Raw genomic sequence first — 112562 nt, 5'->3', positions numbered from 1 at the left:
GCTTGGTGACAATAGCGTTTTGGACCCACCTGACCCCATGCCGAACTCAGTAGTGAAACGAAACAGCGCCGATGATAGTGTAGCAGCTGCTATGTGAAAGTAGGTCATCGCCAGGCTCCAAATAAGAGAAAGCCCGATTCGAAAGAGTCGGGCTTTTTTGCGTCTGGAGCTTTCAGCTATCAGCTTTCAGCCGTCAGCCAGGTAGGTTGGGTAGAGCGGAGCGAAACCCAACACGAGTTAGCGAGTTGCTAGTTAGCAAGGGTAAAGTTGAACTGGGGGTTTGTTTAGTACAGAGTCACCCTCAGCAACAAAACCCCGTAGGAGGCACTTCAGTGCCGAATCTAGACCTTAACAAACACATTCATGGCTGAAGCCATTCCTACAAGTAAACTTTGCCTAGAGCCTAGAGCCTCCAGCAGAGGAAGACGCTGCACCAAACACCTCCACCGCGCGGCTGATCGCTGACGGCTGAAAGCTGATAGCTCGTTGTCACTCACACTGCTGTACTTCTTTCACATCACCGCGGCCATCGCTTAGGTAGCATTGTTCTAGCAACGAGCAGTAGCAGATCTCGGTTTTGATATTAAAGCGTTGGTCATTTACCTTGTCCCACTGAGTTGCATTGAAGCCTGTTTTCTTAAAACCAAAAAGATTAAGTTCAGCGCCTGAGGCTAATAATCGGTTATTACTAACGCCGGTATACAACCAACCAAACTTTTCAAAGAAATTGATCTCTGGTGACTCATTTTGCAACTTATTTAATTGCTCTTGGTAAGCATAAATATCAAAGCAGCAGTCTTTTATTACTTCAAATATCTCTGTATACGACTTTTCATCGTGGAAGAATTTAACGTATTTAATAATGGCTGGGCCTGATCCTGAGTTTTTAATGTAAAAAGTAATTTCTTCAGAATTTTTTTCTTCATTAAAATTCCCCGTCATCACTTCGAGCCATGGCCAGGTTGCGGCTTTTACTTGTCGTTCTGCGGCGTTGGCTTGCAAGTAAGTGGCATAAAAGGAGGCTGCTGAAATTATAATGGCACAGAGTGCGAGAAATAGGTTTAGCCGCTCGTTGGTAAACCATGCCTTGCGCTGAGTGTTTTGCTGGGTGGTCTTTGTTGGCTCTTCAAGGTTAGAGTTTTGCTCTGTTTTAACGGTGGAACAGCTTGCGTCCTGTTGCTGATTATCCATAATTTTTAATTGTTGTTTTTATAGACTAATAAAGATACAACTTTAATTGGATAGATAAAAGAAACAGGGAGTAAAACTCCCTGATTTGATATTAACTATTTGAGATAAATACGGTGAGCTTTTCACCCACTCTTAAGCTATCTCTTGAAAGGTTATTCCATTGTTTGAGTTTAGTGATACTGACTTTATATTGCTTTGCTATCTTCCAAAGGCTATCGCCAGATTTCACCTTATACTCGATTTGTTGATCAGCCAATTGCGGCAATATCAGTTTTTGACCAATACGAATGGTGTTTGTTTTTAGGTTATTGAAGGTTTTCAGCTGGCTAACTGTTACTTTATAGTTCTTTGCAATCACACTTAAGCTATCACCGCGTTTAACTGTGTAATGTTGCCATTGGCTATAATCATTGCTCTTTTGATTAGCTAATAGAGTTTGATAACTTGCTTGCTGATCTTTTGGGACCACAATATGTGGCGCATCAATCACCGCGGGATATCGGATAACGCCATGGTTCAGCTCTTCGAGCTCTTGCCATTTCGCTTTGTCTGCCAAGATCACTGCACCAGTTACTGGTAAGGTCGCAATAGCCTTCTCATTCTTAATCGCAGGGAATATCATTTTTTGGTGCTTTAATAATTGTGCTGCGGCCAGTAACTTAGGCACGTATTGTTTGGTTTGCGATGGTAGTTTTAAGCTAAAGAAGTCCGTCGACTTACCTTGTTTTTTATTACGAGCAATCGCCTGTAATACACGCCCTTCACCAATATTGTAGGCAGCAATAGCATGATACCAATCGCCATCAAAGCGTTTATAAAGGTATTCCATAAAATCCAAAGCTGCGCGGGTGCTGTCGATCACATCTTGGCGACCATCATACCAAGGGGTAATTTTTACTTTGAAGTATTTGGCGATTGAGGGGGTGAGTTGCCATAAACCCGATGCATGTTTGTGCGAATAGGCACTGGCATCAAAATCGCTCTCTATAAGCGGCATTAGAGCGAGTTCTATTGGTAAGTCACGGTTTTCTACTTCTGTGACGATATGATACAAATACGGCGCTGCGCGGCGGCTTATTTCTTCCATGTAATTTGGATGAGTAAGGTACCAAGCAATGCGCTTTTGCACATCTGGGTGACTTGAATCGCTAAACTGTAGTTGAATGCGAATACGCTGCCATACGTCATCAAGTTCACTTGGTTTGAGCGGTGTCACCGCGTCTACTTGTACTGTTTTAGCTTCTGCAACCACAGTGCCTGGATTGGCTTTGATGATGGGCTTCTTTTCGGGAAGTGACTCAGGGGCAGTCTGACAGCCTGTTACAATAAAAGAAACAACAACAAGGCCTAAAAATCGATTTAAAAACACGTATTAAAATACTCCGTTAACTTAGGTGCGGGTAAACTAAAGCGCCTAAGCTTAACATAGGGTGAGCTAAAAATGACCATTAGATTAACAGCTCGCTAACTTACTCACCCAATTGAAATTAAAACGAAATACTAACTTGTAACCCAGCATAACCATGGTTTTGTGCTTCCCAATAGCGGCTGTCTATTTCTCGGGCTCTGGCATAGATCTCTATTCTGAATGGCTTTGAGTCCACGCCCATACCCACACCAACATAGCCATCAATATTATTGTGGTCGTCATCATAGCGGTCGCTGTAGTCGTGGTCATCTCGGTCGTCGTATACAGCAAGCTCAATTAAATCTAAGCCCACTTCGCCATAGACAAAAAAGTCACTGAAATAACCAAATTTGATGCCGCTATCTAAGGTGAGAAATGTCTCCCGATCACCTTTTTTAGTAAATACTTCTGCTGAGCCTAGTGCCGTTGTAAATGCTGCGCCGAAATTGCTGTAGTTATTTTTAGCCATAACTTCGATGCCGGCTGAGGTGATTGAATCAGTACTATTATGCTCTGATTTAACAAACAGGTTCATATTAGGGCTGTCATAAATACCAGCAAAGCTTGTAGCAGGAATGAAGGCAAGTGATGAAAAGAGTGCTAAGGCGAGGAATCGCATATTGGTTAGTCCATTAAACGTTAATGGGTACATGATACCAAACAGCGCCTTAGCAAATTGTAAGTAATTGTTCTAACTATGTAAGCTAACCGAACACGCAGCGAAAGCAGGCTCCTTGCTGGCGTTTGATATAAACCAGATCGCCGCCATGATTGAGCATGATCTGGCGCGATAAACTTAAGCCTATTCCTGAGCCTTGTTGCTTGGTAGTAAAAAATGGCACGAAAATCATCTCAATCACATGATCGCTGATACCTGTACCATTGTCGCTGACCTCTAAATACAGTTGCTGATTAGCATTTTGTGCAATGCTTACCTCAATGCACTTTGCTGACTCTGGACTATTTAACTGCTTAAGGACATCAATGGCATTGGTAAGCAGGTTTATTATTACTTGTTCAACTTGGCCTCTATCTATCATTACTAACTGTTGGCTTTGCACCGATAAATTCAACGTAATATTAAGTTGCTTAGCTTGTTGTGAGTGCAGAGCGACAACTTGCTTGGCAAGATCGGCCAGAATATGTGGCTGTAAGTGTGGGGCGGGTAAGCTACTAACCTTTTTAAATTGCGCTATAAATTCCCCTAAATGCTCGGTTCGTGATGCGAGTGTTGTTAGGGCGAGTTGCAAGTCTTGTTTATCTTCCTGATCATCAAAACTAAGCTCAGTTGGCAGCAGTGCCGTACAAGTTTGTGCTAAAGAAGAAAGTGGCGTAATCGAATTAGCGATTTCATGGGTTAGTACTTTTGTAAGGCGCTTATAAGCTTGTTGCTCTTTTAATTGCAGCTGATCATGAATCGATTGCAAACTGATCACTTTACGAACTTTACCTTGGATTTCGGCAATACTGATCTGCACAGATAACGTATCGTGCTGCTCACCATTTTGCCATGGCACGGTATTACGGCTATTTTGCTTTGCGTCTTGAACTAGGTTGGCTATTACACCTAAATCATCGATGTGCTTTACAGCTTGTCCAAGTAAACGACTGACCGCCGGATTGCTTTCAATAATAGTGCCTTGTTCGTCACATACTAATACTGCTAAATCGATATGAATTAATAGTGCTTGTAAGAACTGGGCTTGTTGCTCTGCATTAAAACGCGCAGCCTGAATTTGTTGTTTAACCTGCTCAAATTGCTGCTGCATAGGGTGTTGGTCGCCAAAGCCTAATGTGCTGTCTCCATTCGCTAAAGCGCGAAAAACAATATCTGCACGCCTTGTTTGGCGTTTAAATAAATTAAAAATTTGCGCGGCACATACCAAATTTAAAATTACTAAAAGTGCCGAAGTTGCAGAAAACCCGCTTTGCTCTACTTGCCAAAACAAAGCTATTGATAAACCAATTAGTGCAGCTAATAGGCAGGCTAAGCTAATAAAATTTCGCATCGATTAAAGTCCGTATTTTTCTAAACGACGATACATGGCTCCGCGTGTTAGGCCGAGGGCTTTTGCTGCATGACTCACGTTCCCTTGAAAATGCTTTAAAGCTGCACGAACGGTTCTTTGCTCGATGATTTCGAGATCAAAAGTGTCGTAGTCATTGGCGTTTGAAGAGAGCTCACTTGTGCTAACAGCAGCATTTGGTGAGCTTATCACTGAGCTTATATCGAGCTCTGAGCCTTCTGAGAGGATGACTGCTCGCTCAATTGCATGCGCAAGTTCACGGACATTGCCTGGCCAATGATACTGACTTAAACGTGTCATATCAGATGCTGCAATCGAGAGCTCACGTTTGTATTTATGTGCAAAGTGCTGCAAGTAGTAGTTACACAGTAATGGAATGTCTTCACTGCGCTCGCGCAGAGCTGGCAAACGGATCTCTACGGTATTAACACGGTACAGTAAGTCTTGCCTAAATTTGCCTTCAGTAACTGCTTGTTCGAGGTTTTCATTCGTTGCACAGATCAAACGAATATCAATATCGATGACTTTTGAACCACCAACCGGTGTTATTTGCCTGTTTTGTAGTGCCGCAAGTAGTTTAACTTGTTGGCTAAGCGGTAAATTACCTAGCTCGTCTAAAAATAAACTACCACCATGGGCCAACTCAAACCGGCCAATGCGATCTTCTTTCGCGCCAGTAAACGCCCCTTTTTTATGGCCAAATAGTTCGCTTTCAAACAGGCTTTCGGCTAGTGATCCCATATCTAGGCTTATGAAGGGTTGGCTTTGGCGCTGGCTTGCATTGTGGATTGCATGGGCAGTGAGTTCTTTACCTGTGCCACTTTCGCCACTAATCAATATGTTGGCATCTGTGTTGGCTGCTTTGTCGATAACCGAAAAAACCTGCTGCATAGCATCACTTTGGCCTAAAAACTCAAATGGTTGATTGCCGATTGACTGCTGCAAGGCCTGCTTTTGTTTTGTGAGCTTACCAACTTGCTGTTTGTCTTTAGCGTGTGAAAATGCCGCCGCTACAGCACCGAGTAATTGCTCATTTTGCCAAGGCTTGGCAATAAAGTCAGAGGCACCGGCTTTAATTGCTTCGACAGCTAGCTGGATATCGCTGTAGGCCGTCATAAGCAGTACCGCAATGTTAGCGTCTTGACTCATGATTTTTTTTAGCCAGTAGAATCCTTCTTTGCCACTAATTGAGTCTTGCGTGAAGTTCATATCGAGTAACACAACATCTATAGCCTGATCCGCCTCATGCTGTGCGTTAATGATACCTTCGATATCAAAGGGGTTATCTGTGGTTTTTACAACCTGATAATGCTGCTTTAAAAGTAATCGTGCGGCGATAAGTACATCGGGGTTATCATCGACGATAAGAATTGATCCTGCTTGTTTCATAGCTATTTATTATTATTCCTTTATGGGAACACTAAGACTAATTGAAAATAGTAACAGTGTCCATTTATGGACGATATATGGGTTTTGAAGTGTTCTATAAGCGGACACTTGATTATATACACATTAGTTTATTTTTGTATAAGTTGTTGTAATTTAATAAAAATAAAAGTTGGCACAAGAGTTGTTTTATCTATAGGTAATTAGCACCTAGATAACTTAAAGGCGTCAACATGGATAAGAAAATTACACGCTCAAATAACAAAGCATTTTTTAAGAAATCAGTAATAGCAGCTGCATGCTTAGCTGTTGCGGCTGCAGCTTATGGTTTCACGCAAACTGAGCAAACAGGTCGTAGTCAGCAAGTAACCGCGGCAAGCTTAACGATTAGCACAGTACAACAAGGTGAATTTGTTGATGCTTTAAGTCTTCGTGGTCAGGTTATGCCTCGCACTACAATTTACCTCGACACCATTGCCGGAGGCCAAGTTGAAGAGCGACTTGTTGAGCAAGGTGAGTTTGTTAAAAAAGGCCAACCACTTGTGCGTTTAAGCAATACTAATTTGCAGCTTGATGTAATGAGCCGTGAAGCACAGGTGACTGAGCAGCTTAACTTTTTACGTAACACGCAAATGAATATGGAAACCAGCCGTTTAAACTTACGCCGTGATTTGCTTGAAATCGATCTTAAAATCACACATTTATCGCGTCGCTTAAAACAGACTCAGCCGCTAGTGAAAACGGGTGTGTTAGCACAAGAGCAATTATCTGAAATTCAAGAAGACTTAGCGTATTACAAAGCGCGTAAAGAACTAACCCTTGAGCGTCAAAAGCAAGAAAACAGCATTCGTGAAGTTCAGGTCGCTCAGCTAAAAGACAGTGCTGACATGTTAGAGAAAAACCTACAGTTTGCGCGTAAGAACCTTGAAAACTTACTCGTAACAGCACCTGCCGATGGTTATTTAAGTGAGCTTGATGTTGAAATTGGTGAATCAAAAGGCCGTGGTGCTCGCCTAGGGCAGATTGATATTCCTAATGAATACAAGCTAGTTGTGCGACTAGATGAGTTTTACCTAAGCCAAGTTCAAACAGGTATGCAAGTGCTTATTGAGCATGAACAAGGCGAAATTGCGGCGACGGTTAGCAAAATTGATAGTCGTGTTCAGCAATCACAGTTTCAGGTTGAAGTCGATTTACCCAATGGCACTAGCAACATAAAACGTGGGCAAAGCCTTGATGTGCAGCTGATGCTAGGTGATAGCAAAGGCACTGCCTTATTACTTGAACGCGGCGCATTTTTTACCAGCTCAGGGGGTAACTGGGTTTATGTCATGGATAAAGATGGCAACCGTGCAGTACGAAAAGACATTCGTCTTGGCAAAAAGAATCAAAACTATTATGAAGTGTTAAGTGGCCTAAGCGCCGGAGATCGCGTGATCACCTCTAGCTACAGCAACTTTGATAAAGCACAACAACTACAATTTTAAGGATAAAAACAATGATTAAATTAACTAACTTATCACGCGTATTCCGTACTCAAGATGTTGAAACAACAGCGCTTAATAGCATTAACTTACATGTAAACGAAGGCGAGTTTCTTGCCATTATGGGGCCATCTGGCTGTGGTAAATCAACATTACTCTCTATTTTAGGTATGTTGGATTCGCCATCGGCAGGCAGTTTTGAATTTTTAGGTGAAGACATCGCAGGGTTTGGTGAAAAGCAATTAGCGGCACTTAGAAAAGCGTCGATTGGTTTTGTTTTCCAAAGCTTTAACTTAATTGATGAATTAACAGTATTTGAAAACGTTGAGCTGCCATTACAGTATCAAAATATCTCAAAAAGTGAACGTAAACAGCGAGTAGAAGAAATTTTAAAACGTGTTGCAATCGACCATAGAGCAGATCACTTACCACAGCAGCTATCGGGTGGTCAGCAGCAACGTGTAGCAGTAGCCAGAGCTCTGGTGATTAATCCAAAACTAATCTTAGCGGATGAGCCTACGGGTAACCTTGATTCAAAAAATGGTGATGAAGTCATGGCGATGCTACGTGAGCTAAATCGTGAAGGTACCACGGTAATTGTGGTTACCCACTCAGAAAAAGAAGGCAATTATGCTGACCGTTTAGTGCGCTTACTTGATGGCCAAGTGATGGTTGATAAAGCTAACCGTGTTCAACAAACAGCAGAGGTGGCATAACATGATTTTAAGTTATTTGATCACCGCGCTGCGTGCGTTTAAAAACCAAAAACAGCATTTTATTTTAAATGTTCTGGGTTTGAGTGTGGGCTTAGCTGCGGCAATTCTAGTTGCTTTGTTTGCAAAAAATGAGCTTTCGTACGATAGTCAACAGCCCCATGCTGAGCGTGTTTATCGCGTTGGCCAAGACTTCTCAAAACTCGGTTTATCTGTGGTGCCTATTTTTAATTATGTGCAGTCAAAGCAGGCCGAAGATTACAGCCAAGTTGAAGAAGTATTCGGATTAACTATGGTCGAGCTGACCCGTGAAGCCATGGTGGATGTGAGTTACCGCAATCAAGGCTATAAGTTAAATGCCTTATATGGTGCTACAGCAAATATTGAAAATTTCATTGCTCTGAAAACGCTGGCGGGTGATTTAACAACAGCAATGAGTACACCAGACAGCCTAGCTTTAAGTGAATCAGAAGCACTGCGCATTTTTGGTCGCACCGATGTGATTGGTGAAACACTTACGCATGAACAAGGACAGTACACAGTGCGTGCCGTGTTTGCAGACTTAACAGACAACACTCACTTTGCCTTTAAAAATCTTGTTTATGTTAAGCATGATCCGAGCGATATAAACATCAACAGTAGTTATGTTTATATGCGTTTAGCAGAGGGCACCGATACAGATGCATTAGCTAAAACCTTAACAGAACGCTTTTTTAGCGGTTCTATGTTGGAGCAAGTTAGTTTAGAGCTGCATCCATTACTTGATTTGCACCTAACGGCAAAATCACCGTTTGAGATGAAAGCAGGTGGTGCTAAACAAGTGGTGATGATCTGTGTTGGTTTAAGTGTGTTACTGATTCTTATTGCAGGTTTTAACTTCATCAATATGACCGTCGCTCAATCGACTAAACGTGCAAAAGAAGTGGGTGTGCGTAAAGCGCTTGGCGCAAGTAAAGGCCAGTTAGTAACGCAGTTTTTATCTGAATCTGTGTTGGTATCAATGCTTTCAATGGTGATTGCATGTGCTTTAGTGGAGCTATTTTTACCAAGCTTTAACCAATTAGTAGACCGAGAGTTAGCAGTAAACTATGCCTCTGAATTTGGCATTGCAATTATTGTGATCGCAATTGCTGTGGGCATATTAGCTGGGCTTTATCCTGCATTCTTTATTTCGTCATTCAGTGCAAAACGCGTTTTAAGTGGAGATTTACAACGAGGTAATACTGCAATATGGGTTCGTAAGAGCTTACTAACCTTACAGGCTTCACTAGCAATAGGTTTAATCATTGCCTCTATTACCTTGTTAAAGCAATTAACTTACTTACAAAGCTTACCTTTAGGCTATGAAACGACACAAAGGTTGGTTATTTCAGAGTTACCAGTAGGCGAAGTATTCACGAAAGAAAAAAATGCCTTGGTTAACCGTATTAGTGCAATTCAAGGTGTACAGCAAACAACAGTCATTGATACCCGTTTAACTGTTTCAATCAATAATACACTTATGCCAACGTGGCCAAATGGTGAAGCGTCTGGCAGCTTAACGCCTGTTGTTGGCGCAAGCTACGATGTTGTAAAAACACTAGGATTAAAACTCGTTGCTGGTCGTGACTTTAGTCGTGAATTTGCTGGTGATTGGGCAAGCCGTGCAAATGGAGTAACAAGTACGGGTACTATTGTGACTGAATCTGTCGCAAGGCAAGCGGGTTACACTAACATGAGTGACATTATCGGTAAGGTAATTAAAGACTCAGGTCGCGGCGTAGATATGCGTGTTGTGGGTGTGGTTGAAGATGTAAAGGTAGGTAATGCTAAAGATGCCAACTCAAATATTATGTTTTTATGTGGCTTTAACTTTTTATCACCTGTATCAGAATTAATTTTAACGATTGATCAGCAAAACTTGCCTTATATTAAAGCTCAGATCGCAGAAGTATTAGCAAGCTCAGCCAATATCTATGAGCCAAAAATTAACTTACTCGCAGACAACTACAAAACTCTGTTAAAAGGTGATGAGCGAATTTCGAATGTGGTTTTAATCTTTACCGGTCTTGCTGTGTTCTTAACTTGCTTAGGTACCTTTGGTTTGGCTTCGTTTGCAACAGTGCGTCGTCAAAAAGAAGTGGCCGTTCGAAAAGTGCTAGGTGCATCACGTATCAGTATCGTAAATATCATTGCAAAAGAGTTCTTAGTGCTGGTGGCGGTAAGTATTGCTATTGCATACCCAGTGACTTACTTCTTGGTAGGTGATTGGTTAGCCAACTTTAATGACCGTATTGAACAAGCTGTATGGGTGTATTTAGTCGCTGCCGCCGCGGTGGCAGCGATTACCTGGATTACCGTTGCAAGTTTAGCCTTCAAGGCCGCAAGCACCAGACCATCGCTTATTTTACGATATGAATAACAGTAACTAACTCCCAACTATAAGCCCAGCAATACAGCTGGGCTTTTTTAGTTTTAAATGTGTCGCCATAAATGACGACCTACGTATCACGTGCTTTAGCGTAAATATAGGGTTAAAGTTCTTTAACCTTCACCGCGGGGTTACCTGCTACTAGGGTATTTGCCGCGACATTTTTGGTAACTATTGCCCCTGCGCCAATCACGGCATTATCAGCAACTTTAATACCCGCAAGTATAATAGCGCCTGCACCAATCCATACATTGTTTCCAATGCTAATAGGTGCTGCAAAGTTAGCTTTTGCTAAACGCTCGGTTGGGTTTACTGCATGCGATACCGCGAGTATTTGCACATTAGGGCCTACTAAGCAGTCATCGCCTATCGTAATTTGCGCATCAGATAGCGGCGCATCGAGTACAGTACAGTTAATATTTATGAAGGTTCGATCACCTATTTTAATACCACTGCCATAATCACAATGAAAACCTGCTTCTATAACAACCTGCTCGCCACAGTGATCAAACATTCCTTTTAGTCGTTTTAAATTGCCTTTACTTGGGCTTTTGGCAAATAAACGGCAAATTTCATGGGCATTTTTTCGTTGTTCGAGTAAGGACTTGTCGAGGCTATTAAACTCTTTCATGGGGCATTTTCATGGTTATATTTGCCAATAGCTTAGCGTGTTGGTGATGAAGATCAAAATAAAGCTGTGTAGGTTAACGATCATTCACTTGCCATTTATATTGTTTCGTTTAAAATCTCAAAACTTTCGAAACGAAACTTATGTGGTTCACTTTATGACAAAACGAAACACTCAACAACGTCGCCATACTATCTTAAGCCAAGTGAATGAACTTGGTGAAGTTGCTGTTGAAGCGTTAGCTGAGCAGTTTCAAACTTCTGAAGTGACGATACGTAAAGATCTGACAGCCCTTGAAAAAAGTGGCTTGTTGCTACGCCGTTACGGTGGCGCTATTGCATTGCCGCAAGAAATCGTTGCAAATAGCAACGAGAAAAGCGACTCGCTTCGCAAAATGGCAATTGCACAGGCAGCTGCAAAGCTTATTAAAGATCATAACCGCATCATCATTGATAGCGGCCGCACTACAGCAGCGATGATCCCTGAGCTTGCTAGTAAGCGCGGTTTAGTGGTGATGACAAATGCTATTAATGTCGCTAACCGACTGCTTTCATTAGAAAATGAGCCAACACTTTTGATGACCGGCGGAACTTGGGATCCACATTCAGAATCGTTTCAGGGCCAAGTTGCAGAGAATGTTCTACGCTCTTACGACTTTGATCAACTGTTTATTGGTGCCGATGGCATTGATATTGATAGAGGTACTACAACCTTCAATGAATTAGTAGGGCTTAGCCAAGTGATGGCTGAAGCAGCCCGTGAGGTAGTGGTGCTGGTTGAGTCAGAAAAAATTGGCCGAAGAATACCAAATTTAGAACTGCCTTGGCAGCGTGTAACCACAGTTATCACAGACAACAACCTAAGCGCAGACAAGCGCGAGGCGATAACAGCATGTGGTGTACAGCTGATCTGTGCAGAAATTGAATAACCCGTAATAAGACCGACAACACCTTATTACGCATCATTTATGACAACACATACCGCCCAAAGTAAAACACTTTGGCATGTGCAAAAGGAGAGATTATGTGTGGAATCGTTGGGGCTGTTGCAGAACGCCCAGTAAATAAAATTCTTGTTGAAGGCCTAAAGCGCCTTGAATACCGCGGCTATGACTCGGCGGGTGTGGCTTTACTTAAAGGTACTGAGCTTAACACTGTAAAGTCAGTGGGTAAGGTTGCTAACCTTGAAGCGGCACTTAATGATGCAGCAGTTAATGGTACTACAGGTATCGCACATACGCGCTGGGCAACTCATGGTGGCGTAACTGAAGCGAATGCTCACCCACATGTTTCGAATAGCGAAATTGCCCTAGTTCATAACGGAATTATCGAAAATCATGCCAGCCTTCGCGATGCGCTAAAAGGCGATGGTTATGAGTTTTTATCGGAAACAGACACTGAAGTTATGGTGCACCTTATTCATCAACTTCGCCAACAGCACGATACACTTTTAGCAGCTGTACAAGCTGCTGTTAAGCAGTTTGAAGGTGCATTTGGTACGGTTGTTTTTGATAAAGCGAACGACAACGAAATTATCGTAGCGCGCTCTGGTAGCCCACTGGTGATTGGTTTAGGTCTTGGCGAAAACTTTATTGCCTCTGACCAACTAGCTCTATTACCTGTTACTCGTACGTTTATTTACCTTGAAGAAGGTGATGTTGCTCGTATTACCCGTGACAGTGTTGAAATCTTTGATGCAAATGGTGATGCAGTCGAGCGCGAAGTGATTGAATCAAACATTACGCAAGATGCATCAGGTAAAGGCGAATATCGTCACTACATGCTTAAAGAAATTTACGAGCAGCCGCTTGCTGTACGTAACACCCTTGATGGCCGCCTAGTTAATGACACTGTCGCGATTGATGCCTTTGGTGAAAGTGCTCAGCAAATCTTTAAAGACGTAAAACACGTGCAAATTATTGCCTGTGGTACTTCATACCACTCAGGTATGGTTGCGCGTTACTGGCTTGAACAGTTTGCTGGTGTAAGTTGTAACGTTGAGATTGCTTCTGAGTTCCGTTACCGCGAATCATTTGTACATGAAAATAGCTTACTTGTGACCATTTCACAGTCTGGTGAAACAGCTGATACACTTGCTGCACTACGTCTAGCAAAACAGCAAGGTTACATGGCGTCAATGACCATTTGTAACGTACCGGGTTCATCGTTAGTACGTGAATCTGATTTAGCCTTTATGACTAAAGCGGGTGCTGAAATTGGTGTTGCATCAACTAAAGCCTTCACCACACAGCTTGTTGGCTTATTAATGCTTACGGCATCTATTGCCCAAGAAAAAGGCCTAGATCAAAGTGCGATTGTGAATGCAATCAAAACACTTCCTAACAAGTTAGAAGAAGCACTACTGCTTGCAGAAGGGATTGAAGATTTAGCTGAAGAGTTTGCTGATAAGCACCACTCACTATTCTTAGGTCGTGGTTCACAATACCCAATCGCGATGGAAGGTGCACTTAAGCTAAAAGAAATTTCGTACATTCACGCCGAAGCATACGCAGCGGGTGAGCTTAAGCATGGTCCGCTTGCGTTGATTGATGCCGACATGCCTATCATTGTTGTGGCACCAAACAACGAACTACTTGAAAAGCTTAAATCAAACGTAGAAGAAGTACGTGCCCGTGGCGGTATTATCTATGTATTCGCAGACAAAGACTCAGCGTTTGAATCTGACGAAACAATGCGTGTAATCAACGTAAACCATGTGGATGACGTGATTGCTCCAGTTGTATATACAATTCCGCTGCAGCTGCTTTCATACTATGTTGCGGTTATTAAAGGCACCGACGTAGACCAACCTCGAAACCTAGCAAAATCGGTAACGGTTGAGTAAGTTAAAGCATCAAGAGCCGGCTAATTAGCCGGCTTTTTTGTGCCAGTAATTTGCTTAATTACTGTTCACTGATGCAATTTGTATTGCAATTGATTAGGATGGTTAAACACTCAGGCTAAGGATAATAACAATGAAAAAGCGCAGTGTTTTAACCTCTATAGGATTGACCGTATTAGTGCTCAGCTCAGGGATTGCTTACGGGCAATCTTTTGATCTCATCATCAAAAACGCGATGTTGCTCGATGGTCATGGCGGCAAAGCGGTTCGCGCTGATGTTGGTATTGAAAGTGGCAAGATCACTAAAATTGGTGATTTGGAGGCTGACAAAGCTCAACAAGTTATAGATGCCAAAGGCAAGGTTGTTGCCCCTGGCTTTATCGATTTACATTCCCATGCTGAGCGTTCAATTGCAGAGCTGCCTCGGCTTGATAATTTAGTGCAGCAGGGCATTACCACTATTTTGGGCGGTAACTGTGGTTTTTCTCCTGTCGACTTTAAGCAATTTTTTGCGCAAACCGAGCGTTCACCTCTAGGGCCTAACTTAGCCTTATTAATTGGCCATAATGATGTTCGTAAAGCTGTTATGGGTGAAGAGCAACGACTTGCTAGCGCTGATGAGCTAAAAGCAATGCAAGCATTGGTCGATAAAGCGATGCAGCAGGGGGCGTTTGGTTTATCGACAGGGCTTAAATATGTTCCAGGTGTGTACTCAAACTTTGCTGAGGTAAAGGTGCTTGCCGAAACCGCTCATGCGCAGCATGGTTTTTTTGCCTCTCATATGCGCGATGAAGGCGCAGAGATTGTCACGGCAATGAATGAGGTGATCGATGTTGCAAAGGAGACCGGTATTCCTGTGCATATTTCTCATCATAAGCTGATTGGTCATCCAAATTGGGGTGAGAGTAAGCACACTATTCAGATGATTCGCGATGCTCGTAAAGCGGGGTTAGATGTCACCCTCGATCAGTATCCTTACACGGCTTCTTCTACGCGATTTGCTATTTTATTTCCTGCATGGTCATTGGCTGGTGGCCAAGCTGAAGTTGAAAAGCGCCTACAAGATCCAGAGTTAAGGCAAAAAATAAAACAAGGTTTGATCAAAAATATCCGTGAAGACAGAGGCGGTGGTGACCCCGCAAGGCTGCAAATAGCGCATTATGCGGCAAACCCTGCATGGGATGGGCTAACCTTTGCTGAATTATTAAAACGTGAAGGGCGAGCGCAAAGTATTGATGAAGCCGCTGAACTTGCCATGGAAATTCAAGCAAATGGCGGTGCTCAGGGGATCTTCCACGCTATTAATGAAGATGATGTTAAGTACATCATGGCTTACCCAATTACTGCAATCGCCACCGATGCGGGTGGTTCAGAACTTGGTAAAGGCAACCCACATCCACGCGGGTACGGCACCTTCCCCAGAGTACTAGGTCATTATGTGCGTGAGCAGGGGGTGATTTCGTTACCAGATGCAATACGTAAAATGACCAGTTTACCCGCTGCAAGAATGGGCCTAACTGACCGAGGAGTGATAGCACAAGGCTATGCTGCTGACATTGTCATACTCGACCCTGCGACGGTTGCAGATAAATCAACGTTTAGCGCACCACATCAGTACGCAGAAGGAATTCAATACGTCATTATTAATGGCCAAGTCATTAAATCACCGGATGGCATGACGGGTAAAAGCGCCGGGCAAATATTGCGTCATACGCTTTAGTTAAAAGAATGACTTATATGTGTTTTTTTACGAAGAAAGTACATGAGTTATCTTCGTTTGTACCTGTAACTATGTTAGCTTAAAAAATTACCAATATTTCTTAAGGATAAGTCGTGCGACTATTTAAGTTACTCTGTATTAGTGGTTTTTTACTCTGTACTAGTCATGTAATGGCTGAACCAGCTGCAGATGATGCGGTTACACATTACAGCCAACATACGCATACTATCGAATCAAGTAATCTTAGTGAGCAACGCACTGTCGTTGTGCAATTGCCAAAAAGCTATCAAACACATCCAAACAAAAGGTATCCCGTTATTTACCGTTTAGATGGGGCCGGTAATTTACCATTGATTAATGCTGTGCTTGAACGCCTACAAGAAAATGATCAAGCGCCAGAGGTGATTGTAGTTGCAATTGAAAGCACTAATCGACTTAGAGATTTTTATCCTACAGTGAACAAAGAACCACAAGGGCCTGTTGGTGAAGGCGGTGGTGCAGCAAAGTTTTTAGCTTTCGTAGAGCAAGAACTGATGCCTTTGGTTAATAAACAGTATCGTACTCATGATTATAGAGTTATTGCAGGAGCCTCAGCTGCGGGTGTATTTGCTCTTTACGCAATGCAAGCTGACCCTGAGTTATTTCAAGCGCACATTGCATATAGCCCTGCGGTATGGTGGAACTATGGCGCCCCGGCTAAGAGTCTAAATACCTTTGTTACTAAAGCCAAAAGTATTAACAGCTATGTATATATGAATATCGGCGAAGAAGCCGGCATTATGCGCGAAAGATACGATGATATGCAGCAAACGATGCAAAATAGTAAAGTACCAAATCTGCGCTTTAAGAGCGACGCCTTTGCAGGCGTTTCGCATAACCTAACCTCAGCTGCTGGGGCATTTAATGCGTACCATGGCTTATTTTTATCTAAACATATGCCTTTGAGTGCACTAGGCGATGATGTTTCATCAATTGATGCCTATTATCAACGTTTATCTCAGCAATGGGGCGAGCAAATAGCGCCACCAGACCGCGCTGTTAGGATGCTGGGTTACAGCTTAACGGATAACCAGCAATTTGAGCGGGCTATTGAGGTGTTTAAGTACAATATCAAAAACTACCCTAAATCAGCGTATGCACTGTCAGCTTTGTCATATGGCTATGAAATGCAAGGTAATACTCGCCAAGCATTAGTTCAAATCGAGGCTGCAATCGCTGTTGCAGATGACTCTTATCCCTACCCAGATTACTTAAAAGAGACAAAAACGAGGTTACAAGGGCAGCTATAGTTAATAAGCGCGCTCCCCTAAGTCATACGCAAAATAACCATAGGTCGCAAAGATCATCATAATAATGAGTGAGTAATGCATCGCTCGAGCGAGTACAAGGTCAATAGGGCGTGCGTGGCGAAGTATTGCCTCATCGTTAACGATGGTTGCTTTTGCTGGTTTTTGACGACGAATTACTTTGCCATACATGCTCACTCTTATACCTATCCCTTTATCCCAAAGAGGCTCGTGTATTCCTTCTTCACGCATTTTCTTCTCAATATGCTTCATCGAAATGCGAGTGAAGCATAGAGTTGAGATAAGAAAAGAGATAAATACAGGAAATGATATTATAAAAAAAATGAACTCGGGTATTATAAACATATTAAAACCAGTCAACACTTGAACTTAAATCATATACTTTACCAGATATAAATTGTCCGAAAGAATCACCTGCTTTTCCTGCTGCATAGCCTGCAGCTAAACCAGCTCCGATTAATATAACCCAACCAACAGGCCCCATCGCAATTGCTATACCAACGCCTGCATTTACTACTGCACTCCCTACTGCAATGCCCGCAGCAGCACCTGCACCAAACCCTGTTGTTTCTACAACAGCACGACGTTGCCAATCTTTCCCAGCTTTGTAATCACTATAAACGCTGTCAATTCGAAGCCCTGCATCTAAAGCTATAATGGCTTTTCCGGCGATATTTGCACCTTGCTCTAACTTACGTAAATGCTGAATATTTGCTAACGAAGACAATTGCAAAGGGGCTGAGCTTCTAGCGCTTTTAGCTATGTTAATTCCCCGCTGTGGGTTTGACCAAATATTACCTCGCGCTGAGGCTTTGATTCTTCCTTTAAATTTAACCAGCTCAGATTGAAATTTTGTATTTAATTCTAAATGAGCTTGTTTTGCTGCATTCCCTAACTTTATTAATTCAAGTTTGGGAGCTTTGTTTTGTGCAGCTTCGCGAACTTTTAATAAGCTTACTTGGTATTTTAAAATAGACTTTCCAAAATCACTAAGCCTAACTTGGCTAGATTCTAGGGAAGTGGCTGCTGCGCCAAGGGCTGTTAGGGAATCAAACTTTTTACCTGCAACTGGAAGCTCTGTAATTTTTCTTACTTTATTGATGTAAGGGGAAATCTCAGCCTCATACAATTCTGCAATTGCCAGAGCATCTTCATCACCAAATTGGTTAACTATAGTGCTAACATTTCTTTTAGTATGCTCTGGCCATGAAATTGTGCTGTCGAGTGCACAAGCAATATCAGGACGTGTTCGTCTAAAATCACTCATGTCACCTTGTTCAGGACTTCTAAGAATGAATGGAGTACCTTGAGGAATGAAGTTCCCGATAATGTGGGGGTTATCTTTTCTAAACTGTTTTAAAAGTTTAAGGTCATTTTCGTTAATTGGTAAGTTTGTTCTGCTTTTGGTATTAAAGCATAAGTCAAAATTAGACATAATATCCCTATATTAAAATCAATCCATTGAGCGAACAAAGTAGCAGAAGTGTTTATTTTATCAAGTGGCTAAAGTGGGAACTTTGCATGGAGTTATTAATTTTTTAGTTGCTTTCACTTTTTAAGATGTTTACAATCGCCGCGATTTTAACCATTCACACACTGTAGAGGAGTAAACAATATGACTTATACAACTTGTTCCTTTGCAGGTCGTTTTCTTGCCTAGCTCGAAGCTATTTCTTTATTAGCTTTTCAAAGCTAAGCCTGATCAATTAATCAAAGACCTGCCAAATCATTTTTCGTTAGCATTTTTCTATTGCAGAGAAAGGAATTGGTATTATGGGCAAGTCCGTCCAAAAACTTACTGATAACGTTAGCCTTATTGCGTCTAAAGAGTCGTGGATTGAAGGGCTAGCAATACAACAATTAATTAAAACTTCTGAATTACCTGGTATGCACGCTGTAGCGGGTATGCCCGATTTACACCCTGGTCGAGGTTACCCCATTGGGGCAGTCTTTTTGACAGAAGGTAGAATTTACCCCGCTTTAGTGGGGAATGATATTGGTTGCGGTATGTCGCTTTGGCAAACCAATACTAAGTTAGCCAAGTTAAATGTAGATAAGCTCGCAAAACGCTTAAGCGATGTTGAACAGCCGCTAGATGATAGTTGGCACACATTGATTAGCGAGCGAAAACATGAACTGGCTATCACACAAACTGGTTTTGATAGCGCCCTTGGCACCATAGGTGGTGGCAATCATTTCGCTGAATTTCAGGCGATTGAAGAGGTGTTTGATCAACAAGCCTTGCTTGCTTTAGGCCTACAACCTAAAAAACTGCAGCTATTGGTGCACTCTGGCTCTAGAGGGTTAGGACAAGCTATTTTAGTTAAGCATATTGCAGAGCATAACCATGATGGCCTTGAGGTCGTTAGTGGTGCCTTTACAGATTATATGGCCAAACATGACGAAGCACTGCGTTGGGCACAGTTAAACCGAGAACTGATCGCACGGCGTTTTTTACAAGCTATTCGTGCTGGTGGCGAAGAGGTTTTAGATGTAAATCATAACCTTGTAAGTCAATCACAGATTGCAGGACAAGCAGGCTGGTTACATCGAAAAGGCGCTACACCCAGCGATCAAGGGGCTGTGATGATCCCGGGCTCTCGCGGTGATTACAGTTACTTAGTTAAGCCAACGGCTGAGCAAAACGTAAACTTACGCTCCCTTGCACATGGCGCTGGTCGCAAATGGAAGCGTGGAGAATGCCAAGGCCGTTTGAGTCACAAGTTTAAAAAGGAAGATTTATATCGCACTGCGTTTGGTAGCAGGGTGATCTGTAATGATAAAACGCTGCTTTATGATGAAGCACCACAAGCTTACAAAGACTGCCAAACAGTTATTGATGACCTTGTTGATGCTGGGCTGGTTACTGTAATTGCTAAATTAAAGCCTGTGCTTACCTTTAAAACACAAGGAACGTGCGGATGATCTTAGTGCAATTATCGTCAGGGGCGGGTCCTTTAGAGTGCTGTAAAGCGGTGGCAATGGCTGTTAAGCGCCTTGAGTGTGATGCTAAAGCATTAGCTATTAAGGTGAATGCTCTTGCTGTAGAGCAAGCTGAACTTTCAGGCTGCTACAAATCGGTATTACTTGAATTAACCGGTGCTGAGCCGCGAATTTTAAAACAGTTTGCTCAGCAATGGCATGGCTCGATGTTGTGGGTTTGTCAAAGCCCATTCAGAGCAAGGCATAAGCGTAAAAACTGGTATTTTGGCGGTCAACTATTTGAAATAGCTGAGCAAACTTTTGATAGCGAGATCCGCTTTCAGCAATGCCGCGCAAGTGGCGCGGGAGGCCAACATGTAAACACCACTGATTCGGCTGTTCGTGCTACCCATGTTGCGACAGGAATTACTGTTCGCGTAGAGAGTGAACGAAGTCAGCATGCGAATAAGCGTTTAGCCCGATTGTTGCTAATGCAAAAACTGGCAGAGCAAGCTCAGCAGGCTGCTAGCCAGCAGCAAAAGTCGCGGTGGCAACAACACAATGAGCTGCAACGGGGTAATCCGATTCGTACGTTTAAGGGTCCTGAATTTAGCCAGACTCACAAAGGAAAAGGTATTCAACCAATACAATGGCATTAAAGCCCGCTCTGCAGGCACAAGCCCACGAGCAAGGCACACGGTAACAACTGCTGATATTAATTGGGCAGATATAATTTTTGTGATGGAACATAAGCATAAACAACGCATTAAAGCGCAGTTTAGCCGTTTATTACAATACAAGCCGATTCAGGTACTCGATATACCCGATGAGTACCAATATATGGATGAGGCACTCATTGAAACTTTAAAGCAGTCAGTCGATGATTGCTTGTATATACAAGGTGATGAATAGCTCTTTTGATTAAAAATCAACCCCGCATTGCAGCGGGGTTTTTTTCTTTTTAACAACCAGTTAAGAATTAAAAGTCAGTCGGCGCTGGTGGCACGGTGAGTGGCTTTTTCGGGTTGTCTTTTAGCTCTTTTAATAGCTCTTCTACGGCACGTTCAATCGATGGATCTTTACCTTGGTAGATTAACTCTGGGCGGTCAACAACCTTGATATCTGGAGTGACACCTTCGTTTTCGATGATCCAGTTGCCATCGTTATCTAAAATGCGGAATGTTGCAGCGATAACTTGGCCGCCATCTACTAGGCTTGGGTTACCCGAAATACCAATTAATCCACCCCAAGTACGGGTACCAATAAGCTTACCTAACCCCGCTTGGCGGAAGTAGTAAGGAATAGCGTCACCGCCTGAACTTGAATAACCATTGATCAGCATGGCTTTTGGACCATCATGAGCAAATTGTGGTGTTTTCGTTGGCTCAACACCGCGGCGCTTCCAGTAGTTAAGCGGTTTACGAGCAAGCCAAGTGATCATGTGCTCAGGAATAAAGCCGCCGCCATTGTATCGGTCATCAATAATCATGGCGTCTTTGGTGGTTTGCGGCATGTAGTTTTTGAACATGGCGCGGTTACCTTCGTAGGCTGTATTTGGTAAGTGAACATAACCAATTCGACCATTTGATAGCTTATCAACGTAGGCTGCACGAGAGTTAACCCAATCTAAATAACGCAAACCTTGCTCGCTGGCTACCGGCTTAACGGTAACTTGCCATGCACCTTTGCTGCGCGGCTTACTGTTAAGGACTAGCTCAACTTGCTCACCTTGGGTGTTCTCTAGTAATTCGTAGAAGTTAGCTACGTCTTTTACTGAGCGGCCATTTACGGCAATGATGTAGTCGCCGTTATGTGCTTTTACCCCTGTTGTACCAAGTGGTGAGCGGAAGTCTTCATGCCAGTTTTCACCTTGGAAGATTTGCTCAATTTTTACGTATCCAGATGGATCGCTGGCAAGTTTTGCACCTAATAAACCGTGCTTTTTACGCTCTGCTTTTGGCATATCACCCGACTGCACATAAATGTGGCCTGAGTTAATTTCACCTGCGATTTCACTGAGAATGTAATCTAGGTCACTACGGTGTGAGATAGCATCAGCCATAGGTTGATACTTGGCTAAAATTGCGTCCCAATCTTGGCCGTGATGGTTTTCATCGTAGAACCAATCACGTAATGTACGCCAGCCTTCAACATACATTTGCTGCCATTCGATTTGTGGCTCAATTTTTAAGGTCATGTTACTAAGATCTAGCTTATTCGCTGCTAGGTCTTGTTTTGCTTTTGGCTCAATTAAGCTGTAATCGTTACCCGCATGTACTAACAGGTGCTCACCATTGCTCGAAATAGTGTAGCTGTTTACCCCTTTAGCCACGGTTTCAAGCTCGCTGTCGTGAGCTGTGCCTATTAATTGTAGGCCGCCATTAGCCAGTGTTAGCACGCCATCTTTTACGGCCGTTAAACTGCGATAATCTCCAGCTGGCGCATTTAAAGCGGTTACACGCTGCATAAAGTCGCTGCTTTGCAGGTTATTACTGTTTTTCTTGTCGTCATCTTTTTGTTTATCGCTGACGATCGCTGTTTCATCACTTTGTAGTGCGATAAGTGGTTTGATACTGTCATTTACGGCAGCGGCATAAATACGCGTTGCACGATTAAACATGTAGTCAAACTCGTAGCTGCTAAAGGCTAAGTTAAAGTCGCGCTCAGAACTAAAATACAGGTATTGACCATCAGGAGAGAAAGTTGGGTTTTGCTCATTGGTCATTTCATCCGTTAAGCGAGTCACTTTCTTTTTATCAATATTGTAGTGCCACAGTGAGGCATAGCGGTTTTCATTGTTTTTTACATACACAATGTCTTCGCTATTTGGCGACCAAGTATACTGGCGAATACCTTCTTCATCGTAGATGCTGGTATCAATTTTGTGCTGTTTACCCGATTTTGCGTCTATCCACCAGAGTGTGTGGTTCTTATCAGCAAATAACAGTTTTGAGCTATCAGGTGACCAAATTGGTGTAAAGCGCCAAATAGTGCCGTTGCTGGTTAGCTGCTTAGTGGCATTGTTGTCGCTGCGATCTTTTAAGTAAATTTCGTATTCGCCGCTTTCATCGCTCATATAAGCAATATAACGACCATTTGGCGACCAACTTGCGTCAATCTCGCGGCCTTTTGCTGTGTAAGATAAGTTACGTGTTGGGCCTTGTTTAACCGGTACGCTAAATAGCTCACCGCGGGCAGTAAAGAGTGCACGCTTACCATCATGAGAAATCGACATTGAGTCGATAAAGTCACTCACATTTTTTGTGTACGGCATTGCGTATTGACGCACACCAGCAATGTTAATACTTAGCTTGCTGCTTTTTTGATTTTTTGGATCAAAGCGATAAAGGTAACCACCGTTTTCATAAACAACAGCATTTGGGCCAGCTGATGGCCACAGTACGTCAAAGTCTTTATGGTTGGTTAGCTTTTTCGGCTCAGCGCCTTTTTGGTATTGATACAGGTTAAGGGTGTAATCACGGTCAGATACAAAGTAAATGTTGTCGCCAACCCAGGTTGGTTGCTGATCGGTAGCGCGGTTAGTGGTTAGCTGCTCTGAGGTATTGTTTTTTAGATCGTAAACCCAGACATCTTGTGCACGACCGCCACGGGTACGCTTCCAAGTACGAAATTCACGGTCAATTGGCGTGTAAACATATTTACTACCATCTGGCGAAAGCATACCGCCGCCCGTTTCTGGAATAGCCAGAGGCTGCTCAAGGCCACCGTCAGCAGGCACCATGTATGGACGACCCATACGTTTACCCCACGGTGTGCGGTTAGCACGAAATACCACATTTTTGCCATCTGGTGTCCAATCGAGAACACGATAATCAAAACCGCCGCGTGGTGGCATTGGGCCAACATCGTTGTAGTAAGTCAGTTGCTTTAAGTCAGAGCCATCGCTGTTAATTACATAAATTTGGCGGCTGCCATTGTATTCGGCTGCAAAGGCAATGCGTTTACCGTCAGGTGAAAACTTAGGGAAGGTTTCAAAACCAATATGGTCGGTTAAGCGTTTGCTCTCGCCTGTTTGCGTATTAGCAATGTAAATATCACCACCGTACACAAAGGTAACGCTTTGGTTATGAATATCTGGAAAGCGCAGTAAGCGCGTGTCTTTAGTTTCGTAAGCTGATGCCCAAGGTGCCAGTGTCGCAGCCATGGCCAGTGCCAACGTTGTTAGTTTTTTCATGGGATTACATCCTATTTTGGGAACTGTTACATCATAACAATTCAGTTTTAAATAGCGATGCAGTTGCGATGAAAGTCTGTTACAAAATATGAATAAAAAAAGGTTGGCAGTAAATGCCAACCTTTGCGAGCTATGTCATACCATAAAACATAACTTCTTAGTGGTCGTGATCGTCACTTTCTTCTGCGATACCTAACCAAGTGATGGCGCTTGGTGCAAAAGTCAGTTCAAGATCACCTTCAATTTCAAGATCTTCGATATGTACTTTTAGTACGTGCTGAGCGATAGGGTCAGCAACGTAAGCAAACTCACTATTTTGTGACACAGTCATGCTGAAGTTCATGCCCTCTGGCATCGTTGTTACGTCTTCTTCAGTGATATCTACTTTACCGGCAAGTTCCCAGTGCATGTGGCCGTCGTGCTCATGGGCTTCAAGCACGTTTAAAAAGCCTAAGCTATCAAGTACTAAAAAGTGCTCACCGCTTGCTGAGAATGAGTAAGATACAGCACTTGCGCCTTCATCAAGTTGCCACTCAAGTACTTCCATTTCAGCTTCGCTTGGATTGATACTTACAAATACACCTGATGCAATTGCAATAAAGCTTTCACTACCTTCATGGCCATATAATGTGCCAATACGTGTATCACCTAGAGCATCAATATTGGCGATTTTTTCTGCATGATATTCATCATCATGCTGGTGGGCTACCAGTACACCGTCACCACAGCCAAATGCTACATAATCATGGTTTTGCGCTGCACCGTGTAAATCTGGGCAAGTAACTTCAAATGTTTGTTCAAGCTCATATTCACCGTCATGAAGGTGGAAAACACCCACCTGATCCGGCAGGATTTTAGCGTTTGAAGTGCTTTCGCTATCCGCACGACGCAATGTTGCAACTAGGTGCTCGCCACGTGGCTCAGCAACACCATGCATATTGATGTCGTACTGAATACCAGCAAGTGTCGCGGTTTCGTTAGCAATGTCGTTATCGGTTAACACTTCTACAGAGGCAACTGTACCTGCATCGGCATTACCATCGTAAAACACGGCCATTTGGCCATCATGTTTAACGATGTGAGTAGGGCGGCTGCCCGTTGTTAGCTCGTAGTCACTAAATGCAGGGCCTTGTTTATAATCATGTAAATGCTCGCCATGATCTTCACGCCATAAACCGCTATCAATAAAGCCTAAGTAATCTTGGCTGCGGTTAGCAATAACTGCATAACGGTAGCTTGGTGAAACATTTAGTGAGCTTGAATCATGGATAAGCGAAAACGTTTCTAGTAATGAGTCGTCATCTAAATCAAAGATATTCGCTTCGTTGCTATCAGCTGCTAAAACCGCTAAACGGCCCATTGAGTCAATGGTATAACCGTCATCATGATCATGGTCATCACCACTGTCGTCTGGAACCTCGATAGGGTCTTTCTCAACAATATTTGTTTCTGCGTCACCACATGCGGTGATCAGGGTGCTACTAATTGCCAGTGCCAATAGTTTTAATCTAAATAAGTGTGTCATGTAGGTTTCCTTTATTTGTAATTTTGTTTTAGAAGTAGCCGCGAACACCAAGCGCAAAACTACGCCCAGGACGTGGTGCAATATTTTTTAAGAATGAGCTATGAACGCGGGCTTCTGTGTCCGTTAAATTTGTGCCTTTTAAATAAAGCGATAGATCTTGGTTCAATACCGATAAGTCATAAGAAATACTGGCATCAACAAGGGTATAGCCGTCTGTTGTGGTTTCTTGTTGTGCTATGCGGTCTTGTTCTTGGTAGCGCGTAACGTGAATATTTGCCGTTAGGTTTTCGGTTTGATAGCTAAACTCAGTACCAAAACGCAGTGGTGGAGTACGTGGTAAATCTCCACCGTCTTTTAGGCGCGCGCGTACATAATCAGAGAATAAGTCGACTTTAAATTCGTCGCTTAGCTGCCAAGCAACTTGCGCTTCAAAACCATGTAAAATCACATCGTCTGTTTTAAATAAATAAACCGGGAGTTCAGATGAATGATCGTGCTCTTCTTCGTGATCATGTTCGTCGCCATGGTCGTGATCATGACCGCTTTCAGCGTATAGGCCTGTGTTGATCTGGTAATAATAGTTATCTACTTGGTTGTAAAAGGCATTGAAGATAAAGCCAATATCACCGTCGGTTTTACGGAATGTCAGGTCGATATTATTTGCTGTTTCTAAGTCGATAGCCTCTTCTGATAGCTCAAAATGACCATCATGAGTGTCGAATAGCGCACCAACTTCATAAGTTGCAGTACCAATGTGTGGGCCAAAAGATAACAGCTCAGAAGCAGACGGAGCGCGCTCAGAACGCGATACCGATAAACCTAGGTTATAACCCGGTGTAAAATCCCATACCACACCTGTTGATAAACTGACCGGTGTAAACTCTTGGGCAACATCAAATACACGTGTGTAACCGGGTTCTTCGTGGTCATGATCATGGTCGTGCTCATCACCGTCTTCATCATGTGCATGGGCATCGATCTCAGGTAACAGCACATTATTAGCATCAATAGTAACTCGCTCAACACGACCACCTAATTGCACTAAAAAATCGCCAAAGTGCTTTTCTTCCATAATTGCAAAAGCAATACTTTCAGTAACAGAAGGAGGGGTGAAGGCTTCAGAGCCTTGTGCTTCTACATCACTTTTTTTGTAATGAAAGCTAACGCCACCATTCCACTCATCAAATTGGCTATGCAGAATGTCAACGCGCAGCTCATTGGTTTCATTTTTGAAAGTTGTGCCTACAGCACCGTGCTCGATTTCAGCGTGTTCGTAGTCTGTGTGGCCTGCACGTAAGTTAATTTTGCTTAGCCACTCACTGTCGATATTGTATTCACCAAGTAGCTGGATTTTGGTTTGTTCAAGATCAGCAAAAACAGCTTCTTCTTCGCTGTGCTCTTCTTCGTGATCATGCTCTTCTTCTTCACCATGAGTATGGCCAGGAATACCGTATTGGCGGTTAAATTGCTCAACCGCAACACCAAGGTAACCTTGCTCAAATAAGTAGCTAGTACCAACAGTAAAGCCATCTGAGTCTTCATTACTGTTTTCTACTACGTACTTTGAGCTGTGCTCTGTGTCGTCAATATCGGCGGCAACAGGTACTTCGTAATCGTCTGATTCACGCCAGAATGCATCAGCATAAAAGGCAAATGACTCTGTCCCTGTGGTGGCATTAAACGAAGCAACTTTTTGCTCATCTACAGAGTTATGTTCTAGGTTCCACTCACCGCGTGTTGTGCTGTCTGTTGGTACTCGGCTGTCAACTACGTTGACGACACCACCAATTGCACCGCTGCCATAAAAAAGAGTTGCTGGGCCACGTAATACTTCAATTTGCTGCGCTGTTGATGCTTCCGATGCCACTGAGTGATCAGGGCCAACACGTGACACATCACTTACATCTAAGCCATTTTGCGTAATTAAAACACGTGGGCCGCTCAAACCACGGATCACAGGCGTACTGGCAACCTTGGCATGAAAGTTTGTGTTAACGCCCGGCAGCTTTTCGAGGCTATCGCCAAGCGTTGATGCTTGTTGGCGTCTTAATTGTTCGCCAGATAACACACTAACAGGTGAGGCAGATTCCATTGCCGACATATGAATCGGCGTTGCTTCAACATCAATCACTTCAATCGGTGAGCGCTTTAGATTAAAGGTTGCGCTGTGGTCTTGGTCATTGGCAAGTGTGATATCTCGATGTAAGTGAGCATAACCTGGCGCTGAAATATGTAGCTCTTTTAAGCCGTTATTTAAGCCGCTGATTTCAAACTCACCTTTGTCGTTAGTTGTTACTTTTTGATCAGACCCTTCAAGGTCAACTGTGGCATTAGCCACCGCTTTACCTTGGTTATTTAAAACAACGCCTTTGATCGATTGTGCCAAAACACTGGCTGGTAATAACGCTGCTATGACGACAGCCACTCTTGAGATGTTATTCATTATTCACCATTATAGATATGTTATAATGTATCAATTGTGCTTTAATTGTTATAATGTATCAAGTGTGAATCGACGAATGAGTCTTATTCTTTTTTGTAACAGCATGTTTAAAGTGAGGTAAATGGAGTGATTGGGGTTATAAAAGCAGCAAAATTAGCAGTGATATGCTTTATGGTTGGATGTATCTTTTCAGCTCAAGGGCATCAACACCATCATCATTCACATGGTGAGGGAGTGCTTTTTGTGGTTCATGATCAAGACAAATGGCAGGTTAAGTTCATTTTACCGGCTGGAGATATTTTTGGCTTTGAGCATCAGCCCGAAACAGCTGAGCAAAAGCAAACTATTAAACAAACGTTAGCCCAATTAGCAAATTCACAGCAGTTAGTGACATTTAACGGCGAATGTAAGCTTACTCAAGCAAATTTTGAAAACCCATTTGAGCATCACACTCATGATTCACATCAAGACTTAGAAGTTGAATACTCGTTTAACTGTGATAAGCCCGTCTCTAAAGTCACAGTTACTTTATTTGCATGGGCTGAAGCAATATCTGTTATCGAAGCACAGTGGATCACAGAGCAAGCGCAAGGGATAGCAGAGCTGACAGCAACAAAACCTTATATTGAGTGGCCGCTATGAATAAACAGCGATTAACCAGCACACTTAATAAAGCGAAGCAGGTTTGCCTTGAGCATGGCAGAAAGTTCACCATTCAGCGCAAGCAAATACTGCAAATATTACTAACCACAGACGTGCCGTTATCGGCCTACGAATTGGCCAGTTGCTACAAGCTGCGCACAAGTTCAAGTGTATCTGTTATGTCTGTTTATCGAATCTTGAGCTTTTTGGAGTCGGTAAACCTTGTTCGCAGGCTTAATAGTGCTAACAAATATATCGCTTACGGTACCGACAGTGAGGTTTTTAAGCGTGAGACTTCTTTGTTTTTGATTTGCCGTCACTGCCAAAAAGTTGAGACTTTAGCGGTTTCACAGAGTGACGTTGCAAAGCTTTTCCCTCATTTTGATGATGCAGGTTTTACCTCACAAACAAAGCAATTTGAAATGCTGGGAGTATGCAATGAGTGCCAAGCAAAACTTGCTTGATGCACTTTTTATAATTCATGTGTTCAATTTTGTAGGAATTATTCAGTGAAATTACAAGAAATAATGGACAAGTTTGCCATCGGGTTATCAGCTATGTGTGCTATTCACTGTTTAGCTGTGCCTGTGTTTTTGGTTTTATTACCAAGTGCTGCAGCACTGGGTTTAGGTAACGAGCAATTTCATTTTTGGATGTTAGTTGCGGTACTGCCAAGCAGCTTATTAGCACTATTTTTAGGGTGTAAAAAACATAAACGTTATCGATTATTGATGCTAGGTGGTGCAGGGCTGGTGTTGTTGTCTGCAGCGGTGCTGCTTGGCGAAAATGTTATTGGTGAGGCTGGCGAAAAAGTACTTACTTTATTGGGTTCGCTCTTTGTAGTCACCGGGCATTGGTTTAACTTTCGCTTGTGTGGGAAAAAACGAGGGGCTGAGTGTCTAAGCTCGTAAAGATATAAACTTGTTGACCAACCATTGTGTTGGCCAACAAGCTAATTCAGCAAAACTGAATTACTTGTAGAATACTTCTACAGTGCCTTTTACTTTTAATAGTAAAGGTTGGCCGCGGCGATCAAGGGCTTTTGGAGAAGCGACTTTGATCCAGCCTTCGCTGATATTATATTCTTCAACGTCAAAACGCTCTTTGCCGTTAAGTTTTACACCAATTTCATGCTCGAAAACTTCTTCCACATAAAATTTACTACGTGGATTGATAGAAAGTTGGTTTGGTAATTCTGGTTTTTGTGTATCAGTCATAGTTGCGATCTGCATTGAATAAATTGTGCGCCATTGTAGGCAATAGCTGGCATTGGCTCAAGTATCTACACGGCAAATTTATTGTTTACTCGCAGGCTTGTTCTGAATGCTCAACGCACATGGCAACGGCTTCACTCTTTTTGTCGAAGTCGTGCGTTAAGCAGTAGTCAAAACGCATGGTTAACTCAATCACTTGTTCATCCGTGCGCTCTGGCCATTGCCAGTCTCTCACTATTTGCCTTGCTGCCTTTCTAACGTCTTTACTAAAGCGCTTAGGTGCTGAATTTTCAATATTTAAGTTTTTCACATTGCCTTCTGGCGTTACCTGAAAGTTGACAATAGCGCAGCCACTGCCTTGTCGATTTAGCAGCCCTGTCGGGTATTGTACATGGTGCATTGGTGGCAGCCGTTGCCAGCTAGGCTTATCTGTAGTGGTATCTAGTACCTGCGCTTGAATATCAACAAATGGAAATTTACGAGATAAATCAGGGTTTGCGAATGAGCTGATTGATGCGCATACGAGCGTTAATGCTAAAAGTGATTTATACATAGTTTTCCTTAACTTGTTTGCTTTTTAATCTACCCCAAATTTAGCGTTAAAAATTATCTTTGTAAACTAGAGGCTTGGCTAAAAATTAAGGGGTAAATGTATTGTTATACTATAACCTATTTTTTATTTATGTTATTTTATAACAAATAATTTCTCTTAACTTTTACAATCAGACCTTATGAAGTACTCAACTCTTAGTTTAGCCTTAGCTGCGGCGTTTGCAGCGAATACACATGCAGCTGATAACAGCGATATCGAAACGATCACCATTGAACATAAACAGGCGTTTCGTGGTGATATTCCAACAAAAGATTTACCGCAATCGATCACCACATTAAGCAAAGACATGATGACTGATAACGGTATTACAAAGTTTCGTGATGCACTGGATTTTTCTGCCAGTATTACTCGTAAGAATAATGGTGGCGCGCTGTGGGATAGCTATTCAATTCGTGGTTTGTCTGGTAACGAAAATATGCCGTCTGGGTACTTAGTTAACGGTTTTAGTGGTGGTCGCGGCTTTGCAGGCCCGCGTGATGTCTCAAACATTGAATACATCGAAGTATTAAAAGGGCCGGGCTCAGCACTCTATGGCCGTTCAGAGCCGGGTGGTACCGTAAACATTATTACTAAAAAGCCACAGTTTTATCAGCAAGGGCAACTTCAAGCTGAGTTCGGTAGCGATGATCACAAGCGTATTCAAGGTGATTACACTAACGGTCTAAGCGATGATTTAGCGTTTCGTATCAATGGTGCATGGCAAGATAGCGATAGCTTTAGAGATTATGTGCACCACGACAAATTCGTGATTACGCCTTCGCTTTATTATCAAATCAACGATAACTCATCGCTGACCTATGAGTTTGAGTATGTTGATCAACAGCAAATGTATGACCGCGGTATTGTGTTGTTAAATGGTGATTTTGATACCGTACCTGAGTCACGCTTTTTAGGTAACCCAAATGATGCACCAACTAAGGTGCACTCGCGCGGTCATCAATTAAATTACAGCAACGATCTAAACCAAGATTGGAGCTTGTTATTAGGTGCTAGTTACCGTACTGCAACGCTAACAGGTTATTCGTCAGATGCTGAGCTTTCACCATCGCGTCAGTCATTATTTGATGATGGCAGAACTTTAACTCGCCAGCACAGATACCGTGACTATGAGTCTGATGATTTATCGCTGCGCTTTGAATTAAGCGGCCATTTTGATGTTGCCGGTATTACTAACCATGTACTGATTGGTGTTGATGGTTACGACTATGAACTGCGTACAGGGCTTTATCGCTACCGTGGTGGTAATGGCACTTACACCATTGATATTTATGAGCCAGAGTACAGCACCACTGAAGGCCCTGAAGTGGGCATGCAGTACGAAAATAACGAACAGCAAAATGCGTACGGTATTTACCTGCAAGACCAACTAGATCTAACCGATAACTTAAAAGTGATGTTAGGTCTACGTTTTGATGAAATTGAACAAGATATTTTTGAGACTAAGTCTGGTGTGGCATCAAACAGCAAAGAAAACCGCATTAGTCCACGTTTTGGTGTGGTTTACGCACTTAATGACGACATTAACCTTTACTCAAGCTATTCAGAAGGCTTTTTACCACTGAGTGGCACCGATGCCGAAGGTAATCCATTCGGTTTTGAAGAAAGTGATTCGTTTGAAGTGGGTTTTAAATTTAGCTACGCCAATATCAGCGGTACGCTTGCTTATTTTGATGCAAGCAAGAGCAACATGCTGGTGGCAGATCCAGTAAACGTGGGTTATTCATCACCTGTAGGTAAAGCAAATAGCTCAGGTTTTGAATTAGATTTAACAGGGTCATTGGGTGACAATACCGAGTACAACCTATCTTATGCCTATGTTGATGCCGAGACTGCGACAGACAGTCTAGTTATTGATTGGTTAGTGCCAATTCCTAAGGGCAGCCCACTTGTGAACGTACCTAAGAATAACCTTTCGGTTGGCTTAAACCATGACCTAAATTTATTCGCACAAGAAATAAAGATTGGTGGTCATTATCAATATGTGTCTGATCGCTTAGGTGACCCAGCTGATCTCACTTTCCGTTTACCGAGTTACCAAACTGTTGGTTTATTTGCTAAATGGCGAGCGACTGAACGTACGACGGTATCATTGAATGTCGATAACGTGTTTGATGAACAGTATATCGCTAGTTCTTACAATGCTTTGTGGGCCTATCCGGGTGCGCCGACGCAATTTAAACTTGGCGTAAATTATGACTTCTGAGCAAGTTAAAAGCCGTATTCACAGTATCGACATCATGCGTGGTGTCGTTATTCTGCTGATGCTACTTGATCATGTGCGAGAGCGATTTTTCTTGCACATGCAGGTGGCTGATCCCATGGTGGTTGATACCACTTCGCCAGGGCTTTTTTGGAGCCGCTTTGCTGCGCACTTTTGTGCGCCAACCTTTATCTTTTTAACCGGTTTGTCGGCGTGGCTTTATAGTCATCCAGCAAGTGGCGTGACGCGCTCAGCACGAAGCTTTTTAATCAAGCGAGGGCTTTTTTTAATCGCCCTTGAAGTGACCCTGATTTGTTTTTCGTGGATGGGTTACTACCATACCATTTGGCTACAAGTGATGTGGGCGATTGGCCTTTGTATGCTGGTGTTAGCAATATTGATTAAGTTGCCGCGCAATCTATTGCTGCTACTTGGTTTAGTTATTGTATTTGGTCATAACTTACTGACCCCAATCAGCTTTTCGCCCGATGAGTTTGGTTACTCGCTGTGGACGATTTTGCATGACCGAGGCTATCTATCACAAGGTGGTTTAATCGATGTAAAAATTAGCTACCCAGTGCTGCCTTGGATTGGTGTTATCTTATTGGGTTACTGTGCAGGTCCTTTATATGCGCACACTCAATCGGCAGATTCGCGTAAACGAGCATTACTGCTGTTAGCCCTGTTATGTGTGGCATTATTTGTGCTGCTGCGTGGTTTTAATATTTATGGCGAAACTTTGCCATGGCAAACGTTTAGTACCACAACCGAAACCATGATGTCGGTGTTTAACGTGACTAAGTACCCACCGTCACTGAGCTTTTTGCTGATCACGTTAGCAGGCATGTTTGCAGGCTTGTGGTTATTTGAAAGACCACTCAACCGCTTTACGAATGCGCTGAGAGTGTATGGCTCTGTGCCTATGTTCTTTTATATTTTCCACCTCTATGTACTGCTATTTATGTATCAAATAGGCATGCTGATCTGGGGGGCAAATCAAGGGCAATATTTAGGAGTCAGTGATATATCAGGTATTTGGTTTATTACTTTGTTGTTGGCAGTAGGGCTTTATTGGCCAACCAAGAAGTTTAGTGAATACAAGCGTAAGGCTAACAAGCCTTGGTTAAAGTATTTATAACGAAAAATGCCGATATGCTAAGCATATCGGCATTACCTACTTACTATCCTAATTAACTAATCCTTAGTTAATTCGAGATTTTTTACGACGAAGTGCCATCAGTGGGGCAACTGCTAGTAGTAACCAGCCGAATGAACCGCTTGATGATTTCTTGTCTTTTTCAATCTCTGCTTCTGGAATCACTGCCTCAGGGAAAGTACAGCTACCATCGTCAGTATTGGCGCTTTCATCATAGTTAGTTGCTGAGCTGTCAGTACAGCCAAGCTCTTCACCATCAGACATCACCGATAATACAAATGAACTCATTGCTGCATCAGTTGGGTTAACGCTGTCGCTCACTTTTACTGTTACATCAATATCACCATGGAAGTGCGCCGCTGGCGTGATAGTCACAGTGCTACCTGATGTGTGACCAGATACTTCATAAGTGAAGTTTTCGCCTAACACTTCGATTTGGTTGCTCACTTGGTTTTCGTCAGCATAAAGCACGTCAAAACTAATCGTTTCGTTCTCTGCCACCGACATATCAGTTAAGGCTGCCATTTCTAGGTTACCGATAACTTCTAGGTCAAGGGTGATGGTTTCATCATCTGCGCCAACTAAACCATTTGTAAGTGATAGTTGATGCGTTTGATTCGCCGCTTGTTCTCCAATGTACGCTTGGAATTTCACGTCAAACTTAGAAATCTCAGGACCTGTGTAGTCAAGACACACAACCAGTTTGTCGTGTAGTACTTCGTCCATATTGTCGAAGCCGTACTTGTTACCGATGTTTAAATCGATTGGAATATCACCACTGATAAAGCCACGACCATCAGCAGCTTTCAAGCCGATAGAACCTTGTGCATCAACTAAGCTTAGGTTGTCATAAGCAAATAGTAGCTCGTATTCACCTGGCTCATAGTCAATGCCCATACGCATGAACATTTCAACATCAACAGATTGGCCTTCAGTTCTTGAGCGCTGGATATTATCCCACTCAAGTACTAACCACTCACGAGATACCGTGTAAGTTGGTGTGATACCGGCGTTGGCGTCATAGTTACCGTAACCACCGTCAACACGCTCTGGGATCATGTTGTCACCAACCCAGAAAGGTGCGATTAGGTAAGGCGGCGGTGGCGGCTGAGTGTAACCCTCAGGCAGTTCAACGTGGAATGGCGTTGTACGGCCTTGCGAACCAAATGTGACTAAGCCTGCTGGGTTAAGTTTAATTGAGTCAAAGTGGTACTTGTTAAAGAATGGGAATGACACATCAAGGTTAGTGTTCATGATTTCTTTAAATGTGTACTCAAACTCGTTGTAGTAACGACCTTCAACACCTTCTAGTGTACGCCAGCCAAGCTCACGTAGTTCTAGGTAGTGAGGATCTGGTGAATGCGCCGATGTTAATGAACACATTTCGTCTGTGATGTTGGTGGTAATGTTATAATTACGCTCAACATTTTTAGTCGTCTCTTGAACACCAACTAGTGCTAGAGCGTTGCTATCTAACATTGGTGTTACTGGCGTTGAGTTAGATGCGACAATGCTGTCAGGAACAATGTCTACGCCCACAGGGAACTCAGTGTTTAGAGCAAACTGACGCGCTTCATCTTCGTTATTAGCAATGACGCTGATTTCGAAGTCTACTAAATCACCCACAAATGCTTTGTCTTTGTTAGCTGTAAAGGTCACGTCTTTATCAACTTGCTCGATGATCACTGGAACAAAACCAAGATTACCCGCATCTTCTGGGTTGCTACCAATATCAAAGCCACCAAAGTAGATATCGCCCACTTCCATATCAGGTAGGTTATAAGCAAGGTCAAGCTCAAGCTGGTCATAACCAGGTACGCTGCTTGGGCCTGTTACAGTGAGTGAACCATTGTCTTCTGTGGTCACAGCTGTTGCAAACGATACTTCGATACCTTCATCAACTTCACCATACGATAGAGTCTGTAGGCTCATGTATAACGTAAAGTATTCACCCGCTTCAGGATCAACAATATTACAGAAGTTAGTTAGGGTGTAGCTCGTTGACATACATAACGTTTCTTCATAAGACGCAATGCCATCACCGTTACTATCTTTACCCATGAACACAAGTACACGTGACGTGTCGTTCATGACGCTTGCGCTTAGCATTTTTGCGCCTTCTGGCACTGTCGTCCACTGAATGTGGTTGTTGTTCACAGCTTCGCCTTCACCTTCGATCTCAACGCTATCGAATGGGTCGCCTGGTGTGGTGTCGTTGAATAGGTGCACTGTTTCAACTTGGCCTTTTACTAAGCCGTACGATTGTGTGGTTAGGTTGCTAATTTCATCAGTATTAAATGGACCCACTTTCATCGTTGCAGAACGGCGGTGTGCATCAATTTGAATATACTCAGGTAAACCGGTATCACCAGCGAAAGTCCATACAGGCATTTCTAAAATTGGTGATTCAGGGTTGCTTGAGGTCATTACGATTTGACCTTGGTTACCTGTGTAATCAACAATTTCTTGTGGTGTTGCTTGTTGGCTTGCTTCAACCGTAACAACAATGCTTTGTGTCTCACCTGCTTTAATATCAAAGTTGCTTGGCTCAACACTAATTTTGCTATTACCAATCCAGTTTTCTGTATGAAGTGTCCAGCTTGCGTCTTCTGTCGCCGTAAAGGTTCTGATAAACGTACACTTAAAGCCACAGTCATTATCAACCATGTAAGCTGTGTTTAGTGCTTTTTCACGGCCACCAAGGCTTGGGTTAGCTGCATTCATGTTAGCAATGGTTTCATCAAGCAATAGGCCTGCTTTATCAGCACGCTCAACTTGCATTTTACCCGAACCCATTTCAGCAAGGGCAGCATCAAAGCCATCATCGGTGTAGTTGTTTAGGTACTGTGCTAAAGCAACTTGATTGTTTGCAGTTAACATCAATGCTGATTGAATTTGCATTGGTGTCCAATCAGGATGAGATTGTTTTAACAATGCTGCCGCACCCGCAACGTGTGGGCTTGCCATTGATGTACCAGACATAGATTGCCAGTCTGAAGTCGCTGGGTTGCTAGTAAATGGTTGATCGTCAGATGATGGCGCATAGATATCAACACCCGGAGCCGCAAGGTCTACAAGTAAGGTGTCAAAACCAAAGTATGATGGGCCACGGCCAGAGAAGTAAGCAATGCGGTCTTTATCTACATCATCTACAGTACCTTCGGTTGCTTCAATGGTACCCATGTGGCTGTCGCCTGTGCTTAGCCAGTCAAGTAAGCTCGTACCATCAACGTTTTTAATGTGAATGGTAGGGATAGGGTAAGTGACTGAAGGAATCGTGTAGCGATCGTAGAATGATACATGGTTATAAATAATTAAACCTTCAGCACCACCTGCCTCTACGTTTAGCGATTTAGAGTACAGCGGGTAAGAACTACGTTTACATACGACAATCACATCTTGCGCACTTTCGTCGATAGCGGTTGCTGGGTCATCAACTAAATCAAATGTTCCTTCAGGGAATGGCTTGTCACAGTTGGCAAGTGCATAGCTTGAGCTTTCATTTGGATTTTCAAAGTCAGTTGCGGCAACGATTAAACCTGTTAGCTCGTTAAAGTTTACACCTGCACCAGCAAATGGTCCTGGCGCTGCAGTATCGCCACCAGTTAGGTTTTTAAGTTGTTTGTTACCAAAATTGACTTTAGTTGAAGGCGTATGAGCTGCAACTGTGGTTACCCAAGGTGAAGAGTGGTCAGCCGTTGAATATTCAGGGCCGCTGTTACCTGCCGCTACCGCCACAAATACACCGGTTTCAGCCGCATTCATGAACGCTTGCTCAATTGGGTCGCTCCATGGGTCTTCTTCAAGGCCACCTAATGAAGCATTCAGTACGTCAACATTATCTATAGCAGCTTGTTCTACAGCAGCTAAGATTGCGCTTGTTGGACAGCCTGCATAAGGGTCACCAGAACCACCCGGCCAACATACTTGGTATGAAATGATATTGGCATGAGGCGCCATACCTGATACTTGCGGGAAAGTTACATTGGTTTCTAAACCAGATGATTGGCTTTCATACTCTGTCAGTTTGTAAGGAATATCGTAAAGGATATTACCTGCCGCTGTACCTGCAACGTGTGAACCATGGCTATTATAGTCTTCACCATTTTCTGGGCGAGTCTCTTCAAACACAGTATCAACGTAGGCTGCGGTGATCTCAGGGTATGAGTACACACCAATTAGCTTGTCGTTACACAGATCTGCAAATTCAGCGGTTGCACAGTCACCTAGGTACTTGTCGCCTAGAGGGTTGGTGTGAGTGTAGCCATCGCCACCTACAGCTGCAAATGATGGGTGATCGGTATTGATACCCGTATCGATGATACCGACAACCGTGCCTTCACCTTTATTGCTGCTAGGATTGCTAGCACTTGCGCTCCACAGTGCAGAAGCACCGGTTTGCTCAATGGTATTAAACGTATTTAGGCTATAGATTTTTGAGCGAGTGATCTTCTTAACACCAGCCACTTTAGCAAGGCGCTTCGCTTCATCTTGTGTCATTTGGGTGGTGAAACCGTTTAATGTCACATTGAATGTGCGCTCAACATTTAGCTGTAAGCCTTGCTGACTCATCGCAGTACTTAGTACTGATTGGCGCTTACTTGCTAGGTGGTTAGCGTAAGTTGCGATAGCAGGCTGCGCCATATTAAGCGTTGAGCGCGTTGCTGCTTGTTGCGTCTGCATTACCACATCTTTAGTGCTCGCAAGCCCTTTAACACCACCTTGGTAAGTCGAAATTGGTGCATCGTTCAGTTGCACGATATAAGTTTGAATACCACTAATATCTTTCTCTGGTGTGAAAACGCGGCTTTGTTTTTTAACTGTGTTATTAACCTTGTCTTCCCACACAAATTCATTGGTAACGGTTTGCTTTGGCGCATAGCCTGCTGGCTGTTCTGGCCATGCTTGATCATTTAGCGCAGCAGCAGACGTACCTACACCTAAGTAAAGTGCAGATGCGACCATCACTGATACTTTCTTCATATTGAACATGTGATCTAACTTCCCTCGAAGGATTATAATTATGAGCTCGCGCTAGCGGCGAACGGTTGTAATCAGTAGGGATAGTGTTGAGTTGTGGCTATAACATCAATGAAATGTAAACAATTGGCACACACTGTTACAGCTTGGTACATTTTTACCGAAAAACTGTTTATGGAAACAAGATGCTTGCTCTTGCTCCGCTTAAGGTTTGTGCGTTATCTAAGCTAAATTTTGCGTTATTCCATAGGCACAGTTGCTTAACTATTGATAAGCCAAGGCCAACACCTTGGTAGCCTGTTTGGTGCACCGAAGCGGTTTTTGAAAATGGCTGCATGAGGCTGGCGCGCATGTGTTCAGGGATCCCTGGGCCATCATCTTCAATCACTAACAAAGTGCCGTTTTCGCATTGTGAAAGCCTGATATGAATTTGCGTTTTAGCAAAGCGAACCGCGTTGCCGAGTAAGTTTTGCAATAAGCGTTGAAAGCTTTGTTTATCAACGCAAATGGCTGTTAATTCGCAGTCAAGGCGAATAGCCAAAGGGCTATAGCTTTGAAACTTAGTAATGCAGGGCTGTAATAGCTCGTCTGGGCAGTAGTCTTTCACTAACAAGGTGGGCTCGCATTGTTCAAGCTCGGCATAGGTTAAAAACTCTTCGACTAAAAGCTCAAGTTCAATAATGTCTTGCAACACACTGTGCCGATAAGCGTTGTTATCAACGACTGCTTCGAGGGCGAATTTAGCCCGTGAAATAGGCGTTAAAAAGTCATGAGAAACAGCATTGATCAATTCGCGTTGGCTTTGATTACGGTTATGAAGCGCTAATGCCATGTTATCGAAGGTATCGCCAATGCTCTTTAGCAAGCTAAAACGTGTGAAGTGCACTTGTGCTGTAAAGTCGGCATTTGAAATTTTACTACTGGCTTTGCGTAGCTTAGTTAAGTCAAACAGCAGTGGGCCTGTAAAAATCACCACAGCTAAGGCAAGGCTAGAGTAAAACAGAAGGCTTACTAAAGACTGATAACCCGGATCAGCAGGCTGGCTGTAGGGGCCAATGCTTAATAAGGTCTCTCTATCATCGGCAAGTTTATGAAAGTAAAGGTTGTTATTGGCATCGTTAACGCTAATTACCTGACCTGCTAAAAGTGATGCCTGTAATTGTTCACCAAGGTAAAAGTTCGCCAGAGGTGTTTGTTTAATATCAGGGTTATTGGGGGCAAGACTTAAGATGCTTTCTGCTAATTGCTGCTCTGTACTGTAACTCGGTGGGCTTGGAAAATAGGTTTCTAGTAACCAAGCGGCGCTCCCCAGACAAACTGCTAGGGTTAAATACAAATAGCAAAACAGGCGTAGCAAACTGCATTAACCCCACGCTTGTGGAGAAAAAATATATCCTTTACCCCAAACCGTGACGATTTTTTGTGCCGGCACCGCTTCGTCACCGAGTTTTTTGCGTAAGCGACTAATGCGGCCATCTATAGTGCGGCTTTGACCATCATATTTACGGCCTATAGTGCCATCAAATAATTGGTCTCGACTGACCAATTGACCCGCTGATTTAGCAAGTTGAATCAAAATTTCGAACTCTGCACTGGTCAGTTCAAGTGGCTGGCTATGCAGGTAAGCCTCGCGCTGAATAGTATTAATACTCAACGAGCCAAAGCGAATATTATGGGCGTTGTGAGTGGTGCTTGTTGGCTTTATAGCTTGGCTGCGGCGAATCGTGTTATTTATTCGCGCTAATAAAATAGACGGGGAAACAGGTTTGGTTAGGTAATCATCGGCGCCTAGTTCGAGGCCAGTGATATGATCGACTTGGCTCTGCCTTGCGGTCATAAAAATAATTGGCGTATCTTGATATTGTTTTAGCTCTTTAAATACCTCAAAACCATCTTCCGAGCCTAATCCGATATCGAGCAAAATTAGGTCGTATTTTTTGCAGCTTGCTTGGTAACAGGCATGGCAACCACTTTCAAAGTGCTCAATGGTATAGCCATGGTCAGTTAAATAATTAGAAACTAGCTGGGCAAGTTTTAAATCATCTTCAATATATAAAATAGTATGCTGGCTCATCAAAAAATACTCCATGCGATATCACGTCGGCGTTTTTTAACATGCTGGTGGAATAAACTAATTTCAGTGCTTTCTAATGGCTCTAGCTGTTCGCTAAGTAGCTCTAATACAATGTTACGATTGTTTTGCACTGTGATTGCAAAGTTTTGCCCTTGATTTGGCTTTTGGCAGAACAGCCTAATTTGTTGATCAGTAACACGAATGCACACCGTTTCGCTGACTTCGGTATACCAATTAATCGATACATCCATCACGCAGTCTTGCTCTATCGTTACACAGTTTTCTGGTGTTGCCTCGATATAACCGGCTTGTGCGAATGTACTGCCAACAAACGCGAGGCTACAAATGAATAAGAGTGAAAAAAGCTTCGTACGCAACATCATCAGTAATTCCATGCAAAGCCAGCATAAAAAGACAGTAAGTTGCTGTCATCGATAAGGGGGCTATCGGCAATACCCGATGATAAACGTTGGTATTTTATATCGCTGATAAATTGCCATTGTTGATTAAACTGATATTGGTAACTGGCTTTTAGATTGTACTTTTGACTAGAGCGACCTAAAAAAGGGCTAAATCCGGCTCGTATCTCTTGTTGTGCGCTGCCATAGTAGTAATCCACTAAACCAGCACTTAGATGTTGTATTTCTGCGCCGAGCAAAACTAGATGCTGATCAAACAAAAACAAGCGCTGTGCAGATAATGCGCCTTGTAACCCTTTGTGATAGTTGGTGAGCTCCATTGACCAATACGCGCTAAAACGCCAGCTTTGCCAGTCAACAATAGCTTCAATACCGCTCATGGCAGACAGTTTACGTTTTGATATTTTAGTAATATCACCGCGGCGCTTTGTCAGCGCTGGTGTTTCGATACCTGAACCAGGTGGTGGCGGTGTCATTGAGGGGCGGCCGCCGGTTGTTCTAATCGCGGTCAGTGCTGCTGAGTGTTTAGCAAAATACAGCCCATCTTCATTAAGTTGGGTGAATAACGACACTTGATAGTTATCGCCCCACACGGGTGTCCAAGCAAACTGAGTATTTGCAAATGAAAAGTCACCGGCAAATACCTCAATGCGCGGTAGGGCATAAAGAGGAATGTCGTCTTTTTTATAAACCGGGTTGTCGAGTTGACCATAACCTAAGCTTAAACCAAGGCTTACTCCTTCATCTGCTAAATACGCAGAGTTAGTGCTGCTTGCCATTGGTGAAAGGCAAAATGCACTAATTAGAAATAAAACTCGTAGCCCAAGTGAGCAACTACCCAGAACAGTCACAAATAAACAACCTTAATGAAAAACCCTGTTAACATTAAGTTGTTATTAATGGCTTGAACAATGAAATAATGTACCAAATTGTAGCAAGGTCTGGTTTTTATAACCTAAATTAGTTAAGTAAATTGCTTGATAAATAAGCATATTTCACTAATTTGGTTTGGTTATTTTGAGCGGTGTCGTCATTTCTTTAGTTAGAAAAAGTTATTAACAATAAAATGGTGTTAAAACCTGCGCTTAGCGGTACAAAATGGCCCTAAATACACGTCATTACTGGCATGGCGGTTTATTAAGTTGCTATTTGGGTGAGTTTTTGCGATATTATTTATATTATAATATTAACAGGAAGCTAATAAGATGACTCTGCCTAGTTCTCAATCTGCAAATGCTATTCGCATACTTGCTGTCGATGCCGTTCAACAAGCTAACTCAGGCCACCCAGGTGCGCCTATGGGTATGGCTGATATTGCAGCGGTATTGTGGCAAAACTTTCACCGCCATAACCCATTAAACCCAGACTGGTCTAACCGTGACCGCTTTGTGTTATCAAATGGCCATGGTTCAATGCTTCAATATGCATTGTTACACCTAAGCGGTTATGACGTAAGCATCGAAGATATTAAGCAATTCCGTCAGCTTCACTCTAAAACACCGGGTCACCCAGAATACGGTTACACACCGGGTGTTGAAACAACTACGGGCCCATTAGGTTCAGGTATTGCTAACGCAGTTGGTATGGCAATCGCTGAAAAAACCTTAGCAGCGCAATTCAATAAGCCAAAGTTTGATATTGTTGATCACTTCACTTACTGCTTTATGGGTGATGGCTGTTTAATGGAAGGTATCTCGCACGAAGCATGTTCGCTGGCAGGTACGTTAGGTCTAGGCAAGCTAATCGCATTTTGGGATGACAATGGCATCTCTATCGATGGTGAAGTAGAAGGTTGGTTCACCGACGATACGCCTGCACGTTTTGAATCTTACGGTTGGCAAGTTATTCGTGATGTTGATGGTCACGATATGAATGCAATTGCGGGTGCAATCGAAGCGGCACAAAGCAACACTACTCAACCAACACTAATCTGTTGTAAAACAGTGATTGGTTTTGGCTCACCAAACAAATCAGGTAGCCACGACTGTCACGGTGCACCACTGGGTCACGACGAAATCGCAGCAGTACGTGAGCAGCTAAACTGGCCGCACCCTGCATTTGAAGTTCCACAAGAAGTTTATAACGAGTGGAATAATCAAGCGAAAGGCCAAGAGCTTGAAGGTGCATGGCAGCAAAAGTTTGCAGCTTATAGCAAAGCACACCCTGAACTTGCAAAAGAATATACACGTCGTGTTCTTGAAAAAGCATTACCAGCTAACTTCGCTGAATTAGCTGATGAGTACATTGCTAAATGCCAAGCCGATATGCAAAACATTGCGACACGTAAAGCATCACAAAACGCGATCACCTTCTTTGCTAACCAACTTCCAGAATTAATGGGTGGCTCTGCTGACCTTGCCGGTTCTAACTTAACGTTATGGCCAGAAGCAAAAGGTTTACAAGATGCAGCTGATGGTAACTACGTATTCTATGGCGTACGTGAGTTTGGTATGAGCGCAATCATTAATGGTATTGCATTACATGGTGGCTTCATTCCATTTGGCGCAACTTTCTTAATGTTTATGGAATACGCACGTAATGCAGTACGTATGGCAGCATTAATGAAAGCGCAAAGCATTTTTGTGTATACCCATGACTCAATCGGTCAAGGTGAAGATGGCCCAACTCACCAACCAATCGAGCAAATCGCTAACCTTCGTATGACACCAAATATGACTGCATGGCGTCCGTGTGATGAAACTGAAACAGCAGTAGCTTGGCGTCAATCGTTATTAAAAGAGACAGGCCCAAGTTCACTGATCTTCAGCCGTCAGGGTACCAAAGCAATGGCACGTGATGCACAGCAAGTTGCTGACATTGCAAAAGGGGGTTATGTACTTGTTGATAGCGAACAAACTGCAGAGCTTATCCTTATTGCAACGGGTTCTGAGGTAGAGTTAGCTGTGAATGCTGCTGCTGAGCTAAAAGCACAAGGCAAGCAAGTTCGCGTGGTATCTATGCCATCAACGAATCAGTTTGATAGCCAAGATAAAGCATATCGTCAAAGCGTGCTACCAGCGGGTACACCTAAGATTGCTGTTGAAGCTGCACACGGTGACTTCTGGTTCAAGTATGTTGGCCAAGATGGTGATGTACTAGGCATGGACACATTTGGTGAGTCAGCGCCTGGTGCCGTATTGCTTGAGCACTTTGGTTTCACAGTGGCAAACCTAGTTGCAAAAGCAAATGCATTACTTGCTGAATAATGTGACTGGTAAAAAATTATCGTAATCGCAACACGATAAGCCTGCTTTTACTAAAAGGCAGGCAATAAAAAAGCCCGCAAACTTTGGTTTGCGGGCTTTTTGCTGCTTAAACAATCGGTTTAAACTAATTCGCTTAAGATTGACTCTAGTTTTTCTTGGTCAATTGCGAACTGACGAATACCTTGGCTTAGCTTTTCAGTAGCCATGGCATCTTCATTCATTTCCCAGCGGAAAGCTTGCTCAGTCATTGCAGCTGGCGCTTCTGCTTTTTCTGTTGCTGGTAATAGTTTTTGAGTTAACGGTGCGTCAGTTGCAGCTAGTTCAGCAAGTAACTTAGGGCTGATAGTTAAACGGTCACAACCTGCTAATTCTTGGATTTCACCGATGTTACGGAAGCTTGCGCCCATTACAATCGTTTCGTAGCCGTGCTTTTTGAAGTAGTTGTAGATATGCGTTACTGACTTAACGCCCGGATCGTTAGCACCGTCAAAATCAGCGCTTGCATCTTGTGCTTTGTACCAGTCAAGAATACGACCAACGAATGGTGAAATTAGGTAAGCACCTACTTCGGCACAAGCGCGTGCTTGAGCAAATGCAAATACCAGCGTTAGGTTACAACGGATACCTTGCGCTTCAAGTACCTTAGCTGCTTGAATACCTTCCCATGTTGAAGCAATTTTGATTAACACGCGCGATGTGTCGATACCTTGCTCTTTATATAAAGCAACAAGCTCAAGTGCTTTATCAACAGTTGCTTGAGTATCAAATGATAAACGCGCATCCACTTCTGTTGAAACTAAACCTGGCACTTGCTCCATTAATTTAGAGCCAATTAATACCGCTAGTTTATCAGCTGCTTTTGTTACAACTTCAGCTGCGTCACTGCTTTGTGCTTTTGCCCATGATACGGCTTCGGCAGCTAGTGGGCGATATTTCTCAATTTGAATCGCGTTTAAGATTAGTGATGGGTTTGTTGTTGCATCTTGCGGTTTATATTCGTTGATTGCTTCAAAATCACCCGTGTCAGCAACAACGGTTGTTACTGCTTTAAGTTGTTCTAATTGACTAGACATAGTTATCCCATTCTTATCATACAAAAGTTAATGTAGTGGCTTTAACCTATTATTTGTGCTGAAAAAACAATCTAATCTACCAGAGAAACTGCGCAATAAATCGCCCGCCAGCAGCAAATAATCCTGTTAATAATATTTTTATAATACCTTTACAATCTGGTATTGTTGATATTATCATACAAATAAAGATAATGACTAACAATGTTAGTAAGCAATTAGTGAAAGGTAATTATGTCTCGTTATACGTTGGGATTAGACTACGGGTCGGACTCGGTAAGAGCATTACTCGTTGATGTTGCGACTGGTGAAGAACTTGCCAGCCATTTAGTAAACTACCCGCGCTGGGCACAAGGTTTATATTGTGACCCAAGTAAAGATCAGTTTCGTCAGCATCCACAAGACTATATTGATAGCCTTGTAGAAGTAGTAAATGGTCTTTGGTCACAAGTTCCAGCAGGTACTGCAGACAAAGTAGTGGGTATGAGCTTTGATACGACAGGCTCAACACCTGTAGCAATTAATAGCCAAGGTACACCACTGGCATTAACTGAAGAATTTGCAGAAAACCCAAATGCAATGTTCATTTTGTGGAAAGACCATACGTCTATTAAAGAAGCAAATGAAATCACTGAAGCTGCAACTAACAATGATGTGAACTACCTTTCACACATGGGCGGTATCTACTCTTCTGAGTGGTACTGGGCCAAAGCATTACATATTTTCCGCGTTGATAGCAGTGTTAAAGCAGCCACTTATTCATGGGTTGAGCACTGCGATTGGATGACCGCGCTAATGTGCGGCACAACACACCCTGAAGCATTAAAGCTAGGTCGTTGTGCAACGGGCCACAAACAAATGTGGAACGAGCAGTGGGGCGGTTTCCCACCAAACAGTTTCTTCAGCAATATCGATCCACTATTAGATGGTGTTGTTGATACGTTAAATGCAACGACAGAGCCAAGCGACCAAGTTGCTGGCAACTTAACTGCTGAGTGGGCCGAGAAGCTAGGTTTACCACAAGGTATCGTAATTGGTTACGGTGCATTTGACTGTCACATGGGCGCAGTAGCAGCCAATGTTCGCCCTGGTGTTTTAACTAAAGTAATGGGTACTTCAACGTGTGACATCACAGTAACGTCTAAAGAACAACTAGGTGATACTTGCGTTAAAGGTATTTGTGGTCAAGTTGATGGCTCAGTAATCCCTGGGTTAATTGGCTTAGAAGCCGGTCAATCTGCATTCGGTGACTTATACGCATGGTTCAAAAACCTAGTACTTTGGCCAACTCGCCAACTTACAAATCTATCTGACGCTGAACAAGCGTTAGTTAACAAGCTAGAAGATTCAATCTTAGTTGATCTATCAAAAGCAGCGGCAGCACTGCCTGTAACAAGCAACGATGTAACTGCGCTTGATTGGGTAAATGGTCGTCGTACGCCAGATGCTGACCAAAGCGTTGCCATGGCATTAACAGGCTTAAAGATGGGCACTGATGCACCTAAGTTCTTCAAAGCACTTGTTGAAGCAACTGCGTTTGGCGCACGTGCTATCACTGAACGTTTCCGTAGCGAAGGCGTACCAATCGAGTCAGTGGTTGTTATCGGCGGTATTTCTAAAAAATCAGACTACGTAATGCAAACTTGTGCTGATGTTTGGAATTGCCCAATCGACGTTTTAGAAAGTGAGCAAAGCTGTGCATTGGGTGCGGCAATTATGGCTGCGGTTGCTGCGGGTGAGCACGCAACAGTGGCAGATGCTCAAAAAGTTATGGCGTCGTCTGTATGTCATCAGTATTTACCAAACCCTGAGCGCGTTGCTGTGTATGACGAGCTTTATGCCAACTACCAAGCACTTGCAAGCTATGTAAACGGAGACAAAGCATGAGTTTTACTGAACTAAAACGTGAAGTCTATGAAGCGAACATGGAGCTGCAACGTCGTGGCTTAGTAATTTATACCTTTGGTAACGTATCGCAAATTGACCGTGACAAAGGCGTGATTGCGATTAAACCAAGTGGTGTATCGTACGACCAAATGAAAGCCGACGACATGGTGATCGTAGACCTTGAAAACAACATTGTTGAAGGTTCTATGCGTCCGTCTTCTGACACAAAAACACATGTTCATTTATATCGCCACTTTGATTCAATTGGCGGTGTAACACACACGCATTCGACCTATGCAACTGCATGGGCGCAAGCAAAACAAAGCATTCCTTGCCTTGGCACAACTCACGCTGACTATGTACACGGTGACATCACCTGTACTCGTGAGTTAACCGATGAGCAAGTGAATGGCGATTATGAATTAGAAACCGGTATTCAAATTACTGATGCGTATCAAGACCGCGATCCGAAAGCTGCACCTATGGTGATTGTTGCGGGTCATGCGCCTTTCACGTGGGGTAAAGATGCCGCTCAGTCTGTATACCATGCCGCGCTACTCGAAGAGATTGCACGCATGGCGTATTTAACACGCACTTTAGATCCACACGCAGCTGAACTTAAAAAAGCAGTGATGGATAAACATTATCTACGTAAGCACGGTAAAAACGCGTATTACGGTCAGAGCAAATAGCAAGAATTTAGAGGATTATTAACATGACGACGATGACGAAAGAAGTCTGGTTTGTTACCGGCTCACAACATCTTTATGGTCCTAAGGTGTTAGAAACGGTTGCCAAAGACAGCGAAGCAATTGTAGCGGGCTTAAACAGCGAAGCTAATCTACCAGTAAACTTGGTATGTAAGCCTACCGTTAAGTCACCTGAAGAAATTCACGCTGTTTGCCAAGCGGCAAATACGGATCCTAACTGTGTTGGTTTAGTTTTATGGATGCACACTTTCTCACCTGCGAAAATGTGGATTGCTGGCCTAAGCGAATTACGTAAGCCTTGGTTACACCTTCATACTCAGTTCAATGCAGCCCTTCCTTGGTCTGATATCAACATGAACTACATGAATACGCACCAAAGTGCACACGGTGACCGTGAGTTTGGTTTCATCGGTACTGTAATGCGTAAAGAGCGTAAAGTTGTTGCAGGTCACTGGCAACGTGCTGACGTACAACAGCAGTTAGATGACTGGTGTCGTGCGGCAAAAGGTTGGGCAGAAAGCCAAACACTTAAAGTTGCGCGTTTTGGCGACAACATGCGTCAAGTTGCAGTTACTGAAGGTAACAAAGTTTCAGCGCAAATTACTTTTGGTTATGAAGTACACGCGTTTGGTGTCGCTGAGCTTGTAAAAGTGGTTGATACTATCACTGAAGAAGAAGTTGATGCACAGTTAGAGCTTTATAAGCAAGACTACGTAATTGCTGACGAAACTCTACAAGACGATTACGCAGTGAAAATGCTACGCAACGAAGCACGTTTAGAGCTTGGTATGGAGCGTTTCTTAGAGAAAGGCGGCTTTAAAGCATTCACAAACTGTTTTGAAGACTTATCAGGTCTTTCTGGTCTTCCAGGTCTTGCTACACAGCGCCTAATGTCGAAAGGCTATGGTTACGGTGGTGAGGGTGACTGGAAAACAGCTGCTATGGTTCGCATCATGAAAGTAATGGGTGAAGGCCGTGACGGCGGTTGTTCATTCATGGAAGATTACACTTACAACATGGGTGAGACTGACCAAGTACTTGGCGCGCACATGTTAGAAGTGTGTCCTTCAATTGCAGCACAAAAACCACGTCTTGAAGTTCACCAGCACACTATCGGTGTGAAATGTGATGTAGGTCGTTTATTGTTTACTGCAAAACCGGGTGCTGCAATCAACGTATCACCAATTGATATGGGTAACCGTTTCCGTATTCTAATCAACGAAGTAGATACAGTGGCTCCTCCAGCTGATTTACCTCACTTACCTGTTGCTTCAGCGCTTTGGGAACCAAAACCAAATCTATCTGTAGCATCAGCTGCATGGATCCACGCCGGTGGTGCACACCACACTGCATACAGCCAAGCAGTAACAACCGATATGATTATCGATTTTGCTGAAATGGCTGGCGTTGAAACTATGATCATCGATAACGATACGACGATCCGTGGTTTCAAAACAGAGCTTCGTCATAACGCAGCTTACTACATGCTAAAACGTGGCCTGTAAGAATTAGTACTTTATGTACTAGAACGTGCTGTGTGTGAGCACGTTCACCCCAAATTTTGTTGTCGATTAAGCCAGTGATGAGCCTCGCTCTTCGCTGGCTTATGCTATTGTGAAGCGAAACATTTTAGGAGTAGATATGATCGATTTAAGCGCCTACCAAGGCATTATTTTTGATATGGATGGCACCTTAATTGACTCAATGGGCAGTCACTTACAGGCATGGCAAAAAGCTTGCGAAGCCTATGGCTATCCATTCGATTACGACTACATGTACAGCTTAGGTGGCATTCCGACTGTTAAAACAATTGAAATGCTTAACGAAAAATTTGGTTTAGAACACGACCCTCTGGTTGTGGCAAAAGATAAACACCAGTTTTGGGTTGATTTACAGCACCAACCGCTAGTAATTGACGAAACCGTCGCAGTACTTGAAAAGTACCATGGTGTATTGCCTATGGGCGTTGGCACAGGCGCTGACCGCGAACATGCAATTGATCATCTAACTGATACCAATTTAATAAATAAAATTGGTGCGTTAGTGACTGCAAGTGATGTAAGTAAAGGTAAGCCAAACCCAGAAACATTCTTAAAAGTAGCAGAGCAGTTAGGTGTTGAGCCAAGCCAATGCGTGGTGTTTGAAGACACGCAAATTGGTTATCAAGCTGCCAAAAGTGCGGGAATGGATTGCATTATGGTGAAAGACGGAAAAATTCAACTTTAGCGATTAAAGTTGCAATGACACCCTTATTTGTATTATAAAACTATAAATACAATTACAAAAAGGTTATTCATATGTCATTGCAATGTGTTTTCCAAGGTTTAAAAACAACTCATCAAACAGCCAGTTCGAACACGAAAAAGTCGCGCGGGCTTTATGCATTGTTGGTGACATGTGGGATTGCCCTTACACCAGCTTGTGCTCATCAAGGAGACAATATGACTACTTCCCCTACAGCATCAATGACGGCCTATGGCGTACTGGCTGATCAAACGCCGGTTAATCAAGTAACGCTGACTAACAGCAATGGTATTAGCGTTGATGTAATCAACTACGGCGGCATTATCACGCGTATTGAAACACCAGATGCAAAAGGCGAAATGGGTAATATTGTACTGGGTTTAGATAACCTAGAAGCATACACAAAAGCGACAACTTACTATGGTGCAATCATCGGTCGTTTTGGTAACCGTATCGCAAACGGTAAATTCACGCTAAATGGCACTGAATACCAATTAGCAACCAACGATGGTGACAACCACTTACATGGTGGTGTGCAAGGTTTCGATAAAAAAGTGTGGAACATGACACCGTTCACGACGCAAAACAGTGCTGGTGTTACCTTAAGCTTAGTGAGCCCTGATGGTGACCAAGGTTACCCGGGTGAAGTAACCACAGAAGTAACTTACACGCTAACGAACAACAACACGTTAGATATGCAGTTTATTGCTACAACAAGCAAGCCTACCATTATCAATATGACGCAACACAGCTACTTTAACCTAGCGGGTAAAGGCGACATTCTTGATCACCAAATGCAAATTAACTCAAAAGCAATTACCCCTGTGGATGGTGGTTTGATCCCAACGGGTGAGTTGATGGATGTTGCAGGCACACCGTTTGACTTCCGTACTGCTAAAGCAATCGGCCAAGACATCAAAGCTAGCAACGAACAACTGAAACTTGGTAAAGGTTATGACCATAACTTTGTGCTTAAAGACACGCCAAGCAATGAACTTATTGAAGCTGCTACGGTTTACGAAGCAAACTCTGGCCGTACGTTAACAGTTTACACAGAAGAGCCTGCAGTACAGTTTTATTCAGGTAACTTCTTAGACGGTAGTACTCAGCAAGCGTCTGGCTTAGTGCATAATTTCAGAAGTGGTTTTTGTTTAGAGCCACAGCATTTCCCTGATGCACCAAATCAGCCAACGTTCCCAAGCACAACATTATTACCGGGTGACGTGTATTCAACACGCATCGTGTACGAATTTGGTACAAAATAAAGGAACACAATCGTGAAAACAACAAAGCTTAAAAGCGCAATGCAAAAGGCTGGTTTAGCCAGCGTATTTGCATTGTCGTTTGGTGCACTGACTGGTTGTCAGACTACAGCTGAAGACAACACAGCTAAGAAAGCTGACGTGGCAGCCACAGAAAAAGCGCCAATCCAAGATAATGGTATTTTTACCAACCCACTTTTTCCTAATGGCGCCGATCCATGGCTTGAGTACTGGGATGGTAACTATTACCTAACCACAACAACATGGACATCTGAGTTAGTGATGCGTAAATCACCAACACTAGCTGGCCTTGCTGATGCAACACCAGTCAATGTTTGGTCTGATTCAAATCCTGAGCGCTGTTGTAACTTTTGGGCGTTTGAGTTCCACCGCCTAAAAGGACCAAACGGCTACCGTTGGTACATGATGTACACAGCCGGTACTGATGGCACTTTAGATAACCAACACTTAAATGTATTAGAAAGTGCTGGTGACGACCCAATGGGCCCATACGAATACAAGGGCGCATTAATGCCTAACGTATGGAACATCGACGGTAACTACTTAACATACAAAGACAAGCTATATGTGATCTACTCACAATGGCAAGGCGATCAGCAATTAAACATTATTGCTGAAATGGAAGATCCGTGGACACTGAAAGAGAACTCACCGCATACGGTGATCACGCGTCCTGAGCTAGATTGGGAAATCAGTGGTCGTAAAGTAACTGAAGGTGCTGAAATTTTACAGCACAATGGTCGTACGTTTATGACGTACTCAGCAAGCTTCTGTAATACTCCTGATTACAAACTAGGTATGCTTGAGCTTGTTGGTGACGACCCACTTAAAGCGAGTAGCTGGAAAAAATACGACAAGCCAGTATTTGAGCGTACAGAAGAAGTGTTTGGCCCAGGCCACAACGGCTTTTTCACATCGCCAGACGGTACAGAAGACTGGTTAGTTTATCACGGTAATGATTCGGTAGAGCACGGTTGTAGTGCGACTCGTTCATTACGTGCGCAAAAATTTACTTGGAACGACGATGGCACGCCAAGCTTTGGTAAACCATTAACACCAGGCGTTGAAGTAGCTCCGCCATCAGGTGAATACGGTCCACTGGTAACGCGAGTACAAGGTCAGCGCTATCAATTAGTGAATGCAACAAGTGGCTTATGTTTAGACATCGCAGCTGATCCACAAGATGCACGTGCTGTGCAACGTCAGTGTGCAAGCACCAATGGTCAATGGGTTATTGATGCAACAACAGATGGTTTTGTTCGTTTAGCTAACCGTGAAGACAGCAAGTTCTTAGAGCTTGAAAGCTGTAATGACGCAGATAACGCTAAGGTACAATCTGCAGCATGGCGTAATAACTTCTGCCAGCAATGGAAAGTAGCACCAAGCACAGATGGTAATGTCTCTATTACTAACCGTTACACAGGCAAGCCATTAGCGGTTGCTGGTTGTTCTGCCGCACAAAACCAAGCGGTTTTACAGCAAAGCGACGCAACAGCGTGTGGCGACTGGCAATTACGCCCTATGGGCAGTGTTGTCGTATTAAGCCAACAAAGTGGTAAAGCACTTAGCGTGGCGGATACAGTTAAAGCAGGTACCAATGTTGAGCAACAAGCTTACACGCATAAAGATGCACAGCAATGGTTCTTCACACCAACAGATACTGGCTATGTAAGTCTTAAACAAAGCGCTGACAGCGAGTTCTGTGCTGCGGTAGCTGATAACGCCTTAGTACCAGGTGCCAACGTAGAAATGGCCTCTTGTGCAGCGAAAACAGCACAGTGGCGCATTGCTCCAGTAGAAGGTGGTGGTGTTATGCTTATCAACCGCTACACAAAACAAGCGCTTGGTTTAAGTAACTGTGGTTTAGCTGAAAACACTAACTTCGCACAACAACCTGATTTAGGGAATAAGTGCCAAGTGTTCCATCTGCGTGAACCAAATTAAGTTATAAGTAAAAAATCGACTCAACCAAAGCCACTTCATTTATGAGTGGCTTTTTTTATAGCTGATGGCTCAAGTTAGCGAGAGTAAAGTTCCAAGCTGAGCGGTGCGGTTGTTTTGAGCGAAGCGAAACCCAACATAATCCATCTACACCTTTTCATGCCCTACATTGCATATAAAACCCCACGTAGGGGGTACTTTAGTGCCGAATTTTGTCCATCACATAATCTTCACGGCTAAAGCCTTTCTACAATGCAATCCTAGAACCTAGAGCCTAAAACCTAAATATAACCCCTAATTAATAAAATAACCGATAGGTTGCCACTGGCCACTACTTTTGCTGAAGCTAATTGTTTCAATGGCCTGCTCTTTATTCATAAATTGGCTTTGAAACTGAATGATCACGTATTCACCATCAGGTGTTCCGGGTAAAGAGTCATAATTCATCAGGCTTAAATTCTTACGTAAAATCACCTTGCCAAGTGGTACTCGAACTTGTTTTAACGCTTTGCTCCAGTGGCTTTGCGGCATTTTTTGTTTAAATAATGAGTCTGCTTGCTGCCAACTTTGCTGATACTGACCGTTGTCGATTAACGTAAGCCAGCTTTTAGCGCGATGAATAACTTCGAGCTCTTCAGCATTTGCACAAAAGCAGCTTAAAAAAATGATCAGTAAGAGCGTTTTTCTCATAGCAATTCCATTTACTTGTTGTTTATTGAATTCGTCTTGAAGTGTTTTTATGTTACGGCGACGAACAATAAATACTATTCATCAATTGTGCGGTTTATTTTCCCGCAGATAAGCATTTTGACTGCCGATAAGTTTTACAGCACATAGCTCAATGCGCTTTGTGCTGCTCTAAATTAATCGATAAGATAACCTAATGGGTGCCAGCCATCGGCGGCTTTGCTAAGGCTGAGCGTTTCAACTACAGCCTCTTTATTCATAAACTCGGTTTGAAACTTGACCACTAAATACTCACCATTTGGCAGGCCGGGTAATGAGTTATATTCTGCTGTGCCAAAATAGGTGCGAGACATAACTCGGCCTAAAGGAACACGTATTTGATTTAATGCCGTTTGCCAGCGAGCTTTGGGCGTGGTGTTTTGAAAAACCTGATCTGCTTGCTGCCAGCTCTCGTGGTACTCTCCTGAATCGACCAAGGTTAACCATGCTCTCGCTGTTGAAATAGGGCTTGTTTCTTCAGCTGAGGTGAAAAAGCACACCAATAATGATGCCAGTAAAAACAGTTTTTGTAGCGTAAATCCATTTACAGAAAGTAATAAAATTTGACGCATAAGACGCCCTCACTTCGTTCATAGGGTGAATTCATAATACGAATGAGTTGGTTAATTTCTATACTGAAAAATTACTAGGGAAGGCTTTTTAGTGGGATTTAAGTGTTGTCTTTTATTTGAGCGATCTTTGCAACTGAGTTCTTAAAGTGGCGATGTAGATTAGATTATTAAGTTTATATTGTTGATTTATTGAGCAAATTAACTCGTTCTAACAGCTGCTAAATGTAACGACAATGACCCTAAATAACTCTTATTTTTACTACTCAGGAAGTTTCGTATTTGCGTGCTCGATATTTCAGAGCCCGCATAGTTACTGGGTTTTTGACCCTTTTTTGGGTTTTGAGAGAGGAGTTAGCGAGGGGAAAGTTAGAAAGGGGAAAGTTGGCTATAGCCGGGAAGGCACAGTCCAAACCTAAAAGCCATTAGTCACAGATTGGAAGCCCTGCTATTTGTCGTCACTTGAAAATCCCGATAATGCAAACTACCCTCAACGGTGAACCAATAGGGGTAAACTTTATATGGATAGCTCGCTTAATTTATTACGAAAAAAAGCTGAAAAGGATCTGAATCAAGCAACACTTGAAAGTAATGTTGTTTTGGTTGAAGACAGTGATCTTGATTTTACTGTTATTAACAAAGTGCTATCACCTAAGTACAACCTCAGGCGCTTCTCAACTGCCGAGGAATTGTTAGAGCTATTAGCTGATTTAAAAGTCTCACTTTTTTTACTAGATTACCGATTGCCTGGTATGGATGGGATTGAACTTTGTCAGACCATTCGCAGTGTTCCTGCGTTTGAGCATACACCCATAATCATGTTAACTGGCGAAGCCTATGCAAGCTTTGAATATAAATTTTGGGACGCAGGATGCAATGACTTTATTGCTAAACCTTACAGTGCAGTAACACTGCAAAAGCGTGTAGAAAAAGAACTAAAATACAGTGCTTTGCTTGAGCAACACAAAGAAGCCTCAATGATTGACTCACTCACTAAAGTTTTTAATCGACGCTATTTAGAGGTGGTGATGAATCAACTAAGTGCAAGACATGAATCACCCGAAGTCTCTGTGTTATTACTGGATATTGATTATTTTAAAAAATATAACGACCGTTATGGCCATTTGGCAGGTGATGCAGCGCTTGTATCAGTTACTAACACTGTCAAAAGGGCATTAGCACGCGACACTGATTTTATTTCACGTTGGGGTGGTGAGGAGTTTGCCATAGTTCTTCCGCACACTAACTATGATGGCTGTCAGTTGGTGGCAAAACGAATAATAGACCTATTGCACGAAGAGCATATACCCCATGAAGACTCACCGAGTGGTTACTTAACTATTTCAATAGGTGGGGTGACTGTTCCGGAATCTCCAAGAGATTGGAAGACACTTTTCTTAAAGGCTGACGAAAACCTGTATGAAGCTAAAGAGAATGGGCGTAATCAATACTGTTTAAAGCCTAAAGCCTAAAGCCTAAAGCCTAAAGCCTAAAGCCTAAAGTTTTATACCAAGACACTCATCAGTACACCGGGATCGCTAATACCTGCTTCTTTTAGCGCGTCGCTAATTGATTGGCTAAGAGACATTATTTGCGTTTGAATTTCCATAACCATCTTGGTCTGTGTTTCAACTTGCACTTTTACAGCTTCGTCTTCTTGGTTTTTGAACGCTTGTAGTTTGGCTAATTGCTCTTCGGCAAGTTCGAGTTGTTCTTTGAGCTTTTCTAGTTGTTCAACCATTTTGCGAATATGTGCGGGGAGTTCGCTAGTTACTTCTTCTTTTTGAGCAGGCTCTACTTCACGACCAGAGAGTTTGTTCATCTCTTGACTGCTTAGTTTGTAGCCTACTTTTGAGTTGGTATTACTAACTGCTGTATCTGCGTTTGAGATAGTTAACGCACTTGCTAATGAGTTAATAGCCATAATGAGAGCGATGAAAGTGAATGATATGTATGTATCGGCAAGGGGTACTAAAGCTTTAGAAAAAAGCCGGGTTTTCACCCGGCCTTTCCAGACAACAAATAGTTGAGGTGAGGCAGCTCACCTCACTTTGTTACTCTTGTGCAGCAGCTGCATCAAAGAGTGCTTTTATTTCTTCAGCGCTAATCGCACCGTTGAAAATTTTCAGTTCATCGATAGCACCGTTATAAGGTGTATCCCAGTAGTTAACACCGAGTGCAAACTCATTTGTTTCACCAGGAACCGTGAATACACGCGGGAAGCCATCGGTTTCTAGCTGTAATTCACCGTTAACATACATCTTCAGCACATCACCGTTCGTACCATCAACAGTGAATGCAACATGTGTCCATTCTTTTGCTGGAATACGGCTATCTAGTTCTGCATTATCGAAGAAGGCACCGTTATTTGCCCATAAACGAGTTAGGCCTGTACCTGCCATAGATGGCACATAACTTAACCAAGAGCCTGCACTTGCACCTGCGAAGAACGCTGTAGTGTAATCAGTGAAGGTTTCAGGTTTTAACCACATAGATACTGAGTAATCATTGGTCGTGATTAAGTTATCCGGTAGACGAACACCTGAACCTTCAAGGAATACTGCTTGACCCATGATACCGTCAACAAAAGTTACGTTACCACCAGTGTTGTTGATGAAGCCACCCGTTGGTTTACCCGCTGCATACGCACCGTTTAATGCGCTTAGGTCACCTTCGAAGCTGTATTCAGCAGGTGCAAGTGATTTTAAGGTTACATCGAATGACTTAGTATCAGTAAAGTCTTTGTACTTAATAGTTGCAGTTAATGTCACTACTTGGTCGCCAGCAGAGGCGCTAGGTTGAGTAACAACAGCTGTGCCATTAACTGGTTTTAAGTACTCTTCGTTGTTTGACGTCCAGCTAATACCAGATACAAATGGACCTACACGCGGTAACTCAAAGCTTTCACGTACTGCCGATACATCACCTAAATCAAGCGCATCAGTAATGAAGCTCTCAAATTCAGTCGGATCTGTCAGGTTATTGATAGCCGCACCATTAATATCTAGGCCGTTTAGCGCGTAGTCATAAACGATGAATTCATCAATTTGACCTTGGAAAGGTAAGTCCCAACCGTAGTTCACACCAAGGGCAAAGTTACCTGTTTGTTCGCTAAAGAAGTCAGGGCGAGGCATCGAACCTGCACGTACACCATCACGATAAAGTGTTGCAGTGCCATTAGCATAAGTGATTGCAATATGATTCCAATCCATTACCGCTGGAGAGTCAGAAATGATTTGGTTCCACATATCAGTGCCATCATCAGCTAAATAACGGCTCCATAGCATTGGTGTTGACGTAAAGTGTGTACTACCTGGGATCAAGCTCATCCAACGTGCATCAGACGTTGATGCGAAGAATGTAGGCGTAAAGTTAGTTAGTACTGTTGGCTTAAACCAATACGAAATAGTGTACTCATCGCCTGTTACTAACTCATCAGGTAAACGTACACCCGTTGCACCGTCAAAGTTAAATGCTTTACCTGTTTGGCCTTCTGCGTATGCAGCTGTACCAGCACCCACATTTAACATGTTGTTATCTGTTACACCCGCATCATCTAGGTTACCTAAACCATCACTGAGTGAATCTTCAAATGCATAGTGTGCAATCGCATTTTTAAACTCTGGGCGCGCTTCTAGATTTACATTAAATGTCTTGGTTGTGCTCTCGCCGTTTAAAGAGATATTAGCCGTTAAAGTAACCGCTTTATCACCGCGATCTGGCGTTGGAATGAATACTGAGCCTTCACTGGTGATGTAGTATTCATCACTGCTTTCCCAGTTAATTGCAGCACCATCTTTACCTTTGGTTGGTAATGAGTAGCCTTCGTCAGCGATTGATAATTCAGTTTTGATATCAAGTGCTTCTTGAACAGTGCCAAGCACGTTAGCCGTGTCTGTGATTTCATCACGTTTACTTGCCCAAATGGTAGCGCCTTCGCTTGATGTAGCTGATACAGTTACAGCCATTGCTTTAGTTGCATCATCCCATTGCCATTTAGCCACGCCAAAGTAAGTACCAGAATCTAACTCAAGTTTAATATTTGAGTCATCAATCATGTACCAGATACCTGGATCATCACCGGTTACTGAGTGATCTTCGTTTAAAGCAATATGCATTGAGCGAATAGCATCTGTATTTACATCATTGCCATGGTTGATAAATTTGTAATAACCATAAAGTTCATCTGCCACAACCATGTTGTCGCCTTCAAGCGGTACATAGCGCTGCGGTGAAGCCATAGGCCAACCTAATGAGTTTATAAACATTTCATGTACGCGAACTTGGTGCGCTTCTGAAATGGTTGGGAACTCAGTAGACGTTTGTGGGAAACGTGTATGCGTTACTAAGATATGACGACCTGTCGCTTCATCGTAGTAAGCAGAGTTATGACCTGGTGATTGGTAGCCCCATGCTGGTGCAGTTTCGCCAAGTTCTTGCGTGTACTCAAAGCCGCCCATTAGTTTTTCGCCGACCTCTAGGCCGCCGATAGCTGCAATGTCATTACCTGCATTATCTAGATAAGGGCCATCCGGTGTTTTTGAGCGAGCAACACGAATGTTGTAGCCACCATTAAGATCAAAACCAGCAACAGAGAAGAATAGGTAGTAGTATTCACTTTCTGGGCTGTACATTACAAATGCACCTTCCATTGCACGGAAGTCGCCGCCTACTAGCTTTTTACCATAGCCTTGACCTGCTTCTGGCATACCTGTTTCTTCGTCCATTGCTAGCACGAAAATACCGCCAGAGTATGAACCGTAAACCATCCAAAGTTTGCCATCAGCATCATAGAAGGCTGCAGGGTCAATGGCGTTAGGATCAACGGCACCATTCCATGTTGTTTGGCCATTATCAAGTGGGTAAGCTGCAAATTCAGCTTCTGAGCGATAACCGCTGCGTAAGAAAATACCTTTGTTTGTATAAGGACCTTCGATATTGTCAGCTTCAGCTAAACCAAGATAAGAGCGGTTCCAGCATACTTCATCAACAACATCTGGTGTATCTGGGTTATCTTGTGCACAGTGGTTATAGTAGAACCAAAATTTACCATTTGGCGCTTTGATTACATCGGCAGCCCAGTTTCCTGTAAAACCGTCTGTCCATTCAATACCTTCGGCAATTTCACCTGTGTAGTTGTAATCAAATAATGGGCTTTCATTAACGGCTGCGTTAGCTGAAAGGCTAGAAATCATTTCCCAGTTCAAGAGATCAGTTGATTTAGCGGCAGCAAGGTGTGAACCAAAAATATAATAAGTGTCGTCAACTTTAACGACAGAAGGATCGTGCACGCTTACATTGGTAACCATTACGCTACCTGATTCAGTGTATTCAACACTGCTGCTTACTGTCGGTTTCGCACTTTGCGGGTCGGCAACCGCTGGTGCTGTATCAAGCTTAGTACCATCTTCTTTGCCACAACCTGTAACAGCCAAAGAGCAGGCTATGACCATGGCTAATTTATTTAATTTCATTTTATGTGTCCTCTTGAAACTGGGATTCATTTTTTTATTCGATTGTTGTCAATAAAAATGCCGCGCGCCTATATCAAACTAATAAGAACGTAGTATTGTAATTTTATAGTACGATTTAAAATGTGCAAATACTTTTGCAAAGGTAATTGATATGTAAACACGAAGTGTCAGTGTTTACAATATGTACAGCGTGATTTTAATTTTTTCAAGTTTCCAGTTTTGGCGTTTTTTTCGCTGTTTTTGCTCTATTAGGGAAGTTTTTTGCTGATCTGCAAGTGGGGATTTTCCGGTAAATTTGTTTATTTGTATTACATTTGAGCACTAAAAAGGGCTCTTAAAGAGCCCTTTTTAATATTACTTGTCTTGTTTACTTAGACCTTCAGTGGTCATGATAATACGTTTAAGTGTGCCATCTTCGTTGTAATAAAGCGGCTCAATCGCCACTGAACGGCGAAAACGCCCGCCACTTGGTTTGCCATCAATTGGTGGTACGGCACCAGTATGGTAAATAAAGTAGTCTTTACCTTTGTATTCGATAATTGATTGGTGGTTGGTTTCGCTGTTACCTGCGATCTCATTCAAGATACCTTTATATTCCCACGGGCCATGAATGCTTTTGCTCATGGCATAACAGATCTTCTCAGGGAACTCACATGCGTACGATACATAGTAGTTGTCGTTTTTCTTATGAACCCATAACGCTTCGGTAAAGTTCGGTAAGTCTAGCGTTTTAATTTCACCATCAAGAGACAGCAAGTCGTCGCTTAGCTTTACGTATTTTGGCATTAAGTTACCAAAGAACATGTAAGTATCGCCGTTTTCTTCTGTATAAATAGCAGGGTCGATGTCGTCCCAATCATTTGGCGTATGCTTGGTCATGTCATCGGTAACCAGTGCGTGACCAATTGCATCTTTGAATGGACCCGTTGGTGACTTAGAAGTTGCAACACCAATTGCAAAACCTGGTTTTGTGTCGTTGTGACGAACGGTTGTAAAGAAGTAGAAAGTGCCATCACGCTCAATCATGTGTGAAGCCCATGCTTCACCTTTAGCCCATTTAAAGTCTGTTGCTTTCATGATTGGGCCGTGTTTTTTCCAGTTCACCATATCTGTTGATGAAAAGGCTAACCAGTCATGCATTTCAAAAAACACGTCATTATTAGGTGCTTCATCATGGCCTGTATAAAGGTATACGGTGTCATTGTGAACAAGTGCAGCGGGGTCTGCAGTAAATACATCGGTAAATAATGGGTTTTGTGCAACAGCTAAGCTGCTCGAAAAAAGTAATGGTAGCGCTAACGCTTTCAATTTCTTCATGAGTGTCCTTAGTAACTAATAATTGTTGTTTGAACTGCAGCTTTTTCGACCCAGAGCTCTCTCTAAGTGACCAGATAATACACAGTGTACGCCTGATTATACTGAGTAACTGATTGTTTACATCGAAACAAACCAGTAAAAGTGCAGCAAAAAATAACTCTATATTGTATTATTGTATTTTAATCATAGTAGCATCAAAATACGCTGGGTAAATAACTTGTTAGCCCTTTTTTGTTGCTCTGGATGAGTGAAAGACAAATTAAATAAGCAAACGAACAATCGCTAAGTGGCTGATAATAATGGGTCTTAATAAATTCCCAAAACAAAAACGCAGCATGCTTTGAGTTTGTAACATGCTATAATTGCAACGTTTTTTGTAAACATAATGGCAGTTATTTTAATTTGGCTTTTTGAGTTGACTGTTAAATAATCATACAATATGATTAAAGTTCAGGCAGCAATGTATTAACATAAAAATATAGACACACTCGCGCACCGTTTTGACAACACACGATGCACAATGCAGTGGTCACTCTTCGGTAACTGAATGGGGAAAGTTCAGCGGACCGATATAACTATAATTTGGAGAACACCGCTTATGTTTAAAAGAACACACATAGCCAGTGCTGTAGTTATGGCATTTACCTGTCAATTTGCTTTTGCACAGGAGGAAGCACCAAACACTCCTGAGAATAACGTCGATGAGATGGAAGTTATTCAAGTATCAGGTATTCGCGGCAGTTTAAACAAAGCGTTAGATGAAAAACGTGCAAGCGTTCAAATCGTGGATGCAATTGTTGCTGAAGATATTGGTAAATTCCCTGATAATAACGTAGTTGAAGCATTACAACGTGTAACGGGTGTACAAACAACTGGCCGTGGTGCTGGTGAAGTAAGCGCAGTTTCAATCCGTGGTCTTACTGATGTTAATACCACAGTTAATGGTCGCGCTATCTTTACAGGTGCGGGTCGTGATGTGGCGCTGCAAGACATTCCTGCAAGTTTACTTTCAGGCGTAACAGTTTATAAAACCCGTTCGGCGGACCAAATCGAACGCGGTATCGCAGGTGCGATTGATATTAAAACTCACCGCCCTTTCAACTTCGAAGGTGAAAAAGTTGTTTTAGCAGCACGTGCGATTTACTCAGATCAACCAGATGAAGTTGATCCAAATATCAGTGCATTACTCTCTAACCGCTGGGAAATCGACGGCGCAGGTGAGTTTGGTGCATTAGTTAATCTTTCATACGCTGAAACACATTACCGCGATGACACCATCACAGCGGGTGCTGCATTCCCATTCTTTACTGATAAGCCACAATACAACTACTCACCGTATTCACGTGTTCCAAATGAATTCTGGACTCAAGGTACTGAGTTAGGTCTACCTACTGCGGCTGGTTCTACTTTAGACGTAAATGGCGAGCCAACAGAATACCTACTTGCACGTGATGCTATTTTTGGTACTTCATATACTGGTCTTCGTAAGCGCCCGGCTGCGTCTGTTTCTTTACAGTGGGCACCAGATGAAACCCTAGAAATCACAGCTGAAGGTTTCTACACAGGTTACGAAAACGAATCGCAAAACGCGATGTGGTTCTCAAATACGTTTGAAAATGGTAACGGCTTTATTGAAACACCAACTGTGTTTGATGGCACTAATGTAATTAAAGAAAAGCAAGCGATTGGCGCTGGCGGTTTCCAAAGTGGTGACTTTTCATATGGTAAAACAGATAGCTACTTATATGCGCTAGGTGCAGAGTGGCTAGCAAGCGATTACCTAACTATCAACACTGAAGTTGTTTACCAAGACAGTGAGTACGAAACAGATTTCTTCGCAATGCGTTTTGATCGTGTATCAACAGGACTTGATGTAGATTTCAACGACAAAGACGGTGTACCAGGCATCGCGTTTTGGGATGATCCAAACACAGCGGTAAACGAAGCTGATATGGCTGCTATCGAAAACTGGAATGCTGGCACTATTTATGACAATGGCGGCGGTAACGCGGGTGATGCATTAACTTTCACATTTGATGCTGAATACCTAATTGGTGGTACTTATTTTGATAAAGTGAAATTCGGTGGCCGTTACGAAAAACGAACTGCGCAAGAGTACACTCGTGGTCAAGATACTGGCATTGCAAACACATCTGTAGCTAGCTTAATTGAGCAATTAGCTGCAGCTGGGGCATCTGGTGATGGTTCTGGTATTGTGTTCCAAGTTGATGATTATTTCGATGGCCGTGCTGACGTCTTCGACAGCTTTGTAACTGCTGACGGTGGTTACATGCTAGATAACGGTGATGCTGTTCGTAGCGTATACGGCCTTGAAGCTGAAGACGTATACAAAACATTTGATATCGAAGAAAACTCATACGCGCTGTATGCAACAACTAACTTCTTCTTAACGGAAGATATTAGCGGTGAGTTTGGTTTACGTTATGTAAGCTACGAGCAAGACATGGACTTTGTTGCTGAGTCTGGCGGCATGAACTCAAATGTATTTGAAGAAAGCTCAGCAAGTGCAGATAGCAGCGCATTACTACCAAGCTTAGTACTTAACTGGAACATCACTGATGATGTAGTGGGTCGTGTTGCGTACACAGAAACATTACGTATGCCTAACTTTGCTGACTTGAACGCGCTGCAATACTGGTACGATCCATTAACAGAAGGTGCTACATACGGTACAGGTAATGGTGGTAACCCAGAGCTTAAACCAACAGAGTCAAAGAACTACGACGTATCACTTGAATGGTACTTCGCAGATACAAGCTCACTTTACGCGGCTTACTTTTACCGTGAAATCGAAGGCTTAGTTGTTGCAGGTCGTAAGCAAGTTGTGCGCGAAGGCGATGATGGCGTAACACGTCCATACGTATTGAGTGCACCAGTGAATGCTTCAAACGGTGAACTGTCTGGTTTAGAAGTTGGTTTAGTTTACTTCCCAGAAAACTTACCTGAGTACTTAAACGGCTTTGGTGTGCAAGCAAGCTACACGATGCTTGATTCAGAACAAGATACACCAGAATTCAATGAGCTAGGTGAAATTTCTGGTTATGTAGATTCGCAAATGACAGGTGTTTCTGATGAATCTTACAGCATCGTAGGTATCTACGAGCGTGACTCATTCGATATGCGCTTATCTTATGTGTGGCGTTCTGAGTTCTACACAGGTAATGAAGCGGCAATCTTTGCTAACCCGATTCAGTTTTGGAATCGTCCTGAGCAAAGCTTAGACTTCCAATTTAGCTACAATGTGAATGATGACTTTGTTGTAACCTTTGATGCAACGAACATCCTAGATGACGTATATCAGAGCTACTACGGTGAAGGTAACGACAACCTATTTAACTTTGGTAACGGTATCTACTCACGTACATTCGCACTAGGCGCACGTTATTCTTTCTAAATTTCTTTTATAGACCTAAAAACCCCCGGCTTTGCTGGGGTTTTTTATTGGTTTTTATAAACCAAACCATCGGTCGAAAAGAGTTGCGATTTAATAAGTATGATAATACTATTAATTAGATTAGCATTAAATTTACAAAAATAACGAACGCAATGGCCAAGCTGTGTAATATCTAGGGCTATAAATTTATTTGATACGCAATGTTGAAAGCTTTTTAGCATTGCTTGAAATAGTGAGCGGCGGCTCATTATTGACCAATTAGGGTGTTGTTGTATGGAATCTCAAAAGTTATCCGTTGTAGAAAAGGTCGGCTTTGGCGCCGGCGACATGGCAGTAAATGTCATGGTTGCAGCGTTATTCTATTTTATGTCTTTCTTTTACACCGATATCTACGGACTTGATCCGGTTGATATGGGTGTGTTGTTCTTAGTGGCGCGTTTTGTTGATGCCTTTACCGATCCATTAATGGGGGTGATCACCGACAAAGTGAAAACCCGTTGGGGTCAGTTCCGTCACTGGTTCTTATTTTTATCTGTGCCATATGGTTTGTCGGTCGTACTGTTATTTACCACGCCTGATTTCGACTACAACATGAAGTTAGCGTGGGCTTATGCCACTTATTTGTTTGCGACCTTGATGTTTACCGGTGTTGCTATTCCTTATATCTCTTACATTGGTGTATTAACTGCCGATCCTAAAGAGCGTTTGTCGGCCAATGGCTACCGTATGTTCTTCGCTAAGATTGCTAATGTAGTGATCGTATTTTCAGTGCCGCTACTAGCCTCATATTGGGGAGATGGCAGCTTGTCGTATGGTTATAAACTGGCAATGGCATTGGTATCGGCATGTGCCGTAGCACTATTTTTGTTTTGCTTCTTTACTACTCGCGAACGTATTACCCATGAGCCACAAACCGAAGGTGTACTTACGCAATTAAAAGTACTTATTAAAAACGACCAATGGTTACTACTGTGTGCAGCATGTGTGCTTGGTACGCTTGGTTATGCGATTCGTGGCAGTGTTGCTATGTATTACGCAACCTATTACTTAGGTGTACCAGATTTAGCAGGTGCCTTTACCAGTGCAGGTATTGCAGCATCTATTGTCTCAATGGTGGCAAGTACTTGGATCACCCAGCGCTACTGTAAAATGAAGCTATTCCGTCAATCACAAATTGCCGTGCTATTTATTTCATTGCTAATGTACTTTGTAGTGCAGCCTGGCGATGTAATGACGGCGTTTGTGCTTTATATCATCTTGTCATTTGTGGTTGATTTACATGCGCCAGTGTTCTGGTCTGCCATTGCTGAAGCCGTAGATTACGGTGAAATTAAAGACGGCGTTCGTGCATCGGGTCTATCGTTTGGTGGTATTTCATTCTGCCAAAAAGCCGGGGGTGGTTTAGCGGGCTTAGCGGGTGGTTTATTACTGGCATTTTTTGAGTACAAGCCTAACGTTGAGCAAACCGAATTTACACTAATGGGCCTAGCGCTGATGCTAACTATCATTCCGGGTGTTTTCCACGCCTTACTAGGTCTGATTCTGAAAAAATACAAAATTACCGATGAGTACTATACGGATATGGTTATTCATAAGCGCCTACCAAAATAACCACTCTTTAAAAGCACACACTAAATAAGTGTGTGCGCTTTGCTCTTTAAAATAACAATTCGCTGGGAGACAACAGTATGAACACATTCAAGGTTAGCTATTTAGCAAGCGTTTGCGCTGCAATATTAACTGTGACCGGTTGCAGTGAGCAGCCAACAGACAGTAAACAAACTGCTGCTGTGGAGCATGCTGAACATACCAGCGAACAACATTTATTTGCCCTAAACCAAGTAAGTTTAAGCGCCAGCCCGTTTTTACATGCACAGCAAACGAATGTGCGTTATTTATTAGCACTTCATCCTGATCAGTTACTTGCTCCTTACCTGCGTGAAGCCGGCCTTGAGCCAAAAGCGCCTAACTATGGCAACTGGGAAAGCACTGGTCTTGATGGCCATATTGGCGGTCATTATCTTTCAGCCTTAAGCCTTGCGTGGGCAGCCACAGGTGACGAAGAATTAAAGCAGCGTTTAGATTATATGCTAAGCGAGTTGGATCGCGCTCAACAAGCCACTGGTGGTTACTTAGGCGGTATCCCAAATGGCGATGAAATGTGGCAGCAGATTGAAAAGGGTGAAATCAAAGCTGATTTATTCAGCTTAAATGACCGCTGGGTACCGCTTTATAACATCGATAAAATTTTCCATGGTTTGCGTGATGCATACGACGTAGCAGGCAGTGATAAAGCCAAACAAATGCTATTTAAGTTAGGCGAATGGTTCTTAGCGACCACAGCTAAGCTAACTGATGAACAAATTCAACAAATGCTGTATTCAGAGCATGGTGGCTTAAATGATGTGTTTGCTGATATGTACTTTATCAGTGATGATGAGCGCTACTTAAAGCTAGCGCGCCAGTTCTCTCATAACATCATTATTGAACCCTTATTACACAAAGAAGATAAGTTAACTGGCCTGCATGCCAATACGCAAATTCCAAAAATTATTGGTATGTTGAAGGTCGCAAATGCCAGCGATGATAAAGCATGGCAGCAAGGTGCTGACTTTTTCTGGAAAACAGTCAGCCAAGAGCGCTCAGTATCAATTGGCGGTAACTCAGTACGTGAGCACTTTCATGATAAAAGTGACTTCACACCAATGGTTGAAGATGTTGAAGGTCCAGAAACCTGCAACACTTACAACATGATGAAACTGAGTAAGTTATTGTTCTTAAAAACCGGCGATACGCGCTATTTAGACTATTATGAGCGCGCCACATATAACCATATTTTATCGTCACAACACCCAGAGCATGGCGGTCTTGTTTACTTTACCTCAATGCGCCCTGGGCATTACCGCATGTATTCGTCAGTGCAAGATTCAATGTGGTGCTGCGTAGGCTCAGGTATTGAGAATCACAGCAAATATGGTGAGCTGATTTATAGCAATACCGGTAAAGAGCTATGGGTGAACTTGTTTATTCCAAGCACGTTAAATTGGCAACAGCAGGGTTTGCAGATCACGCAAGACAGCCAATTTCCAGATGATAACAAGGTTTCACTGACCGTGAATCGTTTGTCTGAGGGGCAAAGTGCTGAGTCGGTAATTCATATTCGTAAACCGTCTTGGCAGCAAGGTGAGCTGAGCTTTACTTTAAATGGAAAAGCTGTAAGCGCAACCGAAAAAGACGGTTATTACAGTATCAGCCATGCATGGCAAAGCGGTGATAAGCTTGCCTTTGAGCTTAGTCCTAAGCTTTATACTGAGCAGCTACCTGATGGCCAGCATTATTACTCTGTGATGTATGGGCCTGTTGTAATGGCTACCAAAGTACAAGCATTTGCAAATGAGCAGCTTAACTTTGTTGCCGATAATAGCCGCATGGGCCATATCGCCGCGGGGCCGACTTGTCCGCCAGAGGCTCTACCAATCATGCTGAGTGAGCCAGAAAAATTTATTGCCGATCTTACTCGTAAACCGGGCCAAGAGCTCGCATTTATCGCCGATAAAAATGTGGCGATTGCCAAGCAAGGTATCGATAACACTAAGAGCACAGAGCTAATTCCGTTCTTCCGCTTACACGATAGTCGCTATCAAGTGTATTGGCCGCAGCAAAGTGAAGCTGAGTTCACACAATTTGTTGCCGATGCAAAAGCGGCTGAGCAAGCGAAAGAGCAGCTTCGTTTATTAACCGTTGATCAAATTACACCGGGTGAGCAACAACCTGAAGTCGAACACGACTTTAAAGGTGAAGGAACTCGTGCGGGTGTTAATAATGGTCATCATTGGCGCGATGCGACAGGTTGGTTTGAGTATCAGCTTAGCAACCCAGAACAAAAAGCGGTTGCTTTGCGTGTTCGCTATTTTATTGGCGATGTAGATCGTCATTTCTCAATTAATTTAAATGGTGAGCAATTAGCTGCGGTTAGTTTGCCTGTAGGCAAGCCGACTGATGAGTTCTACACCATTGATTACCCATTAACAGAGGCAATGAAAAAGTCGAAAACGCTTACCTTACGTTTTGCTGCCGACAAAGACTCTGTTGCCGGTGGTATCTATGGTATTCGTTTAATCAACGCACAATAAAGAGTTGGCTATGTTAAGCAACAATGTGTTTGCGACGGCTAAAGAGCATGTTTTACCGTCGCTTTTAGATAACAGCGCTGAGCAACACAGTTTTTACCAAACGCCGACAGGGCTTGGTTATAGAGTGATTGAGCAAGGTCAGGGGGATAAACCTAGTTGGGATGCCACTGTGACTGTACATCAACGCGTTACCCTTAAAAATGGTCGGGTGTTGTTTGATACTCGAAAGCAAGGTGCTGCTGTAGAGTACGAAATTGCAGAGGCGATAGTGGGCTTGCAAGAAGCATTGCAACTAATGAATAAAGGCAGCCGCTTTGAGGTGCTAATACCTGCGCATTTGGCGCGTGATGTGTACAGCGCATTTATTGAAGAAAAGCATCAGCAAGACTGCCAAAGCCCCATGCTCGTTGATATTACTTTGATTGATTTTAGTTGATAACACCTACTTTCAACCTCAAACGAGGTCATTAAAGCAAATAAAAAACCTGCAATTTTGCAGGTTTTTTGTGTGTTGAATAATTACTTTTTAAGCTTGGTTTTAAGCTTATTTAGGTCGGCTGGGTTAACAACCGGCCAATCGTTTTTCCAGCTCATAGGTAAAATACGTAGCTTTTGCACGCCGTTATCGGCTGTTTCGTAGGCGTGTAATACTAAATAGTCTTTACCATCAAAGGTGTACGCAGCATTATGACCAAGAGCAGCCCAGTCTTTATTACCTTCAATAACTAAACTGCCACCGCCATCAACCATAGAGCGACCTTGTTGATCTAAATATGGGCCTTCGATGTTTTTGCTTCGACCTACGCGTACGTTGTAAGTACTCTCTACGCCACGGCAGCATTTATCAAACGAAACAAATAGGTAGTAATAGCCGTTCTTTTTAAAGATATAAGGTGCTTCAATCGGGCCATGTTCCGTGTTTGGACGACTCGCAATGTGATGCCATTTTTCAGGTTTTGCTAAGCGCACCATGTCATCATCAAGTTTTACTAGTTTAAGGCCACCCCAGAACGAACCAAAGCTCATCCATGGTGTGCCATTGTCATCTTCGATAATCGCAGGGTCGATAGCGTTCCAATCGTCACGCTCAGGTACTGATTCAACCACTATGCCGTAGTCAATCCACTTGTAATCAGGTGATGATGGGTCAAGGGTTTCGTTAACCGTTACACCAATTGCCGAAGTGTTTTTGCCAAATGCAGAGACTGAGTAATAAAGGTAAAACTTACCATTTTTCTCATACACATCGGGTGCCCATAAGTGGCCATCAAAGCTTGGTGAAATACGCTTTGCCCAACTTGGCTCGTCTTTAAAAACGCGGCCTGTGAGTTTCCAGTTGGTTAAATCTTTCGATTCATAATAGGTAATACCAGGGCCTGTGCTAAATACATAGTACGTGTCGCCTTCTTTGGTCATCACCGGATCGTGTACTTCAACTTGCTTTGCAGAAACGGCTGCGGCAGAAAAAAGTAGCCCTGTTGAAAGCCACTTCATTGCGTGTGTCACCTTACTTACGGGTCTCATGCTTGAATACCTTTTGTTGTTTTAACTCTTGTGTTCATTCAGCTACTATATAATATGTAATACAATATTAACAATAAAATCGAGACGAAATACAGGACACATTATGCTCAAAAAATTATCTCGGCTAACGCTTCTTAGTGCGTTAAGTGCCTCGCCATTGTCAGCCCTTGCTGATGCTAATAGTAGCAAGACTTTAGCGCCAATTGATAACCCCATTGTACTCAAACGTGCTGATCCTTGGTTAGTTCGTGATGATAAAAGTGGCTGTTACACGTTTATAGGTAGTTCGCCGAAATTTGATGAAATTGAGCTACGCCAAGCTTGTCGTTTAAACGATTTAAAATTAGCTGAGCCGAAGGTTATTTGGCAAAAGCGCGATAAAGGCCCAATGAGTGTCAATATTTGGGCCCCTGAGCTACATAAGATTGATGGCAGTTGGTATATCTACTTCGCCGCAGGTGATATCGAAAAACCGTTCAGTATTCGCATGTATGCACTTAAAAACGACAGTGCTAATCCGATGCAAGGTGAGTGGCAAGAAATGGGGCAAGTAACTAGCCACCTTGATAGTTTTTCGCTTGATGCCACAAGTTTTACGCACAAGGGTAAGCGCTACATGATTTGGGCGCAGCAGAACCAGCCTGCAACTTACAACTCAGCTTTATGGTTAGCTGAAATGGACTCACCAACATCAATTAAAGAACCCATTATCGCGATTACTGAGCCAACCCTTGATTGGGAAGTGCAAGGCTATAAGGTGAATGAAGGTGCTGCAGTCATCACCCATGGCGATAAAATATTTGTCACTTATTCAGCCAGTGCTACCGATCATCGATATGCGATGGGCTTGCTATGGGCAGATGTGAATGCTGACTTACTTGACCCTGCTAGCTGGCATAAAAAGGCTGAGCCGGTGTTCACCACCAATGCTGAGCTAGGTCGTTTTGGCCCTGGGCATAACAGTTTTGTAAAAGCTGAAGATGGTGTAACCGATTTAATGATTTATCACAGCCGTGACTATAAAGAGCTGAAAGGCTCACCGCTTACAGACCCAAATCGCCATGCGCGAGCACGCATTATTACGTGGGATAAAAACGGTTTTCCAGTGTTTTCACCAGAACTCGCTGATTAAAAAAGGGCGCCAATTGGCGCCCTACAACTTTGGGAACGAACGATTACCAGAAGCGGTAGTAAATAAAGGCAGTAATACCAATAATACCCGCGGTATGAATGTAATCCCACTTATCTAAGCCGGCAGCTACTTCTTTCATAGTTGCTTTATCTAGGCTTGAGAAAGTAAGACCTTTCAATTGTTCTTCGTCTGCTTGTTTGGTGAAAATACTCACCACAATCATAATCGCAACGACCACGACAAATAGCAGAATACAGTAATATAACCAGTTCATTGTGGTGATCCACGCAAATGATGAACCTGTTAAATCATCTTTAAATGGCAGTAACACTAAGCGGATCATACCAAGCACAAAACCTGATACTAAGCCCACAAAACCCGCTGTTGGAGTGATGCGTTTACTACATAAACCTAGTAAAAATACCGCAGCAATACCTGGTGCAATAAGAGACTGCACACTTTGCAGATATTCATAAAGCACATCGGCAATTAAGCTCATGACGGGTATCCACAGAAGACCTAATACAACAATCACGATAGTGGCAATACGGCCTACTTTCAGAAGGTGCTTCTCAGATGATTCTGGTTTAAATTTCTTATAGAAATCAATGGTAAATAAGGTTGCTGATGAGTTAAATAATGATGCTAAAGAGCTCATAAGAGCTGCTACTAAACCACCAATTACAATCCCCTTAACGCCGGCTGGTAATAGCTCAGCAACTAAAGTTGGGAAAGCTTGGTCAGCACTTTCATAGCTAATAATACCTTTAACATTCAATGCGTATGCAATCATGCCTGGTACTAAGAAGATAAATACAGGAAGTAATTTTAGGTAACCAGCAAACATGGTACCGCGACGCGCTTCTTTAATGCCTTTTGCAGATAAAACACGTTGTACGATGTATTGGTCGGTACACCAATACCAAAAACCAATAATGAATGAACCAAATACAATGCCAGGCCATGGGAACTCAGCATCTGAAGCACTGCGAATAAGGTGCATATTAGCATCGTTGATACGCTCAACTTCTGCCCAGCCACCTACTTTATCTAGACCAACAACTAATATGACTAAGGAGCCAATAATGAGTACAGGGGTCTGCAACACCGAGGTCCACATAATGGCTTTCATACCGCCAAGTACCGTATAAATACCGGTGATAACGACAAGGCCAATAGCTGAAATCCAGAAGAAATCGATGCCCCAAATGCTCTCAATACCTAAGATTGTTTTAAATGCGATACCGCCGGCATAAACCGTTACCGCAACCTTGGTTAGTACATAACTAATCAATGAGATAACAGATAAGAAGGTACGTGATTTAGAGTTAAAGCGGCGCTCTAAGAATTCAGGCATGGTGTAGACTTTACTACTCCAATAGAAAGGTACGAAAATCCAACCGAGCAGTAGAATGATCCACGATTGCATCTCCCAGTGAGCCAGTGCCATACCCGATTGTGCACCTGAACCTGAAAGGCCCACTAAATGTTCCGAGCCAATGTTCGATGCGAAAATAGAGGCACCAATCACTAACCAACTTGCATTACGACCCGCTAAAAAGTAATCAGCGGTGTCTTCTTCTTTTTGTCGCATAGACATCACGACAACGCCTAGTAACAGGACGAAGAATCCTGCTAGCACTGCCCAGTCTAAGGTACTTAGTTCGACCATCGTGTGTTCCACCTAATTTTGAAAGAGAATTTTGCTTTTTTAGTTGTTGAATAAAAATATTATATTATAAATAAGCTGAGTGAAAGAGATTTGTTAAAATAAGGTGACAGTCTGTAGGTGAAATGGTGACTATGTTGTTCGAAATATAGACACTTGTATTAGGTTGTTTTTTGCTTGTTATTGATTTTAATCAATTATTTCCAGGATGACGGAATAGCTTTATAGATGTATCATATTACTCAGATCTTTTGAGGAACACACATGGCGCGTTTAGAAAATTTAAACCTATCACAACAAGTTACCAATGAGCTTGGTAAAGCAATTATTGTTGGTGATTATAACACTGAAACGGGGCTACCAACCGAAGCACAACTTTGTGAAGTGTATGGTATTAGCCGCACAGCTGTTCGTGAAGCAGTGAAAATGCTTGCTGCAAAAGGACTGATTTCTTCTCGTCCACGACAAGGTATTCGTGTTGAGTCGGCGGAGAACTGGAACTTATACGACACAAGCGTATTAAAATGGTTGTTAGAAAGCAGCCCATCACTTTACGTACTTAAAGAATTTCTACAAGTGCGCTTGGCGATTGAGCCACAAGCAGCAGCACTTGCAGCAAGAAAAGGCGACCAAGCAGCCATTGCAGAAATTAAAATGGCACTCGATAAAATGCAAGCGGCAGCAGAAGAGCCAGAAGGCGTAATGCATGAGCCAGACCTTGCTTTCCATACAGCTATTTTGCATGCCAGTGGTAACCGTTTTTTCTATCAATTACGTGATTTTATTAGCACGGCTCTGCATGTAAGTATTCAGCATACTACACCTGCTAAGGGCAATAAAAAGGCAATCGCTGAAGAGCACTTTAAAGTGTATAACGCGATTGCGAGCGGCGACCCTGAGCGTGCTAAAAACATGATGACGTACATGATTGATGAAGCAATGGCGTTTATTGAAAAAGAAATCGCCGAAAAAGAAGCGGCTCAATAAGTATCACTTTTTGACGTTGTAATTACTTTAAAACAAAAGGTTATCATGCCAAATTCGAACGAGCTAAAAACAGTTTACCCAAGCCTTGCTGGTAAGAGTGTGTTTATTACTGGTGGTGCATCGGGAATTGGTGAAGTAATGGTAACGCGGTTCTGCGAGCAGGGCGCGAAAGTCACCTTTGTTGATATTGCAACTGAGCAAAGCGATGCGTTATGCGCAAAATTAGCTGGCAAATATGAGTTTGACCCGCAGTTTATCCATTGCGATATTCGTGATGTTGAAGCCTTAAAAGCGGCCATTGAGCAAACTCGTCAGCAACAGGGTGACATAGGTGTGTTAATTAATAACGCAGCCGATGACACCCGTCATGCCGCTGAAAATATGGATGTGAAATATTGGGAAGATAAGTTTGCCGTTAACTTGCGCCCATGTTTCTTTTCATCGCAAGCTGTGGTTGAACACATGCAGCGTTTAGGCGGTGGTAGCATTATCAATATGGGGTCGGTAAGCTGGCGCATTAAGCAAACAGGTATGCCAGCCTATACAACTGCTAAAGCAGGAATTGAAGGTTTAACCCGTTCATTGGCTGCTTCATATGGTAAAGACAATATTCGTGTGAATTCACTGGTTCCGGGGTGGGTGATGACAGAGCGCCAAATTACTCATTGGCTAACCCCAGAAATGATTGAAGATGTTCGTTTAAGTCAGTGTATTAACGAAACAATTCAACCAGACCATGTGGTAAATGCGGCATTGTTTTTGGCCGCTGATGACAGCCGAATGATGACAGCACAATCATTGATAGTGGATGCAGGTTGGACATAATTTTGCGAAACAATCGCAAAACAACTAGCTTGCAATAAAAATTTTTACATAATTCAAATGATACTATAATAATAAAATATGGGTTATAGAATCAACAGAGCTCATACTTAGGAAGGTGGTAAGAAAGTTTGACCGACTTTGTACTTGTTTATTTAATTCTGATTATTGGCGCTTGCCTGCAAAGTGTTATTGGCTTTGGTTTAGGCATGCTATGTGTGCCTGTACTTTACTGGCTGATGCCAGAGCTGGTGCCTGGGCCAATGATTCTGAATGCGCTGTTTTTAACGTCGGTGTTAATGATTAAACACCGCGGCGCGATAGACATGAAACAAACAGGCATTTCCATTATTGGTGGTGCTGTGGGAGTTATCCTTGCTGCTGTGGTGATGTGGTATGTCAATGCGAAGCAGTATCAACTCTTGCTAGGAGTGAGTATTTTGGTAGTGGTGGCATTGTCTATCATAGGTATGAAACCGAAAATTTCCACCATTACAAGCTTACTTGCGTCAATGTCGTCGGGCTTTTTAGGTACCACAACGTCAGCCGGTGGCGCGCCGATGGGGCTACTCTATCAAGCTGAAGATAAAGACAAAATTAAAGCAAACCTGAGTGCCTTTTTTGTATTTATAAACTTGTTTGGCATTATTGTATTGATGCTGACAGGCTCTGCCGATATGGGCGATGTGAAGCTGTTCTTTTTCTGCTTACCCGCTATTTTAATTGGCTGGGGCTTGTCGTTTGTGATCAACAATAACCTCAATGAAAAGGCCATTCGCGGCATAATCTTACTGGTTGCTGGCTTATCTGGTCTAGCACTTATTTTCATACACAGATAGAATGAGAATAGTTCAGCAGTTTGTGTAATGAAGCCTATGCTCGATGACACCATTAAAGTAATCATTTCTAGCCAATGCCAATTGGGCGAAGGTGCCTATTTTGCTAAGGCACATAACTGTTTATTTTGGGTCGATATTTTAGGGCAGCGTTTGTTTCGTTTGCAGTGTCAATCGATGCGAGTTAGCCAGTTTACTATGCCAGAACCGATTTGCTGGGTGATGGAAACCGAGCAAGCTGAATTAATCGCAGGCTTTGCCAAAGGCGTTTATAAGCTCAATAGTGAAGACTTTAGCCGCGAACTTCTTTACTCAATTGATCACGAACCCTCACAAAACCGCTTAAACGATGGTAAAACGTCTCGCCAAGGCTTTGGCTTTTTTGGCTCAATGGACTCTCAAGAGCAAACCAATAGTGGCAAGTTATACCGTTTTGGTCATGGTCAGGCTCCGACAGTAGTTGATCATGACTACACCATTAGCAATGGGCCTGCGGTAAGTAAAAATGGCCAGTTTCTATATTCTACAGACTCAGATAAACAAATAATCTACCGCTTCACTCTGAATGAGCATGGCGAGCTTGCAGATAAACAAGAGTTTATTCGCTTTACTGACAATATGGGTTTTCCTGATGGCATGACAGTTGATAGCGAAGATCATCTGTGGGTTGCTGCATGGAATGGTTATGGCGTGTATCGTTTTGCCCCAAACGGTGAGCAAGTACAGTTTATTCGCTTACCCGCACCGCGTGTTACGAGTGTCGCATTTGTCGGTGAAGAGCTCACGCATCTGGCAGTGACAACTGCGGCAGTAGGGCTAGAAGACTCAGTGCTCGCTGATTACCCTCACAGTGGTGGCGTGTTTATTCTCGAGCCGGGCGTTAAAGGTATTGCTGAAACGCCCTTGAAGCTATAGATTTTCCATTACTTGATAACGCAACTCGCCAATAAACGAGCGTGCTGCAGGACCCAGTTTGTCACCGTCTTTAAAGAGTAAATGTAACTTAGCGCTGCGACTGCTGTTATGGGTTAAATTAAGTGCTTTCATTTGCCCTGCCGCAAGTTGTTTTTCTATCGCGACTTTTGGTAACCACGCAAAGCCCAGTCCATTACTGATCATATCAATTGAAGTGCGTAAATGAGTAACAGTCCAGCGTTGATCGGCACCTAACCAGCCACCATCTTGTTTGTGCTTATTCGCTGAATCGCGAACTACAATTTGGCGGTGTGATTTTAAATCTTCGAGGGTGATTTCACGCTCTATCTCATGCAAGGGGTGATCTGGGTGTGCTACAGCAATAAACTCGATATCACATAACTCTTCGTGAAAGTTTGCTGCAATTGGAAAGCCGGTAATGGCAATATCAACCTGATCGTTTTCGAGCAGCTCATTGCCCCCCATTAGCACAGATTCATGCAGCTCAATACGCAGTTGCGGGTATTGCGATGACGTGTCGTTAAGTACTTTATAAAGCAGTTGCTGTGGGAAAATAGCATCAACAGCAATGCGTAACTTACTTTCGATACCTTCACCCAAGGTTTGCCCAATGGCCTCAACTTTAGCTGCCTCATCAAGTAAGTAATTAGCACGGCGCAGCATCATTTCGCCGGCTTCAGTGAGCACGGTTTTACGGCCTTGAATGCTGAATAACTTTACATCGAGTGCAGATTCAATTTTGCCTACTGCATTATGAATACTCGACTGGCTTTTATGAATACCTTGTGAGGCTTGGTTAAAGCCTCCAAATTCAACAACAGCACGAAACATGCGCCACTGTTCTAGCGTAATTCTTAGCATGATGTTCCTTTGCTTACTTAACTACCTAATAGTACCTGTAAATGCTGAAAAAGTTTACTTTTTAGGTGAGGGCAACTCAATATACTCAAGCTCATCACCGGGGATTTTAGCAAAGCGCTGTGCTTGCCAATCTTGTTTTGCTTGCTCGATGCGCTCTTTGCTGTAAGCGACAAAATTCCAATGTAAATACGGGACTTTATTAAATTTACTGCCACCAAGTAAAATAAAGCGGCTGTGCACCAGTGTCGTTATTTCGTGTTCGCTGTCATCAAGTAGCACAAAGTCGCCTTGGGTATAGCGAGTATCACCCACACTAATTTCACCATAAATAACATACACGGCGGTTTCATGATGAGGATGCGGTTTAGTAATATGGCTACCTTGCTCTGCTACTGTATCGACATAAAACATCGGTGAGTAGTTTTTCACCGGTGAGCTTAAGCCATAGGCATCACCGACAATGAGTCGCATCAGCACGCCTTTTTCGATTCTCTCAGGCAGCTGCTGTTTTTTGATATGCTCAAAGCGTGGTGCTATTTCGGTCATGCTCTCAGGTAAAGCAACCCAGCATTGCAGACCATTAATGTCGTGCTCGCTCGCCCGCACTTCAAGGCTTTCTCTTTCTGAGTGCACTATACCGCGACCTGCGGTCATCCAGTTAACATCGCCGGGTTCTATTTGCAGGCTATTACCTAGCGAATCGCGATGGTAAATACTGCCAGTAAATAAATAAGTGAGCGTTGATAGGCCAATATGAGGGTGAGGCCTCACATTTATGCCTTCACCGCGAGGAAAGTGATTTGGCCCCATGTGGTCAAAAAAGATAAATGGGCCAACCATTTTTTTGTCAAAATGAGGCAAGATGCGTTTTACATCGAGCCCACCAATATCATGGCTGGTTGCTGTTAATAACGTTGCCATATTCGCGCCCTCTTAAAAACAAATTCAGCCAATAACCTAGGTTATTGGCTGGGATAAATATTATGCCTGACTACGTTTTAACACTAGTTGATCTAGGCTGATTTTGCCTGCACCAACACTGGCTAATGCTAAAAAGCCGCCTGCCATTGCAATGTTTTTGTAGAACATTAAAAATTGCATTTGATCATCAAGCTGAAAGTGGAATAACAAAGCACTAACTAGGCTGAAACCAGCAAAAGCGACAGCGGTTAGTTGTGTTAAAAAGCCCAGTAAAATAAATAATCCGCCAACAATTTCAAAGGCAATTACAAACGGCAGTAAGAACTCTGGTAAACCTACTGATGCCATGTACTGTGCTGTTGCATCAAAGAATTCTATTTTGCTAAAGCCGGTTAGTAAAAAGATGGCCGATAAACCAATACGTGCCAATAAAGTGCTAATATTTTGTAAGTGTGGTTGAGCTGAGATTAAAGTAAAAAGTTTCATAGTAGGTATCCTGTTTAGTTAAGCAGTGTGTCTGCGATGGAGTAACTATAAGTTCACTTTAAAAGAATTAAAAATTGTATAATTAGTGTTTATCATTCTTTAAAAAAGAATTTAAAAGGAGGTTGAATATGAAGTTGTTGTTATTAATAGGGTTTTGTTTTTCGGTGGCTACAAGTAGCTTAGTGTTTGCCGAACAAAATTTACCAAATAGTCGTCATTATGAGTTGCTAGCTTCAGATATTGCGGTGCAGCAAAGCTGGCAAGTTAAAGACACAATTAAAGGTTATGAGATGCTGGAATATCAAATTAACCTTAATAAAGGCACTACTTTAAAGGTTGATTTTTCTCCATCAAATTTAAGCAACTACTTTAATATTTTACCAAAAGGCAACCCAACTGCTTTGTTTGTTGGCCCGGCAAAAGGTGATCATGCCGAGGTTAAAATTCCTGATAATGGCGATTATGTGATTCGAGTGTTTCTAATGCGCAATGCTGCGCGCCGTGATGAGCAAAGTGAATTTACAGCCGATATCACGGTATTAAAAAATACATTAAAAGGCATGCACCCAAGCTGGGATGTCGATGGTGATGGGGTAAATGATTGCGAGAAAGACGGTAGCTGCGATCACACGGTTGACTACAGCCTTCCTCGAAAGTCGAATTAGGCCTTTGCTAAGGCCTAATCAGCACATTATTCAGGCGCTACTTCAAGCGTTGTGAATAATGAGTAACGAACGTTATCGATATCTGCTTCTGCTGGTTTTTGATCAACAGATGCTTCAATCAAATACATATCGGCGTGAGCGAATGTCACAGTAAAGAAACCTTTTTTATCGGTTGTTACTTTAACTTCGTCACGCTCATTACGGTAGCGAGCACTACCACGAACAATAGCAAGCTCAACGTCAGCAGCTGGTTTGCCATCCATTAGTAATTGGAACTTAGCTTCTTCACCAGCAAATAGATCGTTCGGGTGAGTAGGGCCTGAAATTTCTAAGCCCTGACCAAGCAATGTTGGCTTAGAAGTACCATTACGGCTAACAAAAGTATCAACAGTTGCGATTGATTTTACAGTGCGCACGTCGGTTGCGCCTGCTGGTAGGTCTGCTTCTTTTTTACCTGCGAAAACACGGCCGCGATTGCCGTCTTTATCTTTATAGAAAGTCATTAGCATTGGCTTTTGCTGCATAGCAATATGGTAAGTACCGTCTTGCGTTAAGCTCACTGCCGCTGAGTTTTTGCGTTTTAAATAGTATGCACGAATCGTTTCTTCAACCGGCTTGCCATTTGGAGCTAGGGCAATTAATAAGTTGTCGTCATACTCTGCGCCTTTTTGTTTTGGGCGGTATGCTTTATCTGGGCTAAATAACTCATTAGAAATACTGGCATCGATCATCACATAGTGAGTTTTCTCACCAGATAAAGAAGTGTGAGATGGCATTAACCAACGGGCATGTGCTTGTGCATAGCCAGATGCAATTGCTGTGAAGGTCACGGCGCCGATCAGCGCCGTTTTTAATAATTTTAATTTCATTGTTTGTCCTTAATTACTGGTAATGGTAACAAAGCTAGTCGCGAACTCTTTTTCGCCTTTAATTGTGACTTTGCCGTCTTTCGTTAAGTCGATTTCAACGCGGGTGTAATCTCGGCCACCTTCTTCACGTACAACTTCAACATTTAGTAGGTAGCTACCAGGTTTAACTGGGTTCCCCTTTAAATCTTTACCTTGCCACTCAATGGTGTAAGTGCCTGGGCGTTTTGTTGCACCTGTTACACCATCAAAGCTGTCGTTGCTACGACCTGCTTTTCGCCACCACTGACGTAAGTCTTTAAACCATTCAGCTTTTTCGACCCAAAGTGCAATAGTGGTAACGTGTTTACGTTCAGGTGTTTCTAGCCATAACGCCACGTAAGGGCGATGATATGGAGAAACATCTAGCTCAGGTAAGGTAAATTCAACGGTTAGGTTGGGATCTTTTGCAAAGCTCAGTGGGCTGAATAAACAGCCAATTAGTAGAGCAACGAGTAAGTGGGCTTTTTTCATTAAGATACTCCTTTAAGTTGAGGCACCCAAACTAGATAAATAACCAAAGGCGTGGCAACACCAAGCAGCGTTAACCAAAGGCCTGCGGCACGTTTTTTACGGTTTTGAAAGAGAATAAATAATCCGGTAATAGCAAACAGAATCATCAAAACAGCTGAGATATCAATCACCCAGCTCCATGCTTCGCCTGTATGGCGGCCCTTGTGTAAGTCACCAATCAGACTCATAAAGCCACCAGTTTGATAATCAATATTAAGTTCACCGGTTTGAAAATCGATTTCGGCATAGGCAAAGCCAGCCGGAAGCGGGTAGTCGAGCATTACCAAGGCATCTTCTTTTTCCCACTCAATACTCTTTACATTGCTGAGTGAAAACTGCTGTTGCATGTATTGCTCTATTTCAGGGTAAAGGCTTGGTAATGTGTCGAGGTTTGCTTGTGCTTTTTCGAATAGCTCTGCAGAAACAAGTAGTTGGTTCTGACCATTATGTTTATCATTTTCGAGCCAACTAACGTGGTTAAGAATGATGCCACTGACACAAAATAAAATAAGCAAAAAGAATAAGGCCGTTGAAAGGTATATGTGTAAGGCGCGGCTAACGCTATAAAAGCTGCGTTTGTTAAATGAGAACATAATGCGGTTTATTCGTTAAAGATACAAATATGATAATGATTTGTATTACTGATAACAAGCAGGTTTACGTTCTTTACATTTCTTTGTGCTAGAAATGAATAGCGAGGTAAGCCATAACTGCTAGTTGCGAACTGAGAAAACAAGCAAGCAACATCAAGCGCATCTGTGTGGTTATATTAACTTGAATTAGGGTTGGTTTATTTGGCTCAGATGGGCGGTTAATTAAATAGGCTAATACGCTCAATTCAATCACTGCTACTAAATACATCACCCAAATTGGCGCGGCACTTAGTAGTAAAAAAGCATATCCGATAGCCATACCAAAACCTGCTAATAACTTAGCACGGGTAGGGACAACCTTATGCTCTTGCCAAAACCTTAACGGTTGGCCGTATCTGGGGTGGTTTAGCAGCCAGGCAGAAAGCTTGGGTGATGAGCGGGTAAAGCACGCCAATGCTAGTATAAAAAAGATAGTCGTCGGCATCACAGGTAATGCAATACCTATGATACCTAAACCCACCATCAATAATCCGAGTAACTGATAGCAGCCATTTTTATAGGCGGTAAACGCCGCTCTCACATTCATCAATAAAGTTGGGCCTGATAAAACTTAAATCGTTGCAGTGCTTGCTCGGCACCCTCTATCAAGGTGGCTTGTTGCTGTTCACAGAGCTCAAGGTTATCAATAAGATGATTTAGTTGACAGTCTTTAGAGTATTCACTTGCTTTAGCAAGGTAGCGTGCACCACGTTGATTATTTAACTTTAGCTCAGCTTCTACCTGTTTGCCTAATGTAGCTGCAGAAAATTGCGCTCCTTCAATTACATACAGCCAACCAAGTACATAGGCAAAGTCGGCATTTTGAAAGCGGCAGGGGTACTGTTGATGATTTGGTAATGGGTGCTTTAAATCGTCTAAGTCCTGCTTGATTAAAGATAATCGCGTACGATCATGTAAGTTATCTATATATTGATGTAAACCAGCATGCTCGTAGAGGCCTTTTAATTCTAACTGGTAAGCATACTGTAAGGTTAAAAACTTTTTATAGTTATCTAAATCAGCACTAGGCGCTAGCGCTAATAAATGATGATCAATATCATCGGTTATGATGCTTATCGCTTGTTTTAGCTTTTCAGCTCGAGAAAGTAGCTCGAGTATTGGCATGAATATGTTCCTCAGCAACGTCTTTAGAGTAAATGCACGGGGTAGTTGATGTTGTCATAGGGTTATACCCATAATTTCTAAGTGATAATCAAGCAAAGCTGCTATACAGCTTTTAACAATAAATCGGGCTTAGAATGGTGCTATATAATAATGATTTTCATTTGTATAGCTAGAAAATGTTTTTACTAAAGGTACAGATCGGACCTTAGCCTTAAGCATAGTGGACTACTTGGGAGTGAAGTAAGAAGTTTGCTAGTAATGAATGAACGTTAAGGGTAGCGTGAGGTTGTAGTGTGGTTTCGAGTAAATAAAAAAGCAAGGAGGCCAGCTCCTTGCTTTCACTTAATTAAGCGTATCTTAGAAGTAATAACCTATATTGATATTGAAGCGGGTTTCAGTCTCGTCGCTGTCGCCAGCGATTGAACCACCAACAAATGGCTGGTTTTTCGCTTGTACAAAATCAAAGTAAGTGAATAAGCCACCTGCGGCAACAGATACACCAGTTACATTCATCCATGTATCTTCGCTGTTATCTGACTTGTCATAAATGATGCCGTAGTCATTATAAAACTGCAGGTTTGTTACCGGGCCCCACTCTACAGGCAGGCTGTAAGCGATATTAGCATTAGTCATGGTCGCTTCTGCGGCAATACTATCGTAAAACGCATAAGCACCCACGGCCATACGGTCGACGTTGTCGATATCGTAGTTATACTCACCATGCTGGAGCTGGAAATTCCATGGACCAATAGTACTGTTTAAGTGCACAGCCCAAGCGTAGTAATCGCCGGCTTTATCTTCACCGTCATGCAAGCCACCCGATAACGCAGAAACACCTAACTCGGTAGTGCCGCCATCATGCTCAAAGTGATAACCATAACGACCAGAGAAGGTGTTGTACTCACCAATCGCATTGGTTGGTTCGGCATAGATACCATCATCAGCTGAGCGGAAACCAACAACATCATATGAGTAGCGGTCGCTTCTGTCGCTTACGTAACCATCAACACCACCTAGCTCATCATTTTTGAAAAAGCCAAGATCAATTTGCCAGTTGTCAGCAATTTTGCGCTTGAATAGCACACCCAGATCGTGGTCATCTTCAAGACCAATATAGTAAGTGGTGCCAAAGAAGTAGTTGTGTGAATTATAAGGCCAGTTACCAAAAGGCACTTTGGTAATACCTGCCTGGACTTGCCAGTCTTCGGCAAAATCATAGGCGGCATAAGCATACTTAACTGCAGTCATGTAATCGAAAAAACGGATCTCAGCGTTAAGCTGTACATCACCGACATCGCCTGCAAAATTTAGCCTGAAGATGTCAAAATCGAAGTCACCACCGCGGTTTTTATTACCATCGTTATAAGATGTATGGCTGAAGTTGGTACGTACTGCACCCCCGACCTTAATGCCAGATTCTTTTTTAGGAGCTTCAACAGCTGCTGTTTGTTGCTCAAGTTGCTTTTGCTGTTTTGCTACTTGTGCATCAATCTGCGCTTGTTTTTCGGCTTGTTGCTGCGATTTTTCTTCGGCAGCATCAAGTTTGCTTTGCAGTTGTTGCATTTGCTGTTTCAGCAATTGCAGCTGCTTTTGAAGGTCATCAATTTCAGATGCCTGACTAAGACTTGAAGTTGTGCCCAAGGCTATTGCGAGGGCTAACTTTGATAGTTTAAGCATGAATTTTCGCTAGTGTTGGAATGGGTACTACCAAGCATAGTTGATAATCATGCTGAACCCAAGACTCGACACAGAAAATTAATATTAATCAATCAGTTTTAATTTTTACTGTGGTTCTAATGTCTTGGTGATTGCGCCAACTTCAAGCAGAGGTGAAGCATCAAGCTGATCTGCATCCATCATTGCGGCAATACGTTGCATTGATGAAAGTAGTAAGCTTTGCTCCCACTCATCGAGTGCTGAGAACTTTTCAATGAAGTGTTCTTGCAGAGGCTGAGGTGCTTGATCTAGTAGCTGTTTACCCGCTTCTGTGAGATGCAAACTAACTCGGCGTTTATCTAATTGGCTACGTACACGAGTGATCAGGTTACGATTTTCTATACGGTCTAAGATATTAGTAACCGTCGCTGGGCTTAGATTTACATTTTGTGCAATGCGACTAGCGGTTATGCCATCGGTTTGTGCAACCTCGTTCATAATCAGTAATTGTGGGCCTGTTAAGCCAGAGGTTTTATTGAGCTGTTTTGAATGAAGGTCGATGGCTCTGATCACTTTACGCAGCGACACTAGTAGCTCGTCATACTTTTGCATGTTTCTGTCTCTTAAATAAGGCGGCGTGGAGCAACCGCAATCAAAAAATTTTACACATCTAATAAATTGAGTTCAAATAAATAATGACTATATTGCTTATAATTTATGGCCATAAAGGTTGTTTTTGTGCTTTTAAAATAATTAGAGCAGAAATTAAAAAGCAAAAGTTAAAATTTAGATGGAGTAATTGTTGTTAACACTTAAAATGCAACTACGAGGTGACACCATCACTTTGTAGTAAAACAATTTATACAAATAACTAAATATTATTTACTAAAAGCCACTGCATTGGGTAAGGTGGATTTTTCTTTCATTAAATGGGACGAATTATGAAGTTATCGCCATCAGTTACGATTGAGCAAAGTGAAACCGGGCTTGAATTTATTAAAGTTGCTAGTGAGTTTTGTAGCGCAACTATTTTTCTGCAAGGTGCGCAGATCACTGAGTTCACGCCAACCGATAAAAAGCCACTATTATGGGTCTCAGAATTAGAAGATTACCAAGAAGGCAAAGGTGTGCGAGGCGGTATTCCGATTTGTTGGCCATGGTTCGGAGTAAGCCAACATGAAGGCTGGCCAGCTCATGGTGTTGCTCGCACAAGTTTATGGCGCGCAGAAGAAGTGAAAGAACAAGACGATTCTATTTATATCAGCTTGTCTTTGCCGATGACGCAAGTTGATGAAAAGTATTGGCCTTATAAAACTAAGTTATTGGCTGAGTTTATTTTAACCTCTAGCTTAGAGATGCGTTTAACAACCACGAACTTAGATAACCAAACTGTACAGTTTACTCAAGCACTGCACACGTACTTCCCAACACCAGCAATTGAAGAAACAAAAGTAGATGGTCTACAAGGCGCCAAATACATTGAATTTGCTGAAGGTCCATTTGAGCAAAATGAGTTAGTGTCGTTTGCACGTGAAACAGACATGGTTTACACCGAAGCAAAAGACACTCAACGTATCATTACACCTGATGGCATTATTGAAGTAGGTCGCGAAAATTCAACATCCTGTGTACTTTGGAACCCATGGATTGATAAATCAAAACGTCTTTCTAATTTTGCGGATGACGAATACCACGTCATGCTGTGCTTAGAAGCGGCTAATGTCCTTGATGATAGTGTTGAACTTGCACCAGGAGCAAGCCACACACTTGCAACAAAACTACGCTGGGTATAATTTAGCACGTAAGGCCGGCACCGCTGGCCTTTACAAGGAATTACCGTGTTTAGTAATCAACAAATAGAAACCCTTCCAAAGCATCAAACGATTCAATTCCAACCACTTGCTGATAATGCGATATGGCATGTACAACTAAATTGGTTGTTATTTTACGTGCCTTTAATGGCCGTGATCATTGCAGTACGGCACTTTAATCCAGCCATTAGCGAAGCCATTACTACACCTTGGCTTTTGGTTTTGCCATTGTTGGTAATACTGTCGATGGTTTTCAACCTTTACAGCGTTCGCGCTAAAGGGGTGGCAGTAAGAGAGCATGATATTGCCTTTAAGCGAGGTTTAATTTGGCAACAAATCACTTTATTGCCTATTTCTCGCGTGCAACACACCGAAATTCATCGCGGCCCAATTGAGCGAAAGTTAGGACTCGCAACACTCAGGCTTTACAGTGCGGGTGGCATGAGTGCTGATTTACATATCAGTGGGTTAACTGACGAACAATGCAATGATGTTCGCCAGTTCGTGCAAAGTTATGGTGATAATGCAGCAACTCAAGAAAATGAGCTTGCCGATGAGTGATCAACAATGGCAACGCGTGTCGCCATGGGCGCTACTGTATTTTATTGTTCACTTTGCACTGCGTTTCATAAAAGATGGGCTACTTAATTTACTGCCAATTTTGGTGTTATTTGTTACGCAAGTTGAGCAAAAGCTGTTTTGGGGGCAAATAGCTGTTGCCGTAGCCTCTTTAGTTTTAGTGCTGTATGCCTTTGCTTATTATCGTAATTTTAAATACCGCATAACAGATGGTCACGAAATACTGCTCAATAAAGGGGTATTCAAAAAAGAGCGGCTAACCCTAAAATTTGCTCGAGTACAGAACGTAAACATTGCCGAGCCTTTTTATTTTCAGCCGGTTAATTTGGTTAATTGTATTTTCGATGCTGCCGGTAGTAGTGCTCAAGAAGCTGTTATCCCGGGAGTAAAGCTTAGCTATGCTGAGCAAGTTCGTGAACAAGTTATGGAATTTAAGGCTCAGTTACAACAGCAAGAGCAGCTACCTGTTGAGCAGAGCGAAGCAGCAGATACGCCGAAAACCTTAACGATCAGCAATGCTGAAATTGCTAAGTTTGGTTTGATGTCGAACATGGCAATATTGGCATTGGCCGCACTTGCTCCATTTATGAATGTGATTTTTGAGTACCTCGAAAAAACTATCATAAACCGCCTAGAGGCCATACTGAATGAGCAAGCTGCTTTTGTTGGCAGCGCAGCTGCAATCGCTGTGTTAATTATGGTTGTTGCCATTGTTTTATGTGCCATTTTACTTTCTGTTGTCATGGCCTTAGTGCGCTTTTTTAACTTTCAGCTGTATTTTCAGGACGATAAGTTTAAGCGTGTGGCAGGTTTATTTGAGCGCCAGCAACTCTCGATCAGCGTGTCGAAAATTCAAAGTGTGCAAATCAAACAAAATATTATTGCTAGGCTCCTTAATCGCTATACCTTAATTTGCCCACAAGTGAGTAGTGGTGGTATGGCTGCTGGGGTTGCGGCACATAAAAATAAACAAACGTTAGTGATGCCAGTAATCACTAAAGAGCAAGTGCAAGCCGTGTGTGGCTGGTTATTTCCATGGTTTGTTGATTTAACAGAGCTTAACTTTATTAAGCCTGAGCGAGCTTTACTTTATAAAAATACGTTTTTCTATGTGATCCTACCTACTGTATTCTCTGCTTTAATTTTCAACGCCTTATTTGATACTGCTACGATGCTGTGGAGCATTGTCGTGGGCTTAGTTTTGATGATCGGTGTGTTTTTGAATTATCAAAAAACGGGTTTGGCTATGTATCAACATGACGGCCGTTTTTTTGCCGTATTTAAAACCGGCATGCTAGGTGTGCAGTATCGTGTTTTTGAAATCTATAAAGCACAAAGCGTCACCACAATAAGCACTTATTTAATGCGCCGATCACAGCTTAAAAGCTTGTATATACAACTGGCTTCTGGTTATGTATCAATGCCTTACTTAAAAGCGGAACTGGCTGAGCAGTTTGCTGATTTCGCCCTACATGAAATAGAAGGCGTTGAGCGGAACTGGTTTTAAATGAAAATAATTCTCAATACCATTGATTCGTTTTAATATTGAGGTATACTAGCGCAACGTCAATAATCACGGGTGCGCAATGATTTATTTACTACCTATTCTAGCTATTTCAGGTGTTGTTGCTTTACTTTGTTATGCACGTTCGCAGCAGGAGTGTAAGGGCTTATGTGTGAGTGTTGCCGTTACAGCAATTGCTTTACTCGTAACCGCAGCTTTAGTCATTGCGGGACTCGGTGCATTAAGAAGTAGCCTGATGTTTGCCGTGACTATTTTTATTATTTATCAATTACTAGGCTTGGTTCGCCCAATTAAAATCGAGTAATTTCTTACACTTTTTAACTTCAGCCTTTTAAAAAAGCATCGCATACTAATTCTTAAATTAAGCAACTTGCTAATCAAGGATTGTGATGAAAAAAGCCCTGTTAACTGTGGCACTACTTGCTGCTAGCCACGCTTCAAGCCAAGAGACTTGGCAAACTATTCATACCGAGCACTTTAATGTGCATTTTAGTACTGAGAATCAGCAATGGGCCCGTTCAGCGGCAACAGAGCTTGAAATTGTTCGCGATAAGGTACTAAAACAGCAAAACCGTGCTCTTGATGAAGTGGTCGATGTTCTGGTTTTTGACCCATTTAACGCCTCCAATGGCTTTGCTTTGCCGGTGACTAACAAACCTCTAATGGCTTTGTTTACCACGCCTCCACAATCCGATACGGTGATTTCTAACACCGATGGTTGGCAGCAGTTATTAATTTTGCACGAATATATTCATCTGGTGCACCTTGCTCAGCCTACTCGAAGTGACGTGCGCCAAGCTATTCGTAATAGTTGGGATATTTACGACTTAGTTGAAGGCGAAATGCCGCGCTGGGCTGCTGAAGGGTATGCAACCTTACTTGAGTCGAAAATGACAGGGCGGGGTCGTTTATACGATAACCTTTCAGAGGCAATACTGGTTGAATTTGCCCAGCAAGGTGCATTGCCACAATATAGCCAATTAAGTAGTACCGAAGGGGGCTATTTAGCTGGCTCAATGGCGTATTTAATGGGATCTCGTTTTCTTGCTTGGCTGGAAGAGAACTATTCAGCGCAAACCCTTGATGCAGTTTGGACGCGCATGCAAGCGGTTAAAGCGCGTGATTTTAATGAGGCCTTTAGCGGAGTATTTGGTGATTCACCTGAACGCCTCTACCGCCGTTTTATTGCAGAATATACTTATAAAGCAATGGCTAAAGAGGTAAGTGAGCAAACACTTACAAGTAAGCTTTGGTTGGAGCTTGATCTATACGCTTCGAACCCTGTTTTAAGTTTAGATAACAGTAAGCTTGCCATTGTCGAGCGCAACAAAGATGACGAAACCCGTTTAGTCATTTATAGCACTGATGACAATCAACAGGCTGCTGATGATTTTGCGAAGCAGCAACAAGCGTTACTCGATGATGACCCTGCTGATATTGCAGATAAAGCCCCCAGTGTATTTAAACGAAAGCAAAAACATGTGCTTCACCAAATTAATAGGCAGGGTATAAAAAACCCGCAGTGGTTAGACGAAAATACATTGTTTTTCACTGCCACAACAACTGTTGCTAAAGGCTCAATTCAAGGTATTTCTGATCTATACCGCTATGATATTGATACAGGTAAAGTAACTGCATTAAGCCATCATGCAGGGCTGCGCCGCTTTAGTATCAGTGATAACGGGCAAACGGTTTATGCTGAGCAAACGAAGCATGGTTTCTCGGAGCTAGTGCGCCTTGACCTCAATACGGGTGTCGCTACGCCTTTATTTGAGAAAAGCCTAGAAACGGTTTATGACTATCCATCACTAAGCCCTAATAAAACGCAACTTGCCTATTTAAAAGCGACATTGAATGCTAATTGGCAGTTGTATATACAAGATTTAAGATCCCAAAAATCACTTACTGTACCAATGCCAGAGGGCTATCAGTATGTGTCACAACCTAATTGGCAAGCCAATGGCAAAGGGCTTTATTTTGTTGCCGGTAAAAATACCGCTCTCGATTTATATCATTATGATCTACAAAGCAATTCACTACGCCAATTAACGCAAGGTCAAGAAGCTGTTGCACATCCAATGGCAATGAATAATGGTGAACTTTTGTATTTATCGATCACTGCAGAAGGGCCGAATATCAAGCATTTTGCTGAGCAACCACAAGGATTAGAGGTTGTTGAATTTGCTAAAAGTGCGGCGCCACCACGAGGTCAGGTAACGAGCGAAGTATTACCTGAGGCGAAAATCTACCCGCAAAGCCCAACTGAGCCAGCCGATTATGATATTTGGCAGCAAAAGCCGACTTTTTCGCTGGCATCTCAGTATTATTCAGCCTCATCTTCACTGCTAACCCTAGGGGTCAAAAGTAACGACTTTTTAAAGCAGCTTGATTTACAAGCAGGCTACAGTGCTGATTTACATGACAAAGCATTAGAAGGGGTGTTCGCGGCCGCTAAGTACTCAGCGTTTGATTTAAAATTTAAAGCGCTGTTATTTGATTACGACCTTGAATCGGCAAAACAGTACCATTCACAAATACCGGTGAAGATAAGTAACACTGGGGCGCATTTAGCCATGAGTTACCCATTGCAGTTTCAGCAGCTTAGAATTACACCGAGTTTGAGCTATAACTACAGTGATTTTAGTAAGGGGGATGATCAATGGTTAACCCTTGGACTTGAGCAAAAATGGCAACATGATAGACAGCGATATGGTTTTTCTCAGTCTGTGAGTGCCCAGTGGCTATCCGGTGATGCCGACTCGAATAATTGGCAGGGCTATAACTTTGCCACCGTATTGAGCGGTTATGCTTTTGATATTCCTGTTTATGTTAATTTTGCACAGCAATATCGCGATGACAGTACCCTTTCGCTTGGTGGTTATGAGTCAAACTTAATTAATAATGACACGCAAAGCGGCTTTGTTGTTGCCCCAGAGTTGCCGTTTATTAGTCAAGTAGGTAACCGCTATAAAGGGTATGGCGGGGGCATTAGTTACAAAGATTCATTACCTTGGCTTTATTATCAGCAACATCAAGTTGATAACCGAGTCTATGCACAAAGTTATGGTCTCAAGTGGCAAGGTGACTTTAGCTTTGGTATGGGGCCCGCTGGTTTGAACGATGTAAACCTTGATTTTGGCGTCGCCCGGGTAGAAGGCGACGACTTTGAAAATGATTTACGGGCTTGGCTAAGCTTCTATTACTCGTTATAGCCTAGTGTTGGTCTTTTAAGGCGAAAAGCTTGGCGTGATATAGCGCCAGTTTTTCGTCTTTATTTTCTATCTCAATGGCTTTTTCTAGCCACTCCTTAGTGCTTTTTTCATTACCTTGCTGAAAACTAATAATCGCTAATTCGATATAGGGTTCAGATAAATAAGGGGCTAATGCAATAGCATCTTCAAGTTGTTGCTTTGCCTTGAGAAGCTTGCCATTGTTACGGGCGTTAATTGCCGTTGCCAGTAACTCGAATGGATCCTGCTCTAGCATCGCCAACTGTGAATTGAGCTGCTCTGCCAAAACTTGATCATTCAGTTGCTCGGCCAGCACTGCGTAATTATGTAGTAAATTTGTATCGCTAAAGCCATGCTGTATTGCTGTTTGATAAATATGTTTTGCTCCAGCTAAATCATCCGCTTGGCGATGTAAAACGGCAGCTAGATTATAAAGTGCTACTGCATTTGGGGTGTATTCATTGGCTTTTAATATATAACTATAGCTTAAGTCGAATTGTTTCAAGGCCAGTGCTTTTGCAGCTAAATTACTGTAATAACGGCTAATTAAGTCTTTTAATTCAGCGCGACCAGAGTAAAAACTACCACGAGCAGGAAAGTAATCGATTACTGTGCCTGGCGGCACCAAGTAATTATCGTCCTCATTTAAAGGGGCGTAGACTTTGGTGCGAAAATGGCCCGATACATACACGATGTTATTTTGTTTGCTATAAACAGGCTCACTGGAGACCGCTTGAAAGCCTGTTTGAAGTCCTGCTAGTTGAGCATAAGCATGGGTTAAAATTGCTAAGCTAATACAGTTACCTTGATGACCTTGAAGAGTCTGCTGGGCATTGAGTGTGGCGCTAAAGTAATTAAAATTGGTGAGCTTATTTTCTAAATAGTGATATAGGATTTGGTCATCCCTTAAATCACCACCTTGACGTTTGGTAAAATAATTAAGAAAACGTTTTTGCTCATCTGCAGGGAGCGTAAAGAGCTCTGGGTCGCTAAGTTCAACGTGTTTAAAGTGTGCTGCATTGAGTAAGCTGGCCACACTCGGTGGTGGCGTTGCTTGTTGTTTTGTACTCTTGCATCCAACTAAAAAAGTACTTAAAACAAGCGCATATAATATTGACTTCATGGCCTAACCCTCCTGAGCACTATTTAATCAATGTACCCAGATCACATTAATTATTCAAGTTAGTCGTTAGTGTCATCAGCTGTAAACAGCTTGTACGGATATCTTGCCAATAGACTGTTGTTTATTTTTTATTCTTTATTGCATTCTAAAGCGCTCTCATTACAATGCCGCGCTCTTTTAAATTGCTTTAAAAACAGGTGTTTACTGTAATTTTATGGGTAATTTATAAACTGCTAACTTATTAACTAAATTGTAACGAGAGAGGTCTGTTTTGGCGCACTTTTTGCCGATTATTTCATGCTTTATTTTAGCGTTTAGCTTTTATCCGCTTTTAAATAAGATCCGTAAAAATCGCAGTGTGTCGGGCGTTTCGCTGTTAATGATGAGCTTTGGTGTCGCGCAAAGTTTATATTTCATCACCTTTAACCTGTTTTTTCAGCGTTTTTACATGGTTTTGCCGTTTGTTGTTACCGGCATGCTAAGTGGTGTGATTCTTTACTACTTTGTTCGTTACAACGCTGCGCGAAAGCAACGCATGCAGCTAGCTGGGTTATTAGCCATGTCGGTCGTGCCTTTTGGTTTGTTGCTTAACCCTCATTATGAAACAGCAACGGTGCTTAACTGGCTAACCTATGTAGGTTTAGTCATGAGCTCTATTCGTGTTATGCCGCAGACTTATAAAACCATTAAAAGTGGTGATATTAGTAATTTAAGTGCGCGCTACTTTAGCCTACAGTTTGTTGCTGGAAGCTGCGGCCTCGCTGCCGAACTTGCTATGGCGACACCGAGTGTGTCTCACATTCTGACCTTTGTAATGATTCTACTGACTAATGCCGCACAACTAGGGTGTATTCAGTATTATAAATCGCGCCCTGCAATGGCTTAAACTAAAAAACAAAAGGCTGCCAATTGGCAGCCTTTTTTGTGTTGTTTTACTTATGCTTCAAGGGCTTTACTAATTAAGCGATCGATATATTGCTTATGTGCTTTAGCTGCGGTGTCTGCACCCCATGGTACGCTCATATCAGCAATTTGATTTAACTGATAAAGTGCAGCTGCTTTGGCTAGGTTATCGTGCTTGCTGGCTTTACCTAAACCAGCAATCGCGATTAGCTGATTCACATATTCAACTTGTAGATTGTGACTTAGGCTATTTGCTTTTTTGCTGTCTACAAAAATGCTTGCTGTTAAGTCATTCATAAATTGGTTAAGTGAATACTCGTTGCCATACATCGCACTATCTGAAATACGCAGCATGACCGCTGGGTGTAACAACTGAGCAAGTACCAGCTTTTGCATACCTAAAATCATGCCATGTGGTTTAGGGTCTTCGTTCTTACCATAATGATTAAAACCACGACGCTGCTGTAGCAGGTAGTTATACAGTGGCTGCATGCTAGCAAGCACATTTGGCGAGAATACTTTGTCGGCTAATACTTGCATTGCATGTTGCTGGCGCTCAAGTGGCACTGGCGTAAATGGTGCCCCATTTTTGTCATCGCCCACCACATTACGTTCTACATAAACACCACCAATTTGACGAGATACCACGCCTGCTTGTGTTCTGTAGCTTCTAAATAAAATGTTCGCTGAGGTAACTAGCTGCTGGTATGACTCACCATTAACCGTGGCATTGTCTTTAAGTTCAGTAAACAGCTTATTGATAAGTTCCATACGATCATCAGCATATGCGGCAGGGTTAGATGACATATCACCAATCATTACACGTGGGTCGATATGGCGGCCTGGGGCACGCATATCATCAGCATCATTACCAAAAGCTAAAGCATGCTCAGATGAGCGAGCGAGAATTTTTTCAAGGCGCTTCTGCTCAGCTGCTTTATCAGCCAATGCTTGGCTGTAGCCGTACTCAATCGCCCAATCATCGTAAGGGCCAGGTTTTGTTTGGAAGATATCACCTTGTTGCATGCCAATAGGGGCAATGTTTGCTGGTGCATAGTCCATAACTGATCCTGTTACGATACCTTGCGTTTTACTCTTATCGTGAACTTCTTTTTCATCCCACAGGATAGATGATTTCATATTGTGGTTAAGACCAAGGGTATGGCCCACTTCGTGTAAAACAAGCTGAGTTAAGCCTTGGCGTAAAATCTCTTTGTCTTCAATGCTCGCACCTGTGCCTAAGCCTTTAGCAAGTAGCATGTTTTCTTGAATGCTGTGACCCAATGAGCAATGTAAGTCTGTGCTGCTTTGGCTAGTTTCAAGCGTGGCTGCACCTTGAGTGTATAAGGTGTCGTACATCCAACGGTTTTTCATGAAAACGTACTCTAACATGATGTCAGAGCCTAATATTTCACCGGTTAATGGGTTCGCAAGGGCAGGACCATAACCGCCAAATGGAGGGCGTGGTGATGCAGTCCAACGTAATACGTTGTAGTTAATATCGCCCGCATCCCAATCAGCGTCATCAGGTTGTACTTTTACTTCGATGGCGTTTTTAAAGCCCGCTTTTTCAAATGAGCTATTCCACGTGAGCACGGCATCACGAATAGTGTCTCGCCACTCAACTGGTGTTGTATTTTCAATCCACCAAGTAATCGGTTTAACTGGCTCTGAAAGTGCAGCTGATGGGTCTTTCTTTTGTAAGTCCCAGCGCTTGATGACATCTTCATAAGGTGCCCAATCTGCTGATGTCATATTGTCGAATTCGTTAGTGAAATAACCAATACGCGCGTCATCTTGGCGAGCTTGATAATCATTTTTCGGTAACGCGACAAATGAATGCTGTACTTTAATTGAAACATTACGAGGGTCGCTTACAGCTTTTGAACCTCGTACTGTTGGGTTGGCATTAGAAAATACATAATCCACTACAACATCTAGGTTATTTGGGTAAGGGCGCTGTTTAACGATTCGCGATTTTTTGTCGTTTAACTTACCAAGTTTAAAGCGCTTGCTGGCATTTTTATCTTTTGGGTTCGCCCAAGGTGACACTTTATGCAGTGCTTCACTTAAAAAGAGCTTATCAACATTAAAAGCAATTTTACCGTCTTCTTCTTTTTCGATTTTAATACTCGCAAGCACAGCTTCGCTGATGTTGGCATCGGCAGAGCGTGCTAGGGCTGAGTTTTCATCAAATTTATAGCGTGGTGTTTTGCTTATAATATCAATGCGGTCAAAATATTTACGAAACTCAATTAGTTTTGTCTCACGGTATGCCCCTCTGAAGTGACCTGCATCAGTAACACCATCAACAGTGTGAGCAAAATACACAAATGGTGTATCAAGTTGAGATTGGTCGATCACCATTAAGTTATCGCCGGTTTTCGCATCTTGGTAAATGCTGAAAACACCGGCAAACTCGCTTTTATCTTTGATCATTTCAGCCAGTGTTTTTGGCTTCTTTTCTTCTTTTTTCGCTTCAGCGGCATGGCCATTCATGGCAAACGCTAAGCTTAGTGCCAGCGCAATGTTTGTTATTTTCATTGTTAACTCGTTCCTTTAATTATTTCTCAATCAAGTTTAATGAATTAACCCCTTGATAAAAGACTGTTTGTTAACAAGCGTGAAGGTGATTTTGTAAGTTTTTGATATTAAGTAACTTTTGTTTGTAACAAATTGTTCTTAGATAAGTTTTGGTTTTTGTGTTGCCAATTTATCTGTTTTTGTAACAGTTCCTTACAAATGTCACATTAATGTTTCTGTCAGCTTTGGTATGATAGAGCCAGTGAAAGTTTTATAGGTGTAAGTTATGCGCACAAGTTTATTAAAATGGATATTACCGTTTGTTGCATTAATCGTTGGTGTTGCTGGTTTTAAGGCAATCAACGCGATTGCTCAAGAGCCTAAAGACAAGGATGTAGTTGATGTGCGTCCTTTAGTACAGGTTGAGCCGGTAGCAAGTGATGATCATCAAGTGATTATTAACAGTTACGGTGAAGTGAAACCTCTTGAAAGTACTTTACTTGCCTCGCAAGTGGCTGGTGAAGTTACAAGCTGGCACCCAAACTTTGTTGCGGGTGGCATCGTAGCTCGCGGTGAAGTGTTATTTACCATCGAAAAAGACAACTACGAAGCAGCTGTACTACAAGCTGAAGCGTCACTTGCTAGTGCTCAAGCGGCACTGATCGAAGAGCAAGCACAAGCTAAAGTGGCAGAGGATGAAGCAAGACGTTACCCAGAACGTGAGCGCACCGACTTATTCCTACGTAAACCTCAAGTTTTAAGCGCGCAAGCTGCTGTTAAATCAGCGCAAGCGGCATTAAAACGTGCCGAACGTGACCTTGCTCGCTGTGAGGTAAAAGCACCTTACGATGCGCTGGTGATCAGCCGTGAAATTGGTGTCGGCCAATACATTAATGTAGGCAGCCAAGTTGCTGAAATTAATAATATTGAAAGTGCGGAAATCATTGTACCAATTGCTGGTTTCGATAGTGTATTTTTGCCAAAACGCTTAAAAGGCGTAAAGGCGACCATTATCAATAAAGGCTTAAACAGCTTTACTCGTGAAGCCGAAATTGACCGTGACCTAGGCGTTGTTGACAACGCGACGCGTATGAGCAATTTAGTTGTTCGTGTTGATGACCCATACGGCTTAAAGCACGACGTACAACCTATTAAATTTGGTGCTTACGTACAAGTGAGCTTTGCCGGTGCAACACTACAAAACATCTACCGTTTACCACAGTCTTTAGTGAATAACCAAACGGTGTGGATTGTGAACGACGAGAATAAACTTGAACCACGTAAAGTAACCGTAGTGCGTGAAGAAGGTGAGTACTTCTACATTAGTGATGGCCTTGAAGTGAATGACCAGTTGGTTCTGACGCTGCCTGAGTACCCGCAAGAGGGTATGGAAGTGAAGGTTGCTGGAATGAAAGAAATGACAAGCGATGCAGAAACTGCAGCGGTTGAAAAGCTTTAAGGTAGCACTATGACTGATACAAACACAGAAAAACAGTCTGGCCTTATAGCTTATTTTGCCAATAACTCGGTCGCTGCTAACTTAATGATGGTGTTTATCATCATCATGGGGATCATTAGTTATTTCACTATTCAGCGCCAGATGTTCCCAAATGTTGAAATTAACTATATTGAAGTACAAGCCAATTATCCGGGGGCCTCACCACAGGAAATCGAAGAAAGTATTCTGATTAAAATTGAAGAGTCACTAAAAGATGTAACCGAGATTAAACGTGGTGTATATCGCTCATTTCGAAATAGTGGCCGTGCAAGTTTAGAGATCAACACTGATGCAGAACTTACTGATGTACTCGATAAAGTGAAGCTACGGGTAGACAGTATTGCGACTTTCCCTGCGGGAATGGAGCCGGTGACGATTAGTCAGGTTGAGTTTCGCCAAGATGTGATTGGTATGACGCTAGTAGGTGATATTCCACTTACTGAGTTAAAGCCAGTTGCAAATAAAATTGAAGATGAATTACTGCAATTATCCAATGTGTCACTGGTGCAAAACGATGTACCACTTGATGAAATTGCAATTGAAATTGACCCTGATTCACTACGTCAATACAACCTTACTTTAAGTGAGGTGGCAAGTGCAGTACGTCGTTACTCTGCGAATATCTCGGCAGGTCAACTACGTACTGACGCAGGTATTATCTCGGTACGTGTTGAAAATCAATACTACAGCGGTGATGAGTTCCGCCAGATCCCAGTAAAAATTGGTGCTAATGGCGCGAAAGTGCTGCTAAACGACATCGCTGTGATTAAAGACCAATTCACAGAAGGTGAGCGCTACTTTAAATTTAATGGTGAAAATGCCGTTTATTTATCAGTAAAAGCAACCAAAGAACAAAACATGATCCCGGTTGCTGATTCAGTTAAAGCGTTCATTGAGCAAAAGAATAAAGAGCTACCGGCGGGCCTGCGTCTTGAGCCATTAATGGACATGACTTACTACCTAAATGCCCGTTTAGACATGATGAAAAGCAATTTATTCCAAGGGGCTATCTTGGTTGCCATTATGTTGTCTATCTTCTTGCGCTTTAAGTTGGCACTTTGGGTAATGATTGGTTTACCTGTGTGTTTCTTAGGTGCAATGATGATGATGCCATTATTTGGTATCAGTATTAATATCGTGTCGTTATTTGCCTTTATTATGGTACTCGGGATCGTGGTCGATGATGCCATCGTCATAGGGGAAAGTGCCTACACCGAAATTGAGAAAAAAGGCGGTGGTGTTGTAAATGTCGTAAATGGCGCAAAACGCGTTGCTACCCCAGCAACATTTGGTGTTTTAACAACGATTGCTGTATTTGCACCATTTACTCTATCAAGTGGCCCAGAGAGTGCATTTTTCTTCGGTATCGCCGTGGTGGTTATTCTGTGTCTGATATTCAGTTTGATTGAATCGAAACTTATTTTACCGGCACACATTGCCCACACTAAGTTTCCGCCAATTAATCAAAATAGTTGGCGAGCGCGTTTTAACAAACGTTTCTTTAACTTTGTAAATGGCCCATATAAGCGTTTTATTGAGCTGTGTGTGGAGTGGCGTTGGTTTGTGCTATTTGCGTTTATCGGTTTATTGATTTTGACGTTTGGCTTAATTTCATCAAACCAAGTGCGTGTGGTACCAACACCAAAAGTACCTCATGACTTCCCGCAAATTCGTTTAGAAATGAATGAAAATGCCTCGGATATGCAAACGATTAATGCTATTCGTGAAATCGAAGCCATGGTTAACAAGGTAGACCAAGAGACAGAACGAGAATTTGGTCAAAAGCTAATTCGCGATATCTTAGTGTTCAACCAAGGTCGTACTGAAGCACAATTACTTGCTCCGCTGGTAGATGAAGAGCTTCGCCCGTATAACGCATTCGAATTATCTCGTCGTTGGCGTGAACAAATGCCAAGTATCCCAGGTGTGAAATCGCTGCAAATTTACGATGATGTAAATGGCGGTGGTATGGATGGTGAGTTTGGTTACTTACTTTACGGCCCAGATATCGATACCTTAAATGAGGCAGGTCGTCGTTTTATCCAACTACTACAACAGCAAAAAGGCTTATTTGATATTAGTTCGACTATCGATCCGGCGAGCAAAGAGGTGCAATTAAGCTTAAAACCTGTTGCATATGATCTAGGTTTAGACCTTGCCAACATTGCTAACCAAGTAGGCGCAAGCTTCTACGGTGGTGAAGCTCAGCGTGTTATTCGTCGCGGTGAAGAAGTGCGTGTTATGGTTCGTTACCCGAAACTAACACGTGAAGCGTTTGCATCATTAAAGCATGCCGTTATCACAACGCCTGCAGGCCAAGAGGTGATGCTGGGTGATGTTGTAGAACTGAACGAAAAACCTGGTATTAGCTATATTCGCCGTGAAGGTGGCTATCGTACTGTGTATATCTACGGCAGTATCGATGAAGAAGCAATTGAACCGGGTGAAGTGGTTAAGCAAGTGGACGAGAACTTATTACCGCAGTTAAAAGAGGAATACCCCTCAGTTAAAACTGAGCTAGGTGGTTCTATTGAAGAACAACAAGCGCAAGCTAATGAGCAAATCATGTTCTTCATCGGCGGTATGATTTTAGTGTATATCTTGCTTGCAGTGCCGCTTAAGAGCTATTCGCAGCCTCTAATTGTTATGTCGGTTATTCCATTTAGCTTAACCGGTGCAATTTGGGGTCACTTCTGGTTTGGGCTAGATATTAGCTTGATGTCGGGCTTTGGCTTGATTGCTGCAGCGGGTGTTGTAATTAATGATTCGTTAGTTATGACCGACTTTGTAAACCAAGCACGCCGCGAAGGTATTTCAACTCGCCAAGCAGTTATTGAAGCAGGTTGTGCGCGCTTTAGAGCAATCACCCTGACATCAATTACAACCTTTGCCGGTGTACTACCTATTATGTTCGAAACCAGCTTGCAAGCTAAATTTGTAATTCCAATGGCGGTTGCACTTGGTTTTGCGGTTATGTTTGCAACTCTAATCACTTTAGTACTAGTACCTTGTTTATATATTGTAATGAGTGATGTGGGTAATGGCTTCTTGAATGTATTTCGTGCAGGGCACCGAGTAGCGACCAGGAGAAAGCTAGCAAGGGATTAACAACCCATTTGCGAAAAAGCCAACCAATAGGTTGGCTTTTTTGTACCTAACGCATTTGCTAGTAACTATTTGCTATATAAGACGTTTGGTTACATTCTTTTGTTTGATTTGTGGTTCGGTCACGATTATACTCAGTCTTGTTTTTGGCAAACTAACTGAAAGGTTAGGACGCAAAGTTTCCGGTCTAAGGTTTTAAACTATGATAGCGGGACCGCTGATAAGCACATAATCTAGTGCTTTGGTTCACTTGCCTCAAACTAAAAGTATTTATTTTGTTCGGTTGTTAAATGCCTATTAGTTGTTCTTAGGGTGATATTTTGTTTATGCATACGTCAATGGCCTCCGGGAAGTGGTTGCCGATTGGTTGCTTAAATCATCATACCCAACTGTTTGTTGGAGATAGGGTGATTGTAACCTTTTATGACATGCAAGGAGAGCTAGTCGATTTATCATTCGAATACCCGATCAGCAGTTCCGATCAGGGTGAGCCTCATAATTGGCCACGTTCTGTTGCCGAGCATATAAACGTGCATGTTCCGCTGGTAAAAGCGGGCAAAATGACTGAACAAGGTTTAGTGGTTGCGTACCGTTCAAACCAAATTTATGCCCTTGAAGGGTCGGGCATTACGCATGTAAAAGTGGCGTTTAATTGCATCGCAAAATGTAAAGAGCGAGTGCAAGATAGTCTGCAAGATTATGACTATGTCTACCCACAAGCATGCAGCGATTACAGTGCAGGTGTTAAAGTACTGCAGCCAAAAACGGGCCATATTTATATGTGCAAACCGTGGCCATTTAGCGAGTTTTGTCGTGTTAAAGATTCACACAACCCGCTGTTTGAGCCAGGTGTAGGAAAAAGCTGGGCTATGGCTTGGCAGCAAGTATCGCATTAACAGTTTCCCCCTAAATGCTATTTATTTTAGCATTGCTTAGCCCACTCAATTTGAGTGGGCTTTTTTAATACCAACCCGCAATAATACTTAATCATTTTGAGGGATTAAACCTGTCGCTAACTGCGTTAAAAATTTCTCATTTAGAACAACTAAATAACGAAATTTTTGCCTTGTTATCAACGAGGTTTTATTGCCTCAAAATAGACTACTTAATTAAGCTGATTGGTATAATTCTGTGATAAACTGCTAGCAATTCGTTTTTTATTTTGGTTTTTTCTTGTGTCGTCAAATTCGTATTCTTTGTCTTTATTAGCGCATCCTCCTGTTGCAAAAAAACAGCCTCAGCAATTAACTACTCACCAACTGACTCGCACCGATAATTATTATTGGATGCGTGATGATGAGCGCGAAAATGCAGATGTATTAGCGCATTTAAATGCCGAAAACGATTATTGCGATAAACAACTTACCGACATAAAACCACTGCGCGAACAGCTATTTAATGAGTTAAAAGACCGTATTGTAAAAGACGACAACACGGTACCCGTGAAAGATGGCCAATATTGGTATCACTCAGAAGTACGTGGTGACGATGAATATGCACGCCATTATCGCAGCAGCTCAATAGAAGCGCGCGATAAGACCTTGTTGTTAGATGTAAATCAATTAGCCGGCGATTACGAATTTTATGAATTAGGCGAAGTGGCTATTAGCCCTGATGAGCAGTTACTTGCTTACTCTGAAGACACCGAAGGTCGCCGTATTTATACCGTGCGTTTTAAAAATATCGCCAGCGGTGAGATGTTTAGTGATGTGCTGGAATACACCGAAGGTCAAGTGGTGTGGGCTAATGATAACAAAACGGTGTTTTATGTGAAAAAAGACCTGCAAACCTTATTGGGTTTTCAGGTTTACCGCCATGTTTTAGGCACCCCGCAAGCCGATGACGTACTTGTTTATGAAGAGCAAGATAAAAGCTTCTTTATGGGGCTTGGCAAAAGCCGCGATGAAAGCCTTATTATTATTGACCTTGCGACCACAGAAACAAACGATACTTGGGTGCTTGATGCCAATAACCCTGGGGGTGAATTTAGCGCCTTAATGCCACGCGAAGAAGGCCATGAGTTTGATGTCGATAAGCTAGGTGATACCTTTTACATTGTTACCAACTGGCAAGCGAAAAACTTTCGTTTAATGACCGCGACGCAAAGCACCATTGCCGATAAAAGTCTTTGGCAGGAGCATACACCGCATCGCGAGAACGTGTTGCTAGAAGGGGTCGAAATTTTCAATGACTACCTTATCCTCACCGAGCGAGAGCTTGGTCAAACACGTTTTGTGGTGGTGGATCAGCAAGCAGAGCGTCTTACTTTAGAGTTTGATGACCCTTGTTATTATGCTGCTATTGCAATGAATCCAGAGCCGAATGTGAGCTCTGCGCGTATTTACTATTCAAGCTTAACGACGCCAGGTTCTTTGTATGATGTTGATTTAAAAACAGGTAACAAAACCTTATTAAAACAACAGCAAGTGCTCGGGGATTTTAATCCAGAGCATTATCGCTCAGAACGCTTAATGGTTACCGCAAGAGATGGTGAGCAAGTGCCGGTTTCTTTGGTTTATCGTATTGATAAATTTAATAAAGATGGTACTAACCCGCTGTTGCAATATGGCTATGGCGCGTACGGTATTACCATCGATCCTAGCTTTTCAAGTAGCTCACTAAGCTTGCTTGACCGCGGCTTTGTTTATGTGATTGCACATATTCGTGGCGGCGAAATGCTAGGTCGTCATTGGTATGAGCAAGGTAAAAAGCAAAATAAGCAAAATAGCTTTAGCGATTTTATTGATGTTACTCATGCGCTTACAGAGCAAGGCTATGCACACCCAGAAAAAGTATTTGCGTCTGGTGGCAGTGCAGGTGGCTTATTAATGGGCGCTGTGGTTAACCAAGCACCTGAGCTTTATTTAGGTATTGGTTGTCATGTACCATTTTTAGATGTGCTAACCACTATGCTTGATGAGAGTATTCCACTGACGACCAATGAATATGACGAATGGGGTAACCCAAATGATCCTGCGTTTTATGATGTGATTCAGGCGTACTCGCCATACGATAATATTAATCCGCAGGCTTACCCTAATATTCTTGTTACCACGGGGTTCCACGACTCTCAAGTGCAATACTGGGAGCCAATGAAATGGGTTGCTAAGCTGCGTGAACTTAAAACCGATGACAACATTTTGGTGTTTAAAACCGACATGGATGCAGGCCATGGCGGCGCATCGGGTCGCTTTAAAAGCCTTGAGGAAAAGGCATTAGAAATGGCGTTTTTTATTGCTTTATTACCGAATTAAGGCTTAGATAAATAAGTAAATAAATTTTATAAGCGTAAACTTAAGTTGTATTTCAAAGGGGTGAGCATGTTTAAAGCCCATGGTGATTGGCGTTATTTTGTTGAGCCGCCAGTGATTTATGTGGAAGTTAGTGGCAGCTTTAATAAAGAAGCCGTTGCTTCATTTAGTATTGAAGTCGGTCAAGAAATCATGAAGTACCCTGAAAATTCAATTCAGTATGCTGTGGTTAATTTGGAACAATTTGAATTAGCAACTGCAGATAGTATTGAGATTGCAAAGACTTACTTTCAGGCTGTAAAAGCGCGGGGTTACAAACGCGTTGATTATATTAAAGCGAATATCATTGCTCGCAATTTATTAGAGACAGTTTGGTCTGGTGTAGAAATGGATATTAATTTTCACCCAGATGCTGAAAGCTTTTTTCAAGCAAGACCCGAGTACGAAAATTTAAGAAAGTGGTTAAGGTAATACTTTCTGAATATAAAAAAGCCCTCATTTGAGGGCTTTTTCGTGTCAATTCTAAATATTAATCAAGGTAGGCTTTTAACATCCAAACAAGTTTCTCTTGTTCTTTAATGTAGTCGCCCATTAGCGATGCTGTACCTTCGTCATCTGCATCACCGGCTTGTGCAAGGATTTCACGCTGCATTTGAATAAGCGTGCTGTAACCTGCTAAAAGGTTTTCTACTGCAGCAGTACCTTCAGTGATATTTTTAGCTTCACTGATCTTGCTATCTTCGATGTACTCAGAGAATGCATGTACCGGTGTACCGCCTAACGTTAAAATACGCTCTGCAATCTCATCTACTTTCTCAAGTAGTAAGTTATAAATTTCTTCAAATTTAAGGTGTAATTCAAAAAAGTTACGACCTTTGATATTCCAATGAAAGCCGCGTGCGTTCATATATTGAATTTGGTAGCAGCTTAGTAAAGAGTTTAGTGAATTTACGATGTCTTCACTTTTTGCGCTGTTTAAACCAATTGCATTTACCTGTGACATAGATTGCTCCTTAAAAAAACCGTTAAGTGTTTACTTGCTAGTGCTTGGTGTTAAGTATTAGCCATCGTGGTTAATCTGTAAAATGGTTTAATTCGAACACAGTGATAGGTTTTAGCTATCAAAGGCTGGTTTTATCCATTTGTGCACTATCAACATAACTTTGAATCACTTTTATATAGACTTGGGTCAACTGGGCAAAAAATCTACCTTATTTTGCAAATATTCAAAAATTAGGCAGAAAGTATGATCTAAAACAAGGTTTATACTCGCTGATAAATTGGCCGATTTAGAACTTGATTTAGGTCAAAAAAACAACGAACCAGAAGCGCATAATGACTTTACCGCATTTAACCAGGAGAAGAAAAATGGACGGTAAAACAGTTAAAGAAAGCAAAGCTGAAATAGTTGTTGTAGTGATTGCATTACTTGCATTTGTTATCGGTTTGGTAGGTCATCTAGCAGGTGCTAGCTTCGCAAACTTTGATACCTTCGGCTATATTGCTGCACCTGTACCATTGATCTTAGGGATCATTGTTTTAATCTCATATAAAGTGGCTGCAAGTGCTGAAGATTAAAGTATCACTCACTTTGATTTATAAGCTTAATAATGTAATCCATCACTTGGCGTGAGTAGATCATACTGGTGTGACTCAAATGAAACACCTTATGTTCTGCCATGCCATTGAGTTTGGTTTCATCTATCAAAACTGTACCATCAGAGACACTGCCTTTAGCAATCAGTGGCATTAGCCCTATTGGTAAGTCACCGGCAATACTATAAAGCTTGGCATTAAACGGCCAATCGCCATTCTCAGATAATAAAAACTCCACGCTATTTTTTAACAGCATTTCAAAGCCCTTTTGCTGCATTTGCTTAGCAATATGACTGCCTTTATGCGGGGTGCCTAAGGTGATCACCTTTTCGACATGGCGACTTTGAAGAGAATTGGCCTCTAAGTAAGCGCGAGCAACCAAGCCGCCCATAGAATGGCAAACTAAGGCGGTAGGTTTACCACCGATAAAGCGATCAATCTTATCGAAAATTGCCGCTCTATCGGGAGAGAGCGTGTTATAGGTCAAATTGAGTATTTTTAGACCTGACTTTTCAAGGCGCGCGCACAGTGGGCGCATCACAAAGCCTGACATATAAAGTCCGTGTAATACTACAACTTGCCTAATTGCCATCGCATTCCTTACATTAACTGTTGCGGTTTAATTTCGATATTTGCTGTATCTGAGCTAACCCATAATTCACCATCTTGAATGGTAATAGTGAGCTTAATATTGCGATCAGCTAAGTCGGCTAATGCCTGAGTCGCGGCATAATCGAGACTAAAAATACTTAAGTTTTTAAAATCATACAACTTAGGTTGATGTTTTTGCCACCAAATCGCTTGGTTATTTTCGCCGTAGGTATATAAAACAACTTGCTTCGACTTATTGCAGGCTTTTTTCAGGCGTTTTTCGTCTGGTAGCCCAAGCTCAACCCATAATTCAATTTCTTCGCTATAGTTAATGTGCCAAAGCTCAGGCTCATCATCGGCGCATAAACCTTTTGTAAACTCTAAGCCTTCACGGGCATTTAGCGCAAAAGCCAACAAGCGGATCATCAAGCGTTGCTCGGTTTCTGATGGGTGTTGTGCCAGTGTTAAATTGAAATCTTGATAAATGTGGCGATCCATATCGCTTAACGATAATTGCGCTTTAATAATGGTTGATTTAAGAGCCATAACTGCTTACTTGAAAAAATTTGCGTCATTATAGCGCAATTCGTTGCCGAGCCAGTTAAAATACCGTGAAATTATCTTGTAGGAGTTAAAAATGGCCATCCAGTGGTTCCCGGGTCACATGAACAAAGCCCGAAACGAAATTAAAGAAATCATGCCACAGATGGATGTGATCATTGAGGTACTTGATGCCCGTATTCCTTATAGTAGTGAAAACCCAATGGTTACTGCGCTGCGTGGCGACAAGCCGGTGATCAAAATCATGAACAAGGCGGACTTGGCTGATCCTAAGTTAACGCAAGCGTGGAAAGACTACTTTGAGCAGCAAAGTGGCGTGAAAGCGATTGATTTTGGTAATGATAAAGCGGGTGAAGTACATCGTATTAATGAGCTTTGTAAAAAATTAGTGCCCCATAAAGTAGGCGCTGATAAACAAATTAAAGCCATGATCATGGGTATTCCAAACGTTGGTAAATCAACTCTTATTAATACCTTAGCTGGCCGTATCGTGGCAAAAACAGGTAATGAACCTGCGGTAACCAAAGCGCAGCAACGTATTAAGCTTGACGATGGCATTATGCTTTACGACACACCGGGTATGTTATGGCCTAAAGTAGAGAACGAAAACTCTGGTTATCGTTTAGGGGCAACTGGCGCTATTCGTGATACCGCTATCGACTACGAAGAAGTGGCAAGTTACACCGCTGAATATTTATTGCAAGCATACCCAGAACTTTTAAAAAGCCGCTATAAAATTGATGAGCTACCGGAGTCTGACTGGGAGTTTGTTGAAATGGCAGGTAAAAAGCGTGGTTGTATCCGCGGTGGTAATCAAATCGATACTTACAAAATGTCTGAAATTCTTATCAACGAATTACGCGATGGCATTATTGGTCGTATTACCATGGAGACACCGGCTATGCGTGAAGAAGAAGAGCAAATGGTTGCTGAGCTTCGCGCTGCTGCAGAGGCGAAAAAAGCCGCTAAAGAAGAAGAGAAAAAGCAACGCCGTGCACGTGCTCGTAAGAACCGTCGATAAAGTTAATGCATTAATTTTTAGACATAAAAAAAGCCCTGCAAGGGCTTTTTTAGTTTCATATCTACCGTCACCGATATGAGCAATGTAGCAAGTAAAATAAGTAGGGTCGCTCACATGTTGCCAACATCAAGGGGCGTTGCGATTAGTAACATATAAGCTAAAGCTTTAACGTGGCGACACGTGTTTCAGGGTAGAGAAACAAATTTAATCTGAACAAGTCATCATACTTCGCTTGGCTTGTTGAGATTAATTATCAATTAGGTTTGCAATACTGTCAACACCTTTTTGAAAATAATTCTCATTTAGTTTGGCTTGCAGGTTTGGTACGAATTTTAGACATAAAAAAAGCCCTGTAAGGGCTTTTTGAGTTTCATATCTACCGTCACCGATATGAGCAATGTAGCAAGTAAATAGTAGGGCGATCACCTGTTGCCAATATCAAGGGGCGTTGCGATTAGCAACAGGCGATCTTAGCTTTATCGTGGGCCACACGTGTTTCAGGGTCGAGAAACAAATCAGTTTATTCCGAACAAGTCATAACACTTTATTGTCTTGTTGATAGTGATTATCAATTAGATTTACGTGGCTGTCAACACTCAATTGAAAATAATTCTCATTTCTTTGTGTTTGTTTTTTAAACTTCCGTAATACAATGCATTAGCACTAAAGTTAGGCTGTAAATTACGTGCAATAAAAACTATGCTGGGGCTATAACAATTAAAATAATCACATGCGATGTTCTCAATTTGGTCAATAAGCCTTCTTGCAATTGTATATCTGGCAATTTTATTTGCGGTTGCAGGCTGGGCTGATAAAAGAAAAGTATTGCCTTTTAAAGGCTTAACCTATGGTTTATCACTTGGGGTGTATTGCACCTCTTGGGCGTTTTTTGGTACCACAGCACAAGCTGCATACAACGGCTGGTGGTTGGCTCCGACCTATGCTGGCACTATTTTGCTATTCATTTTTGGCTGGCAAGTTTATTGCCGCATAGCGCATATTTGTCGGCAGCAAAAAATAACCTCAATGGCAGATTTTATTGCGACCCGATATGGTCAATCTTCGAGTTTGTCTGGGCTCATTTCATTGATATCAGTGATTGCCATTGTGCCCTATATCTCTTTGCAGCTAAGTGCAACTGCACAAAGTATCAACTTACTTACCGACCGCGCTGCCACACAAAGCCATGAAGTATGGGCCGATAGTACTTTTTACATCACGATTGTATTGGCACTGTTTGCTATTTTATTCGGCGCGAGGCGGTTAAAGCCCAGCGAACATAACCCAGGTTTGATTGCCAGTATTGCCTTTGAATCTGTGGTTAAATTATTGGCGTTTTTAGCGGTGGGTTTGTATGTGTGCTTTGCTTTATTCGACAGCCCAGTGGCACTGTTTGAAAAAGCGCATGACCTAAATATTGATCAGCAAGTGGCTGCCACACAAAGTCCAACCTATGTGTATGTTGCTCATACTTTGCTTGGTATTTTGGCGACCTTATGTTTGCCAAGACAATTCCACATGAGCTTTATCGAAAAAAATAACGATAAAGAGCTGGCCTCGGCGCGTTGGCTATTTCCGATTTACCTCTTACTTATTAACCTGTTTATTCTACCGATTGCATACGCCGGATTAATTTACTTTCAAGGTCAAGAAGTCGGCTACGACACCTTTGTATTGGCTTTACCCATGGCGGCTGATGATGCCTTTGTGGCGTTATTAGCCTTTTTAGGTGGCTTTTCAGCGGCAACCAGTATGGTGATTGTGTCATCAATTGTGCTTTCAGTGATGATCACTAATGACTTTATTAACCAGTTTATTTTACGCCGTTCCCAGCTTACATCGAGTAGTCGCGGGCTTGATAAAAATAACCTATTACATGCGCGTAAAATCGTTATCGTATTGATTCTATTGCTTAGTTACTTCACTCACCGAGTGCTGGGCGAAAGTACAACCCTTGCCAATGTGGGTTTGATGTCGTTCACCTTAGTCGCGCAATTTTCGCCGGCCATGATCATAGGCTTATGGTGGCGACAAGCATCGTGTCGCGGCGCGCAATTGGGGATTTTAAGCGGTTTTATTATTTGGGGTTATACACTTTTACTACCGAATATCGCCGGAGGTTTAGGAAGCGATAGCTTATGGCTTGTGAATGGACCATGGGGAATAAGCTGGTTAGCACCAACCGATTTATTCTCATTAGGCATGGAAAGCATTAGCCAAGCTTTATTGCTATCGTTAGGTGCGAACTGTTTAGTGTATTTCTTAGTGCCGCTATTTAGTCGTGCAACCTTGGCTGAACGCTTACAGAGTAATAAGTTTGTTTCGCAGCTGAATGATTCGAAGGTAAGCAATCATCTACAGCCTTTGAGCTACCATGACCTAGGTGCGCTATTGCAACGATTTGCCGAAAAAGAAGCGGCACAGTCTTTGGTAAATCATTACTTTCCGGATGATAAAAGTAAGTGGAAGCGCCCTGCCAATGTCGAGTTAGAGCTATTAGTTGAGCGCGAGATGTCTGCGGTGATCGGCGGCGCATCGGCACGGCTTATTCTAGATGTGGCGAAAAATGAGCAGCGCCAGCCTCTAGAGCAGGTTGCCGAGTTTGTTGATGAAGCAAGCCAAGTACTTAAATTTAATCGTGACTTACTGCAATCAACAATCGAAAACATTCAGCAAGGGATCAGTGTAGTTGATAGTGAGCTGCGCTTGGTAGCTTGGAACCAAGGCTACAAAAACATGTTCGCCTACCCAGATGATGCGCTTTACATAGGCCGCCCTGTTGCCGACATTATTCGTTTTAATGCCGAGCGCGGCCTATTCAGCGGCGAGAGCATGACCAGCGAAGTTGAAAAACGTTTAGCCTATTTACGCCAAGGCAGCGCTTATAAATATCAGCGCTCGCACAATGATGGCCGCGTGTTTGAAATGCAAGGTAACCCACTGCCAGGTGGCGGCTTTGTAACAACCTATACCGACATTACCGAGTTCGTAAAACAACAAAAAGCGTTAACCGAAGCAAATGTTAGCCTCGAAGAAAAAGTCGCAGCACGCACCTTGGCATTGACTCAAGCAAACCAAGAGTTGTCGATGGCAAAGCAAGTGGCGGAACAAGCAACGGTCAGTAAAACGCGCTTTTTTGCCGCTGCCAGCCATGATTTACTGCAACCTTTCAATGCTGCGAGTTTGTTTTGTTCTTTAATGAATGAAAAAGCCCAAGACACCGAACTTAAAGAGCTGGCGATGAATATTAAGAATTCATTAGGCAGCGCCGAAGAGTTGTTATCGAGTATTTTAGAGTTAACCAAGCTCGATTCAGGCTCGTTTAAAGTACAAATGAGCGAGTTTGCTGCCAGCTCGTTGGTTGAGCCACTGCGTAATGACTACGAAGCCCTTGCCCGCGAAAAAGGCTTAAAGTTTATTATTGAAACCTGTGATGTGCGCCTGCATACCGACAAAGCGCTGCTGCGAAGAGTGCTGCGTAACCTTTTGAGTAATGCGATTCGTTATACCGAGCAAGGTGAAGTGCGCTTAAAAATGCAGTACGACGATGACCATGTATCCTTTATTGTTGAAGACACAGGGATTGGTATTGCATCGAGCGATCAACAAACTATTTTCCAAGAGTTTAAACAGCTTGGTGCAAAGCCAAGCGCCGAGGGGTTAGGCTTAGGGTTGGCAATCACTAAGCGTATATGTGACTTACTTAAAATCCCCCTAGTGATGGGGTCTGAGCTTGGTAAAGGCACGCAATTTACCCTAACTCTGCCTTGTAAAGTGAGTGCTGCGCCAGCGCAAGCGAAAGGTGCTGAGGCATCACAAGAAACAGAGCTGGGGCAATTGCGTATTTGGTTGCTTGATAACGACCGCAACGTGTTAGAGGCATTAAAGCAGCTACTCGAGAATTGGGGCTGTGAAATTTCAACAGCCACTAACTTAGCGGAGCTTGAGCAGTTAAAGGCAAGCCAAGCCCTGCCGCAATTGTTGATTATTGATTATCAGCTGGATGATGGGGTAACAGGACTAGAAGTGATTGAACAAGCGGCACTAACACGCTTACCTGCCATCGTGAATACTGCGAATCATGACGAAGGCATACGCGAGT

87 protein-coding genes, 1 rRNA gene, 1 pseudogene and 1 riboswitch (1 of these 90 only partly in view) are annotated in these 112562 nt (G+C 42.6%); of the genes and pseudogenes, 48 read left to right on the top strand and 41 right to left on the bottom strand.

What is annotated here, in order from left to right; all coding sequences use genetic code 11:
- Window position 1: 1 nt before the first annotated feature.
- Window positions 2-116: ribosomal RNA gene (gene rrf / locus NFU46_RS15140) — 5S ribosomal RNA — on the top strand.
- A 373-nt stretch (window positions 117-489) separates the two neighbouring features.
- Here the strand turns inward: rrf and NFU46_RS15135 are convergent.
- From NFU46_RS15135 to NFU46_RS15115, 5 genes are all read right to left on the bottom strand, one after another.
- Window positions 490-1191, bottom strand: coding sequence for a hypothetical protein (locus NFU46_RS15135; protein ID WP_251602899.1), 702 nt, complete (start codon window positions 1189-1191; stop codon window positions 490-492).
- A gap of 91 nt (window positions 1192-1282) precedes the next feature.
- Window positions 1283-2560, bottom strand: coding sequence for a LysM peptidoglycan-binding domain-containing protein (locus tag NFU46_RS15130; RefSeq protein WP_251602896.1), 1278 nt, complete (start codon window positions 2558-2560; stop codon window positions 1283-1285).
- A 118-nt stretch (window positions 2561-2678) separates the two neighbouring features.
- Window positions 2679-3218: a hypothetical protein gene (locus tag NFU46_RS15125; RefSeq protein WP_251602893.1), complete on the bottom strand. Its 540-nt coding sequence runs from the start codon at window positions 3216-3218 to the stop codon at window positions 2679-2681.
- Between the two features lie 85 nt (window positions 3219-3303).
- Window positions 3304-4608: a PAS domain-containing sensor histidine kinase gene (locus tag NFU46_RS15120; RefSeq protein WP_251602890.1), complete on the bottom strand. Its 1305-nt coding sequence runs from the start codon at window positions 4606-4608 to the stop codon at window positions 3304-3306.
- A 3-nt stretch (window positions 4609-4611) separates the two neighbouring features.
- On the bottom strand, window positions 4612-6015 hold the full coding sequence (locus tag NFU46_RS15115) for a sigma-54 dependent transcriptional regulator (protein WP_251602887.1): 1404 nt from the start codon (window positions 6013-6015) through the stop codon (window positions 4612-4614).
- Between the two features lie 230 nt (window positions 6016-6245).
- Between NFU46_RS15115 and NFU46_RS15110 the strand changes: the two genes are divergently transcribed.
- From NFU46_RS15110 to NFU46_RS15100, 3 genes are read left to right on the top strand one after another with little or no spacing between them, the layout of a single operon-like run.
- Complete coding sequence (locus NFU46_RS15110) at window positions 6246-7499, top strand: efflux RND transporter periplasmic adaptor subunit (protein WP_251602884.1); 1254 nt, start codon at window positions 6246-6248, stop codon at window positions 7497-7499.
- A gap of 11 nt (window positions 7500-7510) precedes the next feature.
- Window positions 7511-8212, top strand: coding sequence for an ABC transporter ATP-binding protein (locus tag NFU46_RS15105; protein WP_251602881.1), 702 nt, complete (start codon window positions 7511-7513; stop codon window positions 8210-8212).
- 1 nt (window position 8213) lies between these two features.
- Entirely contained in the window at window positions 8214-10610 is a 2397-nt protein-coding gene (locus tag NFU46_RS15100; RefSeq protein WP_251602878.1) for an ABC transporter permease, read from the top strand.
- A gap of 112 nt (window positions 10611-10722) precedes the next feature.
- Here the strand turns inward: NFU46_RS15100 and NFU46_RS15095 are convergent, their stop codons facing one another.
- Entirely contained in the window at window positions 10723-11250 is a 528-nt protein-coding gene (locus NFU46_RS15095) for a sugar O-acetyltransferase (RefSeq protein WP_251602876.1), read from the bottom strand.
- 154 nt (window positions 11251-11404) lie between these two features.
- On the opposite strand from NFU46_RS15095, the gene NFU46_RS15090 reads away from it, so the two are divergent.
- From NFU46_RS15090 to NFU46_RS15075, 4 genes are all read left to right on the top strand, one after another.
- Complete coding sequence (locus NFU46_RS15090) at window positions 11405-12175, top strand: DeoR/GlpR family DNA-binding transcription regulator (protein WP_054552250.1); 771 nt, start codon at window positions 11405-11407, stop codon at window positions 12173-12175.
- Between the two features lie 95 nt (window positions 12176-12270).
- Window positions 12271-14091: a glutamine--fructose-6-phosphate transaminase (isomerizing) gene (gene glmS, locus NFU46_RS15085; protein ID WP_251602873.1), complete on the top strand. Its 1821-nt coding sequence runs from the start codon at window positions 12271-12273 to the stop codon at window positions 14089-14091.
- Between the two features lie 130 nt (window positions 14092-14221).
- A complete protein-coding gene (locus NFU46_RS15080) occupies window positions 14222-15808 on the top strand; it encodes an amidohydrolase family protein (RefSeq protein ID WP_251602871.1) in 1587 nt (528 codons plus the stop codon).
- A gap of 170 nt (window positions 15809-15978) precedes the next feature.
- Window positions 15979-17097, top strand: a complete 1119-nt coding sequence (locus NFU46_RS15075; RefSeq protein WP_251602908.1) for an alpha/beta hydrolase — start codon at window positions 15979-15981, stop codon at window positions 17095-17097.
- On the opposite strand, the gene NFU46_RS15070 is transcribed toward NFU46_RS15075, so the two are convergent.
- Complete coding sequence (locus NFU46_RS15070) at window positions 17098-17367, bottom strand: hypothetical protein (RefSeq protein WP_251602869.1); 270 nt, start codon at window positions 17365-17367, stop codon at window positions 17098-17100. It lies immediately after the preceding gene.
- Between the two features lie 94 nt (window positions 17368-17461).
- A complete protein-coding gene (locus tag NFU46_RS15065) occupies window positions 17462-18550 on the bottom strand; it encodes a hypothetical protein (protein WP_251602867.1) in 1089 nt (362 codons plus the stop codon).
- A 338-nt stretch (window positions 18551-18888) separates the two neighbouring features.
- Here NFU46_RS15065 and NFU46_RS15060 point away from each other — a divergent pair, with 338 nt between their 5' ends.
- From NFU46_RS15060 to NFU46_RS15050, 3 genes are all read left to right on the top strand, one after another.
- Window positions 18889-20040 carry an RNA ligase RtcB family protein gene (locus tag NFU46_RS15060; RefSeq protein WP_251602865.1) on the top strand — a complete coding sequence of 384 codons (1152 nt, stop codon included), beginning with the start codon at window positions 18889-18891 and terminating at the stop codon, window positions 20038-20040.
- On the top strand, window positions 20037-20696 hold the full coding sequence (prfH, locus tag NFU46_RS15055; RefSeq protein WP_251602864.1) for a peptide chain release factor H: 660 nt from the start codon (window positions 20037-20039) through the stop codon (window positions 20694-20696). Before NFU46_RS15060 ends, prfH begins: the two co-directional genes overlap by 4 nt.
- Before the next feature lie 79 nt (window positions 20697-20775).
- Window positions 20776-20949 (top strand): hypothetical protein, encoded by a 174-nt coding sequence (locus NFU46_RS15050; RefSeq protein ID WP_405030678.1) that lies wholly within the window; start codon window positions 20776-20778, stop codon window positions 20947-20949.
- Window positions 20950-21016: 67 nt separating this feature from the next.
- Here the strand turns inward: NFU46_RS15050 and NFU46_RS15045 are convergent, their stop codons facing one another.
- The 3 genes from NFU46_RS15045 to NFU46_RS15035 form a co-directional block, all read right to left on the bottom strand.
- A complete protein-coding gene (locus NFU46_RS15045) occupies window positions 21017-24232 on the bottom strand; it encodes a S41 family peptidase (RefSeq protein WP_251602862.1) in 3216 nt (1071 codons plus the stop codon).
- A 157-nt stretch (window positions 24233-24389) separates the two neighbouring features.
- The gene (locus tag NFU46_RS15040) at window positions 24390-25757 is read right to left on the bottom strand and encodes a 5-methyltetrahydrofolate--homocysteine methyltransferase (protein WP_251602860.1); all 1368 of its coding nucleotides are present in this window, start codon (window positions 25755-25757) and stop codon (window positions 24390-24392) included.
- Between the two features lie 28 nt (window positions 25758-25785).
- Window positions 25786-28200 carry a TonB-dependent receptor domain-containing protein gene (locus NFU46_RS15035; RefSeq protein WP_251602858.1) on the bottom strand — a complete coding sequence of 805 codons (2415 nt, stop codon included), beginning with the start codon at window positions 28198-28200 and terminating at the stop codon, window positions 25786-25788.
- Window positions 28201-28326: 126 nt separating this feature from the next.
- On the opposite strand from NFU46_RS15035, the gene NFU46_RS15030 reads away from it, so the two are divergent.
- Genes NFU46_RS15030 through NFU46_RS15020 form a run of 3 tightly spaced genes read left to right on the top strand, consistent with a single transcriptional unit; the run spans window position 28327 to window position 29753 of the window.
- Complete coding sequence (locus NFU46_RS15030) at window positions 28327-28842, top strand: DUF2796 domain-containing protein (protein ID WP_251602856.1); 516 nt, start codon at window positions 28327-28329, stop codon at window positions 28840-28842.
- Window positions 28839-29306, top strand: a complete 468-nt coding sequence (locus tag NFU46_RS15025) for a Fur family transcriptional regulator (RefSeq protein WP_058586015.1) — start codon at window positions 28839-28841, stop codon at window positions 29304-29306. Before NFU46_RS15030 ends, NFU46_RS15025 begins: the two co-directional genes overlap by 4 nt.
- A 45-nt stretch (window positions 29307-29351) precedes the next feature.
- Complete coding sequence (locus NFU46_RS15020; RefSeq protein WP_251602854.1) at window positions 29352-29753, top strand: MerC domain-containing protein; 402 nt, start codon at window positions 29352-29354, stop codon at window positions 29751-29753.
- A 60-nt stretch (window positions 29754-29813) separates the two neighbouring features.
- Here NFU46_RS15020 and NFU46_RS15015 read toward each other — a convergent pair whose 3' ends face one another.
- Together NFU46_RS15015 and NFU46_RS15010 are read right to left on the bottom strand one after the other, a co-directional pair.
- Window positions 29814-30059, bottom strand: a complete 246-nt coding sequence (locus tag NFU46_RS15015; RefSeq protein WP_171037140.1) for a DUF3297 family protein — start codon at window positions 30057-30059, stop codon at window positions 29814-29816.
- An 85-nt stretch (window positions 30060-30144) separates the two neighbouring features.
- The gene (locus tag NFU46_RS15010; protein WP_058586016.1) at window positions 30145-30609 is read right to left on the bottom strand and encodes an energy transducer TonB; all 465 of its coding nucleotides are present in this window, start codon (window positions 30607-30609) and stop codon (window positions 30145-30147) included.
- A gap of 178 nt (window positions 30610-30787) precedes the next feature.
- Between NFU46_RS15010 and NFU46_RS15005 the strand changes: the two genes are divergently transcribed.
- Window positions 30788-32872, top strand: a complete 2085-nt coding sequence (locus NFU46_RS15005) for a TonB-dependent siderophore receptor (RefSeq protein WP_251602852.1) — start codon at window positions 30788-30790, stop codon at window positions 32870-32872.
- Window positions 32862-34007, top strand: coding sequence for a DUF1624 domain-containing protein (locus tag NFU46_RS15000; protein ID WP_251602850.1), 1146 nt, complete (start codon window positions 32862-32864; stop codon window positions 34005-34007). Before NFU46_RS15005 ends, NFU46_RS15000 begins: the two co-directional genes overlap by 11 nt.
- A gap of 63 nt (window positions 34008-34070) precedes the next feature.
- Here NFU46_RS15000 and NFU46_RS20485 read toward each other — a convergent pair whose 3' ends face one another.
- From NFU46_RS20485 to NFU46_RS14965, 5 genes are all read right to left on the bottom strand, one after another.
- Window positions 34071-39017, bottom strand: coding sequence for a S8 family serine peptidase (locus tag NFU46_RS20485; RefSeq protein WP_285835545.1), 4947 nt, complete (start codon window positions 39015-39017; stop codon window positions 34071-34073).
- A 160-nt stretch (window positions 39018-39177) separates the two neighbouring features.
- Complete coding sequence (locus NFU46_RS14980; protein WP_251602848.1) at window positions 39178-40362, bottom strand: ATP-binding protein; 1185 nt, start codon at window positions 40360-40362, stop codon at window positions 39178-39180.
- A gap of 6 nt (window positions 40363-40368) precedes the next feature.
- Window positions 40369-41079, bottom strand: coding sequence for a response regulator transcription factor (locus NFU46_RS14975; RefSeq protein WP_251602846.1), 711 nt, complete (start codon window positions 41077-41079; stop codon window positions 40369-40371).
- Complete coding sequence (locus NFU46_RS14970; protein WP_165385111.1) at window positions 41079-41462, bottom strand: DUF3019 domain-containing protein; 384 nt, start codon at window positions 41460-41462, stop codon at window positions 41079-41081. Before NFU46_RS14970 ends, NFU46_RS14975 begins: the two co-directional genes overlap by 1 nt.
- Window positions 41462-42349, bottom strand: coding sequence for a MipA/OmpV family protein (locus NFU46_RS14965; protein WP_251602844.1), 888 nt, complete (start codon window positions 42347-42349; stop codon window positions 41462-41464). Before NFU46_RS14965 ends, NFU46_RS14970 begins: the two co-directional genes overlap by 1 nt.
- Window positions 42350-42703: 354 nt before the next feature.
- Between NFU46_RS14965 and tkt the strand changes: the two genes are divergently transcribed.
- Complete coding sequence (gene tkt / locus NFU46_RS14960; RefSeq protein WP_251602842.1) at window positions 42704-44704, top strand: transketolase; 2001 nt, start codon at window positions 42704-42706, stop codon at window positions 44702-44704.
- 119 nt (window positions 44705-44823) lie between these two features.
- Here tkt and tal read toward each other — a convergent pair whose 3' ends face one another.
- Window positions 44824-45777: a transaldolase gene (gene tal, locus NFU46_RS14955; RefSeq protein ID WP_062566356.1), complete on the bottom strand. Its 954-nt coding sequence runs from the start codon at window positions 45775-45777 to the stop codon at window positions 44824-44826.
- 231 nt (window positions 45778-46008) lie between these two features.
- On the opposite strand from tal, the gene NFU46_RS14950 reads away from it, so the two are divergent.
- The 6 genes from NFU46_RS14950 to NFU46_RS14925 all read left to right on the top strand — a co-directional run bounded on the left by NFU46_RS14950 (window position 46009) and on the right by NFU46_RS14925 (window position 53842).
- Window positions 46009-47661: a ribulokinase gene (locus NFU46_RS14950; RefSeq protein WP_054562996.1), complete on the top strand. Its 1653-nt coding sequence runs from the start codon at window positions 46009-46011 to the stop codon at window positions 47659-47661.
- Window positions 47658-48353 carry an L-ribulose-5-phosphate 4-epimerase gene (locus tag NFU46_RS14945; protein WP_063528078.1) on the top strand — a complete coding sequence of 232 codons (696 nt, stop codon included), beginning with the start codon at window positions 47658-47660 and terminating at the stop codon, window positions 48351-48353. The genes NFU46_RS14950 and NFU46_RS14945 overlap by 4 nt, the downstream gene beginning before the upstream one ends.
- A 23-nt stretch (window positions 48354-48376) precedes the next feature.
- On the top strand, window positions 48377-49876 hold the full coding sequence (araA, locus tag NFU46_RS14940; protein ID WP_055198523.1) for an L-arabinose isomerase: 1500 nt from the start codon (window positions 48377-48379) through the stop codon (window positions 49874-49876).
- A 136-nt stretch (window positions 49877-50012) separates the two neighbouring features.
- Entirely contained in the window at window positions 50013-50597 is a 585-nt protein-coding gene (locus tag NFU46_RS14935) for an HAD family phosphatase (RefSeq protein WP_130167336.1), read from the top strand.
- A 215-nt stretch (window positions 50598-50812) separates the two neighbouring features.
- Window positions 50813-51880: an aldose epimerase family protein gene (locus NFU46_RS14930; RefSeq protein ID WP_251602840.1), complete on the top strand. Its 1068-nt coding sequence runs from the start codon at window positions 50813-50815 to the stop codon at window positions 51878-51880.
- Window positions 51881-51892: 12 nt separating this feature from the next.
- The gene (locus NFU46_RS14925) at window positions 51893-53842 is read left to right on the top strand and encodes an RICIN domain-containing protein (protein ID WP_251602838.1); all 1950 of its coding nucleotides are present in this window, start codon (window positions 51893-51895) and stop codon (window positions 53840-53842) included.
- Between the two features lie 291 nt (window positions 53843-54133).
- Here the strand turns inward: NFU46_RS14925 and NFU46_RS14920 are convergent, their stop codons facing one another.
- Together NFU46_RS14920 and NFU46_RS14915 are read right to left on the bottom strand one after the other, a co-directional pair.
- Window positions 54134-54529 (bottom strand): DUF4019 domain-containing protein, encoded by a 396-nt coding sequence (locus tag NFU46_RS14920; RefSeq protein WP_251602836.1) that lies wholly within the window; start codon window positions 54527-54529, stop codon window positions 54134-54136.
- A gap of 173 nt (window positions 54530-54702) precedes the next feature.
- On the bottom strand, window positions 54703-55137 hold the full coding sequence (locus NFU46_RS14915; RefSeq protein ID WP_251602834.1) for a DUF4019 domain-containing protein: 435 nt from the start codon (window positions 55135-55137) through the stop codon (window positions 54703-54705).
- A 518-nt stretch (window positions 55138-55655) separates the two neighbouring features.
- On the opposite strand from NFU46_RS14915, the gene NFU46_RS14910 reads away from it, so the two are divergent.
- Window positions 55656-56606, top strand: a complete 951-nt coding sequence (locus NFU46_RS14910) for a diguanylate cyclase (protein ID WP_251602831.1) — start codon at window positions 55656-55658, stop codon at window positions 56604-56606.
- A 32-nt stretch (window positions 56607-56638) separates the two neighbouring features.
- On the opposite strand, the gene NFU46_RS14905 is transcribed toward NFU46_RS14910, so the two are convergent.
- The 3 genes from NFU46_RS14905 to NFU46_RS14895 form a co-directional block, all read right to left on the bottom strand.
- Window positions 56639-57136, bottom strand: coding sequence for a hypothetical protein (locus NFU46_RS14905; RefSeq protein WP_251602829.1), 498 nt, complete (start codon window positions 57134-57136; stop codon window positions 56639-56641).
- Between the two features lie 52 nt (window positions 57137-57188).
- The gene (locus NFU46_RS14900; RefSeq protein ID WP_251602827.1) at window positions 57189-60608 is read right to left on the bottom strand and encodes a LamG-like jellyroll fold domain-containing protein; all 3420 of its coding nucleotides are present in this window, start codon (window positions 60606-60608) and stop codon (window positions 57189-57191) included.
- 354 nt (window positions 60609-60962) lie between these two features.
- Window positions 60963-61925 (bottom strand): glycoside hydrolase family 43 protein, encoded by a 963-nt coding sequence (locus NFU46_RS14895; protein WP_054562986.1) that lies wholly within the window; start codon window positions 61923-61925, stop codon window positions 60963-60965.
- Window positions 61926-62523: 598 nt separating this feature from the next.
- Between NFU46_RS14895 and NFU46_RS14890 the strand changes: the two genes are divergently transcribed.
- From NFU46_RS14890 to NFU46_RS14875, 4 genes are all read left to right on the top strand, one after another.
- Window positions 62524-65340 carry a TonB-dependent receptor gene (locus NFU46_RS14890; protein WP_251602825.1) on the top strand — a complete coding sequence of 939 codons (2817 nt, stop codon included), beginning with the start codon at window positions 62524-62526 and terminating at the stop codon, window positions 65338-65340.
- A 273-nt stretch (window positions 65341-65613) separates the two neighbouring features.
- Window positions 65614-66951 carry an MFS transporter gene (locus NFU46_RS14885; RefSeq protein WP_054562984.1) on the top strand — a complete coding sequence of 446 codons (1338 nt, stop codon included), beginning with the start codon at window positions 65614-65616 and terminating at the stop codon, window positions 66949-66951.
- A 77-nt stretch (window positions 66952-67028) separates the two neighbouring features.
- Window positions 67029-69473: a glycoside hydrolase family 127 protein gene (locus tag NFU46_RS14880; RefSeq protein ID WP_251602823.1), complete on the top strand. Its 2445-nt coding sequence runs from the start codon at window positions 67029-67031 to the stop codon at window positions 69471-69473.
- A gap of 10 nt (window positions 69474-69483) precedes the next feature.
- Entirely contained in the window at window positions 69484-69909 is a 426-nt protein-coding gene (locus NFU46_RS14875) for an FKBP-type peptidyl-prolyl cis-trans isomerase (protein ID WP_251602821.1), read from the top strand.
- An 83-nt stretch (window positions 69910-69992) separates the two neighbouring features.
- On the opposite strand, the gene NFU46_RS14870 is transcribed toward NFU46_RS14875, so the two are convergent.
- Window positions 69993-70967 (bottom strand): arabinan endo-1,5-alpha-L-arabinosidase, encoded by a 975-nt coding sequence (locus tag NFU46_RS14870; RefSeq protein WP_239962190.1) that lies wholly within the window; start codon window positions 70965-70967, stop codon window positions 69993-69995.
- A 133-nt stretch (window positions 70968-71100) separates the two neighbouring features.
- On the opposite strand from NFU46_RS14870, the gene NFU46_RS14865 reads away from it, so the two are divergent.
- Window positions 71101-72129 (top strand): family 43 glycosylhydrolase, encoded by a 1029-nt coding sequence (locus tag NFU46_RS14865; protein WP_251602819.1) that lies wholly within the window; start codon window positions 71101-71103, stop codon window positions 72127-72129.
- Between the two features lie 43 nt (window positions 72130-72172).
- On the opposite strand, the gene NFU46_RS14860 is transcribed toward NFU46_RS14865, so the two are convergent.
- On the bottom strand, window positions 72173-73801 hold the full coding sequence (locus NFU46_RS14860) for a sodium:solute symporter (protein ID WP_055020596.1): 1629 nt from the start codon (window positions 73799-73801) through the stop codon (window positions 72173-72175).
- Between the two features lie 261 nt (window positions 73802-74062).
- On the opposite strand from NFU46_RS14860, the gene NFU46_RS14855 reads away from it, so the two are divergent.
- The 4 genes from NFU46_RS14855 (at window position 74063) to NFU46_RS14840 (ending at window position 77358) form a co-directional block, all read left to right on the top strand.
- Window positions 74063-74785 carry a FadR/GntR family transcriptional regulator gene (locus NFU46_RS14855; protein WP_063527568.1) on the top strand — a complete coding sequence of 241 codons (723 nt, stop codon included), beginning with the start codon at window positions 74063-74065 and terminating at the stop codon, window positions 74783-74785.
- Window positions 74786-74830: 45 nt separating this feature from the next.
- Entirely contained in the window at window positions 74831-75610 is a 780-nt protein-coding gene (locus NFU46_RS14850; protein ID WP_175082635.1) for an SDR family NAD(P)-dependent oxidoreductase, read from the top strand.
- A gap of 128 nt (window positions 75611-75738) precedes the next feature.
- Complete coding sequence (locus tag NFU46_RS14845) at window positions 75739-76446, top strand: sulfite exporter TauE/SafE family protein (protein WP_054562976.1); 708 nt, start codon at window positions 75739-75741, stop codon at window positions 76444-76446.
- Window positions 76447-76473: 27 nt separating this feature from the next.
- Window positions 76474-77358 (top strand): SMP-30/gluconolactonase/LRE family protein, encoded by an 885-nt coding sequence (locus NFU46_RS14840; RefSeq protein ID WP_251602817.1) that lies wholly within the window; start codon window positions 76474-76476, stop codon window positions 77356-77358.
- Here the strand turns inward: NFU46_RS14840 and NFU46_RS14835 are convergent.
- From NFU46_RS14835 to NFU46_RS14825, 3 genes are read right to left on the bottom strand one after another with little or no spacing between them, the layout of a single operon-like run.
- A complete protein-coding gene (locus NFU46_RS14835) occupies window positions 77353-78240 on the bottom strand; it encodes a LysR family transcriptional regulator (RefSeq protein ID WP_054562975.1) in 888 nt (295 codons plus the stop codon). The two genes, NFU46_RS14840 and NFU46_RS14835, sit on opposite strands and share 6 nt — an antisense overlap.
- A 54-nt stretch (window positions 78241-78294) precedes the next feature.
- Entirely contained in the window at window positions 78295-79161 is an 867-nt protein-coding gene (locus NFU46_RS14830) for a pirin family protein (protein ID WP_251602815.1), read from the bottom strand.
- A gap of 60 nt (window positions 79162-79221) precedes the next feature.
- Window positions 79222-79647: a DoxX family protein gene (locus NFU46_RS14825; RefSeq protein WP_054562973.1), complete on the bottom strand. Its 426-nt coding sequence runs from the start codon at window positions 79645-79647 to the stop codon at window positions 79222-79224.
- 128 nt (window positions 79648-79775) lie between these two features.
- Between NFU46_RS14825 and NFU46_RS14820 the strand changes: the two genes are divergently transcribed.
- Window positions 79776-80312, top strand: a complete 537-nt coding sequence (locus NFU46_RS14820; RefSeq protein ID WP_251602813.1) for a hypothetical protein — start codon at window positions 79776-79778, stop codon at window positions 80310-80312.
- Window positions 80313-80338: 26 nt separating this feature from the next.
- Here NFU46_RS14820 and NFU46_RS14815 read toward each other — a convergent pair whose 3' ends face one another.
- The 7 genes and pseudogenes from NFU46_RS14815 to NFU46_RS14785 form a co-directional block, all read right to left on the bottom strand.
- Window positions 80339-81181 (bottom strand): DUF4198 domain-containing protein, encoded by an 843-nt coding sequence (locus NFU46_RS14815; protein ID WP_175079643.1) that lies wholly within the window; start codon window positions 81179-81181, stop codon window positions 80339-80341.
- 9 nt (window positions 81182-81190) lie between these two features.
- A complete protein-coding gene (locus NFU46_RS14810; RefSeq protein WP_055198551.1) occupies window positions 81191-81691 on the bottom strand; it encodes a DUF2271 domain-containing protein in 501 nt (166 codons plus the stop codon).
- Window positions 81691-82323 carry a PepSY-associated TM helix domain-containing protein gene (locus NFU46_RS14805; RefSeq protein ID WP_058586042.1) on the bottom strand — a complete coding sequence of 211 codons (633 nt, stop codon included), beginning with the start codon at window positions 82321-82323 and terminating at the stop codon, window positions 81691-81693. Before NFU46_RS14805 ends, NFU46_RS14810 begins: the two co-directional genes overlap by 1 nt.
- A 196-nt stretch (window positions 82324-82519) precedes the next feature.
- Window positions 82520-82909 (bottom strand): annotated as a pseudogene (locus NFU46_RS14800) (YbaN family protein); the annotation flags it as partial.
- Window positions 82909-83487: a biliverdin-producing heme oxygenase gene (locus NFU46_RS14795; protein ID WP_063529003.1), complete on the bottom strand. Its 579-nt coding sequence runs from the start codon at window positions 83485-83487 to the stop codon at window positions 82909-82911. The pseudogene NFU46_RS14800 and the gene NFU46_RS14795, both read right to left, overlap by 1 nt.
- 357 nt (window positions 83488-83844) lie before the next feature.
- Entirely contained in the window at window positions 83845-85164 is a 1320-nt protein-coding gene (locus NFU46_RS14790) for a porin (RefSeq protein WP_251602811.1), read from the bottom strand.
- A 105-nt stretch (window positions 85165-85269) separates the two neighbouring features.
- Window positions 85270-85755 carry a MarR family winged helix-turn-helix transcriptional regulator gene (locus tag NFU46_RS14785; protein ID WP_054562966.1) on the bottom strand — a complete coding sequence of 162 codons (486 nt, stop codon included), beginning with the start codon at window positions 85753-85755 and terminating at the stop codon, window positions 85270-85272.
- Between the two features lie 329 nt (window positions 85756-86084).
- Between NFU46_RS14785 and NFU46_RS14780 the strand changes: the two genes are divergently transcribed.
- The 5 genes from NFU46_RS14780 to NFU46_RS14760 all read left to right on the top strand — a co-directional run bounded on the left by NFU46_RS14780 (window position 86085) and on the right by NFU46_RS14760 (window position 92270).
- Complete coding sequence (locus tag NFU46_RS14780) at window positions 86085-86936, top strand: D-hexose-6-phosphate mutarotase (RefSeq protein WP_130167351.1); 852 nt, start codon at window positions 86085-86087, stop codon at window positions 86934-86936.
- Window positions 86937-86981: 45 nt separating this feature from the next.
- Complete coding sequence (locus NFU46_RS14775) at window positions 86982-87515, top strand: PH domain-containing protein (RefSeq protein WP_175079641.1); 534 nt, start codon at window positions 86982-86984, stop codon at window positions 87513-87515.
- The gene (locus NFU46_RS14770) at window positions 87508-89040 is read left to right on the top strand and encodes a PH domain-containing protein (protein WP_251602809.1); all 1533 of its coding nucleotides are present in this window, start codon (window positions 87508-87510) and stop codon (window positions 89038-89040) included. The genes NFU46_RS14775 and NFU46_RS14770 overlap by 8 nt, the downstream gene beginning before the upstream one ends.
- Before the next feature lie 79 nt (window positions 89041-89119).
- Entirely contained in the window at window positions 89120-89362 is a 243-nt protein-coding gene (locus tag NFU46_RS14765; protein WP_251602807.1) for a hypothetical protein, read from the top strand.
- 85 nt (window positions 89363-89447) lie between these two features.
- A complete protein-coding gene (locus tag NFU46_RS14760; RefSeq protein WP_251602805.1) occupies window positions 89448-92270 on the top strand; it encodes a hypothetical protein in 2823 nt (940 codons plus the stop codon).
- Between the two features lies 1 nt (window position 92271).
- Here NFU46_RS14760 and NFU46_RS14755 read toward each other — a convergent pair whose 3' ends face one another.
- Complete coding sequence (locus NFU46_RS14755; RefSeq protein ID WP_251602803.1) at window positions 92272-93411, bottom strand: lipopolysaccharide assembly protein LapB; 1140 nt, start codon at window positions 93409-93411, stop codon at window positions 92272-92274.
- A gap of 271 nt (window positions 93412-93682) precedes the next feature.
- Between NFU46_RS14755 and NFU46_RS14750 the strand changes: the two genes are divergently transcribed.
- Entirely contained in the window at window positions 93683-94297 is a 615-nt protein-coding gene (locus tag NFU46_RS14750) for a PQ-loop domain-containing transporter (protein WP_062566326.1), read from the top strand.
- Window positions 94298-94347: 50 nt separating this feature from the next.
- Here the strand turns inward: NFU46_RS14750 and NFU46_RS14745 are convergent, their stop codons facing one another.
- Window positions 94348-96858 (bottom strand): zinc-dependent metalloprotease, encoded by a 2511-nt coding sequence (locus tag NFU46_RS14745; RefSeq protein ID WP_251602801.1) that lies wholly within the window; start codon window positions 96856-96858, stop codon window positions 94348-94350.
- 265 nt (window positions 96859-97123) lie between these two features.
- On the opposite strand from NFU46_RS14745, the gene NFU46_RS14740 reads away from it, so the two are divergent.
- The 5 genes from NFU46_RS14740 (at window position 97124) to NFU46_RS14720 (ending at window position 105162) form a co-directional block, all read left to right on the top strand.
- On the top strand, window positions 97124-98296 hold the full coding sequence (locus tag NFU46_RS14740; protein ID WP_054562957.1) for an efflux RND transporter periplasmic adaptor subunit: 1173 nt from the start codon (window positions 97124-97126) through the stop codon (window positions 98294-98296).
- A 9-nt stretch (window positions 98297-98305) separates the two neighbouring features.
- Window positions 98306-101443 (top strand): efflux RND transporter permease subunit, encoded by a 3138-nt coding sequence (locus NFU46_RS14735; protein WP_251602799.1) that lies wholly within the window; start codon window positions 98306-98308, stop codon window positions 101441-101443.
- 135 nt (window positions 101444-101578) lie between these two features.
- Window positions 101579-101662, top strand: a riboswitch (cyclic di-GMP riboswitch).
- Window positions 101663-101766: 104 nt separating this feature from the next.
- Complete coding sequence (locus NFU46_RS14730) at window positions 101767-102336, top strand: hypothetical protein (protein WP_055020585.1); 570 nt, start codon at window positions 101767-101769, stop codon at window positions 102334-102336.
- A 279-nt stretch (window positions 102337-102615) separates the two neighbouring features.
- The gene (locus tag NFU46_RS14725; protein ID WP_251602797.1) at window positions 102616-104694 is read left to right on the top strand and encodes a S9 family peptidase; all 2079 of its coding nucleotides are present in this window, start codon (window positions 102616-102618) and stop codon (window positions 104692-104694) included.
- Window positions 104695-104760: 66 nt separating this feature from the next.
- Complete coding sequence (locus tag NFU46_RS14720) at window positions 104761-105162, top strand: hypothetical protein (RefSeq protein WP_251602795.1); 402 nt, start codon at window positions 104761-104763, stop codon at window positions 105160-105162.
- A gap of 58 nt (window positions 105163-105220) precedes the next feature.
- Here NFU46_RS14720 and NFU46_RS14715 read toward each other — a convergent pair whose 3' ends face one another.
- Complete coding sequence (locus NFU46_RS14715) at window positions 105221-105694, bottom strand: Dps family protein (protein WP_167658259.1); 474 nt, start codon at window positions 105692-105694, stop codon at window positions 105221-105223.
- Window positions 105695-106059: 365 nt separating this feature from the next.
- Between NFU46_RS14715 and NFU46_RS14710 the strand changes: the two genes are divergently transcribed.
- Complete coding sequence (locus NFU46_RS14710; protein ID WP_054562952.1) at window positions 106060-106269, top strand: hypothetical protein; 210 nt, start codon at window positions 106060-106062, stop codon at window positions 106267-106269.
- Window positions 106270-106273: 4 nt separating this feature from the next.
- On the opposite strand, the gene NFU46_RS14705 is transcribed toward NFU46_RS14710, so the two are convergent.
- Complete coding sequence (locus NFU46_RS14705; RefSeq protein WP_062566321.1) at window positions 106274-106879, bottom strand: lipase/acyltransferase domain-containing protein; 606 nt, start codon at window positions 106877-106879, stop codon at window positions 106274-106276.
- An 8-nt stretch (window positions 106880-106887) separates the two neighbouring features.
- The gene (locus NFU46_RS14700) at window positions 106888-107424 is read right to left on the bottom strand and encodes a YaeQ family protein (protein WP_251602793.1); all 537 of its coding nucleotides are present in this window, start codon (window positions 107422-107424) and stop codon (window positions 106888-106890) included.
- 91 nt (window positions 107425-107515) lie between these two features.
- On the opposite strand from NFU46_RS14700, the gene ylqF reads away from it, so the two are divergent.
- Window positions 107516-108460, top strand: coding sequence for a ribosome biogenesis GTPase YlqF (gene ylqF / locus NFU46_RS14695; protein ID WP_054562949.1), 945 nt, complete (start codon window positions 107516-107518; stop codon window positions 108458-108460).
- Window positions 108461-109195: 735 nt separating this feature from the next.
- Window positions 109196-112562 carry the 5' portion of a PAS-domain containing protein gene (locus tag NFU46_RS14690; RefSeq protein WP_251602791.1) on the top strand. Its footprint extends 83 nt past the window's final position, so only the first 3367 of its 3450 coding nucleotides appear in the window; it begins with the start codon at window positions 109196-109198; its stop codon lies off the right edge, out of view.

The sequence above is a fragment of the Pseudoalteromonas sp. NCCP-2140 genome (assembly GCF_023708065.1).
In the GTDB taxonomy this organism is placed as follows: domain Bacteria; phylum Pseudomonadota; class Gammaproteobacteria; order Enterobacterales; family Alteromonadaceae; genus Pseudoalteromonas.
Note: the sequence above shows the minus strand (reverse complement) of the source record. Positions and strands in the feature narration are given on the sequence as shown.

Bases quoted from the DNA above. Each gene is read 5' to 3' on its own strand.
- NFU46_RS15135 (WP_251602899.1), bottom strand. From the start codon at position 1,191: ATGGATAATCAGCAACAGGACGCAAGCTGTTCCACCGTTAAAACAGAG.
- NFU46_RS15125 (WP_251602893.1), bottom strand. From the start codon at position 3,218: ATGCGATTCCTCGCCTTAGCACTCTTTTCATCACTTGCCTTCATTCCT.
- NFU46_RS15120 (WP_251602890.1), bottom strand. From the start codon at position 4,608: ATGCGAAATTTTATTAGCTTAGCCTGCCTATTAGCTGCACTAATTGGT.
- NFU46_RS15115 (WP_251602887.1), bottom strand. From the start codon at position 6,015: ATGAAACAAGCAGGATCAATTCTTATCGTCGATGATAACCCCGATGTA.
- NFU46_RS15110 (WP_251602884.1), top strand. From the start codon at position 6,246: ATGGATAAGAAAATTACACGCTCAAATAACAAAGCATTTTTTAAGAAA.
- NFU46_RS15105 (WP_251602881.1), top strand. From the start codon at position 7,511: ATGATTAAATTAACTAACTTATCACGCGTATTCCGTACTCAAGATGTT.
- NFU46_RS15100 (WP_251602878.1), top strand. From the start codon at position 8,214: ATGATTTTAAGTTATTTGATCACCGCGCTGCGTGCGTTTAAAAACCAA.
- NFU46_RS15095 (WP_251602876.1), bottom strand. From the start codon at position 11,250: ATGAAAGAGTTTAATAGCCTCGACAAGTCCTTACTCGAACAACGAAAA.
- NFU46_RS15090 (WP_054552250.1), top strand. From the start codon at position 11,405: ATGACAAAACGAAACACTCAACAACGTCGCCATACTATCTTAAGCCAA.
- glmS (WP_251602873.1), top strand. From the start codon at position 12,271: ATGTGTGGAATCGTTGGGGCTGTTGCAGAACGCCCAGTAAATAAAATT.
- NFU46_RS15080 (WP_251602871.1), top strand. From the start codon at position 14,222: ATGAAAAAGCGCAGTGTTTTAACCTCTATAGGATTGACCGTATTAGTG.
- NFU46_RS15075 (WP_251602908.1), top strand. From the start codon at position 15,979: ATGGCTGAACCAGCTGCAGATGATGCGGTTACACATTACAGCCAACAT.
- NFU46_RS15070 (WP_251602869.1), bottom strand. From the start codon at position 17,367: ATGAAGCATATTGAGAAGAAAATGCGTGAAGAAGGAATACACGAGCCT.
- NFU46_RS15065 (WP_251602867.1), bottom strand. From the start codon at position 18,550: ATGTCTAATTTTGACTTATGCTTTAATACCAAAAGCAGAACAAACTTA.
- NFU46_RS15060 (WP_251602865.1), top strand. From the start codon at position 18,889: ATGGGCAAGTCCGTCCAAAAACTTACTGATAACGTTAGCCTTATTGCG.
- prfH (WP_251602864.1), top strand. From the start codon at position 20,037: ATGATCTTAGTGCAATTATCGTCAGGGGCGGGTCCTTTAGAGTGCTGT.
- NFU46_RS15045 (WP_251602862.1), bottom strand. From the start codon at position 24,232: ATGAAAAAACTAACAACGTTGGCACTGGCCATGGCTGCGACACTGGCA.
- NFU46_RS15040 (WP_251602860.1), bottom strand. From the start codon at position 25,757: ATGACACACTTATTTAGATTAAAACTATTGGCACTGGCAATTAGTAGC.
- NFU46_RS15035 (WP_251602858.1), bottom strand. From the start codon at position 28,200: ATGAATAACATCTCAAGAGTGGCTGTCGTCATAGCAGCGTTATTACCA.
- NFU46_RS15025 (WP_058586015.1), top strand. From the start codon at position 28,839: ATGAATAAACAGCGATTAACCAGCACACTTAATAAAGCGAAGCAGGTT.
- NFU46_RS15015 (WP_171037140.1), bottom strand. From the start codon at position 30,059: ATGACTGATACACAAAAACCAGAATTACCAAACCAACTTTCTATCAAT.
- NFU46_RS15010 (WP_058586016.1), bottom strand. From the start codon at position 30,609: ATGTATAAATCACTTTTAGCATTAACGCTCGTATGCGCATCAATCAGC.
- NFU46_RS15005 (WP_251602852.1), top strand. From the start codon at position 30,788: ATGAAGTACTCAACTCTTAGTTTAGCCTTAGCTGCGGCGTTTGCAGCG.
- NFU46_RS15000 (WP_251602850.1), top strand. From the start codon at position 32,862: ATGACTTCTGAGCAAGTTAAAAGCCGTATTCACAGTATCGACATCATG.
- NFU46_RS20485 (WP_285835545.1), bottom strand. From the start codon at position 39,017: ATGTTCAATATGAAGAAAGTATCAGTGATGGTCGCATCTGCACTTTAC.
- NFU46_RS14975 (WP_251602846.1), bottom strand. From the start codon at position 41,079: ATGAGCCAGCATACTATTTTATATATTGAAGATGATTTAAAACTTGCC.
- NFU46_RS14970 (WP_165385111.1), bottom strand. From the start codon at position 41,462: ATGATGTTGCGTACGAAGCTTTTTTCACTCTTATTCATTTGTAGCCTC.
- tkt (WP_251602842.1), top strand. From the start codon at position 42,704: ATGACTCTGCCTAGTTCTCAATCTGCAAATGCTATTCGCATACTTGCT.
- tal (WP_062566356.1), bottom strand. From the start codon at position 45,777: ATGTCTAGTCAATTAGAACAACTTAAAGCAGTAACAACCGTTGTTGCT.
- NFU46_RS14950 (WP_054562996.1), top strand. From the start codon at position 46,009: ATGTCTCGTTATACGTTGGGATTAGACTACGGGTCGGACTCGGTAAGA.
- NFU46_RS14945 (WP_063528078.1), top strand. From the start codon at position 47,658: ATGAGTTTTACTGAACTAAAACGTGAAGTCTATGAAGCGAACATGGAG.
- araA (WP_055198523.1), top strand. From the start codon at position 48,377: ATGACGACGATGACGAAAGAAGTCTGGTTTGTTACCGGCTCACAACAT.
- NFU46_RS14935 (WP_130167336.1), top strand. From the start codon at position 50,013: ATGATCGATTTAAGCGCCTACCAAGGCATTATTTTTGATATGGATGGC.
- NFU46_RS14930 (WP_251602840.1), top strand. From the start codon at position 50,813: ATGACTACTTCCCCTACAGCATCAATGACGGCCTATGGCGTACTGGCT.
- NFU46_RS14920 (WP_251602836.1), bottom strand. From the start codon at position 54,529: ATGAGAAAAACGCTCTTACTGATCATTTTTTTAAGCTGCTTTTGTGCA.
- NFU46_RS14915 (WP_251602834.1), bottom strand. From the start codon at position 55,137: ATGCGTCAAATTTTATTACTTTCTGTAAATGGATTTACGCTACAAAAA.
- NFU46_RS14910 (WP_251602831.1), top strand. From the start codon at position 55,656: ATGGATAGCTCGCTTAATTTATTACGAAAAAAAGCTGAAAAGGATCTG.
- NFU46_RS14900 (WP_251602827.1), bottom strand. From the start codon at position 60,608: ATGAAATTAAATAAATTAGCCATGGTCATAGCCTGCTCTTTGGCTGTT.
- NFU46_RS14895 (WP_054562986.1), bottom strand. From the start codon at position 61,925: ATGAAGAAATTGAAAGCGTTAGCGCTACCATTACTTTTTTCGAGCAGC.
- NFU46_RS14890 (WP_251602825.1), top strand. From the start codon at position 62,524: ATGTTTAAAAGAACACACATAGCCAGTGCTGTAGTTATGGCATTTACC.
- NFU46_RS14885 (WP_054562984.1), top strand. From the start codon at position 65,614: ATGGAATCTCAAAAGTTATCCGTTGTAGAAAAGGTCGGCTTTGGCGCC.
- NFU46_RS14880 (WP_251602823.1), top strand. From the start codon at position 67,029: ATGAACACATTCAAGGTTAGCTATTTAGCAAGCGTTTGCGCTGCAATA.
- NFU46_RS14875 (WP_251602821.1), top strand. From the start codon at position 69,484: ATGTTAAGCAACAATGTGTTTGCGACGGCTAAAGAGCATGTTTTACCG.
- NFU46_RS14870 (WP_239962190.1), bottom strand. From the start codon at position 70,967: ATGAAGTGGCTTTCAACAGGGCTACTTTTTTCTGCCGCAGCCGTTTCT.
- NFU46_RS14865 (WP_251602819.1), top strand. From the start codon at position 71,101: ATGCTCAAAAAATTATCTCGGCTAACGCTTCTTAGTGCGTTAAGTGCC.
- NFU46_RS14860 (WP_055020596.1), bottom strand. From the start codon at position 73,801: ATGGTCGAACTAAGTACCTTAGACTGGGCAGTGCTAGCAGGATTCTTC.
- NFU46_RS14855 (WP_063527568.1), top strand. From the start codon at position 74,063: ATGGCGCGTTTAGAAAATTTAAACCTATCACAACAAGTTACCAATGAG.
- NFU46_RS14850 (WP_175082635.1), top strand. From the start codon at position 74,831: ATGCCAAATTCGAACGAGCTAAAAACAGTTTACCCAAGCCTTGCTGGT.
- NFU46_RS14840 (WP_251602817.1), top strand. From the start codon at position 76,474: ATGAAGCCTATGCTCGATGACACCATTAAAGTAATCATTTCTAGCCAA.
- NFU46_RS14835 (WP_054562975.1), bottom strand. From the start codon at position 78,240: ATGCTAAGAATTACGCTAGAACAGTGGCGCATGTTTCGTGCTGTTGTT.
- NFU46_RS14830 (WP_251602815.1), bottom strand. From the start codon at position 79,161: ATGGCAACGTTATTAACAGCAACCAGCCATGATATTGGTGGGCTCGAT.
- NFU46_RS14825 (WP_054562973.1), bottom strand. From the start codon at position 79,647: ATGAAACTTTTTACTTTAATCTCAGCTCAACCACACTTACAAAATATT.
- NFU46_RS14820 (WP_251602813.1), top strand. From the start codon at position 79,776: ATGAAGTTGTTGTTATTAATAGGGTTTTGTTTTTCGGTGGCTACAAGT.
- NFU46_RS14815 (WP_175079643.1), bottom strand. From the start codon at position 81,181: ATGAAATTAAAATTATTAAAAACGGCGCTGATCGGCGCCGTGACCTTC.
- NFU46_RS14810 (WP_055198551.1), bottom strand. From the start codon at position 81,691: ATGAAAAAAGCCCACTTACTCGTTGCTCTACTAATTGGCTGTTTATTC.
- NFU46_RS14805 (WP_058586042.1), bottom strand. From the start codon at position 82,323: ATGTTCTCATTTAACAAACGCAGCTTTTATAGCGTTAGCCGCGCCTTA.
- NFU46_RS14795 (WP_063529003.1), bottom strand. From the start codon at position 83,487: ATGCCAATACTCGAGCTACTTTCTCGAGCTGAAAAGCTAAAACAAGCG.
- NFU46_RS14790 (WP_251602811.1), bottom strand. From the start codon at position 85,164: ATGCTTAAACTATCAAAGTTAGCCCTCGCAATAGCCTTGGGCACAACT.
- NFU46_RS14785 (WP_054562966.1), bottom strand. From the start codon at position 85,755: ATGCAAAAGTATGACGAGCTACTAGTGTCGCTGCGTAAAGTGATCAGA.
- NFU46_RS14780 (WP_130167351.1), top strand. From the start codon at position 86,085: ATGAAGTTATCGCCATCAGTTACGATTGAGCAAAGTGAAACCGGGCTT.
- NFU46_RS14770 (WP_251602809.1), top strand. From the start codon at position 87,508: ATGAGTGATCAACAATGGCAACGCGTGTCGCCATGGGCGCTACTGTAT.
- NFU46_RS14765 (WP_251602807.1), top strand. From the start codon at position 89,120: ATGATTTATTTACTACCTATTCTAGCTATTTCAGGTGTTGTTGCTTTA.
- NFU46_RS14760 (WP_251602805.1), top strand. From the start codon at position 89,448: ATGAAAAAAGCCCTGTTAACTGTGGCACTACTTGCTGCTAGCCACGCT.
- NFU46_RS14755 (WP_251602803.1), bottom strand. From the start codon at position 93,411: ATGAAGTCAATATTATATGCGCTTGTTTTAAGTACTTTTTTAGTTGGA.
- NFU46_RS14745 (WP_251602801.1), bottom strand. From the start codon at position 96,858: ATGAAAATAACAAACATTGCGCTGGCACTAAGCTTAGCGTTTGCCATG.
- NFU46_RS14740 (WP_054562957.1), top strand. From the start codon at position 97,124: ATGCGCACAAGTTTATTAAAATGGATATTACCGTTTGTTGCATTAATC.
- NFU46_RS14735 (WP_251602799.1), top strand. From the start codon at position 98,306: ATGACTGATACAAACACAGAAAAACAGTCTGGCCTTATAGCTTATTTT.
- NFU46_RS14730 (WP_055020585.1), top strand. From the start codon at position 101,767: ATGCATACGTCAATGGCCTCCGGGAAGTGGTTGCCGATTGGTTGCTTA.
- NFU46_RS14720 (WP_251602795.1), top strand. From the start codon at position 104,761: ATGTTTAAAGCCCATGGTGATTGGCGTTATTTTGTTGAGCCGCCAGTG.
- NFU46_RS14715 (WP_167658259.1), bottom strand. From the start codon at position 105,694: ATGTCACAGGTAAATGCAATTGGTTTAAACAGCGCAAAAAGTGAAGAC.
- NFU46_RS14710 (WP_054562952.1), top strand. From the start codon at position 106,060: ATGGACGGTAAAACAGTTAAAGAAAGCAAAGCTGAAATAGTTGTTGTA.
- NFU46_RS14705 (WP_062566321.1), bottom strand. From the start codon at position 106,879: ATGGCAATTAGGCAAGTTGTAGTATTACACGGACTTTATATGTCAGGC.
- NFU46_RS14700 (WP_251602793.1), bottom strand. From the start codon at position 107,424: ATGGCTCTTAAATCAACCATTATTAAAGCGCAATTATCGTTAAGCGAT.
- ylqF (WP_054562949.1), top strand. From the start codon at position 107,516: ATGGCCATCCAGTGGTTCCCGGGTCACATGAACAAAGCCCGAAACGAA.